General features: G+C 44.6%; 111 protein-coding genes and 1 riboswitch (1 of these 112 running past the window's edge). Of the genes, 76 read left to right on the plus strand and 35 right to left on the minus strand.

The window, feature by feature from the left end; all coding sequences use genetic code 11:
* The 3 genes from CHX35_RS07400 to CHX35_RS07410 all read left to right on the plus strand — a co-directional run.
* Positions 1-477 (plus strand): RNA-guided endonuclease TnpB family protein (locus tag CHX35_RS07400; RefSeq protein ID WP_091836148.1); only part of this gene is annotated, 477 nt, incomplete at its 5' end.
* Between the two features lie 376 nt (positions 478-853).
* A complete protein-coding gene (locus CHX35_RS07405) occupies positions 854-2,170 on the plus strand; it encodes a tetratricopeptide repeat protein (RefSeq protein WP_091836194.1) in 1,317 nt (438 codons plus the stop codon).
* Between the two features lie 967 nt (positions 2,171-3,137).
* Positions 3,138-4,055: a metal ABC transporter solute-binding protein, Zn/Mn family gene (locus CHX35_RS07410; RefSeq protein WP_176391955.1), complete on the plus strand. Its 918-nt coding sequence runs from the start codon at positions 3,138-3,140 to the stop codon at positions 4,053-4,055.
* 34 nt (positions 4,056-4,089) lie between these two features.
* Here CHX35_RS07410 and CHX35_RS07415 read toward each other — a convergent pair whose 3' ends face one another.
* Positions 4,090-5,376: an NCS2 family permease gene (locus tag CHX35_RS07415; RefSeq protein WP_091836198.1), complete on the minus strand. Its 1,287-nt coding sequence runs from the start codon at positions 5,374-5,376 to the stop codon at positions 4,090-4,092.
* 678 nt (positions 5,377-6,054) lie between these two features.
* On the opposite strand from CHX35_RS07415, the gene CHX35_RS07420 reads away from it, so the two are divergent.
* From CHX35_RS07420 to CHX35_RS07430, 3 genes are all read left to right on the plus strand, one after another.
* Complete coding sequence (locus tag CHX35_RS07420) at positions 6,055-6,930, plus strand: lipoate--protein ligase family protein (protein ID WP_091836200.1); 876 nt, start codon at positions 6,055-6,057, stop codon at positions 6,928-6,930.
* Between the two features lie 218 nt (positions 6,931-7,148).
* Positions 7,149-8,480, plus strand: coding sequence for a helix-turn-helix transcriptional regulator (locus tag CHX35_RS07425; RefSeq protein WP_091836202.1), 1,332 nt, complete (start codon positions 7,149-7,151; stop codon positions 8,478-8,480).
* Positions 8,481-8,897: 417 nt separating this feature from the next.
* On the plus strand, positions 8,898-10,139 hold the full coding sequence (locus CHX35_RS07430) for an MDR family MFS transporter (RefSeq protein WP_091836203.1): 1,242 nt from the start codon (positions 8,898-8,900) through the stop codon (positions 10,137-10,139).
* A 114-nt stretch (positions 10,140-10,253) separates the two neighbouring features.
* Here CHX35_RS07430 and CHX35_RS17240 read toward each other — a convergent pair whose 3' ends face one another.
* From CHX35_RS17240 to CHX35_RS07455, 5 genes are all read right to left on the minus strand, one after another.
* Positions 10,254-10,541, minus strand: coding sequence for an RNA-binding S4 domain-containing protein (locus tag CHX35_RS17240; RefSeq protein ID WP_140413570.1), 288 nt, complete (start codon positions 10,539-10,541; stop codon positions 10,254-10,256).
* 694 nt (positions 10,542-11,235) lie between these two features.
* The gene (locus tag CHX35_RS07440) at positions 11,236-11,616 is read right to left on the minus strand and encodes a VOC family protein (RefSeq protein WP_091836207.1); all 381 of its coding nucleotides are present in this window, start codon (positions 11,614-11,616) and stop codon (positions 11,236-11,238) included.
* 69 nt (positions 11,617-11,685) lie between these two features.
* Positions 11,686-12,201 (minus strand): SRPBCC family protein, encoded by a 516-nt coding sequence (locus CHX35_RS07445; protein ID WP_091836209.1) that lies wholly within the window; start codon positions 12,199-12,201, stop codon positions 11,686-11,688.
* A gap of 21 nt (positions 12,202-12,222) precedes the next feature.
* On the minus strand, positions 12,223-12,564 hold the full coding sequence (locus CHX35_RS07450) for an ArsR/SmtB family transcription factor (protein ID WP_091836211.1): 342 nt from the start codon (positions 12,562-12,564) through the stop codon (positions 12,223-12,225).
* Positions 12,565-12,897: 333 nt separating this feature from the next.
* Positions 12,898-13,302 (minus strand): acyl-CoA thioesterase, encoded by a 405-nt coding sequence (locus tag CHX35_RS07455; protein ID WP_091836213.1) that lies wholly within the window; start codon positions 13,300-13,302, stop codon positions 12,898-12,900.
* Positions 13,303-13,589: 287 nt separating this feature from the next.
* On the opposite strand from CHX35_RS07455, the gene CHX35_RS07460 reads away from it, so the two are divergent.
* Positions 13,590-14,243: a GOLPH3/VPS74 family protein gene (locus tag CHX35_RS07460; protein ID WP_176391956.1), complete on the plus strand. Its 654-nt coding sequence runs from the start codon at positions 13,590-13,592 to the stop codon at positions 14,241-14,243.
* Positions 14,244-14,314: 71 nt separating this feature from the next.
* Here CHX35_RS07460 and thiC read toward each other — a convergent pair whose 3' ends face one another.
* Positions 14,315-16,075, minus strand: a complete 1,761-nt coding sequence (thiC, locus tag CHX35_RS07465) for a phosphomethylpyrimidine synthase ThiC (RefSeq protein WP_091836217.1) — start codon at positions 16,073-16,075, stop codon at positions 14,315-14,317.
* A 415-nt stretch (positions 16,076-16,490) separates the two neighbouring features.
* On the opposite strand from thiC, the gene CHX35_RS07470 reads away from it, so the two are divergent.
* Both CHX35_RS07470 and CHX35_RS07475 read left to right on the plus strand, forming a co-directional pair.
* Complete coding sequence (locus CHX35_RS07470) at positions 16,491-17,324, plus strand: ATP-binding cassette domain-containing protein (protein ID WP_091836219.1); 834 nt, start codon at positions 16,491-16,493, stop codon at positions 17,322-17,324.
* Positions 17,325-17,503: 179 nt separating this feature from the next.
* On the plus strand, positions 17,504-18,424 hold the full coding sequence (locus CHX35_RS07475) for a sulfite exporter TauE/SafE family protein (protein WP_091836221.1): 921 nt from the start codon (positions 17,504-17,506) through the stop codon (positions 18,422-18,424).
* Between the two features lie 40 nt (positions 18,425-18,464).
* Here the strand turns inward: CHX35_RS07475 and CHX35_RS07480 are convergent, their stop codons facing one another.
* Positions 18,465-18,833 (minus strand): VOC family protein, encoded by a 369-nt coding sequence (locus tag CHX35_RS07480; protein ID WP_245838693.1) that lies wholly within the window; start codon positions 18,831-18,833, stop codon positions 18,465-18,467.
* On the minus strand, positions 18,834-21,545 hold the full coding sequence (gene acnA / locus CHX35_RS07485) for an aconitate hydratase AcnA (RefSeq protein ID WP_091836223.1): 2,712 nt from the start codon (positions 21,543-21,545) through the stop codon (positions 18,834-18,836).
* Between the two features lie 286 nt (positions 21,546-21,831).
* Between acnA and CHX35_RS07490 the strand changes: the two genes are divergently transcribed.
* Complete coding sequence (locus CHX35_RS07490) at positions 21,832-22,593, plus strand: IclR family transcriptional regulator (RefSeq protein ID WP_091836224.1); 762 nt, start codon at positions 21,832-21,834, stop codon at positions 22,591-22,593.
* A 61-nt stretch (positions 22,594-22,654) separates the two neighbouring features.
* Entirely contained in the window at positions 22,655-23,110 is a 456-nt protein-coding gene (msrB, locus tag CHX35_RS07495; protein ID WP_091836226.1) for a peptide-methionine (R)-S-oxide reductase MsrB, read from the plus strand.
* A 142-nt stretch (positions 23,111-23,252) separates the two neighbouring features.
* Here msrB and CHX35_RS07500 read toward each other — a convergent pair whose 3' ends face one another.
* The 6 genes from CHX35_RS07500 to CHX35_RS07525 all read right to left on the minus strand — a co-directional run bounded on the left by CHX35_RS07500 (position 23,253) and on the right by CHX35_RS07525 (position 29,141).
* Positions 23,253-23,843: a TetR-like C-terminal domain-containing protein gene (locus CHX35_RS07500; RefSeq protein WP_091836228.1), complete on the minus strand. Its 591-nt coding sequence runs from the start codon at positions 23,841-23,843 to the stop codon at positions 23,253-23,255.
* Positions 23,844-23,857: 14 nt separating this feature from the next.
* The gene (locus CHX35_RS07505) at positions 23,858-24,574 is read right to left on the minus strand and encodes an MBL fold metallo-hydrolase (protein ID WP_091836230.1); all 717 of its coding nucleotides are present in this window, start codon (positions 24,572-24,574) and stop codon (positions 23,858-23,860) included.
* 134 nt (positions 24,575-24,708) lie between these two features.
* On the minus strand, positions 24,709-25,722 hold the full coding sequence (locus CHX35_RS07510; RefSeq protein ID WP_091836232.1) for a catalase family protein: 1,014 nt from the start codon (positions 25,720-25,722) through the stop codon (positions 24,709-24,711).
* A gap of 124 nt (positions 25,723-25,846) precedes the next feature.
* Entirely contained in the window at positions 25,847-27,793 is a 1,947-nt protein-coding gene (gene ptsG, locus CHX35_RS07515; protein ID WP_091836234.1) for a glucose-specific PTS transporter subunit IIBC, read from the minus strand.
* Between the two features lie 174 nt (positions 27,794-27,967).
* Positions 27,968-28,264 carry a cytochrome C oxidase subunit IV family protein gene (locus CHX35_RS07520; RefSeq protein WP_091836236.1) on the minus strand — a complete coding sequence of 99 codons (297 nt, stop codon included), beginning with the start codon at positions 28,262-28,264 and terminating at the stop codon, positions 27,968-27,970.
* 127 nt (positions 28,265-28,391) lie between these two features.
* The gene (locus tag CHX35_RS07525) at positions 28,392-29,141 is read right to left on the minus strand and encodes an arylamine N-acetyltransferase family protein (protein ID WP_176391957.1); all 750 of its coding nucleotides are present in this window, start codon (positions 29,139-29,141) and stop codon (positions 28,392-28,394) included.
* Positions 29,142-29,253: 112 nt separating this feature from the next.
* Between CHX35_RS07525 and CHX35_RS07530 the strand changes: the two genes are divergently transcribed.
* From CHX35_RS07530 to CHX35_RS07545, 4 genes are all read left to right on the plus strand, one after another.
* The gene (locus tag CHX35_RS07530; protein WP_091836240.1) at positions 29,254-29,694 is read left to right on the plus strand and encodes a BrxA/BrxB family bacilliredoxin; all 441 of its coding nucleotides are present in this window, start codon (positions 29,254-29,256) and stop codon (positions 29,692-29,694) included.
* Positions 29,695-29,812: 118 nt separating this feature from the next.
* The gene (locus CHX35_RS07535) at positions 29,813-30,475 is read left to right on the plus strand and encodes an AIM24 family protein (protein WP_091836242.1); all 663 of its coding nucleotides are present in this window, start codon (positions 29,813-29,815) and stop codon (positions 30,473-30,475) included.
* Positions 30,476-30,890: 415 nt separating this feature from the next.
* Complete coding sequence (locus CHX35_RS07540) at positions 30,891-32,264, plus strand: helix-turn-helix domain-containing protein (RefSeq protein ID WP_091836244.1); 1,374 nt, start codon at positions 30,891-30,893, stop codon at positions 32,262-32,264.
* Between the two features lie 201 nt (positions 32,265-32,465).
* On the plus strand, positions 32,466-33,176 hold the full coding sequence (locus CHX35_RS07545) for a Gmad2 immunoglobulin-like domain-containing protein (RefSeq protein ID WP_091836246.1): 711 nt from the start codon (positions 32,466-32,468) through the stop codon (positions 33,174-33,176).
* Between the two features lie 46 nt (positions 33,177-33,222).
* Here the strand turns inward: CHX35_RS07545 and CHX35_RS07550 are convergent, their stop codons facing one another.
* On the minus strand, positions 33,223-33,954 hold the full coding sequence (locus CHX35_RS07550) for an alpha/beta hydrolase (RefSeq protein WP_091836248.1): 732 nt from the start codon (positions 33,952-33,954) through the stop codon (positions 33,223-33,225).
* Between the two features lie 238 nt (positions 33,955-34,192).
* Here CHX35_RS07550 and CHX35_RS07555 point away from each other — a divergent pair, with 238 nt between their 5' ends.
* The 10 genes from CHX35_RS07555 (at position 34,193) to CHX35_RS07600 (ending at position 45,119) form a co-directional block, all read left to right on the plus strand.
* Positions 34,193-36,133, plus strand: a complete 1,941-nt coding sequence (locus CHX35_RS07555) for an AMP-binding protein (RefSeq protein ID WP_091836250.1) — start codon at positions 34,193-34,195, stop codon at positions 36,131-36,133.
* A gap of 342 nt (positions 36,134-36,475) precedes the next feature.
* Positions 36,476-37,234, plus strand: a complete 759-nt coding sequence (locus CHX35_RS07560) for a sigma factor (RefSeq protein WP_176391958.1) — start codon at positions 36,476-36,478, stop codon at positions 37,232-37,234.
* Position 37,235: 1 nt separating this feature from the next.
* On the plus strand, positions 37,236-38,390 hold the full coding sequence (locus CHX35_RS07565) for an anti-sigma-I factor RsgI family protein (RefSeq protein ID WP_091836254.1): 1,155 nt from the start codon (positions 37,236-37,238) through the stop codon (positions 38,388-38,390).
* Positions 38,391-38,465: 75 nt separating this feature from the next.
* Positions 38,466-38,714, plus strand: a complete 249-nt coding sequence (locus tag CHX35_RS07570; RefSeq protein ID WP_091836256.1) for an AbrB/MazE/SpoVT family DNA-binding domain-containing protein — start codon at positions 38,466-38,468, stop codon at positions 38,712-38,714.
* 206 nt (positions 38,715-38,920) lie between these two features.
* Positions 38,921-39,694 (plus strand): enoyl-CoA hydratase-related protein, encoded by a 774-nt coding sequence (locus CHX35_RS07575; protein WP_176391959.1) that lies wholly within the window; start codon positions 38,921-38,923, stop codon positions 39,692-39,694.
* A 33-nt stretch (positions 39,695-39,727) separates the two neighbouring features.
* Positions 39,728-40,519 (plus strand): enoyl-CoA hydratase-related protein, encoded by a 792-nt coding sequence (locus CHX35_RS07580; RefSeq protein ID WP_091836694.1) that lies wholly within the window; start codon positions 39,728-39,730, stop codon positions 40,517-40,519.
* A gap of 94 nt (positions 40,520-40,613) precedes the next feature.
* Positions 40,614-41,774 (plus strand): Leu/Phe/Val dehydrogenase, encoded by a 1,161-nt coding sequence (locus CHX35_RS07585; protein ID WP_217895874.1) that lies wholly within the window; start codon positions 40,614-40,616, stop codon positions 41,772-41,774.
* 24 nt (positions 41,775-41,798) lie between these two features.
* Positions 41,799-42,878 (plus strand): pyruvate dehydrogenase (acetyl-transferring) E1 component subunit alpha, encoded by a 1,080-nt coding sequence (pdhA, locus tag CHX35_RS07590; RefSeq protein WP_342743117.1) that lies wholly within the window; start codon positions 41,799-41,801, stop codon positions 42,876-42,878.
* Complete coding sequence (locus CHX35_RS07595) at positions 42,871-43,848, plus strand: alpha-ketoacid dehydrogenase subunit beta (protein ID WP_091836258.1); 978 nt, start codon at positions 42,871-42,873, stop codon at positions 43,846-43,848. The genes pdhA and CHX35_RS07595 overlap by 8 nt, the downstream gene beginning before the upstream one ends.
* Positions 43,849-43,859: 11 nt before the next feature.
* A complete protein-coding gene (locus CHX35_RS07600; protein ID WP_091836260.1) occupies positions 43,860-45,119 on the plus strand; it encodes a dihydrolipoamide acetyltransferase family protein in 1,260 nt (419 codons plus the stop codon).
* 314 nt (positions 45,120-45,433) lie between these two features.
* Here the strand turns inward: CHX35_RS07600 and CHX35_RS07605 are convergent, their stop codons facing one another.
* Positions 45,434-46,027 (minus strand): YdcF family protein, encoded by a 594-nt coding sequence (locus CHX35_RS07605; protein ID WP_091836261.1) that lies wholly within the window; start codon positions 46,025-46,027, stop codon positions 45,434-45,436.
* Between the two features lie 246 nt (positions 46,028-46,273).
* Between CHX35_RS07605 and CHX35_RS07610 the strand changes: the two genes are divergently transcribed.
* Both CHX35_RS07610 and CHX35_RS07615 read left to right on the plus strand, forming a co-directional pair.
* Entirely contained in the window at positions 46,274-47,098 is an 825-nt protein-coding gene (locus CHX35_RS07610; protein ID WP_176391960.1) for an MBL fold metallo-hydrolase, read from the plus strand.
* A 98-nt stretch (positions 47,099-47,196) separates the two neighbouring features.
* Complete coding sequence (locus CHX35_RS07615; RefSeq protein ID WP_091836265.1) at positions 47,197-47,511, plus strand: cytochrome C oxidase subunit IV family protein; 315 nt, start codon at positions 47,197-47,199, stop codon at positions 47,509-47,511.
* 80 nt (positions 47,512-47,591) lie between these two features.
* On the opposite strand, the gene pruA is transcribed toward CHX35_RS07615, so the two are convergent.
* The 3 genes from pruA to CHX35_RS07630 all read right to left on the minus strand — a co-directional run bounded on the left by pruA (position 47,592) and on the right by CHX35_RS07630 (position 50,515).
* Positions 47,592-49,145 (minus strand): L-glutamate gamma-semialdehyde dehydrogenase, encoded by a 1,554-nt coding sequence (pruA, locus tag CHX35_RS07620; protein WP_281252071.1) that lies wholly within the window; start codon positions 49,143-49,145, stop codon positions 47,592-47,594.
* Positions 49,146-49,293: 148 nt separating this feature from the next.
* A complete protein-coding gene (locus tag CHX35_RS07625) occupies positions 49,294-50,076 on the minus strand; it encodes an undecaprenyl-diphosphate phosphatase (RefSeq protein ID WP_091836269.1) in 783 nt (260 codons plus the stop codon).
* A 16-nt stretch (positions 50,077-50,092) separates the two neighbouring features.
* Positions 50,093-50,515 carry a TlpA disulfide reductase family protein gene (locus CHX35_RS07630; RefSeq protein ID WP_176391961.1) on the minus strand — a complete coding sequence of 141 codons (423 nt, stop codon included), beginning with the start codon at positions 50,513-50,515 and terminating at the stop codon, positions 50,093-50,095.
* 302 nt (positions 50,516-50,817) lie between these two features.
* On the opposite strand from CHX35_RS07630, the gene CHX35_RS07635 reads away from it, so the two are divergent.
* The 6 genes from CHX35_RS07635 to CHX35_RS07655 all read left to right on the plus strand — a co-directional run bounded on the left by CHX35_RS07635 (position 50,818) and on the right by CHX35_RS07655 (position 57,484).
* Positions 50,818-51,510 carry a hypothetical protein gene (locus tag CHX35_RS07635; RefSeq protein WP_091836273.1) on the plus strand — a complete coding sequence of 231 codons (693 nt, stop codon included), beginning with the start codon at positions 50,818-50,820 and terminating at the stop codon, positions 51,508-51,510.
* A 72-nt stretch (positions 51,511-51,582) separates the two neighbouring features.
* Positions 51,583-52,566: an NAD(P)H-quinone oxidoreductase gene (locus CHX35_RS07640; RefSeq protein WP_091836275.1), complete on the plus strand. Its 984-nt coding sequence runs from the start codon at positions 51,583-51,585 to the stop codon at positions 52,564-52,566.
* A 275-nt stretch (positions 52,567-52,841) separates the two neighbouring features.
* Positions 52,842-52,970, plus strand: a complete 129-nt coding sequence (locus tag CHX35_RS18005) for a YuzK family famiily protein (RefSeq protein ID WP_281252066.1) — start codon at positions 52,842-52,844, stop codon at positions 52,968-52,970.
* Between the two features lie 155 nt (positions 52,971-53,125).
* Positions 53,126-54,922, plus strand: a complete 1,797-nt coding sequence (locus tag CHX35_RS07645; protein WP_091836700.1) for a M3 family oligoendopeptidase — start codon at positions 53,126-53,128, stop codon at positions 54,920-54,922.
* 126 nt (positions 54,923-55,048) lie between these two features.
* A complete protein-coding gene (locus CHX35_RS07650) occupies positions 55,049-56,848 on the plus strand; it encodes a M3 family oligoendopeptidase (protein WP_091836277.1) in 1,800 nt (599 codons plus the stop codon).
* 66 nt (positions 56,849-56,914) lie between these two features.
* Positions 56,915-57,484 (plus strand): GNAT family N-acetyltransferase, encoded by a 570-nt coding sequence (locus CHX35_RS07655; protein ID WP_091836279.1) that lies wholly within the window; start codon positions 56,915-56,917, stop codon positions 57,482-57,484.
* On the opposite strand, the gene CHX35_RS07660 is transcribed toward CHX35_RS07655, so the two are convergent.
* Complete coding sequence (locus tag CHX35_RS07660; RefSeq protein WP_245838696.1) at positions 57,481-58,020, minus strand: histidine phosphatase family protein; 540 nt, start codon at positions 58,018-58,020, stop codon at positions 57,481-57,483. The genes CHX35_RS07655 and CHX35_RS07660 overlap by 4 nt on opposite strands.
* An 86-nt stretch (positions 58,021-58,106) precedes the next feature.
* Between CHX35_RS07660 and CHX35_RS07665 the strand changes: the two genes are divergently transcribed.
* The 3 genes from CHX35_RS07665 to CHX35_RS07675 all read left to right on the plus strand — a co-directional run bounded on the left by CHX35_RS07665 (position 58,107) and on the right by CHX35_RS07675 (position 60,162).
* Positions 58,107-58,973, plus strand: a complete 867-nt coding sequence (locus tag CHX35_RS07665) for a YitT family protein (RefSeq protein WP_091836702.1) — start codon at positions 58,107-58,109, stop codon at positions 58,971-58,973.
* 154 nt (positions 58,974-59,127) lie between these two features.
* A complete protein-coding gene (locus CHX35_RS07670; RefSeq protein ID WP_091836283.1) occupies positions 59,128-59,454 on the plus strand; it encodes a PadR family transcriptional regulator in 327 nt (108 codons plus the stop codon).
* Positions 59,455-59,478: 24 nt separating this feature from the next.
* The gene (locus CHX35_RS07675; protein ID WP_091836285.1) at positions 59,479-60,162 is read left to right on the plus strand and encodes a DUF1129 domain-containing protein; all 684 of its coding nucleotides are present in this window, start codon (positions 59,479-59,481) and stop codon (positions 60,160-60,162) included.
* Between the two features lie 152 nt (positions 60,163-60,314).
* On the opposite strand, the gene CHX35_RS17480 is transcribed toward CHX35_RS07675, so the two are convergent.
* Positions 60,315-60,485: a hypothetical protein gene (locus CHX35_RS17480; RefSeq protein WP_176391962.1), complete on the minus strand. Its 171-nt coding sequence runs from the start codon at positions 60,483-60,485 to the stop codon at positions 60,315-60,317.
* Between the two features lie 270 nt (positions 60,486-60,755).
* Between CHX35_RS17480 and sufC the strand changes: the two genes are divergently transcribed.
* The 8 genes from sufC (at position 60,756) to CHX35_RS17485 (ending at position 69,636) form a co-directional block, all read left to right on the plus strand.
* Positions 60,756-61,544 carry a Fe-S cluster assembly ATPase SufC gene (sufC, locus tag CHX35_RS07680; RefSeq protein ID WP_091836287.1) on the plus strand — a complete coding sequence of 263 codons (789 nt, stop codon included), beginning with the start codon at positions 60,756-60,758 and terminating at the stop codon, positions 61,542-61,544.
* A gap of 19 nt (positions 61,545-61,563) precedes the next feature.
* The gene (sufD, locus tag CHX35_RS07685; protein ID WP_091836289.1) at positions 61,564-62,868 is read left to right on the plus strand and encodes a Fe-S cluster assembly protein SufD; all 1,305 of its coding nucleotides are present in this window, start codon (positions 61,564-61,566) and stop codon (positions 62,866-62,868) included.
* Complete coding sequence (locus tag CHX35_RS07690; RefSeq protein WP_091836290.1) at positions 62,865-64,085, plus strand: cysteine desulfurase; 1,221 nt, start codon at positions 62,865-62,867, stop codon at positions 64,083-64,085. Before sufD ends, CHX35_RS07690 begins: the two co-directional genes overlap by 4 nt.
* Positions 64,063-64,503, plus strand: a complete 441-nt coding sequence (gene sufU / locus CHX35_RS07695) for a Fe-S cluster assembly sulfur transfer protein SufU (protein WP_091836292.1) — start codon at positions 64,063-64,065, stop codon at positions 64,501-64,503. Before CHX35_RS07690 ends, sufU begins: the two co-directional genes overlap by 23 nt.
* Before the next feature lie 31 nt (positions 64,504-64,534).
* Positions 64,535-65,959 carry a Fe-S cluster assembly protein SufB gene (gene sufB, locus CHX35_RS07700; RefSeq protein WP_091836294.1) on the plus strand — a complete coding sequence of 475 codons (1,425 nt, stop codon included), beginning with the start codon at positions 64,535-64,537 and terminating at the stop codon, positions 65,957-65,959.
* A 420-nt stretch (positions 65,960-66,379) separates the two neighbouring features.
* Complete coding sequence (locus tag CHX35_RS07705) at positions 66,380-67,456, plus strand: hypothetical protein (protein ID WP_091836296.1); 1,077 nt, start codon at positions 66,380-66,382, stop codon at positions 67,454-67,456.
* Positions 67,457-67,533: 77 nt separating this feature from the next.
* A complete protein-coding gene (locus CHX35_RS07710; RefSeq protein WP_140413572.1) occupies positions 67,534-68,277 on the plus strand; it encodes a hypothetical protein in 744 nt (247 codons plus the stop codon).
* Positions 68,278-68,634: 357 nt separating this feature from the next.
* Positions 68,635-69,636 (plus strand): beta-propeller fold lactonase family protein, encoded by a 1,002-nt coding sequence (locus tag CHX35_RS17485; RefSeq protein WP_176391963.1) that lies wholly within the window; start codon positions 68,635-68,637, stop codon positions 69,634-69,636.
* A gap of 292 nt (positions 69,637-69,928) precedes the next feature.
* Here CHX35_RS17485 and CHX35_RS07720 read toward each other — a convergent pair whose 3' ends face one another.
* From CHX35_RS07720 to modA, 5 genes are all read right to left on the minus strand, one after another.
* Complete coding sequence (locus CHX35_RS07720; protein ID WP_091836302.1) at positions 69,929-71,062, minus strand: N-acetyldiaminopimelate deacetylase; 1,134 nt, start codon at positions 71,060-71,062, stop codon at positions 69,929-69,931.
* Positions 71,063-71,126: 64 nt separating this feature from the next.
* Positions 71,127-72,338, minus strand: coding sequence for an aspartate aminotransferase family protein (locus CHX35_RS07725; protein WP_091836303.1), 1,212 nt, complete (start codon positions 72,336-72,338; stop codon positions 71,127-71,129).
* Between the two features lie 107 nt (positions 72,339-72,445).
* Entirely contained in the window at positions 72,446-73,156 is a 711-nt protein-coding gene (gene dapD / locus CHX35_RS07730) for a 2,3,4,5-tetrahydropyridine-2,6-dicarboxylate N-acetyltransferase (protein WP_091836305.1), read from the minus strand.
* A 176-nt stretch (positions 73,157-73,332) separates the two neighbouring features.
* A complete protein-coding gene (gene modB, locus CHX35_RS07735; protein ID WP_091836307.1) occupies positions 73,333-73,989 on the minus strand; it encodes a molybdate ABC transporter permease subunit in 657 nt (218 codons plus the stop codon).
* A complete protein-coding gene (gene modA / locus CHX35_RS07740) occupies positions 73,986-74,795 on the minus strand; it encodes a molybdate ABC transporter substrate-binding protein (RefSeq protein ID WP_176391964.1) in 810 nt (269 codons plus the stop codon). The genes modB and modA overlap by 4 nt, the downstream gene beginning before the upstream one ends.
* Before the next feature lie 255 nt (positions 74,796-75,050).
* Between modA and CHX35_RS07745 the strand changes: the two genes are divergently transcribed.
* Positions 75,051-76,700 carry a peptide ABC transporter substrate-binding protein gene (locus tag CHX35_RS07745; protein ID WP_091836311.1) on the plus strand — a complete coding sequence of 550 codons (1,650 nt, stop codon included), beginning with the start codon at positions 75,051-75,053 and terminating at the stop codon, positions 76,698-76,700.
* Positions 76,701-76,788: 88 nt separating this feature from the next.
* On the opposite strand, the gene CHX35_RS07750 is transcribed toward CHX35_RS07745, so the two are convergent.
* Positions 76,789-77,409: a LysE family translocator gene (locus CHX35_RS07750; protein ID WP_091836313.1), complete on the minus strand. Its 621-nt coding sequence runs from the start codon at positions 77,407-77,409 to the stop codon at positions 76,789-76,791.
* 645 nt (positions 77,410-78,054) lie between these two features.
* Between CHX35_RS07750 and aceB the strand changes: the two genes are divergently transcribed.
* The 5 genes from aceB to CHX35_RS07775 all read left to right on the plus strand — a co-directional run bounded on the left by aceB (position 78,055) and on the right by CHX35_RS07775 (position 85,568).
* Complete coding sequence (gene aceB, locus CHX35_RS07755; protein ID WP_245838697.1) at positions 78,055-79,665, plus strand: malate synthase A; 1,611 nt, start codon at positions 78,055-78,057, stop codon at positions 79,663-79,665.
* A gap of 87 nt (positions 79,666-79,752) precedes the next feature.
* On the plus strand, positions 79,753-81,033 hold the full coding sequence (gene aceA, locus CHX35_RS07760; protein ID WP_091836317.1) for an isocitrate lyase: 1,281 nt from the start codon (positions 79,753-79,755) through the stop codon (positions 81,031-81,033).
* Positions 81,034-81,420: 387 nt separating this feature from the next.
* On the plus strand, positions 81,421-84,558 hold the full coding sequence (locus CHX35_RS07770) for an efflux RND transporter permease subunit (protein WP_091836321.1): 3,138 nt from the start codon (positions 81,421-81,423) through the stop codon (positions 84,556-84,558).
* 177 nt (positions 84,559-84,735) lie between these two features.
* Positions 84,736-84,849, plus strand: coding sequence for a GapA-binding peptide SR1P (locus tag CHX35_RS17255; RefSeq protein WP_140413573.1), 114 nt, complete (start codon positions 84,736-84,738; stop codon positions 84,847-84,849).
* Between the two features lie 173 nt (positions 84,850-85,022).
* Positions 85,023-85,568 (plus strand): GrpB family protein, encoded by a 546-nt coding sequence (locus CHX35_RS07775; RefSeq protein WP_091836322.1) that lies wholly within the window; start codon positions 85,023-85,025, stop codon positions 85,566-85,568.
* A gap of 39 nt (positions 85,569-85,607) precedes the next feature.
* On the opposite strand, the gene CHX35_RS07780 is transcribed toward CHX35_RS07775, so the two are convergent.
* Together CHX35_RS07780 and CHX35_RS07785 are read right to left on the minus strand one after the other, a co-directional pair.
* On the minus strand, positions 85,608-86,420 hold the full coding sequence (locus CHX35_RS07780) for a MerR family transcriptional regulator (protein ID WP_091836324.1): 813 nt from the start codon (positions 86,418-86,420) through the stop codon (positions 85,608-85,610).
* A 109-nt stretch (positions 86,421-86,529) separates the two neighbouring features.
* Positions 86,530-86,952, minus strand: coding sequence for a VOC family protein (locus tag CHX35_RS07785; RefSeq protein ID WP_091836326.1), 423 nt, complete (start codon positions 86,950-86,952; stop codon positions 86,530-86,532).
* A gap of 514 nt (positions 86,953-87,466) precedes the next feature.
* On the opposite strand from CHX35_RS07785, the gene CHX35_RS07790 reads away from it, so the two are divergent.
* The 8 genes from CHX35_RS07790 to CHX35_RS07820 all read left to right on the plus strand — a co-directional run bounded on the left by CHX35_RS07790 (position 87,467) and on the right by CHX35_RS07820 (position 92,840).
* Positions 87,467-87,697: a hypothetical protein gene (locus CHX35_RS07790; RefSeq protein WP_091836328.1), complete on the plus strand. Its 231-nt coding sequence runs from the start codon at positions 87,467-87,469 to the stop codon at positions 87,695-87,697.
* 38 nt (positions 87,698-87,735) lie between these two features.
* Entirely contained in the window at positions 87,736-88,086 is a 351-nt protein-coding gene (locus CHX35_RS07795) for a DUF2628 domain-containing protein (protein ID WP_091836330.1), read from the plus strand.
* 446 nt (positions 88,087-88,532) lie between these two features.
* Positions 88,533-89,669, plus strand: coding sequence for a HEAT repeat domain-containing protein (locus tag CHX35_RS07800; protein WP_091836332.1), 1,137 nt, complete (start codon positions 88,533-88,535; stop codon positions 89,667-89,669).
* Between the two features lie 26 nt (positions 89,670-89,695).
* On the plus strand, positions 89,696-90,271 hold the full coding sequence (locus CHX35_RS07805; RefSeq protein WP_091836333.1) for a hypothetical protein: 576 nt from the start codon (positions 89,696-89,698) through the stop codon (positions 90,269-90,271).
* Between the two features lie 46 nt (positions 90,272-90,317).
* Complete coding sequence (locus tag CHX35_RS07810; protein ID WP_091836335.1) at positions 90,318-90,962, plus strand: hypothetical protein; 645 nt, start codon at positions 90,318-90,320, stop codon at positions 90,960-90,962.
* Between the two features lie 46 nt (positions 90,963-91,008).
* Positions 91,009-91,674, plus strand: coding sequence for a hypothetical protein (locus tag CHX35_RS07815; RefSeq protein WP_091836336.1), 666 nt, complete (start codon positions 91,009-91,011; stop codon positions 91,672-91,674).
* A gap of 89 nt (positions 91,675-91,763) precedes the next feature.
* Entirely contained in the window at positions 91,764-92,045 is a 282-nt protein-coding gene (locus CHX35_RS17490; protein ID WP_176391953.1) for a hypothetical protein, read from the plus strand.
* Between the two features lie 543 nt (positions 92,046-92,588).
* Positions 92,589-92,840 (plus strand): hypothetical protein, encoded by a 252-nt coding sequence (locus tag CHX35_RS07820; RefSeq protein ID WP_091836338.1) that lies wholly within the window; start codon positions 92,589-92,591, stop codon positions 92,838-92,840.
* 63 nt (positions 92,841-92,903) lie between these two features.
* Here the strand turns inward: CHX35_RS07820 and pdxR are convergent, their stop codons facing one another.
* Positions 92,904-94,325 carry a MocR-like pyridoxine biosynthesis transcription factor PdxR gene (pdxR, locus tag CHX35_RS07825; protein WP_091836339.1) on the minus strand — a complete coding sequence of 474 codons (1,422 nt, stop codon included), beginning with the start codon at positions 94,323-94,325 and terminating at the stop codon, positions 92,904-92,906.
* Positions 94,326-94,439: 114 nt separating this feature from the next.
* On the opposite strand from pdxR, the gene CHX35_RS07830 reads away from it, so the two are divergent.
* Positions 94,440-94,874 (plus strand): GNAT family N-acetyltransferase, encoded by a 435-nt coding sequence (locus tag CHX35_RS07830; RefSeq protein WP_245838698.1) that lies wholly within the window; start codon positions 94,440-94,442, stop codon positions 94,872-94,874.
* Positions 94,875-95,024: 150 nt separating this feature from the next.
* Here the strand turns inward: CHX35_RS07830 and CHX35_RS07835 are convergent, their stop codons facing one another.
* The gene (locus CHX35_RS07835) at positions 95,025-96,626 is read right to left on the minus strand and encodes a TROVE domain-containing protein (protein WP_091836341.1); all 1,602 of its coding nucleotides are present in this window, start codon (positions 96,624-96,626) and stop codon (positions 95,025-95,027) included.
* 562 nt (positions 96,627-97,188) lie between these two features.
* Here CHX35_RS07835 and CHX35_RS07840 point away from each other — a divergent pair.
* The 10 genes from CHX35_RS07840 (at position 97,189) to CHX35_RS07885 (ending at position 107,038) form a co-directional block, all read left to right on the plus strand.
* Positions 97,189-98,151, plus strand: a complete 963-nt coding sequence (locus CHX35_RS07840) for an NAD-dependent epimerase/dehydratase family protein (RefSeq protein WP_091836343.1) — start codon at positions 97,189-97,191, stop codon at positions 98,149-98,151.
* A 121-nt stretch (positions 98,152-98,272) separates the two neighbouring features.
* Positions 98,273-99,316 (plus strand): nicotinate-nucleotide--dimethylbenzimidazole phosphoribosyltransferase, encoded by a 1,044-nt coding sequence (gene cobT / locus CHX35_RS07845; protein WP_281252072.1) that lies wholly within the window; start codon positions 98,273-98,275, stop codon positions 99,314-99,316.
* 26 nt (positions 99,317-99,342) lie between these two features.
* Positions 99,343-99,482: riboswitch (cobalamin riboswitch) on the plus strand.
* Positions 99,483-99,592: 110 nt separating this feature from the next.
* Positions 99,593-100,786: a threonine-phosphate decarboxylase CobD gene (cobD, locus tag CHX35_RS07850; protein WP_091836347.1), complete on the plus strand. Its 1,194-nt coding sequence runs from the start codon at positions 99,593-99,595 to the stop codon at positions 100,784-100,786.
* On the plus strand, positions 100,783-101,328 hold the full coding sequence (gene cobU / locus CHX35_RS07855; protein ID WP_091836349.1) for a bifunctional adenosylcobinamide kinase/adenosylcobinamide-phosphate guanylyltransferase: 546 nt from the start codon (positions 100,783-100,785) through the stop codon (positions 101,326-101,328). Before cobD ends, cobU begins: the two co-directional genes overlap by 4 nt.
* Positions 101,329-102,066 carry an adenosylcobinamide-GDP ribazoletransferase gene (gene cobS / locus CHX35_RS07860; RefSeq protein WP_091836351.1) on the plus strand — a complete coding sequence of 246 codons (738 nt, stop codon included), beginning with the start codon at positions 101,329-101,331 and terminating at the stop codon, positions 102,064-102,066. It abuts the gene before it with no gap.
* Entirely contained in the window at positions 102,063-102,695 is a 633-nt protein-coding gene (locus tag CHX35_RS07865) for a histidine phosphatase family protein (protein WP_176391965.1), read from the plus strand. The genes cobS and CHX35_RS07865 overlap by 4 nt, the downstream gene beginning before the upstream one ends.
* A complete protein-coding gene (locus CHX35_RS07870; RefSeq protein WP_091836355.1) occupies positions 102,680-104,170 on the plus strand; it encodes a cobyric acid synthase in 1,491 nt (496 codons plus the stop codon). Before CHX35_RS07865 ends, CHX35_RS07870 begins: the two co-directional genes overlap by 16 nt.
* On the plus strand, positions 104,167-104,889 hold the full coding sequence (locus CHX35_RS07875; RefSeq protein WP_176391966.1) for an adenosylcobinamide amidohydrolase: 723 nt from the start codon (positions 104,167-104,169) through the stop codon (positions 104,887-104,889). The genes CHX35_RS07870 and CHX35_RS07875 overlap by 4 nt, the downstream gene beginning before the upstream one ends.
* The gene (cbiB, locus tag CHX35_RS07880; RefSeq protein WP_425435318.1) at positions 104,889-105,851 is read left to right on the plus strand and encodes an adenosylcobinamide-phosphate synthase CbiB; all 963 of its coding nucleotides are present in this window, start codon (positions 104,889-104,891) and stop codon (positions 105,849-105,851) included. Before CHX35_RS07875 ends, cbiB begins: the two co-directional genes overlap by 1 nt.
* Positions 105,852-105,994: 143 nt before the next feature.
* Positions 105,995-107,038, plus strand: coding sequence for a YncE family protein (locus CHX35_RS07885; protein ID WP_176391967.1), 1,044 nt, complete (start codon positions 105,995-105,997; stop codon positions 107,036-107,038).
* Positions 107,039-107,443: 405 nt separating this feature from the next.
* Here CHX35_RS07885 and CHX35_RS07890 read toward each other — a convergent pair whose 3' ends face one another.
* Complete coding sequence (locus tag CHX35_RS07890) at positions 107,444-107,761, minus strand: DUF3817 domain-containing protein (protein ID WP_091836363.1); 318 nt, start codon at positions 107,759-107,761, stop codon at positions 107,444-107,446.
* A gap of 185 nt (positions 107,762-107,946) precedes the next feature.
* Here CHX35_RS07890 and CHX35_RS07895 point away from each other — a divergent pair, with 185 nt between their 5' ends.
* Positions 107,947-108,783 carry a sulfurtransferase gene (locus CHX35_RS07895; protein WP_342743127.1) on the plus strand — a complete coding sequence of 279 codons (837 nt, stop codon included), beginning with the start codon at positions 107,947-107,949 and terminating at the stop codon, positions 108,781-108,783.
* A gap of 60 nt (positions 108,784-108,843) precedes the next feature.
* On the opposite strand, the gene CHX35_RS07900 is transcribed toward CHX35_RS07895, so the two are convergent.
* Positions 108,844-109,704, minus strand: coding sequence for a DUF72 domain-containing protein (locus CHX35_RS07900; protein WP_091836366.1), 861 nt, complete (start codon positions 109,702-109,704; stop codon positions 108,844-108,846).
* Between the two features lie 165 nt (positions 109,705-109,869).
* Here CHX35_RS07900 and CHX35_RS07905 point away from each other — a divergent pair, with 165 nt between their 5' ends.
* The 4 genes from CHX35_RS07905 (at position 109,870) to CHX35_RS07920 (ending at position 114,252) form a co-directional block, all read left to right on the plus strand.
* Complete coding sequence (locus CHX35_RS07905) at positions 109,870-110,301, plus strand: M67 family metallopeptidase (protein WP_091836368.1); 432 nt, start codon at positions 109,870-109,872, stop codon at positions 110,299-110,301.
* Positions 110,302-110,334: 33 nt separating this feature from the next.
* Positions 110,335-111,840, plus strand: coding sequence for a nicotinate phosphoribosyltransferase (locus CHX35_RS07910; RefSeq protein ID WP_281252067.1), 1,506 nt, complete (start codon positions 110,335-110,337; stop codon positions 111,838-111,840).
* Positions 111,841-111,980: 140 nt separating this feature from the next.
* Positions 111,981-112,799 (plus strand): sulfite exporter TauE/SafE family protein, encoded by an 819-nt coding sequence (locus CHX35_RS07915; protein WP_245838700.1) that lies wholly within the window; start codon positions 111,981-111,983, stop codon positions 112,797-112,799.
* A gap of 13 nt (positions 112,800-112,812) precedes the next feature.
* The gene (locus CHX35_RS07920) at positions 112,813-114,252 is read left to right on the plus strand and encodes a bifunctional metallophosphatase/5'-nucleotidase (protein ID WP_176391968.1); all 1,440 of its coding nucleotides are present in this window, start codon (positions 112,813-112,815) and stop codon (positions 114,250-114,252) included.
* 14 nt (positions 114,253-114,266) lie between these two features.
* Here CHX35_RS07920 and CHX35_RS07925 read toward each other — a convergent pair whose 3' ends face one another.
* On the minus strand, positions 114,267-114,746 hold the full coding sequence (locus tag CHX35_RS07925) for a QueT transporter family protein (protein ID WP_091836374.1): 480 nt from the start codon (positions 114,744-114,746) through the stop codon (positions 114,267-114,269).
* Positions 114,747-114,891: 145 nt separating this feature from the next.
* Between CHX35_RS07925 and CHX35_RS07930 the strand changes: the two genes are divergently transcribed.
* Entirely contained in the window at positions 114,892-115,149 is a 258-nt protein-coding gene (locus CHX35_RS07930) for a DUF6154 family protein (RefSeq protein WP_176391969.1), read from the plus strand.
* 188 nt (positions 115,150-115,337) lie between these two features.
* Positions 115,338-115,343, plus strand: the start of a protein-coding gene (locus CHX35_RS07935; protein WP_091836376.1) for a hypothetical protein. It continues 408 nt past the right edge of the window; only the first 6 of its 414 coding nucleotides appear in the window; its start codon is at positions 115,338-115,340; the stop codon falls past the right edge of the window.

Raw genomic sequence — 115,343 nt, forward strand, 5'->3', positions numbered from 1 at the left:
GCGCAAAGGATCATGAGCCGTCGAACTAAAGGCGGTTCCAATTGGCACAAAGCCCGCATCAAAGTCGCCCGTATCCATGAGAAGATCGTAAACGCGCGTCTCGACTTCCTACATAAACTGTCCTCGAAGCTGATTCGTGAAAACCAAACGATCTGCATCGAAGATCTTTCCGTAAAGAACATGGTGAAGAATCACAAGTTAGCCAAATCGATCACGGATGCATCCTGGTCGGAGTTCGTTGCCATGCTCACCTACAAGGCAGAATGGCACGGACGAAACGTCGTGAAAGTAGGGAAACAGTTCCCTTCCAGCCAGCTATGCTCAGCCTGTGGCTACCGCAATAAGGACGTAAAAAACCTCAACCTACGAGAATGGACATGTCCTACGTGCCACTCCCATCATGATCGAGACATCAATGCATCCAAAAACATTTTGCAAGAAGGACTAAAGATTCTTGCCGTTGGGACGACGGTCTAAGCTTGGAGTGTATCCTGTCAGTCGATGGGAGTTTCCAAGAATCCCCCACCTCTTAGCGTTAGCGTAGGTGGGGGAGGTTCAAATATTGATCATCGCTATCTACAGTGGTAATTATCCAGAAGTTAGAGAGGGTGATGTGGGAGCACAAGACCTGCGATTGGAGCGTACTCTCCACTCCAAATTCGTTATGGACGAGCAGGGGGAGTTTCCTTCAAGAAGCGAATTGAACGGTATCTTTGACACTAGTTGATCAGCCAGTTGTGGAGTCTCATATCGGGCAACTTAATATAATACTACAAATACAAATAAATATTCCCAATCGTTATGTTATCCGTTAGTATAGGGGTATCACGAATCACTGAAGGGTGGGATCCTGATGTTAGATTACTCCAACAATGAAATAGGTGTAATTTTAAGAAACATCAGAAAAAAGAAAGGATTGCGTTTAGAAGATGTGGCGGATGAAAATATATCCTCTGCAACTTTGAGTAATTTAGAACGGGGTATATCACAAGTAAAGATCGAGAAATTGAACTACGTTTTAGAAAAATATGGAATAAAATTAAAGGAGATCCCATCACTGATACGCGAAGAACAAATGTTGCTAGAAGACTTAAAACTGAAAATGCTCTCGATTGAATCATTACAACGAAAGGGTAAATATGATCAAGCGGATGAACTGTTGTCTTCGATTGAGGATGGGGATGATAAGCCTGTCGCAGCGGAGGTGAAATGGCTACGCGGAGTGAATGCCCTCTTCACTAAAAACTATCGAAAAGCGGAAAAGGAATTTACCCATGCCATTCGTATTGCCAGTCAGAATGAAATGGATACCTCCAATATCGAAGCATTTAGCTTCAGTGACTTAGGACTATGTAGCTACTACCAGAATGATCTCCAAGCGGCTCTGGACTATACGAATAGTGGTATTGATGCTTTCAATCCGCATGGGGAAAGAAAGTTTCTTAAGTATCTACTTCTTAGAAATAAAGCGACATTTTTAGAGCGGATGGGGAAGGTGATGGAAGGTTTAAAAGTCGTAGAAGAGGTGTGGGATGAAATCGATCAAATCGATCAATTGGAGACACGATCCTCATTCTACTGGCTGAAATCCGAGTTTCTAAGAAAAAGTGGCGCATTAGGTGATGCCCTTCAATGCGCGCAGGAAGGGATTCGATTCGCCGCGATCAACTCCCATCATGGTTTGTTTGATCTGTGGTCAGTATTAGGGAGCATTTATACCACAAGGGAAGAATGGGAAAAAGCAGAGAATTGTTTTCGAATCGCCATGGAAATTTCCTTGGAGCAAAGCAATCGATTTGTTCGTGCCAGTATTCAAATGGGACATCTCTACATAAAACAAAAGCAATGGACAAAAGCGGAGGCAACGCTTAGCAAGGCAGTTCAACAAGCCGAGAATTTTGAAATCGCTTACAAAGTCGATGGGCTTCTGGCATTAGGGGATCTATTTTTTCAACAACACAACAAATATGAAGCGATTACTTATTATCGCCAAGCAATTGAACTAGCCCATCGCTTTAACTATACAGAAAAAGAGTACAAAGGTTGGTATTGGTTGGCTGAATGCTATAAAGGGGATAATGAGGAGGAATTCCAATGTTGTACAGTAAATATGTTCAATGTACAACAAAAAATATACAGAGGGGCGGGTGAGGTCGTTGCGATCGATTAGCCTTTTTGTTGGGATGGTTATGATCATTTCCTTGACAGTGACTCCCATGATGATGGAGTCGCAGCCGCAATCTATTCAGCAATATATTCAATACGAGAAGTGTATTATCAGTGATCCAGGACATTAACACGCAAGCGGATCACGGATGTACTTCCAACATCACCATCACAAAGACAGCTGGCAGAGTCCCAACTGTCGTTGCACACAACAATGCACCTTTGACTGGTCGACGCCCCCAACTTAAGCGCAAGGTCTCTAACCTTTACGCTTAGATTAGGGGCGTTTGCTAATTGTAACTGGGCTTACAGGGGAATAATTGCTCTCATGCGGAGAGTCCCCAGATTCAAACTCGCCCACCTTGTGTCCCTCATTTGGGTCGATGACTTGAACCTTCCTGGCAGATGGGGTCTGACACAAGAAGGCGAGGGCCATGAGGAGATATTGCCATAACAAAGACAGCCGGGCGGCTACCCGACTGTCATGTACACAACGCTGGCTTCGGCCGGTCGTAGTTGGGAAATGAGACGCCCCCACCTAAGCGCTAGGCCGCTAACCTTTACGCTTAGACCGGGGGCGTTTGCTGTCTTTTCTGGCTTTTCGTTCTTCAACGAATCGCCAGATTTCTAACAAACCACGTAACAGGGTGAGGATCAACACGATCTTCTCCAGTATAGGCCGCACCCCCTTTCATGAAGGGAGTTACGACCGGCCCCCGGCCATCACTTGCGTTGGTAATTCCATTGTACCAGTCGTGAAGGGAATAAACTACCAAAATCGGAGGCTTGTTGATTCTGTAGTCGATTAAAAAACCAGGAAATAATTCGATGAATCGTATAGAATACAAATCGTAAAGATTTCGATTTACATACGAGACACTGACCTCTATAATAGGTAGTAGATGAGAAAAAGGAGCTACGTTGAAATAATTGTGCATGGATAAAACTACTCAGATTTGGAGGTGTACAGTTTGGCTGGTTGGCGTTATGGATTCATCCTCGGTTTACTTGTTCTTCTGGTTACAGCAGGATGTACAACGGGGGTAGATATTCCCGATAAAAAAGGGAAAGTGCTCATCTACACAAGCTTTTATCCTTTAGCTGATTTTGCAAAGAAAATTGGTGGTCATCATGTCATGGTGAAAAACATGGTACCTCCAGGCGTAGAACCCCACGATTATGAACCCAAAATTAGAGAGATCGCCCCGTTAAGTGACGCAGATCTCTTTATCTATAACGGGATCGGTTTAGAGTCATGGATTGAAAAGGCAAAGCCCATGCTTCAAGACGGGAATGCATTGGTGGTGAATGCTTCTCAAGAAGTGGAGACATCCGTTTCAGGTCAGTCGGATCCACATGTATGGCTGGATCCCATCAAGGCTGAGCAACAAGCGCAAGCGATTGAACAAGCGCTTATCAAAAAAGATCCAAAGCATAAGAAGGAGTATGAAAGAAATTATGCGAATCTTGTCAAGAAATTTATGGCCTTGGATCAAAAGTTCAAGAAGATGGTGAAGGATAGTAACCAGCACACCTTTATTACTTCCCATGCTGCCTTTAGCCATTTGGCAGCGCGTTATGGACTGACTCAGATCGCAGTATCCGGGTTATCCCCTTCTGATGAGCCAAGTGCAAAGGAATTACAAACGGTGATACAACAGGCCCGTAAATACGATGTTCATTATATTTACTTTGAAGAGCTTGTCAGTGGGAAAGTGGCTGAAACCGTACGTGAGGAAATAGGAGCAAAAGCTTTAACCCTAAATCCTGTGGAGGGAATTACTCCAAAGCAACAGAATGCAGGTGAGGATTATTTTAGCCTGATGAATAAGAATGCAGATAACCTTGCCAAGGGCCTTAGCGTTAAGGAATCAGGTAACAAAAACTAAAACCCCCTCCTGCCGTAAGCAGGAAGGGGTTTTTTTAATGAGAAGTCAGTGCGGTTGCAATGAGATTGATCAAGAACATACTTGCGATTACATACACAAGTGAAGGCACCTGCTTCCAGCGACCGAGGGCGACTTTGAGTAATGGATAAGCAATAAATCCAAAGGCAAGACCATCAGCAATGCTGGAGGTTAGGGGAATACCTGCGATGATGAGGAATGCAGGAAACCCTTCCGAGAAATCGGAGAAGGAAATGTGTGAGACACTTTGCATCATCAGTGCTCCTACAATAAGCAATACCGGTGCCGCTGCATTGTTTGGGATCATTCCCAATACGGGTAGGCTAAAAGCCGCCCCTACAAAAAGAATCCCAGCTACGAGAGCAGGTATTCCGGTTTTGCCACCTTCAGCGATCCCTGAGGCGCTTTCAGCGGATGCAATCGTCGGACTTGTTCCGAACAATCCAGCCGCGAGGGAGGTTACCGCCGTTACTTTGTAGGAAGAAGAGAAGCGATCCTTGTTTGGTAACATCCCTGTAAGAAGTCCCATGTTTTCAAAAACAACAATCATCGTTAATGAAAATACCGCGATCCAGAAGGAAAGCGAAGCCAATGGGAATTCAGCAGCAAAAAATACCTGACTGTAATCAGCAAAGTTGGTTTCTTTCAATCCACCTGAAGACTGTGTCCCTGTCAGAATGGAAAGAAGGGTAATAAATAAGATCCCCAGAAGAAAGCTACCTTTTACATTACGCACATAGAGGACAAGCGTAAAAAGTAGACCCGCAAGGGTAATTATCGCAACCGGGCTTGTGAAATCCCCTAATGCAACGAAGCTTTTTGTACTGGGTACGATCAAGGCTCCCTTTTGCAAGCCGATAAAAGCTAGAAATAAGCCAATGCCCGCTGTGATCCCATGTTTTAAGGAAGAGGGTACAGCCTCAGACAATTTCGCTCCAATCGGTGTCATGGCAGCGATCAGGAATAGAATACCGGAGATCACGACGGTTCCTAATCCCGCTTGCCAGGAGAGCCCTAGCGAGTGCACGATGGTAAAGGTGAAAAAAGCATTGATCCCCATCGCAGGAATCATGATAATGGGTGCTCGTGCCCAAAAGGCCATCAGCAAGCAGCCAAAGACCGATACAGCTACAGTAGCTACAACCCCGGCTCCAAGCGGAATGCCCGCATCCTGGAGAATGAGGGGGTTCACTACCACGATATAAGCAGCAGTAAAAAATGAGGTAAGTCCAGCAGTGATCTCTTTCTTCCAAGAAGATCCTTCTGCTTGTGGATTTAACCACTGCATAAGTTGTTGCAACATCCTTTATCACTTCAATTGTTAGTATCCCTCGCCCACCCTCTATACGAAAGTATAGCTATACCATTGTAAGGGCAATATGCCATTTTGTAAATAGGTTGTAAGTGGATAATGCCCTGCAAAAAGGAAAAACCGTGATGGGTACGATCCATCACGGTGGTGGTTGTTGATTTTTCCTACACCCGATTGGCAGAGTCTTCTCTCCACCCATCGACTGGTGGAAGGATCGATCAGAGGACGTGGCGGAGGACGTAGGCAATACCCATCCAACATGGGATACTGAGTATCGTTGCGTTAAAAAGTCCAATGGCCGTCTGATTCATGATCCATCCACCTCCGAAATTGTTTTGTTGTGTTTATTATACACAGGAATTCGTTGCTGTAGAGGGGTTTTGCCCATTTGTAAACAACGCTTAATGTAGGAGTAATGTAAGGGCGAATGAAACTTACGATCCTAGTGGCAGAAAACCTTTAAAACCGTAGCTTTGTTAGGGTTTAGCGACGGATTAAATGAAGGAAGGGTAATTGTTATGTTACAGAAAAAAGACAGCACCAACATTCCTTCATTAAAGATATTTTCCTGATTGTGTGAATGATCGGTCTATGGGAGATTCAATGAGTGATTACGTTATAATGGGGGGGATGAAGTTTTGAGAAACGGCTATTTTATGAGGAATAGAGATGAGTAAAATGGAAGAAGCAAAAAACCTAGCAAGAGCGGCGTCCATTTATCGAGAGATGAAAGAATGGCGGATCATTGATGAATCCTTTGAAAATGCGACTCCCCTATCCTATGCGATGGAAGAGGCAATTGGGGAAGCGGTTGCTCATGGCAAGGCACCGGCTACCCTCCGCATTTGGCAAGGACCACAGGGGTTGGTGGTAGCGAAAAAGGATATTCGTACACGCTCAGGCATGGATGCGGCATTAATGATGAAAGGTGTCGACTGGCCGGTATATGTACGCCAGAGTGGCGGTACAGCGGTTCCACACGGTCCTGGGACGCTAAACCTTTCTCTATTTCTTCCGCGTCCCAAAGAATCAGCATGGACGATTGATGATATCTACCGCATGCTAGGCTACCCTTTGATGAAGATGGCTAAAGCCATTCTTGGTTTGGATTCATATTTTGGCGAAGTACCAGGATCCTTTTGCGATGGACGCTATAATGTCGTGATTCAAGGCAAAAAAGTAGTCGGTACGTCACAAGTATGGAAGGGGGGACCCGCGGGTCTTTCATCCAAGCGTCCGGGATACGTTTTAGCACATGCCACTCTTTTGGTGCATACAGATCGTGAGCAAGCGGTTTCTGCCCTCAATGCTTTTTACGAAATGGCAGAGGGGGATCGTCCCGTCTATATTGATACCGTGGCAACCTTAGCCTCCTTCTCATCATTGCAAGGAGAGGAGTTGGAGAGAGCTGTCCGCAAAGGTCTGGTCGAAGCGATTCAAGACCTTACAGGAGGTGCTGACCTATTCGCAACGGCTTCCGCCGATGAGATCGATAAGGCGCCTACCTATTTGGACCATTGCCAACCACAACATTATCAAAAATGAATCGCTACACATACGTGATCGATGCATATAGAAAACTGGGTGCTACAAGGTACCTGGTTTTTTTATGAGACGAATATCACGTGTATTTGGGAAAGAGGTTAAAAAAGTATTTTCTTCTTGATGAATTTTAAACTGGAGATACATTATTCGTGCTCGTTTTAGTCCCGTTGATGTAGAATAAAGTGGAATGAAGTGACAAAGGAGGAAGTTTTGTCGACATGGAACCTGAAAAATTAAAAGATGTAGGTGAAGCGGTACGAAGAGTCCGAAAATCGAAGGGGCTTCGCTTGGAAGACTTATCCGATGAAAATATCTCTTCTGCGACCATTAGTAACATTGAACGCGGGATAACTCATGTGAAATTATCAAAAGTGTATTATCTTGTAGAAAAGCTAGGAATCAGTACGGAAGAAATTCCTTCATTATTAAATGATCAGCGGGATGAACTGGATGAGATAAAGTTCAGATTGTCTTCGATTGAAACATTTATTGAGATGAACGGTGACCCATCAATTGCAATAAAGCAATTAGAAGAGATTCAACTTGAGGATAATGATGTAAATTTTGCGCTTTTACAATTCATTAAGGGTAAAGCTTATCGATATATAAAAAACTGGAAGCAAGCAGAGCGGTGCTATACTTTAGCGATTAGTTTGTGTAATCACCATCATGATTTTGAAAACATTGAAGCAATTTCCTATCTCGATTTGGGCATGTGTTACTACCATCAAAATAAAATAGAAGAAGCGCTTATTTTTACTAATAATGGGTTAGATGCTTTTAAAGAAGTAAAAGAGCGTAAGTATGTGAAGTTTTCTTTGATTCGAAATAAAGCCGTTTTTTTAGAACGATTAGACAGAATTGTGGAAGGATTAAAAGTGATTCAAGATATTTGGGATTCTATGGAGCAAATTGATCAAACGGACAATGTATTGACGCTTTATTCTATAAGATCATATTTGTTACAAAAAGCAGGAATGGTCGATGAAGCTATTCACTATGCAAATGAAGGGTTAACATTGGCTAGAATAAATAAACATTACACATCCATTTTTCGATTTCTTATAGTATTAGGGTTCTCATATACAGCAAAAAGTGAATGGAAAAGAGCAGAAGCTTGCTTTAACAATAGTCTTACTTACCAACAGATACTGATGAGTGAAATCAATTTGAGAACAGATACATATATTGGGCTAGGGAAATTACACTTACAACAGGGGAAAAAAGAGGATGCGAAAGAATGGTTTGAAAAAGCAATTGCTAACTCAGTAGAACATGATGATGACTCTAATCTCATGTATGCATTGCGTGTAATGGGTGACTATTGGAAAAGAAGTGATAACAAGCTGAAGGCGATCTCGTATTATGAACGCGCCTTGGAAATTGCTCGAAAAATTAACGATAGGCAAGCAGAACAGAAATTGAATTTCCGACTTTCACAGTGTTATGAAAAAATAGATCAGATGAAATTTGAAAAGTACTTGTTAAGTATTTATAAGACGCAGATGGAGTTAGGGAAAGAGGAAGATGGTATATTAGATGGAATGTAAATTTGTTTGATGATATATAAAAGCCGTCGGTTGACGGTTTTTTTATATTTGTTGTTTTTATATATAATATTAAGAGTGTCAATTATCCGAAAATTGGATGCCGGAGAGCGTGTGGGAGCACAAGAGACTTGTCATTGGCAAGGATGTAAAAATGCACTGTCCGCAATTAGAGAATGAGCAGGTGCAACTCACTTTGAGAAACGAATTCGAGGATGACTTTTGTCCCTAAACGCCTGACCCCATATAATTCCCCGCTATGCTTGAATGAGTAAGAAAATATGTTCGGATCAGAGAGGATTATTCTTTCGATTAACGAATTAAATCATATAAATTTATTTTCGCTAAAGGGTTCCATTTGAGTAGAGTCGTTGAATGGGAGTCTTTGGTGATGATCAATCATAGAAAGAAGGAAGAATAATGAATCGATTGCGGGCGCTCTATATACAATATCACCCGATGATATGGATTTTGATGGGGGGGACGGTGTTTGCTCGGGCGGCTTCGTTTATGAGTTATCCCTTTTTAGCGATTTATCTTTCCCGGGTGTCCTCGTTGGAGCCGTGGTTAATCGGATTGATTTTAGGGATAGGAGCGTTGGCGGGAACTGTCGGGGGGTTTATTGGCGGGAATTTGTCGGATCGATTTGGTCGCATGATTGTGATGGTCGTTACGCTTTTTGTTTGGGCGGGCGTTTATGTAGGGTTTTCGTTAGCCAAAGGGGTATGGGTGTTCCTGATCCTTAACCTTCTCAATGGGTTATGTCGTTCGTTTTTTGAACCGACGAGTCAAGCGCTGATGGCAGATTTGACACCCAAGGAGAAGCGGATGCGTGTGTTTGGTATTCGTTACATGGCGATTAATATTGGTGCTGCAGTGGGACCGTTACTCGGTGCGTGGTTAGCCATGATATCAGGATCCCTTACTTTTTTTATTACGGGTATGGCTTATTTGATCTATGGTGTTTTGCTTGTCATGGTTACCTCTCGATATAAAGAGGATCTATCTCCTAAAAGTAAAGTGGAGAGAGTTCGCTTTCTTGAGGTAATCGGTGTTATGCGTCGCGATGTGGCGTTGGGATGGTTTATCATAGGCGGCTTGATCAGTAATATTGGATACTCCCAAATGCAAAGTAACTTACCCTTATATGTGGAGCAATTGTTTGGGAGTGAGAGTAAGTTGTATTCCATCCTCCTGGCCATTAATGCGTTAACTGTAATCGTCTTTCAGGCTGTGATTACGCGACGAGCAGAAAAACGCCCCTTACTTTCCAATATGATTATTGGAAGCTTATTATTTTCAGTGGGGTTACTTCTTTTTGCTGGGGGCCAAGTGATGGGCCTGCTTTACATCGGTATTTTCGTTTTTACGGTGGGAGAAATCCTACTCTTCTTATCCAGTAGCCTATTTGTCGATGGGCTTGCAAAAACCGGGATGCGAGGTTCTTACTTTGGTGCAAGTGGATTTCAAGCGCTTGGTTTTTTCATTGGACCTTCCCTTGGTGGTTGGTTTCTGTCTCAATGGGGTGGAGGTTGGGCCTTTGTCATGCTTGCAGTAATTTCGGGGTCCGGAATCTTTTTCTACTGGAAAGGACAACGTGCCTTTATGAAACGGAAGGAGAAGGTAGTACCCCCGATCAAGGAGAAGGTACAAGCCTTTTGATAAAGGTCATGTTAAAGACCAAGGTAAGAGGTACCTTGGTCTTTAAGTAGTGGTTGAATGACATCGATTTTGAGTAGAAAGAACGGATGGTTTAACCAATCCGTTCTTTCTTTGTTAAATATCTTGAACAAGAATCGTTATCGTATCCTTTGTGCGAATGGAATAGTTAGGAGCGACATGCAGGTGATTCACTTGAATAGTCCCTTGTTTGATCTTTTTTTGAATCGTCTCTCGACTCATGTCCTTTATTCGAGTGGATAAGGTCAGATCAAGTCGATGCCTCTTGTCGACGTACTCGATATCAATTTGTATGAAGGTAATGCCCGTTTGCAAAAGCTCTCTATACCACACCTCTGGAATTGACTCTGAAAATAATCCTGCTGGTTGCTGAGGATTTATCATACCGGGGTATGCCTTCATGGTCTGGAGTTTCTTATTCCAAGTATGACCCTTCTCACATTTGTAAATAGCGTATTCGTAAATGTCCTTACCATTTGCATTTTGTCTTCGTCTGAAAGAATCTTCAAAAGGAACGACTCTACCACATTGCCGGCAGTACCTTTCCATTGGCTCTGGTGTTACTTTCGTTAAATCCCATTTTAAATAATGTACTGACAATTCCCTTCACCTCTTGGTAAAGGAACGCTCGGTGTATTCGATATCCGATTTATTGGGCACGAAAAAGCGGAAACCATATCATGATCGGTTTCCGCAAGAGATATAAGAAATTCTACTTTGCGTTCCTGTAATGGTTTAATAGACAGACTACCCCCTTGGTAGGAATAGTCTTTTTATTCAATTAGCCCATTACAGTATGTATTGGCATACGTAGAATTCTCCTTTGAATTTCAGATTATATTGAATGTATCACATATTTCATCTCAGTACTAGCAAATCGGTACAAAAAACCAATTCATACGCTTCCTAGATAATACTTCTCTCCACACGTTTACGATGAAAATTACATCATCTATGTCATCCAGTATGATTTTTAACTAACCCTTATTACTTACATTGTCCAGGTGGGTAATCTGTTTTATAAAGCAAAAAGGCGATGCCTTTATTCAAGCACCGCCCTCGTATATTAATTGTAAATTTACTTTTTTTCCATGACTGCAAAGTAGTTATTTTCACTATCTGCAAAGTTAAATACTCTACCAGAGGGCATATTTACAATTTCTCCGACGATCACATTGTTGTTTGATAAATGATGATACAAATGATCAAATTCGCTTGAGAAGAACATTAAGGAAGGGGTACCGAGATGTAATTCAGGCGACATTTTCGCAATAACATCCTTATTATGAAGAATGATACTTGTTTCTGCTTCTTTCGTTGGAGCAATTTCAATCCATCTGATTCCTTGAGGATGGTCTTCCTCTGCAATGACACTAAACCCTACTTTGGTTGTCCAAAACTCCTTAGCTTCATCTTGGTTATTTACATATAACATGATTTGGCCTAGACGATTAATCATTGATATTTACCCCTTTTTATATTCAATTGTAAATCTTATTTCAACGCTAAAATTAGCGGTGTGGTTATTCTACTTCAGTGATTCCACAAGCTCATTCAAACGGTCCCAAGTCTCGGTGATACCCTGTACCATACCCATGTCCATGACGGTGGTAAGGGCTTCTGACGAAACATATTCAGCACGGCTGATTAGCTTGGTCTTTTCACCTAAATCGATGAATTCCATCGTAATTTCGGAGGATGGCATGGATTGATTCAAATTACCTTCGGCATTGGAAAAATAATCGGTGTAGACAATCTTATCTGGCTCAATAATCTCCTTATAAACCCCTTTGCCCCAAGATTCCATACCAAAAAATTGACCTTGATTCTGATCGATGCACTTCATACAGTAGTGCCAAACACCTCCTGGATGGAAATCGATGGTGCAGACTGGAAGCTCCCAGCCCTTTGGACCCCACCAGCGTTTTAGATGCTCCGGTTCTTTAAACATCTTGAATACAAGTTCGCGTGGCGCATTGAAAATTCGCTCCAGTACCAATACCCGATCATTCTCTACTCTCGATACCAATGAATTGTTGGACATCGTAATTCCTCCTTGATTTTATCACTTGTCTTTGTCTTGTAATTCCTTTAAATAATTATCTAGATTATCGAATCTTTCTTGCATCACATGCTGGAAGGACTGCACCCAAGAATCTAGTTCTTGGAAGGGTTCGAATCGAAGCTTGTAGATGCGGCGGTTTGCTTCGGCTTGCACTTCTACAATCCCATTGTCGCTTAGCACTTTCAGATGCTTCGAAGTTTGAGGTTGCTTCAATCCCAACTGGTCGGCAATTTCCCCAACGGTCAGGGGACCGTCACGCAATAGCTCGACGATATTTAAACGATTGGGTTCAGACAAAGCGCTCAGCGTCATCATGTTCATACCGGGGATCTTCCTTGACATGTGGCTCACCTCGTCAAGTGATGGTCTCCAGTTAAGGTCTCTCTACATCATCACTAGTAATATCGTCCTTTCGAATTGATTATACCCAATAAGGAATATTCCTGTCAAGGAATATTAGTGGCAAATAAGTTCCATAACGACGGTTAAAAAGAAACGTTACCAGCTAAGTGTTGCCATTGATATCAATGGCAACACTTAGCTGGTAAATGCGACTGTACTCCCCTATGTAGCTCGTGCTAACTCGTATGATATTAATTGAATACTGGACCAACAGTCCTAAGAACACCCCCTATTCCATTCGTAAAAATGGAGTAGGGGGTGTTTGGTTTAGCGTTATTGGGGAAGAGAAAGGGATTGTAAGGTTTTAATCATCATTGGCGTGAGGGGTGTGCTCTTTTGATCTTGGTAGTTAAAGTGAACCATTACCGCACGTCCGATGGCGATTAATTCCTCCGTTTGGCGATCAAGAATTTGATGGACTACCGTAAAGCTACTGGTGCCGACTTTTTCGATCTCTGTCGTAATTGTTAGCCATTGACCGAAGGTGGCTTGCGCTTTATATTCACAACTCGTCGAGACAACGATCAACTTCCAGTTGTTGATGTCCATTTCTGGATCAAGAAGTTGAAAGAGTTCAGTACGAGCCGCTTCCATGTAGGTATAGTAGACAGCATTGTTTACATGTCCAAGGCCATCGCATTCATTAAAGCGGACTTGGAGTGTGGTGCTTAGTGACATCGTCGATCCCTCCACAGAAAATATCCTATCACTATCTTAGGTTCTCCTTACCTCTTTTCGTGAAGAAGAGGGTGAAATCCTTTGAAATGTTGTGGTTGGAAACATGAGGAGGATGGTTAGGTAGGAAAGAGGGGTCAGGGGTGGGCTCTTCGCCACGAATGGAGAAGAGAGGTTGGTCTCCAAAGAACTCACTCTTTTTTTCTCCAATTCAACAAGATTGGGGACAAGGTGAATATGATAGAATCGAGATGGTAAAGAACAGAGCGATCAGTTGAGGAGTGAAATCGTTGCTAACAATCGCAGAAGAATTGTTGTTACTCTGTCTGGACGAAGAGACAGGGGAGACACGTTCGGTGTGTGAACGGCCTCTTCCCTATGGATTAGCAGGAGCGGTTCTTCTCGAATTGGTTGTACAAAAGAGGCTGGAGCTTCGGGGGAAGAAAGTCGTGGTTATTGATGATCAACCAATTGGAGATGAAGTGTTAGATCACGTTCTCCAGGAGACGATCACCGATTCGGGTACATTAGAGGCCTCCCATTGGATTAGAAAACTGGGAGATTCAGAAATTAAAAAACGGTTGATGAATCGATTAGCTCAGCGAAAGATCTTGCAGAGAAAGAAAGAGCGTAAGTGGGGGCTATTCTCACGGATTACTTGGTCAATCAAGGAGCACCATCAAGTAAAGAGACTACAGGAAAAAATTCGCCTGCTTCCGAAGGATGCGAAGGTGCCTGATGAACGCACCCTTGTCTTAGCAAGTGTTGCCTTAAAATGCAATTTAGTGCGTGTGTTATTTCCCGAAGAAGAGCAACCGCAAGCTCGTCGTCGCTTACGGGAGTTGAGTCGGGGCGAAATCTATAAAGAAGCCGTATCGGATACGATTGTGGGGATGCAAGCGGCAGCCACAGTGGCTGCTGTGGCCACTGTGACGGATATCTAGGGGTAAGAATAGCAAAAACCGCTTCTCATTAGAGAAGCGGTTTTTGTATGGTAGAAATCAATAGGTCGTTCTTATTCCTTCACTGTGGTGTGATAAATTTGATTTCCCTTTTCGCGGAATTCAGCCGCTTTTTCACGAAGCCCTTCTTCTTTAGCATCCGTGACGGAGAGTTGTTGTTCTTCAGCATAACGGCGAATGTCCTGGGTAATACGCATGCTACAAAACTTGGGTCCACACATGGAGCAAAAATGAGCCGTTTTTGCTGGTTCTGCAGGGAGGGTCTCATCATGATAAGAACGAGCCCGGTCTGGATCAAGAGAGAGATTGAATTGATCCTCCCAGCGGAATTCAAAGCGTGCCTTTGACAGCGCATCATCCCGTTGTTGAGCGCGAGGATGTCCTTTGGCTAGATCGGCGGCGTGTGCTGCAATTTTATAGGCGATAACGCCCTCTTTTACATCTTCACGATTGGGTAAGCCCAGATGCTCTTTGGGAGTGACATAGCAAAGCATGGCTGTCCCATGCCAACCGATTAATGCTGCCCCGATCGCGGAGGTGATATGGTCATATGCGGGAGCGATATCGGTAGTGAGTGGCCCGAGGGTATAGAAGGGCGCTTCGTGACAAATGTCCTGTTGCAAATCGACGTTTTCTTTAATTTGGTGAAGAGGGACATGGCCTGGCCCTTCGATCATCACTTGTACATCGTATTCCCAGGCAATTTGCGTTAATTCACCCAGTGTGCGCAGTTCAGCAAATTGTGCTTCATCATTGGCATCAGCGATGGAACCCGGACGAAGACCATCACCTAGGGAGAAGGCGATGTCATAGTTGCGCATGATTTCGCAGATCTCTCGGAAATGAGTATAGAGAAAACTTTCTTCATGGTGAGCAAGGCACCATGCCGCCATGATCGAGCCTCCGCGAGAAACAATGCCTGTCATTCGGTTCACTGTGAGTGGAATATAACGTAGGAGTACGCCTGCATGGATCGTGAAATAATCGACACCTTGTTCTGCTTGTTCAATGAGGGTATCCCGGTAGAGCTCCCAGGTGAGGTTGGCAGGTTCTCCCCCTGCTTTTTCCAATGCTTGATAAAGAGGCACGGTTCCAACGGGAACAGGAGAGTTGCGAACAATCCACTCGCGTGTGGTGTGAATATCTTTCCCAGTGGAAAGATCCATGATGTTATCAGCCCCCCAGCGAGTGGCCCAAACCATTTTCTCCACTTCTTCCTCAATCGATGAGGTAACGGCGGAGTTACCAATGTTGGCATTGATTTTTACGTGAAAGTTTTTACCGATGATCATCGGTTCGCTCTCGGGATGGTTGATGTTGGAGGGGATGATTGCACGTCCTGTGGCTACTTCTTCCCGCACAAATTCAGGGTCATATCCTTCTCGGATGGCGATAAATTCCATCTCGGGTGTGATGATCCCCTTGCGAGCATAGTGCATCTGTGTCACGTTCATCCCTTTTTTAGCCCGTAGGGGACGACGGGACAACGTTTCCGGAATGGTTGCTCCTGGGGAGGTTTTCCGTCCATTATCGATCGGCTGAATGGGACGCCCTTCATATTCCTCTACATCTCCCCGTTCAAGAATCCAGTTCTTCCGGGTGGAAGCAATGCCTTTGCGAATATCGATGGTTACATCTGGGTCGGTATAGGGGCCACTACAATCGTATACACGGACGGGGTCATTGGGACGCTCACCCTCCTCGTTCGTTGTCGGGGTTAGCTGAATCTCTCTCATTGGTACGCGAATGTCTGCCCTTGAACCGGTTTCATATACCTTCTTACTATTGGGGAATGCCCCTTGGCTAATTTGCATTGGTTGTGCCCTCCTCCATTGATTTTGGCCCACACGAAAGGATTAGGCGGTCAGCGATGCTCTGATGGGATAACAGAAAGGACCGTACACATTATGCGTACGGTCCTTTTGTCCTCTTCATGACGGAAAAAGACAGGGTGATTCCCTGTTCCCTACGCTGGCATTACCCAGATCAGGTATCACGGTCGGCGTAGAATTTCCCCGCCCTCTCAGCCTGGCTCCTCCAAGCTCCCGTTTCTATGCGGTTACCGAGTTCACCATATCATAGCTTTTACAATGTCGCAATTGAAAAAATATACTTTTCAGGGGATATTGTGTCGAAAAATTGTGGAGTGAAGGCTGGATGAGGGTTTAATTACGTAATTCAATATTGAAAGTTTAGGTTTTTCGGTTATGCTTAAAGTAGGTGGATAGGTTGGATGAAAGGATGAGCCTTTTGTATATTGAATGGTCCCATGTGAATAAACGGTTTCAAGATTCCGCTATGGATCCTAGCCACCGACCCTATCGCATGGATTCCCGTCTTGGGCTCCTCGATTTCACTACGACGGTAAGAAATGGCATCACGGCTGTTCTCGGTCCACAGGGTTCGGGTAAAACTACGCTGTTACGGATGACAGCCGGTGCACTGGTGCCCGATGACGGTCGGATTACTTATCATATTGGACAAAAGGAAGTCCGTGTATGGTCTCGGAGCGTTGCAGCGATGGGAACGGAATCCTCTGCAGCTACTTTGCGAAAACGGATTGGCTATGTTCCTAGTAAAAAGCGCTCCCGCCGGGAATGGACATTAGAAGAGTCTCTGTATGATATTGCTGAAGCTTGTGGTCACCCTCGTCCCAAAGTAAAGGTGTCCAAGCTGATGGCTAAATGGGGTTTGGCAGCTCACCGGAATCAATTGGTCAAAGATCTCCCTGAAGGGGTCTCAGCTCGGTATATTGTCTCTCAGAGTTTGATTGCGGATCCACCCATTTGGTTGTTGGATGAACCCACAGTCGGATTGGATGAACTGGGGTTAACGCTCCTCAATGCAGAAATTGCAGAGCGCCGCCATAAAGGGATTATATTAATTGCTACAAGCAACCTGTCCTTTGCTGAAGTCGCTGACTATCTTCTCCTGATGGAGGGAGGAGCCTGTCGTCGGTTAGGACAGCGAAGGTTATTGACAGCAGGTGTTCCTGATGGAAAGGTTTCTTCATGGTACAATTCCATGCAAACCTTTGCTCAGGTACGTACACGGTTAAAATAAGCTTATGAGACGGTATGTAAGCGCCCTATCTATATAGGGTGTTTTTTTGTGCCATTTTTTTTGCACAAAGAGGTACCTGAATCCACTGTGCGGCATACATTGGATCAGCGCTAAAGTCGACGGATATGATCAGCATTCCGTTAAATGGATTGGGTTAGGGGAGAGGGAGGAGAGTTTGCATGCGAAAGTTGCTGGTGCTTGCTTTAATCGGCTTGGCGGCACAACTTGTGGATGGTTCCTTAGGGATGGCTTATGGAGTAACCTCTACTTCATTATTGCTAGCTTATGGAATTGCACCAGCGGTTGCCTCAGCTTCGGTGCATATTGCGGAACTGGTTACCACTGCTGCCTCTGGTTATTCACATTGGCGCTTTGGAAATGTGGACAAAAGCATTGTTCGGGGACTCATTCTACCGGGATCGATTGGTGCCTTTGGCGGAGCCTGTTTCTTAAGTAGCTTATCTTCGAGTGCGGTAAGGCCGTATATTGCTGCCTTTTTATTTTTGTTGGGGTTGTATGTTTTTGTCCGTTTTTTGTTTATAAGGCCCCAGAAGAACACTCAGAAAGCCAAGTCACCAAGACGTCGCTTTCTCATTCCTCTCGGTGTCATTGCAGGGTTTGCTGATGCCACAGGTGGAGGGGGATGGGGGCCCTTGACGACCCCTACGTTATTGGCAAGAAAAGGAGCCCAACCGAGAACGGTAGTCGGCTCTGTCGATACAAGTGAATTTGCCATTGCGCTAGCTGCCTCCTTGGGATTTTTAATTTCCCTCGGGTGGAGCCAAGTGAGTTGGACGTGGGTGATTGCATTGATGGCTGGGGGAGTGATTGCTGCACCGATTGCAGCATGGCTAGTGAAGATTATTCCAGCCTCGTTACTGGGTGTATTAGTTGGGGGATTAATTTTAGTTACAAATGCAAAAACCTTGATGAGTAGCTTTGATTTGACGACGCCCATTGGAGAAGGAATCGTCTATACTGGATTGATTGCCATGTGGGCAGTCGGTATTACCTTTATCTTATGGAAGCTATTACGAGAGCGTAACAGCGGCGCTGGTGGAAATGAGGCAGTGAGTATGCATAAGAAGTCCGATCAATAATAAAAACCCCCTTCGCAACGATGTTGCAAAGGGGGTTTTACTATTGCCGTTCAATCAATTCCAAGCGATTACCAAAGGGGTCACGCAGTTCAAAGCGATTATACCCTGGAATGGGGATGGAATCGAGAATGACTGCGCCTTCCTGTTCAAGGCGTGTTCTCCAGCGGTCGATATTTTCCACTTCGTACGCGAGATGCGCTTTCGTCTGGTGACGAGTTACCCCATCTTCGGTACCGATATGGATCTCACTATCGCCGAGGTGAAGCCAGAAACCGCCGCGCCCAGCAAGAGAATCGGGTTTAGGAAGCTCAGATAGGCCGAGCACTTCACAATAAAAGCGGCGAGCTTCTTCTTCAGCGCCCTTTGGAACGGTAATTTGAGCATGATGAAGGCGTAAAGGCTTCATCATTTACGCATTGACTTCTTCTTTGAGAATTTGACGCAATACTGTTTGCAGGATACCACCATTTTTATAATAGTGAACGTCGACTTGGCTATCCAAGCGGACAATCGCGTCAAATTCGACTTTGGAACCATCGTTTTTGGTAGCGGTGACTTGAACTTTATCGAAGGGTTGAACGTCATTGGAAATCCCTGTGATATCGAAGGTTTCTTCGCCGGTCAAACCGAAGGACTTCCAGCTTTGCCCATCTTCGAATTGCAAAGGAAGTACACCCATACCTACCAAGTTGGAGCGATGAATCCGCTCGAAGGATTCAGCGATAACAGCCTTTACTCCGAGAAGGTTGGTTCCTTTAGCTGCCCAGTCACGAGAAGAACCAGTACCATATTCCTTACCAGCGAGAACAACCAAAGGAATGTTCTCTTCTTTGTATTTCATTGCCGCATCGTAGATGGCCATGGTTTCACCTGACGGGATATGCTTGGTGAAGCCACCTTCTACACCCGAGAGCATCTGGTTACGGATCCGGATGTTCGCAAAGGTTCCACGGGTCATGACACGGTCGTTCCCACGACGAGAGCCATAGGAGTTGAAATCACGAGGCTGGACACCGTTTTCCTTTAGGAATTTGCCTGCAGGGCTACTAGGAGCGATGGAACCAGCTGGGGAGATGTGATCCGTGGTGACCGAATCAGCCAGCAATGCCATTACACGAGCCCCTTTGATTTCTTCGACTGGATCGAGATCAGCAGACAAGTCTACAAAGAAAGGAGGCTCTTGGATGTAGGTGGAATTGTCATCCCATCCATATAGATCCCCTTTCGGGAATTCAATTTGGTTCCAGCGTTCGTTGGCATCAAATACTTGCCCATATTGTTCACGGAATTGATCCGCGTTCATCGAAGCTGCCACCGTTTGCTTAACCTCTTCGTTGCTTGGCCAAATGTCTTTGAAGAAGACCGGGTTACCATCGTGATCATGACCAATTGGATCTTTTTCAAAGTCAATATTGACTGTACCCGCAAGAGCGTATGCCACAACAAGCGGTGGTGAAGCAAGATAGTTTGCTTTTACATCCGGGTGAATGCGGCCTTCAAAGTTCCGGTTACCCGAGAGAACAGAGGCAACGGTTAGCCCTTCATCATTAATTGCCTGGGAAATCTCTTCGGGTAGGGGTCCACTGTTACCGATACAAGTGGCACAACCATAGCCAGCCAGAGTAAAACCAAGTTTAGCAAGGGAGTCCATCATCCCTGATTTGTTCAAGTACTCGGTAACTACTTTGGAACCAGGAGTTAAACTGGTTTTTACATAGGGTTTTACTGTGAGCCCTTTTTGTACCGCTTTATGAGCGACCAATGCAGCTCCTAGCATCACACTCGGGTTAGAGGTATTGGTACAAGAAGTGATCGCCGCGATGACGACGGATCCGTTATCAAGCTCGAAGGATTTGCCGTCCATTTCTACTTGGGCTTTTTTGCTTGGGTTGGTTTCACCGAATCCACCCTCTTCGAGAGGTTTGGACAGGGTATCTACCCAGGTTTTTTTCATGTCAGTCAATTCGATCCGGTCTTGAGGACGACGCGGACCTGCAAGGCTCGGTTTTACATCGGCAAGATCCAGTTCGATGGTATCAGTAAATACAGGATCTTGGAGATCGTCCGTCCGGAACATTCCTTGAGCTACATAGTATTCTTTGACTAGATCAATCAAAGCTTCATCGCGCCCAGTATTCCGCAGGTAGTTGAGGGACTCTTCATCAACTGGGAAGAAGCCCATCGTTGCCCCATATTCAGGAGCCATATTGGCCACGGTGGCCCGATCGGCCAGGCTGATATTGGAAAGACCTGATCCGTAGAACTCGACAAATTTACCAACAACGCCTTTTTTACGGAGCATTTCTGTAACGGTGAGCGCCAAGTCCGTTGCTGTCGCCCCTTCAGAAAGTTGACCGGTCAGCTTAAAGCCGATTACTTCAGGAGTCAGGAAGTAGAGAGGCTGTCCAAGCATTCCGGCTTCCGCTTCAATACCACCAACACCCCAACCCGTAACACCAAGACCGTTAATCATGGTGGTGTGGGAATCGGTTCCAACGAGAGAATCTGGGAAAACTTGGGTTTCGCCGTCAACTTCACGGGTTTGTGCAACTTTTGCTAAGTATTCCAAGTTCACCTGGTGAACGATCCCGGTTGCGGGAGGTACTGCTTGGAAATTGTCGAAAGCTTCCTTAGCCCAACGGAGGAGGCGATAGCGTTCTTCATTCCGTTCAAATTCCAGGTTCATGTTGTATTCAAGGGAATCTTCCGTACCAAATTTATCAACCATGACGGAGTGGTCAATGACCAAGTCAACTGGAATAAGTGGGTTGATCCGTTTGGGGTCGCCACCTACGCGATCCATTGCGGAACGGAGTGCTGCCAAGTCCACTACAGCAGGTACTCCCGTAAAGTCTTGCAATACAATCCGAGCAGGTTTAAATGCAACTTCATTTTTGGTAGGTTTGTCTGCCCAATTTGCTAGTTGTTCAACGTGTTCCTTTGTGACGGCTACCCCGTCATGTTGGCGAACAGCGGCTTCCAATAGGACTTTAATGGAGAACGGAAGGCGGGATACATTGCCGACACCTTGTTCTTGAAGACCTGCCAGACGGAAATAGGTATACTCTTTACCGCCGGTAGTCAGTTTGCTCTTCACGCCGAAGAGATCTTTGTTAGACATACGAAAACCTCCTTCTAGTGTTGAGGATGTGCGTGTTTACGCGTTTTGGTTTCATCTGTTGAAACGTAGTTTTGAAATTCCGGTACTATTATACAATGTTACGCCACCCTTTGTATACCCTGAATTGGTACTTCTGTTGCCCTTTTTTACAAGATCAATTAGGATGAAAAATAAACAGAATTCATAGGCAGATTCTCTCTCTGCCGTCAAAAAGGGGGAGAACTTGCTTGCGTTCCAACTCTCCCCTTTCTATAATGGTAAATGAAAATCATTTTCACTCTATGCAATGGAAGGAGGTACCGCTTTGGAAGGAAAAAAGACGGTTCGTGCTGCTGAGCGAGCCTTGGATATCTTGCTCTGTTTTACACGCCAACCGACACTCTCCTTAACAGAGATTTCTCGCATGACCGAATTAAACAAAAGCACTGTCTACCGGTTATTGGCTACCTGTGAGGAGAAAGGATTTCTCATTCGTGACCCTGATACCGACAAATATCGCCTCGGTTTTCGTGTATGGGAATTGTCTGCCAACCTTTCTCGTACAGATGATATGGCGGTCCTCTTCCTGCAGGAGATGGAGCGCCTCCGTGATGGAATTGATGAAACCGTTAGTTTATATGTTCGAGATGGATTTGAACGCGTACGTGTACAGGCAGTAGAAAGCCTTCAAGCGATTCGTAGAGTGGCTCCGATCGGAAGTCGGATGCCCCTTGCTGTTGGCGCCTCCAGTAAAGTATTGGCCGCATTTGCTCCTCCTTCCGAGCAAGCGTTGATACTGGGTGACCCTACCTGGCCAGAGTCAGTAGATCAGGTATCTTATCTTACCCAATTACAGGAAATAAAAAAACTTGGGTATGCAACAAGTATTGAAGAACGAGAGGCAGGGACGAGTGCAGTTGCCGTTCCGGTAAGAAATGCTGACCAAGAAGTTGTTGCTGCCCTTGCTATTTCCGGTCCAGTGGGTCGCTTAACCATGGAACGAATGATTGAAGTGGTTCCCCCAGCCCTTGAAGCGGCGGATCGCATGGGGAAAATGTTAAAAAAATGATCTTTTAATCATAAAAATTCAGGGAAGAACATGAGAAGAACGTGGAACAGGAGGGAATCCCATGGCCAATCGTAAGCCGAGTGATGAGGAGCTGAAAAAAAAGCTAACTCCCATGCAGTATGATGTTACCCAGAAGGATGCTACAGAGCCTCCCTTCCGTAATGAATTTTGGGATCATAAAGAAGAGGGAATTTATGTGGATATTGTTTCAGGAGAGCCGTTGTTTAGTTCTCAGGATCAATATGATGCGGGTTGTGGATGGCCAAGCTTTACCCAGCCGATTCAGAAGGAAGAAATTCAAGAGCGGGAAGACCGAAAGTTTGGGATGATTCGCACAGAGGTGCGGAGTAAAACCGCGGATTCACACTTGGGTCATGTCTTTGATGATGGTCCGGGTCCAGAAGGCCTGCGCTACTGTATTAACTCGGCGGCGTTGCGTTTTATCCCGAAGAGTGAGCTTAAAAAAGAGGGATACGAGGAGTATCAAAAATTATTTGATACACAGGTAAAGGATTAATGCTTTAATTTACACCACAAAAAGTCGTCTCCCATGGGTGACGACTTTTTGTGGTGTGTCACTCTTCTTCAAAGGGGTAAAGGGGCTACCTGGTGCGAATGAAAGGGTACCTGGGGAAGAGATCCAACACGTATCAAAGGAATTATGGGGAAGGAGGACGGTGATTTTTTGTATGTAGGGATAAGGCACCCGTTAGAAAACTCTCAATGGCAACTTCGATGCTATGATCAACGTCAAGAGGAAGGGTGAATCCTTTGTGTTGTTCGAGGGAAGCAAATCCATGAAGTAAGCTGCGAAGGCCACGCGTAATGTGTACAGCCGTGTTACTTTCGATATTAAGTGGTTGGAGCAGTTGAAGGACATGGATTACCGTTGTGAAACCTAATTCTTGTATTTGGGGATGTTGTGGGTTGGGTGCATGGGTGGTCGCTTCATAAAGGCCAGGGTGGTTACGAACGAAGGAGAGATATGCCTTTCCGAAGGTCATAATTGCTGGGACACCTGATTGTCCATCGGTTGCGTGAATCAGGACTTCGTAAATCTGTTGAAATCCATAGATAGCAAGTTTCATACGTAAATCAGTCAGTCCCTCGATGTGATTATAGAGAGAAGGGGCACGAATGCCCAATTTTTCAGCGAGAGAAGTCAGCGTGACGGCTTCAAGCCCATTTTGGTCTGCAAGATCAGCCGTTACTTGTAGCAAATGGTTGATCTCCAGTCTGGTTCGAGCCATGGGTTCCTCCTTGGTTAATGGGTTGGTGAAATACGAGAGGTCGCAAAGCTTATCGCAAGGTCAATGGCGTCTAAGGGCTTTTTTAACATTTGCCCATGTCCACAGGCGAGAAGTGAGGGTGTACAATCCCGAATGTGACGGGCGCTTTCCACTGCTTTCTCATGATTCCAAGTGGCAAAGGCGGGAAATGGGAAGAAGGGCCGAAGTGTCCCTGCAACAGCGATTCCCCCTCGGGTTTGTATGGCATCTCCCACGATCATGGCATCATTCCTTGTATCAATAAAGGACATGGATCCGGGAGTGTGCCCAGGTGTTTCGATGGCAAGAAGGGAACCAATTCGTATCCCTTCATGGAGAAAATGATCGGGGCGTGTTTTTAGTTTCGACGAAAACCCTCCTCGGATTGGAGTTTGGGGTTCATCGTCGTCCAAGGTGTGATCGCCATTCATCAGTCGAGCTTCTCGATGCGATACATAGATAGGAACCGTCGGTAAAGCTTCTTTCAAAGAATCAAGAGCACCGACATGGTCAGAGTGTGAGTGAGTTAGACAGATGCGGAGGATGGGTTTTCCGATCTGTTTTGCAGCTTGAAGAATGGGTTTTGCACTGAAAGGTAGGGCGGTATCAATGAGTGTAAGGCCATCCTCTTCTTCAACAAGATAACAATTGACAGGAAATAAGTTCGGGAAGAAAGTTAATTGATTAACAAACCATTCTCGTTGTATTCGCACGGTATCCCCTCCATTTTGTTGCGAAAACTAACAGGATTAGTTTTATTAAAACTAATCCTGTTAGTTTTCGCAACAAAAAAAATAATCATAATTAAGTAAACCGTTCCATTGGAACGGTATGTCCATCATCAATATTAAAAAAAATCTTGAGGGGTCGGTTCTGTCTGATCGCGTTGATCTCGTTCATGGCGAAAGCGCGAAATTCGTTGGTAGATTTCAGTCCGTGCGCGATTGAGGCCGCCGATGGGTTGGTGTTCTATCAGCGCATGGCCAGGAGAAAATGAAAATTCTTCAGCTAAGTTGTCCCGCTCAGTGGTACGAAAGGACTGCTGTGGGATCGTTAGCGTTGCCACCTTGATAAAGGGAGACGATTCTTCACACCAATGAATGGCTGCATCCTCTACCGGCATGGTTTGAGGATCATTTGAGAATTGAATCATAAAGTCAAACCGGGCATCGGTTTTTGACAAGTGTCTCTCCATATTTTCTCGCAAATAGGTTTTAGTAAGGGTGTCAGGTAGTTGGCTTTGATAAGAAGAAGTGGGTCGTAGGGAGTATTTGACAACCTGATCCCTACCAAAAAGATAAGGGGTCGTACTCCAAAAACGGATGTCAAAGGGAGAGGAGTGGTTTTGTCGAGCGTGATTCAATTCCTGCACTTTAGTCAAATTTCCTTGAAAGATCATTCGCAACAAAAAAAGAAGAGGTGAATATTTCAACGTGTAATAGATGGCATCGCGAAACAACTTCACAGTACCAAAGGGAATGGTCGGCGTTGAAAGTAAGACAAAATCTTGGGTAGTTGATTCATCGGATTGATATTTTTCACCATCGATCCCCATTAACTTAATAGCAAACCCTCGAATGTCTTTTTTATCGTCCGTTTGGACACGCCCACTTGCGTTGGAGATACGAACCCATACGGGGTAGGTTTGCCCAGGCTGAAAGATGCCTACTTGCAATTCAGGGGGGAGATCTTCTCGTATCGTAAACTGGCCTTGTAATAATCCAAGATGCTTAGGATGAGCATCTCTAAGGGTATGTCCTACTGGGTATTTTGCGATCTGTTTTTTTAATAACGTGTCCATTTCATTGATATACTGCGTTTCCTTTTTATCCACTTTTTCAAATCGAGTGATTCGGGTCATCGTGATGCACCCCCTCATTTTAATCTCCATGGTTACCGTATCCGATTTTTTGTTCGACTATCCATAAATAAAAAAGATCAGACAGCGAAAATAGCCATCTGATCCGAGGGGAAACAATCAGGGTTTAAGATGTGGTAATCGTGAGGATCTCCCCTTCACCTTTCTTCACCACGGCCCCTTCTTGAAGGAGGGTGAGTTTTTCTCCTTCGGACATATTGGTAATGACAACAGGCGTTACAATCGACTTTGCTTTCTTGCGAATGATTGTTAGGTCGACGGCAAGAAGGTTTTGTCCTTTTGTCACGATATCATCCTGATCCACATAAAGCTCGAACCCTTCTCCTTTTAATTGCACGGTATCGATCCCGATATGAAGGAGGATCTCCATCCCATTCTCTGCTCGAATGCCAATCGCGTGTTTGGTGGGAAAAATATTAACGATTTTCCCATCGACGGGAGAAACCACAATGCCATCGCTTGGTTCGATGGCAAATCCATCGCCCATCATCTTACTGGAGAAAACTTCATCGGGTACCTCAGAAAGGGGAAGAATCTTTCCGCTCATTGGCGCAACGACATCGTAGCGACCATCGGTCACATTAACCACGGGTTGCGGGTCTTCTTTCACTAATTCTTCTCTTTTTCGTGGGGCCTTTCCGCGGATGATGTCCTTCATCTGCTCTTTTAAAGAATCGGATTGGGTGCCGAAGATCGCTTGTACATTGGTTCCATAGACAAGTACACCCGTCGCCCCTAACCGTTTTAAGCGATCCTTCTCTACCCGATCAGCCTGGTTTACTTGAATACGCAGACGTGTAATACATGCATCAAGCTTATCAATATTATCAGCACCCCCAAAGGCATCTAACACGTGATATGCTAGATCATCTTCCAAGGGAATGTTTGATTCTTCATCTTTTTCATCGGGATCCTCTCGCCCTGGGGTTTTAAGATCAAAGCGGCGAATAGCAAATCGAAAGCCAAAGTAGTAGATGACGGCAAAGACAAGCCCTACTGGAATAATGAGAAGGGGCTTTGTGTCTTGGGTGAAAAAGAGAAAGTAATCGATGATCCCCCCGGAGAAGGTCAACCCCGCTTTGACACCCAAAAGATCGAGGACCATAAAGGAGATTCCTGCAAAAACTGCGTGAATGGCAAATAGGAGAGGAGCAACAAAGAGAAAGGAGAATTCGATTGGCTCGGTGATTCCTGTGAGAAAGGAGGTTAAGGCAGCAGAGAGCATAATGCCTCCGACTAGTTTCTTTTTCTCGGGCCTTGCTTCATGGTACATAGCCAGGGCTGCAGCAGGAAGCCCAAACATCATGAACGGGAATTTCCCACTCAGGAAGGTACCTGCTGTTGGATCCCCCGCAAAAAATCGTGCTTGGTCGCCCTTGAATATTTCTCCGGCGGCATTTTTATATGTACCAAACTCATACCAAAAGGGAGCATAGAAGATGTGGTGTAAGCCGAAGGGAATTAACGATCGTTCAATTAATCCGAAGATAAAGGCAGCAAGAGCTGTATTTTGTTTTGTGACAATCACCGACAGGGAATCAATCACTTGTTGGATAGGAGGCCATACATAGAAAAATACGATTCCAAGGATAAAGGCAACAATGGCAGTAATAATTGGTACAAATCGGCGGCCACTAAAGAAACCGAGAAATTGCGGCAGTTTTATATCGTGAAAGCGGCGATGGAGTAAGGCGGCGATCCAACCGATAATGATGCCGCCAAAGACACCCATATTCATTGTTTTTATGCCAAGGATCATATCGGTTTTAATATGGGCATTTTGCGCGAGTATTCCCATCGTTTGCGACATAATTAAAAAGCCGACGACAGCAGCTAATCCAGCAGATCCTTCATTGTCCGTCAAGCCAATCGCTACACCAATTGCAAAAATAAGGGCAAGGTTACTAAAGATAATGCCACCAGCTTGTTCCATTAAGGGGATCTTTGCTGCATGACCAATTCCTAGCAAAAGACCAGCAGCAGGAAGAATTGCCACTGGTAACATTAAAGAACGTCCGATTTGTTGCAAATTACCAAATGTACGTTTAAGCATGCTAGAACCTCCTCAACCAATGTAAATGGGGTCATACAAATGCGAGTGAGTCGCTTTTGATCGATTGTATAGTTCGCTGAAGTTGAGGAGTATTTACCCGTTCATCAAGGGAATAGAAACAAAATTGGGATAAAAATTTTTTACCTACGGTTACCCGCTTCACGAATAGAAATATTATCCTCTCAGCCACCACATGCCCACAGCGATAATAATACTAAAGCCAATGCCACTCGACATAAATAGAATGGGTAATTGATGCCTTCGATCCAAATGCATAAAAGTGACTAATTGGAGAATCAGTTGAATAAAAGCAAGGACAACGATAAAGAAAAAGGTAACGGAGGGGGAGAATTTCTCCATCTTGACAAGCGCAAAGGAAATTGCCGTGAAGAGAAGCATCCAACCAAAGGAAATAAGGTGCCTACTTGTTGTTTCCTGTGGTCGGTTGGGTTGTTGATCAGAGTTTGTCACAGGATCACCTTCTTTTTGGGAAATGGTATCTTTTCGAGGATGTGCTCATTTGTATGGATTTATACTCCGAAGAACACGTGCAAAAGAAAAAACCAGGTAAAAACCTGGCTGTGTTTTGACAAGGACATTAATACTCCATTTGAAACCAACGTGCAATCATTTTTTTTCGTTCTGCGGGCTGAATAGGAATTTTTTGAACATGCCCCCGCTCCGAAATGGTGAAATGGTGATCAGAAATCGTCAGCCTTCCTCCGGGTGTTGCCATTGTGCATAAAAACTTTTGGCGAAAGATGGAGGTAGGGGATATTTGTTGATGGATACACATTCCTTCGAATTCCATAAGCCTGCGGTTTTGAGTGGTAAAGAGGTATTCGGGTAACCATCGTTGTCCGTTTCTCTTTTCTAAGGCGTACGTATGAGGACTGGATCGGTGGCGGATCCGATAGAAACCACTTACATCCTTGCGTTTTCCCCCCGATAAGGGAAGGGGAGAACGGAAACTATCGCCAAATCCAACATCGACTAAATAAGGGTCTTCCTCCATATGGACGAGCAAAGCCATGTGATCGTATTCAGGACCAAATCCTCCTGATGCCGTGCGCACTCGTCCAGAAACAAGGGAAACTTGATAACCTAAATGGCCAAGAAGAGTTGCAAATACACTATTCAACTCATAGCAAAAGCCGCCTCGTCGTTGATGAATAATTTTTTCTTCAATGGTTTCTGCATGGAGGTGTATTGGCTTGCCCTCATGAATATCAATGTTTTCAAAGGGGACCGTGTAGAGATGGTGTTGGATTAATCGAGAGAGTGTGGGTAAATCTGGAGTGGATACCCTTGAAACTCCGATTCTAGCTAGGTAGGTTGTTATGTCCACAGGGCGGCCTCCTTTTATACAGTTTGCTTGGTCCGTGGTAGTATTGATCCATATTGACAAGTGGACGTGGGGTTTTCATATAGGATACAATTAATATGAAGGAGGGATATTAATGGCACAGGATTTTTATATTCAACAGATGCAAATGATGGTACAACCGATGCGAGATGAATTGACGCGCATTGGTGTGAAAGAATTAACAACCCCTGAAGAGGTAAAAGAATCGTTAGAAGGTGAAGGGGCTAAAGGCACGACCCTCGTAGTTGTAAACTCCGTATGCGGCTGTGCTGCTGGTTTGGCTCGTCCGGCTGTCGCAGACTCATTAGAAAATGATAAAAAGCCGGATCATCTGTATACCGTTTTTGCTGGACAAGACCGTGAAGCAACTGAACAAGCCAGGGGGTATTTCACTGGCTATCCACCATCGTCGCCATCCTTCGCCCTCTTGAAAGATGGGCAATTGGTACACATGGTACAACGACATGAAATTGAAGGTCGTAGCTTGGAAGAGATCTCAGCCAACCTGACCAGCGCATACGAAAAATATTGTTAATGGCTAGTTTCTAGGAGATTCGTCGTCTAATCCTGCCAGATAGTTTAGCAGATTGAGGCGGCGATTCCTTCTTTTTATTAAAAATTTAATTTTCACTCAAAGGAGGCTGGAGGCTACTATGGCTGAAAGCTTAAAGCACTTATTGGAAAAATCAGAGGAAGTAACTGCTTCAGAATCCTTTGTGTTACAAAACCCAAAGGCACTAAAAATTCATGTTACTGATTCGGTCTTTTGTCGTGCAGGAAGCATGATCGCTTATCAAGGGAACATTTCATTTGCGAGCACATCGGGTGGCATCGGAAAATGGATGAAAAAGAAATTAACTGGTGAAGGATTTCCCCTTATGAAAGCAACAGGCAATGGTGATCTTTTTTTAGCAGATAATGCGGCAGATATCACGATTTTAAAATTAACCGGTGAGTCGCTATTCATCGAGGGACGTCATCTGCTTGCTTTTGAACAGACGGTTGACTGGGATATTTCAGTCATGCGTGGTGCAGGCATCGCCTCTGGTGGCGTTTTTACATGTCGGTTATCCGGACATGGTTTTGTAGCGATTAGTTCCCATGGTGCTCCAATTGCACTGGATACTCCTGTTGTCGTTGATCCCAACGCTGTCATTGGCTGGACGGCGGATCTCTCTCCCAGAATGAAGACGGATTTCAATCTAAAAACACTCTTTGGGAGATCCTCTGGTGAGACCTTCCAACTCTCCTTTGATGGAAAAGGGAAAGTGCTCGTACAACCTGCGGAACTATATTCATTCGGAAAAGAAGAGTAAAATTCCTCGCGCTTTGTCATATAATATATGGTAATTGATCGGGTAAGAGGATGTTGGCTAAGCTGCGACACGACTGGGGTTTCTTGATTAAATAATAATTAATATACTATAGCATATTAATTATTGAAGGTGTCAATATCATATAACGAAAGTTTTATAAGATGAAAACAAAGATTTGAGAAATGATATGGATATCATGGTTGATCTCATTTCTTTGTTTTTGTTATTTTTTTAGAATGCGTTTGATCAAGTTTAGTGGGGAAATAAACTTGATCATCTGTGCATCATGAGATAAATTTGGATCCTATCTCACAAAAATGTAGGAGGATATTTTTCCGTGGGGCTTGGACAATCATACAAAACATCACCTACAATTGATGGAGAAGTCGATTAATAGTAAGGATGAAGAAAAAGGATGGACACAATAAAGCATTTACATCTTTCTACACGCACGAAGATTGGTCAAAACCTTCGAGATCGTCGAAAAGAAAAAGGACTCACACTAAAACAAACACAAAAAATTAGTGGGATTGATCGTACCCAATTGAGTCGATTAGAAAAAGGAACAAAAATTGGGCGAAACAATAGTGAATACCTGCGATACCTCTCCCTTTATGCAAATGCCATCGAAGTGAATCTTGATGAGCTTGGGATGATCAAGGAAGATAAAGAACAGCGGCAAAGAATTGAGGCCGAATTTGAAGCAATTGAACATAAGATCCATATTGAATCCATTCTTAAGGTGGATTCAGGTGTTATTAATGAACTTGATCGATTAGATTTCGATAGGAACAGTGGATATATGATTTATTATCATTATATTCGAGGTCTATATTTTTATCTTCAGGGTAATTGTGATCGGACTGAGAAAGAACTAAGTTTATCCATTGAATATTCAACTAAATTTTCAGAGTATAGGTATTTAAACCTGCGTAGTCTATGTCATCATTTGATTAGTGATATGATCTATCAACAAAAGGAAGATACTGAGTGTGCATTAGAAGAAATCGATGAAGCTCTTCATTATTTTGTTTCGGCGAATCAAGAGGGTGAACCTCCCTATCAACGACGAACGGTTTATTGGGAATGTGTTTTCCGAAGAGCAACGTATTTAGACGAATTACAGAGATATGTTGAAGCGGACCGATTGATTGAATATTTGATTGATAATATTGATCAAATGGTCGATAAAAACAAAACCGGTGTGTATCATTTAAAAGCAAAATCAGAATGTAGGAAAAAACATTTTGAAGAAGCTGTAAAAAGTGCGAGAATCGCATTGGGTTACGCACTGAGTTGCTCTTATATGGATAAGTATTTAGAGATTAGTGTGCTGTTAGGGGATATTTATGTTGGGATGAATGAATTGCAACTAGCTGAAAGAATCTTTCAATATGTCATTCAAATTTCCCCACCGGTAAATAGGCACATATCAAAGACCATTGAGTCCTACCTTTCTTTAGGTGAATTGTTGTTAAAACAGAATAAAATTAATGAAGTTAAAATTTTGTATGAGAAGGCAAAGGAGATATGTCAAAAAGAAGAATATAGAGGGGAGATTTATATTGAATTACTTATTAACATAGGGGACTATATGTATAAAGTGAATCATCACGAAAATGCCCTCCTTTATTTTGAAGAGGTGGCCAGTTTGTTGAAAAACAACTCTTTACTACAAAAGAAATATGCTGAGGTATTTTTCAAACTTGCTATTTGTTATAATGGATTTGATCAAAATATGGAAGTTAAGTATATGCGATTGTATCAACATTTGCGAAACCCTTTTTAACCATGTGTTAAAATGGGTTTTTTATAAATAAAGGTTCCTGGAACCGAGAGATTGGGTAAAGGGATACGGTAATCGGTTGAAAAGAAGGTGTCCTTTTATTTTTGTGGAAAATTGGATGTATTGGGGTCGTTATGAGGGACTGACAGGGAAACTCTTAAAGTGGTAAATCATTCATGCTATGTTAATGGAGGGGGCAAATCCATGTTTCGCGTTCGTGTGGGGATGTTGGTGTTGCTGATGGTAGTTGTTTTGGGGTTTACGTTTGATGCCCATGGAACATGGGCGAAGGAAAACAGTGCCTTTCGTAATGTGAGTAAAGGGAGTCCATCGGTAGAGTATGTAATCACCGGAAAAGCACGTGTATGGGAAGGGACTTATCTGTACCGGGTGAAGGATGGTAAGAAAATAATAAGCAACGGATTTGGCACAGCGTCGGTTGGAGCACCCGAGTGGGGAGATTTTAAACAGGTTATTACATTACCGAAAAGTCCATCGGCGATGAAGAAGACATTAAAAGTTGAGATCTATGAAGAGTCCATGAAAGATGGCACAGCGATCAATAAACTAACGTTGTCACTAAAGAAAGGAAAGTTTAGTGAGGCGAACAGTGCCTTTAAAAAGATAGCAATTAATGATCCAAAGGTAACCTACTCATTTAAAGGGGAAGCACGCGTATTTGAAGGGGTCTACCACTACGCAATCAGTGATGGCCATAATTACTTAGCGAAGGGATATGGAATGGCCTCTGCTGGAGGACCCGAGTGGGGTGCATTTAGCAAAAAAGTGAGGATTCCTCTCAGTAAGATGCCGGTCAATGGAACGTTGATGCTGGAATTGTACGAAGAAAGTGCAAAAGATGGTCAACCCATCAACAATGTGGACATGCTTTTGGATCAATTACCTTGGAACTAAAAAAACCACGCCGCGTCTAAATCGACGAGGCGTGGTTTTTTGTTAGTTATTTTTCGAAGAAAAATGTTAAGGCAATCGGAAGATCTCGTTGCCAAAAACCCCAAGTATGGTCGCCCTCTTGTTCCGAATACTCCACGTGGGCATCCCGTTCTAACAGCACGCGATGAACTTCGCGATTTCTGGCGAGTAGGTCTAAATTTCCCATATGGGTTGGGACGGCTGTTTCTGACTTACCAATGGTTTGATAGATCTCAAGGTATCCAAGCGAGCCCGATTGACCAATTTTATCCAATGTTTGCTCTAAAAATGCGCCAGACTGGGAGAGTACACGTTGAAATTCCTGTGGGTACTGAAGAGCGAGGTGTAAGGAGACGGTACCACCTAAGGAGGAGCCACCGAGTACTCGATCATCTGGATGCGTTGAAACAGGGTATTTTTCCTCAATAGCAGGTAAAAGTTCCTCTGTGAAAAATTGCAAGTAGTGATCAAACCAATCACCGATTGGCGCATATTCTGAGGTGCGTTTGCTTTTATCGACGGGAAGGGCGACAGCAGCAAAGGGATGGATTTCTTCATCAAGGATCATTCGGTTGGCTTGGGTGGCTAGACGACCCAAGTTAAAATAATCATCTCCATCCTGCAGGTAAAGAACCGGATAGGATGCATTTTCATCGTGATTGGGTGGCAAATAGATTTGGAAAGGCCGTGTTTCATTGAGAAGAGTACTTTCCACTTCGCCTTTTAAAATGGTTCGTTTAAGGTATTGTTTGTCCATCATTCCTGCACCGTCCTTTTCTTTCCGTGTCCCTTATTGTACCCCATCACTAGGAAAGAAAATAGCCCGGCCTTTGATCTTACCACTGTCTGGTATAAATACAGAAAGCAGTATAAGTTGTAATGCAGTGAAAGGTACAAACACACCCAAATATGATCCCTCTCTTTAAAGCTTTTTGACCTAGACGAGGTTGCCATTTAAAATAGATGAGGTAGAAACTTCATATAAACGGGGTGGGCCGATGCAAAGGGCAGCGTGGTTTCCCGCGGACGAACAAGTCCGAAAGATGCGAATGTACGGATTAATGATGAAAAATGGTATTGAGGAGTATGATGACTTTTATCAACGATCAGTGAAGGATCCTGCTTGGTTTTGGGATGAAGTTGTAAGGGATCTAAAGCTACAGTGGGATCAACCTTACTCAAAGGTGTTAGATCTATCAAAGGGATTTGCTTGGCCGCAATGGTTTGTGGATGGCAAAATGAATGTTGCTACCAACTGTTTAGATCGCTGGGCAGATGATCCTAAGGTGAAGGATCAATTGGCGATTATCTCAGAGGGGGATGGTGGAGAGGTAAAGCAATGGACCTATCATGAACTGAGAGAAACGGTAGCACGGTTTGCTCAGGGGCTTAGCGAGCTGGGTGTAACCTTTGGTGATCGAGTAGCGATCTATTTGCCTATGATTGCAGAAAATGTGATTGCTATGTTGGCCACAGCGCGAATTGGCGCAATATTTACACCTTGCTTCTCGGGTTATGGCGCGGAAGCAGTGGCAACCCGCCTAAAGGACTGTGAAGCAAAGGTGCTCATTACTGCGGATGGTTTCTGGCGGCGTGGAAAAGTCGTGAAGATGAAAGAAGAGGCGGATCGAGCGGCAGACCTTTCTCCAAGTGTAGAAAAAGTGATCATTGTTCAGCGTACAGGTAGAGAGATTCCCGTTCATGAAAGAGACGTGAAATGGGAAGACGTGATCCATAAAGAGAAAACGCTTTCAAGTGTAATAACCGATGCGGATACGCCCTTTATGATCATTTATACCTCGGGTACCACCGGAAGACCTAAGGGCACGGTCCATGTCCATGCAGGCTTTCCGATTAAAGCAGCTTTTGATGCCGGTTATGGCATGGATTTAAAGCAAGAAGATACGTTATTTTGGATGACAGACATGGGTTGGATGATGGGGCCCTGGATGGTATTTGGAGCACTTCTAAATGGGAGCACCATGGTTCTATTTGAGGGGACACCCGATTATCCACAGCCTGACCGCCTGTGGGAATTGGTTGAGAACCATCGCATTAGTCATATGGGGATTTCTCCGACGGTGATTCGAACCTTGATGAAGTTTGGTGAAACGTGGGTCGATAAGCATGACCAATCCTCCCTAAAAGCATTTGGTTCAACAGGGGAGCCGTGGAATCCAGAGCCCTGGTTTTGGTTATTTGATCATGTAGGAAAAGGGAAAGTCCCGATCTGGAATTATTCTGGAGGAACAGAGGTCTCGGGAGGGATTTTGTCTAGTAATTTGATGAAACCGATTGCACCCTGTTCCTTTAACGGTCCCATGCCGGGAATGGATGCGGAAGTGGTTGATGAACATGGGAAACCCATTCGCGGCGAAGTGGGTGAATTGGTGATGAAACACCCTTGGGTAGGAATGACCCACGGATTTTGGAAGGATCCTGAACGGTATAAAAAAGCGTATTGGAGTCGTTGGGAAGGGACTTGGGTCCATGGTGATTGGGTTCATGCAGAGGAGGAGGGCTATTGGTATATCACCGGTCGATCCGACGATACATTAAAAATTGCCGGTAAGCGGCTAGGGCCAGCAGAAATGGAATCCGTACTTGTGGATCATCCGCGGGTTTTGGAAGCGGCCACGATCGGAGTTCCTGATCCGATTAAGGGAGAAGTTGCTGTTTGTTTTGCTGTTCTAAAACCGGGGGATTCAGGGGATGAAGTTTTAGTTAAGGAATTAATGGATATGATTGGAGATCATTTAGGGAAAGCTTTACGCCCCAGTAAAATTCATGTGGTGTCTGAATTACCCAAAACTAGAAATGGGAAAATCCTGCGTCGGGTAATAAAATCAGCTTATACAGGTCAAGAAGCTGGCGACTTATCAGCGTTGGAAAATCCTAAGGCTGTAGAAGAAGTTCGTAGAGAAAACGAAGCAGAATAATCCCTTCCAACAGATGGAAATATCCTTTACTTTAATTGGAAAAGCCTGTATCCAAAAGGATTGGGCTTTTTTTGCTTAGAAATTCCTTTCTATTGACTAACTTGAACCTTATAATAAGAGAATAACTTACCTGTCCTGGATTTGAGGAAGATATAATTATGGCAAATTTATGCTTATGAAATTGATCCCGACGGATAGTCGGAATGATTACCATAATTGACCTCGTCGTGGTAGATCAACCTATGTAATTTGAACGATGAAGGAATGGAGGAAAAAGATCGTTAAAAACGGACAGAAAATACAACGGTGTTACGAATTATAGAGTAGGGAGAGGTGTCGGCATTGCATCCGGGGGACGGTGATCGAGACCAGCATAAGCAAAAAATTGAAAAACGTGTATTGCTAGCTCAGTCTGATCCATCATCCGGGGAGCGGGAAAGTTTAATCAGTGAGTACAAATTATACATCACTAAAATTGCTTCCCGCATCTGTCATCGACAGATTACGGCTCAGGATGACGAATTTTCAATCGCATTATCAGGCTTTGATGAGGCGATTACACGTTTTGAGAAGGGGCAACCATCGACCTTCCTCACTTTTTCTTATATGGTCATACAACGACGGTTAACAGACTTTTACAGAAGAGAACAAAAACATGCTACCAATCAATCAGCAATCGCACCACGTGGAACAACTGAAAACGACTCGATTAGTCCTGAGATTGTCAAACATTCTGTTGACCAATATCGGGAAGATGAAAGACGAGATATGACCCGTTTTGAGGTTGTTCAGTTTACAAAGTTAATTGAACGCTATGATATTAAGCTAACCGATTTAGTCAAATCTTCTCCCAAACACAAAGATACCCGTCGTGACATGCTGGATATGGCAAAGGCGATTATTGCCGATAAGGAACTTTACGAGGGTTTTATGAACAAAAAGAAGATCGGGAAGGATTTTGCGAAGCGGTTAGGTTGTCATCCACGTACGATTAAGAGACATCGCATGTACCTAACGGCATTAGTTCTTGTATTTGTAGAGGATTTGCCACTTCTTCGACAATATCTTGACTTACCAACTTATAAGAAAGGAGGTGGTTGATGTGCAACGGGGAATTGTCATGGAAGTAGGTTCCAAGAAGTGTGTCGTGATGACACCGGACGGGCAGTTTCTCACTGTGCCACGAAACGGGAGAAATGTAGATCTAGGCGATGAATTCACCTTTCAATTGCAAAACGAAGGAAAGACTTGGATGAATCGGCTCAGTCGCCCGGCGTGGATAACAGGGGGCGTAACCGTAGCAGCATTAATGTTGTTTATGTGGCTACTCCCACAATGGGTAACCGAAGAGGCACATGCTGCTAGTTATGTGTATATTGACTTAAACCCGAGTTTGGAGTTGGGTGTGAATAAGGATCGAGAAGTAGTTAAGCTGCGGGCGCTAAATCCTGCTGCGAAGCGTTTAGTAAAAGGAATGGATTGGAAAGGTGCCGAGGTGAAGGATGTGGTGGTTGAAGTCCTTAACCGTGCAAAGCGAGCACGCTACCTCGATCATAAGGAACGGGTAATGATTTCACAGATTGACAAGGATAAGGAATCATCCTCTGGTCAAACACTTGATTTGATCAAGAATGAAGTGAAGGATACACCGGGATTAAGCGATACAAAGCTCGATATGTATACGCTCCCGCTCCCTAATGTGTTGAAAAAAGAAGCAGAAGAGAATGGGATTTCGCCAGTGAAGTATGCTGTGGGACTCGTAGCTCGACGTCATGGAGAAGATCTCTCCATTCAAGAATTGTCTAATATGTCGATTTCGGAACTAATGAAAAAAGTAGACCTTTCCCCAGTCCTGCGCCATCCACCATCCGACCAAGACTGGACGAACTGGCTGGAAGAAGATCGGAAATTGCATGATGGTGACGCTAGAAAATCTAAAGATGGTGGAAGCCATAGCGGTGATGGGAATGGGGTTCATAACTCCACTGAAGGATCTCCAGGGGATCAACCGAGTGAGGATACAAATGGGGATGGATCTCCGACCACTCCATCTCTCCCGATTGAGGATCCGGTGATTGTGCCAGATCCCCCCGCGACAACTGAACCACCTGCAATCACAGAACCACCTGCTTCATCCTCAGATGAAGATAAAGGAGAAGACCCCCCCACTCAGGCTGATGAACAAGCCAGTAGTGGGGAGGAAACTTCCTCCCCGAAAACTTCACCAAATATTGAGGATAAAGTAAATACTCCATAAAAATAACACCCCCTTCGTGATTGGAATGCCGACTCTCCCGTTGACACCAATTAACGAAAGAGTGGGGGATACGGTATGAAAGGGATTGGTATTGTACGGAAAGTCGATCACTTAGGACGAGTGGTTTTACCGAAGGAATTGAGAGATACAATGAATATTCACCCTCATGATGGTGTGGAGATTTTCGTTCATAATGATGCGATTGTCCTACAAAAGTATAATCCGAGTTGTATTTTTTGCGAGTCTGCGGAGAAGCTTTTTTACTTTAAATCGAAAATTGTATGTGAATCATGTCTTCATGAGACGAGTGCTCACGTTTCCTAAAGACAGCCCGTAAAGGGCTTTTTTTTTGTTTTGACAACAGAAATCTTCCAAAGCTCGCATAGTGTTACTTTAGTTCATAGGGGAAACAGTGAGGCTGACAAACAAGCGCTTGTTTTGATAAAATAGAAACCGTAATCTTAACAGACTGATAATTATGGCATACCTTGAAAGCGCTTACCTTTATCCAAGCGAGAGGAGGAGCATTTTTGGAATATCAATCTATACAAATGAGTCGTGAGGGGGCAATCGGGCGAATACAGTTGTATCGTCCAAAAGTATTAAATGCCCTGAATACGGGTTTGATCTCGGAGTTGGTTCAAGCTCTCGAAGCCTTTGATCGCGATTCAACGATTCGATGCATCCTACTTACCGGTGGCAATCGGGTATTTGCTGCAGGTGCAGATATCGGAGAGATGGCAACGGCTACTTCTGCAGAGCTTATGTTATCGAACCAATTTGCGGATTGGGATCGCCTTCGTCGTATTAAAAAACCAATCGTGGCAGCGGTGGTAGGGTATGCACTCGGTGGCGGATGCGAACTAGCCATGGCTTGTGATATGATCGTAGCCGCAGAAAATGCGCGTTTTGGTCAACCAGAGATCGATCTTGGTATAATCCCTGGAGCCGGTGGGACACAACGGCTTACTCGGGCGGTTGGAAAAGCTCGTGCGATGGAAATCGTGTTGACGGGAAGTCCAATTACTGCCCAAGAAGCTCTACATGTAGGATTGGTCAATCGCGTGGTTCCTGTGGAAAATGTCGAACTTGAAGCGATGAAACTGTGTCAGCAAATCGCATCGAAAGCACCTGCTGCTGTCCAACTAGCAAAGGAATCCGTACTCAAATCCTTTGATACGACGATCGCTGATGGCTTAGATTATGAGCAGAAGTTATTTTATCTTCTCTTCTCGACGGAAGATCAAAAAGAAGGTATGAATGCCTTTGTTGAAAAGCGTAAGCCCCATTTTCAAGGAAAGTAACCTATAGGAGGTATGAATATGGAAAATACACAAGTGGAACAAACGGTACTGTTAACAAAGGAAGATGGTGTAGGCGTTATCACGCTGAATCGTCCCCACTTATTTAATGCCTTTAATACACAACTCAATGTGGACCTATTGAAAGCATTTAAGGATGTTGCTAAGGATCCAGAAGTGCGTGCGGTTGTGCTCACTGGTGCAGGTAAAGCGTTTTGTTCCGGACAGGACTTGAGTGATCCCGCTGCTATACAAGTACAAGGGGATTCTCCTTCCTTGGGAGACAGTGTACGTAAACGGTACAATCCCTTAATTTTGGCAATGACCGAGATGGAAAAACCGATTATTGCAGCAGTAAATGGAGCAGCGGCAGGGGCGGGCTGTAGCTTGGCTTTGGCTTGTGATATGCGTTTTGTTTCGGATCGGGCGAAGTTTGTTGAAGCATTTGTCCGCATTGGTTTAGCTCCGGATAGTGGCTCTAGCTGGTTCCTGCCTCAACTCGTTGGCGTGGGTCGTGCCATGGAATTAGCTATGACGGGTCGTGACGTCGGTGCAGAAGAAGCGGTACAGATTGGATTAGCCAATCAATTGGTACCCCATGATCGCCTTTTGGAAGAGACCCTTGCTTTTGCTAAGCGACTGGCCCAAGGACCTACTCGTGCCATTGGATTAACCAAACGTGCGATTTATAAAGCGATGGATACGGATATCGCAGGGGCGTTGGAATATGAAGCGCAAGTACAAGAAATTGCAGGGAAGTCCAAAGATTTTCTCGAGGGGATTGCTTCTTTCGTAGAAAAACGCCCTCCCCAATATCGTGGTGAATAATTGGGTTCACTGACTTAGTTCGTGATGGTAAGGATCATTATCGCTTTGCTTGGGTAAGTGCTTTGTAACTTCTCAGGACAGGGATGGTGGCGCGATGAAAGTCTTGAACGATGGACATCTTAGAGAGACGGCGATGGGTATGAAACCCAAACGAAAGTCTGGACAAGGTGCGATGATGGAAGATATATTTCATCTGATGGAAGAATCAGGGCATGAACAAGTCATCTTTTGCCAACACAAAACCAGTGGTTTAAAATCGATCATCGCCATCCATGATACAACGATGGGACCGGCACTGGGTGGTTGTCGGATGGTCCCTTACGAAAGTACGCAAGCAGCATTGGATGATGTGCTTCGCCTTTCTAAGGGAATGACCTATAAGTGTGGGTTAGCGGATGTTGATTTTGGTGGAGGGAAGGCAGTCATTATTGGGCATCCGGAGAGGGACAAAAGTCCAGAGATGTTTCGGGTACTTGGTCGTTTCGTGGGTGGATTAAATGGGCGTTTTTTTACAGGGACAGACATGGGGACGATGCCAGAGGATTTTGTCCATGCAGCTAGAGAATCGGAGTCCTTCGTTGGTTTACCCGTTAGTCATGGAGGAAGTGGGGATACCGCTATTCCGACAGCCTTTGGGGTAATGCAAGGCTTTCGCGCCACCGTTTTTCATTTATGGGGGAGCGTTGAGTTACAAGGGAAAAAAATTGCGATCCAGGGAACCGGCAAAGTAGGAGGTCGGTTGGTTGCGCAACTAGTAGCAGAGGGAGCAAAGGTATTTGTTGCGGATATTCATGCTGATCGGGCAAGAGAATTGCAAGCGCAATACCCTGATGAGGTTCAGGCTGTTGATGTGAATGAGATCCATCGGCAAGTCTGTGATATTTATGCTCCATGTGCTGTGGGAGGGGTCGTGAACGATCGTACCCTTTCTGAATTAAATTGTCGCGCAATTGTGGGTTCAGCGAATAATCAGCTTGCTACGGATCGACATGGTGATCGATTACATGATCAGGGGATTCTTTATGCACCTGACTACCTAGTTAATGCAGGTGGACTGATCCAGGTAGCCGATGAATTAAAGGGTTATCGACATGAACGCGTCATGGAGAAAACGCAGGGAATCTACGATATGCTACTCAAAATCTATCGCTTATCAAAGGAAGAAAATTTGCCTACTTGTCGTGCAGCTGACCAACTCGTATTGGAGCGTTTGCATCAAGTGGCAGACTTAAAGCGAATTCTGCTTGGTGGATAATTGGTTTGCTAAGGAGGGTGTTGGGTGGTGCAATCGTTAGAACAAATGGATTCTCCATGCTTGGATCAGGATGGTCGATTAACTGCAAAGGGAAATTCTCTATGGCAATCATTATCGGAGGATCAAAAGCTCTCTTTTTATCATTGGATGGCCATGGTTCGGCATTTTGATCGCCGGTCGGTGATTCTTCAACGCCAGGGACGAATCGGTACATATGCTCCATTAGAGGGGCAAGAGGCGGCCCAGGTAGGAAGTGCGCTTGCTTTATCACAAGAGGATTGGATTTTCCCAAGCTATCGTGAACACGGAGTGGCAATGGTTGCTGGACTCCCACTCACCCATATCTTGCTTTATTGGATGGGGCGTGTTGAAGGGAACCGGACTCCCAAGGGAGTCCGGGTTTTACCACCCTATGTTCCTATTGCTACCCAATTACCCCAGGCTATGGGCGCTTCTTGGGCGGCAAAACTAAAAAAGGAACAGTCGGTTGCGATAGCCTATTTTGGAGATGGAGCGACTTCTGAGGGTGATTTTCATGAAGCGCTTAATTTCGCAGGTGTATTCAAGCTACCTGCGATCTTTTTTTGTCAGAACAACGGGTATGCCATTAGTGTTCCTTTCTCTCGTCAATCGGCAGTTCCCACAGTAGCTGAGAGGGCAGCGGCTTATGGGCTTAAAGGCATAAGAGTGGATGGGAATGATGTGTTAGCAACGTATCAAGCCACACGAGAAGCTGTCAGACGTGCTCGTGCAGGTGAAGGTTCCACGTTGATCGAGGCGGTCACTTACCGCAAAGGATCACATACAACAGCCGATGATGCGACTCGATATCGTGAGAAGGAGGAAGTTGAGGAATGGGTCCAAAAAAAAGACCCCCTATCACGGTATGAACGACTTTTAACAGCTGAAGGCCTATTGGATGAGGCCGAACGAATAGCATGGGAAAAGCATTGTCGTGAACACATTGATCAAGCGGTACAGGAAGCTGAAGAGATGCTTGCTCCGCCCCCCACGCATCTATTTGACCATGTATTTGCGGATATGCCCGTTACTCTCCACCGACAACGTAATGAATGGGAAGGGGGTAACGAGCAAAATGGCTGAGCTTACGATTGTACAAGGAATTAATGATGGATTACGAACGGCATTGGCGACCGACCCGACAGTCGTTGTCTTAGGAGAAGATGTGGGTAGAAATGGGGGAGTTTTTCGCGCGACCGAAGGGTTATGGGAACAATTTGGTGATGAACGTGTGGTGGATACCCCGCTGGCGGAAGCGGGTATTGTAGGGGCTTCAGTAGGGATGACCATCAACGGTCTAAAGCCTGTCGCCGAGATTCAATTTATGGGATTTATCTATCCGGCATTTGAACAGATTGTGACCCATGTTGCTCGGTTGCGTACACGGACTCAAAGTGAGTATCCAGCCTCCCTTGTGATCCGTGTTCCCTATGGTGGGGGTATACGTGCCCCTGAATTACATTCGGATTCCACCGAATCGCTATTTGTCCATACACCAGGGTTAAAGGTTGTCGTGCCATCCACTCCCTATGATGCCAAGGGACTGCTCCTCGCTGCGATCCAGGATCAGGACCCGGTAATTTATCTGGAGCCGATGAAAATTTACCGCTCTTTTCGCCAAGAAGTCCCTCAAGATTGGTTTGAAGTCCCGATTGGTAAAGCCCGCATGGTCCAGGAAGGGACGGATGTGACCGTGATCGCCTGGGGAGCGATGGTACCTGTGGCTGAGAAAGCAGTTACGACGTGGGCAGAGAAAGGGATCACGTGTGATCTCATCGACTTACGCAGCTTATATCCCCTTGATGAGGAGACGATTATCCAATCGGTAAAAAAGACCGGCCGCGCTGTAGTGGTTCATGAGGCGCCTCGTACCCTCGGGCTGGGTGCTGAAATTGTGTCTTTAATCAATGAACAAGCGTTTTTATGGCTGGAGGCGCCGGTTGAGCGGGTGACTGGTTACGATGTTCCTGTCCCGATGTTTGCGTTAGAAGATCATTTTCGCCCAGGGCTTGAGCGGATTGGAAAAGCACTGGATAGCGTCATGACCTTTTAGGGGGTGTGCAGATGAGTGTCAATTTTCATTTGCCAGATGTGGGAGAAGGGGTTGCAGAAGCGGATGTCGTACGGTGGTTGGTGAAAGAAGGAGAGACGGTAGAGGAAGACCAAACAGTGGTTGAAGTTCAGACGGATAAAGCTGTGGTAGAACTTCCCTCTCCTTCAGCGGGTTGCGTAAAGGAAATTTGTTGGCAAGAGGGAGAGACGGTCCCGGTGGGTGAGGTCTTGTTTGTCATTGGAGGGAAAACCGAAGCGTCGCAAGAAATCAGGTCAAAGGAACCTTCAGATTCGTTAACAACGACAACCACTGCTACATTGCCACCGAAGACCAAAAAGGATGTACGAACACGGGTGCTTGCGGCTCCCTCTACTCGTCGTCTGGCAAGGGAACTCCAGGTAGATATTTGTTCGGTGGAAGGGACTGGACCCCAGGGACGAGTAACGAAGGAGGACGTACATCGTTTTTCTGAGCAAAAAACAAAAAAATCTCTTTCGCAAAATGACACGTATTCATCCCAGGGACTAGCGACCCCTCGGACGCTTATTTCTGAAAATACATTCGCCACCAAACACGATGAGATATATCATGATGAGCCCTTGACTCGCACCCGTCGACTTATTGCGGAACGCTTGTTAAAATCTGTCACACAAAAGCCCCATGCGACTCATTTTGATGAACTCCAGGTAGACGGATTAGTTGCTTGGAGACAACGGATAAAAGAAACGGGAAACACTCTCGGTTATTTGCCTATGCTTATAAAGGCAGTGACACAGAGTCTTCGCCATCACCCGCTATTGAATGCGCATTTTTTAGAAGATACACAGGTGTTACGTCGGATTCGTCAGGTAGATTTGGGCATTGCCACGGATACCCCGCGTGGGCTAATTGTTCCTGTATTGCGGCAGGTCGATCAAAAGAGTATTCATGAAATAGCTGAGGAATTGACCAACCTAACAGATCGTGCCCGGGAAGGGAAGGTTACGGCGGATGAATTAAAAGGAAGTACCTTTACGATCAGTAATGCAGGATCATTGGGTGGTAAATGGGCAACACCGATTATAAACCCCCCAGAGGTTGGAATTCTGGCGATCCACCCTATCGAAGAGCGACCCGTGATTAAAGAGGGGGAACTTACCAAGGGTTGGCGGATGAATGTCTCCCTCTCCTTTGATCATTCAGTGATCGATGGGGCGGATGCCATTCGCTTTACACAGACCCTTAATCGATACCTAGCAGACCCGGGTACGCTGTTGCTAGAGTTAAGGTGAGCTATTGTAAAAATTATTAAAAGACAAACCACTCTAAGTTACTTAGAGTGGTTTGTCTTTTAATATGGACAGGAAGTGCATTACCTAAAAAAATAGTTTTTAATATAGGTGGATGGAATAAAGAATTGACAACGGCGTATTCTCGTCAGGGGGACTATAAGAGTCTCATGCCACGATATTTGTTGGTAGTCTATATACGTTGTGGTTACGGAGAAGGATGTGAATCAAATAGAGCCATTCAATTACCGGATGAATAAAGGATTCACGAGAAATAAAAGAGTGAAACGACATCCGTTTCACTCTTTTATTTATAACTAGGGATGGAGCACAGCTTCCTTAGCAAGTGCAATACACTCTCTGGCTTTCCAAAAGGGCGTAAAGAGTACGGTAGAGTGGGCGACAGCAGGGAAAGCATTGATTCCGTTCTGTTTGGCGTACGATAACGCTCTTTTCATATGGTAATCATGGGTGACAATGTAAATGGTATCTATATTATTCTTTTTAAATAAGAATTTGGAGTTGATTAAATTTTCTCTGGTGTTGGTTGATCGATTCTCTAATTGAAGTGCGTCTTCAGGAATCTGATGCTTTAATAAATACCGTTTCATTCCTTCGGCTTCACTGATCGTATCATCGCCTTGGCCACCGGAAAGTATCAAGGTTTGAACGCGTTTTTTCTTGTAAAGATCAATGGCTACTTCCAACCGTTCTTTTAAAGCTGGACTTGGTTGATCTGACCAGAGGGCGGCGCCAAGAACGATCGCAGCATCGCGAGAAGATGTTGGAAGCTCTGTGTCATCATATTGAGAAACCGATGACCAGAAGATACCGATAATACTTAACACAAGTAGCAACATACCCAGTAGAAAAAGCATGATTGTCTTTTTTGTTTTTTTCAATGGTTTCAACCATGAGTCCTCCTTTATTGAGGGTCAATCGTTTATAAATAAATGAAAAACATTTTTATTATACAATGATTTGGTATATAATAATGGTTTATCATTCAAATTTAATATAACGGAAAATTTAAAAAATTAAATAATGAGATGCACCCAATGATAATATAGAGGGATGACAAGCGACTCGTTTGCACGTGCGGTTGTTCATGGGATATGGTAAAATTGTGAATGAACATTCAATCATTGGGTGGGGTTATGAAGAAAAAAAGTGCAATTGCTACTGCTCGACATCAACATGGAGAGGTATTCGCACTCCATAGTCGGCTTACATGTTGGGGACAAAATTTTCATATTTGGGTTTATGAGTTGGATGGGCTACTCATTGAAACGGGGCCGATTCATGCGCGTTCTGCAGTAGAAGCTTTTGTCAAAGAACGCCGTCCAGCATCAGTAACAATTACCCATCATCACGAAGACCATAGTGGTAATGCGGGTTGGTTAACGAGAGAGCAGGGGTTACCGCTTTATATGGGTGCGAAAACCGCTGATATCTTAGCCAATCCCTATCAAATACCGAAATATCGTGATCGAGTATGGGGACAGATGGAGAAAGTGCGCGGCTGGGTAGCAGACTCCATTGAAACCGAGAAATTTGTTTTACGTTCCCTTGCTACTCCGGGTCATGCGGATGACCATATTGCATGGATTGTGGAAGAAAAGGGATGGGCCTTTACAGGTGATCTCTATCTGGCGCCTCATTTGCAATATGGATTGAAAAGTGAATCGATCCATCAGATGATTCAATCGATTCAATCCGTGTTGGCATTACCTGTGGAAACCATTTTTTGTTCCCATGCGGGAATCATTGTTGAGGGTCGGCAAGGACTTGAGCAAAAACTCGCATTTTTAGAATGGTTGCGAGATGAGACCCTACGATTGAGACGAAAAGGCAAGAGCTCATTACAAATTGCTTCTCGGCTATTGGATCGCCGGTGGGGGGCTGTCATATTTTCCGGCGGCGAATTATCCCCGATTCACCTGATTCGAGCCATTATTCGTGATGAAGAAGAAATTGGTTGACGAAATCCCCTTTTGGGGATTTTTTGGTTTTCTATTGACAAATATTAGTACAATCCCGCATAATTATCGTAATATTCAATCCATAGGGGGCGAATACGTTGGCGGAGATCCAACCATCGGTACAAAAGAAAGTACAATCGACAGAGAAAAAGGTGGGAGAGGCAAAGTATGTCTTTCCTTTTGTCTGGATGTTACTCATGACTGCAGCCTCCTTTGTCCTCGTATCGACAGGGTTTGTACCCTTAAAATGGTTGATTCCGATGATCATTCTCCTAGCGATTGGACAGGTGTTAGTACAACTGTTTACCTTTATGCATCTGGAAGATAAGGGAACACGAATGTTTATCATCTTTACTGCAGGGGGCGCTGTTGTTGCGATTACCTGTATCTTAGCCATGCTTTTTCTGGTTTGATGAAATGAATATAGGTAATTAGAAAAAAGCAGAGGCGAAGGATTCGACTCTGCTTTTTGGTGTGTGATTGTAATGGAGACTTAGAGATTTTCCGTCGTGGTCTTTGCGAGCAGGAAGTTTAAGAGGTAATCCGGACCACCTGCTTTTGCATCGGTTCCTGACATGTTAAATCCGCCAAAAGGATGAACGCCAACGATTGAACCTGTGCAACCGCGGTTAAAGTAGAGGTTACCCACATGGAAATCTTGGCGTGCACGATCGATGTGTTCGCGATTCCGGGTAAGTAAAGCACCGGTCAGTGCATAATCGGTATTGTTAGCGATCGCTAACATCTCGTCGAAGTCTTTGGCTTTTGCTACGGCAAGCAACGGTCCAAAAACTTCCTCCAACATGATACGAGCATCCGGTTTTACCCCTGCGATAATCGTAGGTTGAATCATAAAGCCATGAGAATCATCGGTTTCACCGCCAAGGACGAGTTCACCTTCTTCTTTCCCGATCGCAATGTATTCACGGATCCGGCGGAACTGGATGTCATCGATGACAGGTCCCATATCCGTATCATGATCCGCTGGGTTTCCTACTTTTAACTTCTTAGAAAGCTCGATGACACGCGCTAGCACTTCATCATAGATATCTTGATGGAGTACGGCTCTCGAACAGGCAGAGCATTTTTGACCAGAGAAACCAAAACTTGCAGAAACAATGGACCGAGCAGCTAGGTCGAGGTCGGCATCACGGTCGACAAGAATGGTGTCTTTTCCGCCCATTTCTGCAACGACGCTCTTTAACCATTTTTGACCAGGGTGAACCTTTGCAGCACGCTCATAGATGCGTGTACCCGTTGCACGGGAACCCGTGAAGTTAATAAAGCGAATCAAGGGATGGTCGACAATATAGTCCCCGATTACCTTTGGATCTCCTGGAATAAATTGCAGCACATCTTTAGGTAAGCCGGCTTCTTCAAGAACCTCGACAAAGCGAGCGGCGACGACTGGGGTTTTCTCTGAGGGTTTCAATACCGCTGTGTTACCGGTTACTAATGCGGAAACCGTGGTCCCTACCATGATGGCAAAGGGAAAGTTCCATGGTGGTACGATAAAACCAACACCCATGGGCTGATAGAAGTAGCGGTTCTTCTCATCCTGGCGAGAGATGACGGTTTTACCTTGATCCAGTTCTAACATTTGGCGGCCATAAAACTCTAAGAAATCGACAGCTTCAGAGGTGTCTGCATCTGCCTCAAACCAGTTCTTACCCGATTCGTACACCATAGCAGCAGAGAACTCATGGCGCCGCCGGCGAATGATTGCTGCACTCTTGAAAAGAATGTCTGCACGCATATGGGCGGGCCATTTACGCCAATGATCAAAGGCCTTGTAAGCACTCTGGATGGCTTTCTCTGCGAGTTCTTGATCGGCTTTGGATACCTTGCCGATGATTTGATCTTTTTGGTAAGGGTTTACAGATACCAGTTTGTCTTCGGTGACGATTCGTTCTCCACCAATAATTAAAGGAAATTCACGACCAAGTTCACCCTCAATTTTTGCGAGGGCTTCTTTCATGCTTTCATGATTCTCCGAAACAGAGAAATCGGTCCAATCATCATTTTTGTATGGAATCAATAGAGACAGCCTCCTTGATAAGTAAATCGGCTTTTACACCTTATTGTGCCGGGAGAGGGTAGACTCTTGTCAAATGGATTTATTATCGATCTAGTGGGTGTATACACAGTTATTCTCCCCAATATTCGTGATCTCTTCCCTTTGGTTTATCCTTACTTTAGAAAAGACCTGTTCCTTGTGCGAAGAGAACAATAAGACCCAAGATCCACACATAGATTGCAAAGCCCTTTAACGAGCCCTCTTGGAGAAGACGGATCATCCACCGGATGGCGAAGTAGCCAGCTATCGCCGATGTCATTGTCGCAATAAGCAGGGAGGATAAGGGAAGGGACTCTGTTTGGCCACTTATTAAATCCAAGATGGAAAGCAGGGATGCACCAAGAATGGCCGGGATGGATAGGAAAAAGGAAAAATAAGCAGCGGTTCCTTTGTCAATGCCACGAAAAAGAGCAGCAGCGATGGTAAGACCCGAGCGAGAGATGGCAGGAAGGATTGCAGCCCCTTGAAAGGTACCAATCACCAGCGCATCCCCATAGGTAATGGCGGACAGATCTTTGTATCCACGATCTTTTATGGTGTCAGCGAACCATAGAACGCCCCCAGTAACTAAAAATTCCCATCCGATGGTACTCCCTGATACAGCGATCGCTTCAAAGAAATCTTTAAAGGCAAGGCCAATGATGGCGGTTGGAATTGTGCCGATCATGGTTAGACGAGCGAGCGGTCCAAAGGGATGGCGTATCACCGCACGAACTTCTCGACGATATACGGTCAATACGGCAATTAGTGTACCCAAATGTAGCAGGGTATCCAAGAATAGCCCCGCCTCATCGAGGCCGAAAAGGTGACGACCTAAATAAAGGTGTCCAGTACTGCTGACGGGTAGAAACTCCGTTAACCCCTGAACAATCCCTAGAATCAGCGCTTGTAACCAGTCCATCACGACCTCCTTGTTATTAAATCAGATTTCCAATCACTTCAACGATATGAAGAAAAGGAACTTGTTCATCATATCGACCGACAATTCTTCCGTTGGGGTCGATTAACACGGATGTGGGTACGGATTGAATTTGAAAGGCGTCGTATACTGTGCGCCCCTGATCCAGGAGGACTGGAAAGTGAAATCCGTGTTCATGCACAAAGGGTTCCACCTGACTGGGATCCGCCTCTCTTCCTGTAACATTAATGGTGTAGAAAGCAAAATGATCAGCATCGAGGGAGCGGAAAAAGCGCTCTTTTTGTGGTAAATCTACCTGACAAGATGGGCACCATGTTACCCAAAAGGATAGCAAGACCGCTTTCCCTCGTAGATCACGGAGGGAGAGGGTGTCCCCGGTTAAAGTAGGTAAAGTAAATTCAGGTGCAAGTTCTTTTTGCAAAAAGATTCCTCCTTCAATGCGTAGTACGATTCTTCGATTAGTCGGTAAAAATAGGGCTTGGGGCACTTTGTATAGTGTATGTAGCCTTAATTGGTGAACATGTCCTAGAATTGCGGAGAGGTCGATGCAATTTACTGGATAGGTATGGTTTTTCAATGGCTAATTTGAATGATAAAAAATTGTTCCACAACGGGAAGGGGATGCCAGCAATGATCAGGTGACCTCTTCCCGATGATGGCTTCCTGTCCATGATAAAATAAAAAAAAACAAAAGGGGAACCCCTAGATTGATGGAGGATGAACATGCTGGATATTGAGGAACTTCAAGCAGAGGCACGATTAAAAGTTGCCCATTTGTTACCAAATACCATTTTTGAAGAATTTGATCAACCAAACGCTCGAATGCTCATCGCGGTGACCTTAATGAATCGTGGAGAAAAGGAACTGGCGTATGAACTCTTTAAAAGTATTTCATTATTGGGGCCGAGCGATAATGAAAATCGACATTTTGCTTATGTCCGAAGCCTGATAGAAATGGCGGAAATGGATGCGGAGAAGGACCATTTTGTTAAAGCAGAGGATGCCATGGCAAAAGCATTAGAGGCCTTTCCTGAATCCATGGATTATATGATGAGCAAAGTCCATCTGGAAGTGTATCACAGTTATTACCGGTTTAAGATGGGGGAGTTGATGGAGGCGCATGATGAATTAGAACAAATCATTCAGCGTGAAATTAAACGATTTGATGCGCTCCCCCTTGAGGATGGACAAAATCTAATTGGTCCAGGGCTTTGTTATGCGATTCACCAGAAAGCCTTGTTTTACGGTGAAGAAGGGTCATGGGAGCGAGCAGTTAACAGTTTCGATCGCCTTTGCCCTTATGCAACATGGGTAAACGATGAGAAGTGGAAGGAAGGTCAGGCACTCGTTCAAGCAGGGCAGTTAGAAGAAGGGTTTAGTGTGTTGGTTGAAGCAATCGCTTATGAAGCAGGTTAACTATGTACGGTTTTCGGTGTCTGATTTTGGGGAAGCCCATAAAGATATGTTCCTTTAAAGGAGGGAAGTCCAATGAAAGCGGTGTTAATCAATGAGCCAGGAGGACCTGAAACCCTTTTTCTTGGTGAGTATCCGAAACCAAAACCAACCGCTCAAGAATTATTAATTCGTGTTCAAGCAACCGCCCTTAACCGGGCTGATATTATGCAACGAGAAGGGAAGTATCCTCCCCCTCCTGATGCGAGTCCTATCCTTGGATTAGAAGTTGCAGGGGTAGTAGAGGAGGTTGGTGAGAGCAGTGGTTCCTGGAAAAAAGGGGACCGCGTTTTTGGACTGCTGTCGGGGGGAGGTTATGCAGAATATGCCGTTATACCAGGCGATATGGCGATGCGTATTCCGGATGAACTCTCTTTTACTGACGCGGCGGGTGTAGCAGAGGTGTTTTTAACGGCTTGGCAAGCCTTGTTTTGGATTGGCCACCTACAAAATAACCAACGTGTGCTCATTCATGCAGGAGCAAGTGGTGTCGGTACTGCTGCGATTCAACTAGCAAAGAATGTTGGGGCTTTTGTTGCAGTAACTGCCGGATCACAAGAGAAGTTAACAGCTTGTCAAAAGCTAGGGGCGGATGTCGGTGTTAATTATAGAGAAGGCCCCTTTGAACCTAAGTTACGCGAGGTTGTTGGTGAGGGAGGGTTTGATTTGATTCTTGACTTTATCGGTGCCTCCTACTGGGATCAAAACATGAAAGCACTTGCCATGGATGGTCGATTGGTCTTAATCAGTGCATTAAGTGGTTCACATATTAAGGGAATGAATTTGGTTCCACTCTTAGCGAAACGGTTGCAAGTGACGGGTACAACACTGCGCTCCAGAAGCCTTTCTTATAAAACGCAACTAACGCGAGATTTTGCACAAAAGGGACTTCCACTCTTTCAACAAGGAAAGCTGTCGCCTGTGATTGATCACGTGTTTTCTTGGGAGAATGTACAAGCTGCCCATCGCTATATGGAGGAGAATCGCAATATCGGGAAGGTTGTATTAGAAGTCAAATAAAAGAGGATCAGGAGATTTTGATTTATCGGGGTGCTCACGTCTTCCTTTAAGCGAAGTCGTAGATATTGACCGCTTAGGGGGACCATTTAGAGGAAAGCAGGAATAAGGAGAGGCTCTCTCCATCTCATCCGTACTCATCCCATGGAATAGGGAAAGAGCGGTGCTCACGTCATTTGAGGTTCGAGTCGTGCCTTGTTATAATTATGCTAACTCACGTATAAGGGAGAGATACTTTTATCAGTAATCCAAAGACATGTGAGACGATTGAGAGAGCAATGGTAACCGCACACAGTATGCCCTATGCAGAATATCAGCGTAGTCTTGAAAATCGCATGAAAGTGGAGGAAGCGCGTGAAGCTGACTACCGCAAAGCCAAGCGATTAGCTACAGAGTCTGGGGTATAATAAATTAAATAATTAAAAAAAGATGATGGAATTCCATCATCTTTTTTTGTATGGATTAACGATGTTTTCGACTCTTTTCTTGGTGATTTTCTGGTGGGGTGGGGAATAGGAGATGGTATACTCAAGAATGTACTTTTTTGAAAAAGGGTGAGAACATGGCTGAACAAAAACAACGGTACAGCATGAATTGGAACCTCGATGAGTTTTTTCCTGGAGGGAGCGAAACCCCACAATTTAATCAGTATATTAAAACTCTCGAGAAGGATATCGCTGCATTTAATGGTGATCTTCTTCGCTTAACAAAGAAGCCTTCAGAGGATTTTAATGTATGGAAAGCGGTGTTGGATCAATTACAAGGTCTCTCGCAACGTTTAGGTGAGGTAGGGTCTTATGTGAACTGTTTGACTGCAGAGGATATGAAAAATACCCATGCAAAAATGCTTCGGGGACGTCTTGCACAAATGGGGGCTGATTTTAGCTCATCATTAACCAAGTTGGATCAATTATTTCTTGAAATGAGCGAGGCTGGATGGGAGAACTTATTGCAAGATGCCCGCTTTTCTTCAATATCTTTCCCTCTCGCAGAGAGGAGACGGCGTGCAGCGGATCGCTTACCAGCCGATGGAGAGAGTTTAGTAGGGGATTTGGCAGTGGATGGATACCATGCCTGGGGGGACTTGTACTCCACCATCGTTAGCCGAATGACGATTCCTTTTTCTCAGAATGGTAAGGTTCAACAACTGTCAGTTGGACAGGCGGCTAATAAATTGAGCAGTGCCGATCGAAAGGTACGTAAACAAGTCTTTGATCAACTGAATAACGCTTGGGAGAAAGAAGAGGATCTGTTTGCCAGCACCTTAAATCACCTTGGGGGTTTTCGATTAAATGTATACCGCCATCGTGGTTGGGATTCGGTACATAAGGAACCCTTGGAAATTAACCGAATGTCAGGGGAAACGCTTCGTACGATGTGGGAAGTAATTGACCGAAATAAAGGCATGTTACTCCAGTACATGGATCGAAAAGCGAAGATGATTGGTGTGGAGAAACTAGCTTGGTATGATGTCTATGCACCAATTAGTCAAAATGAAAACCAGGTAGGATACCAGGAAGCCGCTGATTTTATTATCGATCAGTTTAACCGCTTTGATCCGCGGATGGCGGCTTTTGCTAACAAGGCGTTTCAAAACCGTTGGATTGAAGCAGAAGACCGTCCAGGGAAACGACCAGGCGGTTTCTGCACCAATTTCCCAAAGAGTGGTCAATCTCGTATTTTCATGACCTTTGCAGGCAGTTCCTCGAATGTGACGACACTGGCTCATGAACTTGGGCATGCTTATCATCAAAGTGTCATGGATGACCTCCCACAGTTGGCACAGCGGTATGCAATGAATGTTGCAGAGACGGCCTCAACCTTTGCCGAATCGATTGTTTCCGATGCTGCGATTCGTGAGGCGAAGAGCGATGAAGTAAAAGTGTCTCTTTTGGAAGATAAAATTCAACGGTCCGTCGCTTTCTTTATGGATATCCAAGCCCGATTCCTTTTTGAGACCCGCTTTTATGAAGAGCGGAAGAAAGGGTTGGTTAGCAGTGCAAGGTTGAAGGAATTGATGGTCGAAGCAGAAAAAGAAGCTTTTATGGATGCATTATCCGATTATCACCCATGGTATTGGGCATCCAAACTGCATTTTCATATCACAGGAGTTCCATTCTACAATTTCCCATATACCTTTGGTTATCTCTTTAGTACGGGTCTATATGGAAGAGCGTTACATACAGGTTCTGATTTTGCAGACAGGTATGTCGATTTATTGCGAGATACGGGGCGAATGACGACGGAGGATTTGGCACAGAAACATTTGGGAGTGGATCTAACCCAACCCACCTTCTGGCAAGAAGCGGTGGATGTCATTCATGCAGACATCAAACAATTTTTACAGTTAACAAATTAAGGGGAGTTACTATGAGGGAAAGGATCTTCATATGAGATCCTTTCTTAATTTTTAAGATTGTAGAGTCAATTATATAGAGAATAGATGGTATAATAGCCAAGTAAATCAAGTGAAAAGGGTGAGAATATGGCGAAGCATCAGCAAGAACTTCGTTTAACATGGGACTTAGAATGCTTTTTTCCTGGCGGTAGTGCATCGCCCCAGTATGAAGAGTATTTAAATACCATAGAAGCTTCTCTTTCTGTGTTGAATGCGCAAATTGATGAGCAGGCCGGCACACCCACTGAGGACCTCTCCAAATGGGATGAGATGTTGCAACAGTCGCAACGGATCGCTAGCCAGCTATGGGAAGCCATCGCATTTGTAGAATGTTTAGCTGCACAGGATACGACAGATAAAGGGGTTCCAATCCTCTATGGACGTAATAAGCAGTTGGGTGCTGCTTTTAATAGCACCTTGACCAAATTGGATCAGTTGATTTTGCAGATGGATGATGATCGCTGGTCTGCCTTATTACAGGATGAAAGATTTGCAGAAGTCTCCTTTAATTTAGCCGAACGCAGACTACGGGCAAAGGAGAAGATGTCTTCTGAAGGAGAAAGCTTAGCAGGAGACCTTGCTGTGGATGGGTATCATGCCTGGGGGAATATCTATAATTCTTTGGAAGGGCGATTGACCGTTCCTTTTGAAGAGAATGGCGAAATAAAGGAATTATCGATTGGGCAAGCGGACAACAAACTATATCACCCAGAACGCGGCGTTCGTCAACGTACGTTTGCTGCGATTGAGAAAGCATGGGAAAAGGAAGAGGACCTTGTAGCTGCAGCATTAAATCATTTAGCAGGCTTTCGAATTAATTTATATCGTCATCGCGGCTGGGATTCGATTCTAAAGGAACCATTGAATATTAATCGCATGTCTGAAAAAACACTCAAGACGATGTGGGAAGTGATTGATCAGAATAAAGCGAAGTTGCTTCAATTTTTTGATCGCAAAGCAAAGCTCCTTGGAGTGGAAAAATTAGCTTGGTACGATCTATATGCGCCAGTGGGCCGAGAAGAAGGGAAGGAGATTTCTTACGATGAAGCGGCTCACTTTATTACAGAGCAATTTCATCGTTTTGATCCACGACTGGCTACGTTTGCTGAAAAAGCGTATCAAGAAGGATGGATTGAAGCGGAGGATCGCGCAGGAAAATTACCCGGAGGGTTTTGTACCACCTTTAGTGATAGTGAGCAGTCACGCATCTTCTTGACTTATTCAGGAACGATGTCCAATGTGGCGACGATTGCTCATGAACTTGGGCATGCCTATCATGATGAAATGATGAACGGTCAGCCTCATATGGTGAAGGAATATGCCATGAATGTAGCGGAGACCGCTTCAACTTTTGCTGAACGGATTGTATCCGATGCGGCGATTCGTGAAGCCCAGAGCACACAAGAAAAAATCACGTTGCTAGAAGATAAAATCCAAGCAGCAGTTGCATTCTTTATGGATATCCAATGCCGCTTTCTCTTTGAAACCCGTTTTTATGAAGAGCGTAAAAAGGGTCTTGTTAGTGTCAATCGCTTAAATGAACTCATGCTTGAGGCGCAAAAAGAAGCCTTTATGGATTCATTAGCCGAGTATCACCCTCGTTTTTGGGCTTCCAAGCGGCATTTTTATGGAACAGAAGCTCCCTTTTACAATTTCCCTTACACCTTTGGCTATTTATTTAGTACCGGGATTTATAGTAAAGCATTGGAAGAGGGTCCTTCTTTTGCTGATCAGTACGTGGAGTTATTGCGGGATACAGGACGGATGACGACGGAGGACTTAGCACAGAAGCACTTGGGAGTTGATTTAACTCGCCCGGAGTTTTGGCAAAATGCAGTGAATCTCATTCATCAAGATATCGATCAATTCCTAACGTTAACTTCATAAACCAAATCAACGACCTCTTCATTGGGAGAGGTCGTTGATCCATGTGTTAATTAAGGAGAGGTACAGATGTACATATCGTTAAAGGGAGATCGTGTTCATTTGCGGGACTTTGCACAAATGGATCTGGATACCATTTGGTATTGGGAGTATGAATCAGCTGATCAAGAACATCACCGATGGAATGGCCCGTATTATAAGGTCCTAAAACCGACCCGTGAAGAATTTATGAGTCAATGGTTGGGCCACCTTGCTCGTCAAGAAACCGACGAGACCCGTTGGCGGTTAGCCATTGAGATTAACGGTGAGTTAAAAGGCATAGTGAGCCGCTATTGGGTTGATGAGGTGACCGATTGGATGGAAACGGGTTTAGTGATTTATGATTCCCGTTATTGGTCAGGTGGGTATGGAACAGAAGCCTTTCGCTTATGGATCAACTATCTTTTTTGCCATCTCGATACGACTCGTCTGGGGATATCCACTTGGTCGGGGAATGAACGAATGATCCGATTAGCGATGCGTATTGGGATGATCGAAGAAGGACGAATTCGAAGAGCGCGTATCGTTGATGGGAACTATTATGATTCGGTCAAAATGGGGATGTTACGCGAAGAGTGGGTGGCGATTCAAAGGGATTAATGGATATCGTCTAACTGCCATTCCTGGATACCACAATGATTTAGCTCATCGATGTCACCTGTAATGGAACGAATGACGGTACCATGGCAGACGACAATCACGTGTTGATAATCGCGATAACGTTCCAAAACCCCTTTGACTCGCTGGATAATACTATCAATCGGCTCCCAAATAGGTGTTTCACCGGGAGGGTGAACACCGTGATGGCGCTGAAATTCTGCGCGAAGTGTTTTCAATTGTTCAAAGGAATCATAAGATAAGGTTTGATCGGGGATCCATTCATGTAAGTCATATTCGACTTGAATGGGTAAATCGAGAATGCGGCTAATGATCGCTGCCGTCTGCAATGCTCGGGTATAGGGTGAGGACAAAATAAGATCCGCCTTCGCGAAGCGGGGATCATATGCGGCTTGCTTAGCTTCTCTTTCCCCCTTAACGGAAAGAGGCACGAGATCTCGTTGTACTCCTACTAAATGTCTTTCATCAGTTAATTCCCAGTAGGGTTCACCATGTCGAATCAAGTAAAACTGTGCCATCATGTTTCCTCCTGCATGATCAAATGATCAGGATAAACTACATAGACAAAAGAGGTGAGAGCTTGGAACAGAACGTGGTGCAAACGATGGGAAGACAACATAAGAAATTAAGTAAGGTAAAGGTACTTAAGAGAGCCATCCTGATTTTTATAGGCGCGGCCTTTGTAGCAATCGGTTTGGAGGTCTTTTTAGTTCCAAACAACGTGATTGATGGAGGGGTTGTGGGGGTATCCATTATTCTCTCCTATCTCACGAGTGTACCATTAGGTGCTTTATTATTCCTTCTCAACTTGCCCTTTTTTTTTCTAGGATACAAGCAGATTGGAAAAACCTTTGCCCTATCCACCCTTTTTGGGGTCGCGGTGATGTCCGTGGGAACGACCTTACTCCATTCCATTGAGCCTGTGACCGATGATCCACTTTTAGCATCTGTATTTGGTGGCATTGTATTAGGAATCGGTGTGGGAATGGTTATTCGTTATGGTGGATCCTTAGATGGAACGGAAATCCTTGCGATCATGTTTAATAAACAACTACCCTTCTCCGTAGGTCAAACGGTTATGTTTTTTAACATCTTTATTCTAGGAAGTGCAGGATTTGTGTTTGGTTGGGATCGAACGATGTACTCCTTAATCGCTTATTTTATTGCTTTTAAAACCATTGATATTACCATGGAAGGCTTTGACGAGACGAAAGCAGCTTGGATCATTAGTGAACAAGCAGAAGAATTAGGAGATGCTATTTTAAACCGGCTTGGACGGGGTGTGACCTATTTAAATGGGGAAGGTGCCTATACCGGTGACAATAAAAAAGTGATCTTTTGTGTGATTACGCGCCTTGAAGAAGCTAAACTGAAGTCGATTGTGGAAGATTTAGACGAAGGAGCTTTTTTGGCAGTTGGTAATTTGCATGAAGTTCAGGGCGGACGCTTTAAAAAACGAGATATCCATTGATGGAGCGAATCCAGAAAAAGCGAATGCTTTTAAGACCTAGGGATAAACACCCTAGGTTTTTTATTGCATAAAGAGAGGTTCATCGATATACTGATTACCAACGCACACTACCTTGCATTGCAAGGTAGTGTGTGATGCGAACGGAGGATGACGGATGTCTACCTATAGTCAAATGTTAAAAGGAATTATGGAGGGTTGTATCCTGGAAATGATCAATCAGAAAGAACGTTATGGATATGAGCTGAGTCAAAAATTGAGTCAGCATGGTTTTCCCCACATTAGTGAAGGAAGTATTTATCCTTTACTCTTACGAATGCAGAAAGAGGGTTTGATTGAAGGAAGTTTGATTCCATCCCAATCAGGGCCACGAAGGAAATATTATCGACTGACACAAAAAGGGGAAAAAACACTTGCTGAATTTACACACCAATGGGATGCATTAAAAAGGGCAGTGGATAACGTACTTGAACCCAATACATAAATGAAAAAGAAAGGAGCGTCGATGATGACAGTACAGGAAATGATTGAATGGAATAATGCTCGTCGGAAGACTTTGTCAGATGAGGGTTTATCTTATTATGAAGAGATGCTTGTGTATATCCGCAGTAGTTGGGTACCAGAAAAACAAGGAGAAGAATTATTACTAGAGATATTAGAACATTTAATCGAAGCAGAGGGGGAGGGACGTTCAGTCGATGAGGTTTTTGGAGATCATCCGGAAGTCTTTTGTAAAGAAACCATTGCGGCGTTACCAAAGCGAAGCTTAGGTAGTTGGGTGATGTTGATCGGTACAACCATATGGACATCCTTAACGTGGATGTTAGGGATTCATGCCGGGTTAGGTATTCTTATCATGATTGTTGGTCAATGGGTTTCGTTATCTCCAAATATAAAAAATGCGATTTCCAATATTAATGCATGGTCATTCATAGAGATAGCATTTTTAGTATTTATATCTATTGTCATTATCTTTATGGTTCTGAAAAAGGAGATTGTATTATTGGAAATGGAGAGTTCTGTAAAGAATAAAATCAAATTTTCTGGAATCCTATTGATGGTTTGGCTTCTGTTTTACAGTGTTCATCAAATGCTCCCTCCTGTTACTATACCCATGTCCCCATGGATCAGTGGTGCTTTATTTATCCTGGGTTGGCTCGGGCAACGGTGGTTGTGGGGACGAGTCGAATAGCAAAAAGTCCACATCATGCAATCATCCTCTCATGTTCTTTTGTGATATAGGAAAGAGTAAAGAGTGATAGCAAATGACGGAAGCAAAATAAAAACACCTGAAAAGGTGTTTTGGCGCTGACGGGTACTTGAAGGTATTTGTGGTGTTCCATCCTACGACGAGTTTTTTTTTGCGTCAGGCTTCTCCTGTTTCATCTCCTTACGAACATACCACCCATCTCCGATGGATTCATATCCCTCACGATTGGAAGTATGAAGTGGGCAAAAGTCACAGCGTCCGCCTGGGCGTTGGCGGTAACATTCAATGCATCGAATGGGTTTCATTGGTTTCCCTCCTTCGAGTGACAGTCAAAATTTCACAGGGGGGAGACATCAATCATTTCTAGGGAGAGAATGGATCCGACGGAAGGAAGCCTTGAATCATATGGGGGCATAAGATAGAATGTAATGAGAATCAGGTGAGAATAAGTCTAAAAACCGGACCAGCTTACCTGGATTGAGCTTATCGTAACATAACCATTTCCACCTGCATACGGGAAATAGCGGAATCGCCTGCTAAAACCGAGGGTGAAGAGAATACGGAGGAATGCACAAATGTCGACGGTTCCCAAACTGACGATAAAGGATCTTCATGTGTCCATTGAGGAGAAAGAAATCCTTAAAGGTGTGAACTTAGAAGTAAAAGGTGGCGAAATCCACGCCATCATGGGTCCAAACGGTACAGGGAAATCCACCTTGGCCCAGGCACTCATGGGTCATCCACGTTATGAAGTGACATCCGGGGATGTTTCCTTAGACGATGAGGATGTATTGGAAATGGAAGTCGATGAGCGTGCGCGTAAAGGATTGTTTCTCGCCATGCAATATCCTTCTGAGATCGCAGGGGTAACCAACTCCGACTTCTTGCGTAGTGCGGTGAATGCAAAGCGTGGAGAAGGCAATGAGATTTCTATTATGAAATTTATCAAGCAGTTGGATAAGAAAATGGGACAATTGAACATGGATGAGTCCTTTGCCAACCGTTATCTCAACGAAGGCTTCTCTGGTGGGGAAAAGAAACGGAATGAAATTCTCCAGTTACTTATGTTGGAACCCCGTATTGCCATTCTCGATGAAATCGACTCCGGTCTTGATATCGATGCATTGAAAGTGGTGGCGGATGGCGTGAATGCGATGCGTAATCCAAACACAGGCTTCCTGATCATTACGCACTATCAGCGTCTTCTTAACTATGTAACTCCGGACTTTGTTCATGTAGCCATGCAAGGTCGCATTGTTAAATCTGGGGGTCCTGAGTTGGCTGAACGTCTAGAAGCTGAAGGATATGACTGGGTAAAAGAAGAGCTAGGCATCGATGACGAAACTGCCGAACAACAAGCTTAAGAGCGGAGGAGGGTACGAGATGAGCGTCAATACTGAACAACTCTTCGACCGTCAAACCGTTACGCAAATTTCCCAGGCGCAAGAAGAGCCAACTTGGATGTTGCAAAAACGCCTTGCCGCTCTGGATGAGGCTGCAAACCTTTCTCTTCCTAAACTGGAAAAGACACGGATTGACCGTTGGAACTTTACTTCCTTTGATCCCTATCGCGGGGAAAAAAGCGTAGCGTCCATTGATGCTTTGCCAGAGGAGGTCCGCCAATTCGTATCGGCGGAGAAAGAAGATCACGTCTTTATTCAAAAGAATTCCAGTCCTGTGTTTCAGCAGCTGTCTGCTGAGTTAAAAGATAAAGGCGTTGTTTTTACCGATCTTGCCTCGGCAGCGCGGGAGCATAGTGACCTTGTGCAAAAGTATTTCATGACCGATGCAATTGATCCAAAAGAACACCGTTTGTCTGCATTACACCAAGCATTATTTAGTGGAGGACTCCTTTTATACATTCCGAAGAATGTTTCGGTGGAGTTACCCTTCCAAGCCATGTTCTGGGCAAGTGGTAAAGGGGTTGGAACCTTCCCCCATGTGCTCGTTGTATTGGAAACCGGTGCCAATGCCAGCATGATTGCCAACTTTGTATCCGACGCGGATTCAGATGCAGTCGTCAATGGTGCCTTTGAAGTGTTCCTTGGAGACAATGCTCGCTTAAGTGTAGCCAGCTTGCATACCCATGGTACGGAAACGACAGAAGTTGCTTACCGTCGTACGGTAGTGGGCCGAGATGCTCACCTTGATTGGACGGTAGGGGATCTTAACGGGGGACGGACGATCTCCGATAATACGACGCATATGCGCGGCTCAGGATCCAATGGAGAGATTAAATCGATTACAGTGGGTGCTGGCGAGGAACGCTCCAACATTACTTCGACTTTCCGTCATTGGGGAACGCATACCGAGACCAACATTGTGGCTCGGGGTGTGATGTTGGATGCGGCGCAAACGATTTTGAATGGGGTCACAAAAATTGAAAAGGGTGCGACCAAAGCGAACGGGGTGCAAGCTGAAAAAGTCTTGATGCTTTCCCCTGAAGCTCGTGGCGACGCAAACCCGATTCTCTTGATTGATGAGAATGACGTTCAAGCAGGTCACGCAGCAAGTGTAGGGAAAATTGATCCGATTCAAATGTTTTATCTCATGTCCCGTGGCCTTTCTCGCAGAGAAGCCGAGCGTCTTGTGATTTTTGGCTTTGTGGGTCCTGTGTTGGATACGATTCCCTTTGATTCGCTTCGTGAGCGGATTGTCAATGTCATTGAAGGGAAGCTCAGCTCATGAACCCATATGCTAAAGATTTTCCGATTCTCGACCAGCAAGTGAACGGAAACCCTTTGGTATATCTTGATAGTGCCGCAACCTCACAAAAACCGTTTCAAGTAATTGAGGCTGTGGAAAACTACTACAAAACGATGAATTCCAATGTGCACCGTGGGGTGCATACACTGGGATCACGAGCAACGGATGCTTATGAAGGGGCTCGGGAAAAAGTTCGTCGTTTTATTCATGCAGGGTCTACCCGGGAAATTATTTTTAACCGTGGAACGACAACGGGGTTAAACCTGATTGCTTCCAGTTATGCACGTGATAATCTGAAAGAAGGCGATGAGATCATCATCTCTCCTTCAGAACATCACAGCAACCTAATTCCCTGGCAACAAGTTGCTAAAAAGACGGGTGCTACTTTAAAATATTTTGAATTAGAACCCGATGGGACACTGGATCATGCGAAAGCGAAGGCGGCGATTACGGATCGCACCAAACTCGTTGCCATTGCACATGTATCCAATGTGCTGGGTACGGTTTTCCCTGTAAAGGAATTGGCAAGTTGGGTGCATGCTAAGGGTGGTGTGATCGTTGTTGATGCTGCTCAGAGTGTGCCGCACATGAAGGTGGACGTACAAGATCTTGATTGCGACTTCCTTGCTTTTTCAGGTCATAAGATGGCAGGACCGACGGGGATTGGTGTTCTTTACGGAAAGGAATCCTTGCTCAATGCGATGGAACCCATTGAATTTGGGGGCGAAATGATCGATACCGTAGAGCTGTATGATTCGGATTGGAAGGAACTCCCTTGGAAATTCGAAGGGGGAACTCCGATTATTGCGGGGGCGGTTGGCTTAGGAGCCGCTATCGATTATTTGGAATCGGTTGGGATGGATACGATTGATGCCCATGATCGTCATCTAGCTCGGTATGCAATGGAGCGGATGGAGGAAATTGAGGGGATTCAGATCTATGGCCCCCGGGAGAATCGGACCGGACTCGTTACTTTCAATCTTGATTCTGTTCACCCTCATGATCTTGCCACGGTGCTGGATGCAGAAGGGATCGCTGTCAGGGCAGGGCATCATTGCTGTCAACCTCTCATGCGCTGGTTAGAAGTAACAGCAACCGCTCGTGCCAGCTTTTATCTCTACAATAACGAATCCGATATCGACCGATTGGTCGCGGGTTTAAGAAAGACAAAGGAGTATTTCGGCCATGTCTTTGGATGATCTTTACCGTCGTGTTATTATGGATCATTACCAACAACCGAGAAATCGGGGGCAGATTGAAGATGGTTCCGTCACGGTGGATTTAAACAATCCTACCTGTGGTGATCGCATCTCCGTACAGATGCGTGTGAAAGATGGTATAATTGATGAAGCAAAATTTGAGGGGGAAGGTTGTTCAATCAGCATGGCCTCCGCCTCAATGATGACCGAAACGGTAAAGGGTCTGAAGTTGGACCGTGCATTGCACTTGGTGGATCTTTTTTCTCGGATGATGCAAGGGGAAGAGATTGATACGGAAGAGTTCCCCTTAGAGGATATCGAAGCGTTGCAAGGCGTGGCCAAGTTCCCTGCACGGATTAAATGCGCGACTCTTGCCTGGAAGGCCCTTGAGAAGGGCGCTAAAGAATCAGCTGAATAACGGCTGTTTCACCCTGAAGGAGGGATGAATTGTGGCCAAACAAATGCCCGATATGTCGGATTATCAATATGGTTTCCACGATAAAGACGTCTCTGTTTTCCGTTCCAAGCGGGGATTGACACGTGAAATTGTGGAAGAGATTTCTCGAATGAAGGATGAACCCCAGTGGATGTTGGATTTCCGTCTGAAATCCCTGGAACAATTTTATAAAATGCCCATGCCAACAAGTGAAAACTCGAAGTGGTTTTCGATTCTGCCTGGTAAACTGGATGAACTCAATTTTGATGACATCACGTACTACGTGAAACCCTCTGAGCGTCAAGGACGTAGTTGGGATGAAGTACCTGATGAGATCAAGCAAACCTTTGAGAAATTAGGGATTCCAGAGGCAGAGCAAAAATTCCTTGCCGGGGTATCCGCTCAGTATGAATCGGAAGTGGTATACCACAACATGCAAAAGGAATTAGAGGATCTCGGTGTGATCTTCTGCGATACCGATACGGCAGTGAAGGAGTATCCGGAGCTGGTAAAAGAGTACTTTGGTACGGTAGTACCTGCTACGGATAACAAATTTGCAGCACTCAACAGTGCGGTATGGAGTGGTGGTAGTTTCATTTACATCCCGAAAGGGGTGAAGTGTGAGGTCCCACTACAAGCCTACTTCCGCATTAATTCGGAGAACATGGGTCAGTTTGAACGGACGCTAATCATCGCAGATGAAGAATCCTTCGTTCACTACGTTGAAGGATGTACCGCTCCGATTTATAGCACGAACTCCCTTCACAGCGCCGTTGTGGAAATCATCGTGAAGGACCATGCACGTTGCCGTTATACCACCATTCAAAACTGGGCACCAAATGTTTACAACTTAGTAACGAAGCGTGCAGTTGCTGAGAAGGGTGCTCACATGGAATGGGTGGATGGTAACATTGGTTCCAAGCTAACGATGAAGTACCCTGCTGTCATCATGAAAGGGGAAGGCGCTAAAGCGGATGTCCTCTCCATTGCTGTTGCAGGTAAAGGTCAGCACCAGGATGCAGGTGCAAAGGTGACGGCACTTGCGCCAAACTGTACGTCAACAATCGTGTCGAAGTCCATCTCCAAACAAGGTGGGAAAGTCACCTATCGCGGACTGCAAAGTTTCGGTAAAAAAGCAACAGGATCCAAAGCGAAAATTGAGTGTGATACCCTCATTCTTGATGACCAGTCCACTTCGGATACGATTCCTTATAACGAAATCAAAACCGACGATATCGTGTTAGAACACGAAGCAACGGTATCAAAGGTCTCTGAGGAGCAACTGTTCTATCTCATGAGCCGCGGTCTATCGGAAGAGGAAGCGACCCAGATGATCGTGATGGGCTTCATTGAACCCTTCACCAAAGAGCTTCCGATGGAGTATGCCGTTGAAATGAACCGGTTGATCAAGTTTGAAATGGAAGGTAGTATTGGATAAACCATGCCTTTCAAGGTAATTGTTTGTTCAGGAATAATGCACCCACAATTCACCCACGAACATTAGGTGGTGACATTGTGGGTGTATTTTTCATTCATACGATTAAAAGATGTAGTAAACATGTAGTTGCCAATAGGAAGACATACCTTAGTACAAGCCCCTCTGCAAGTCTTGCCATGACCGAAAGACGGCGACGGAGGAGGGTGGAGGTGGATGGAATCAGAGGAGGGTGAATCATACAGAACGCATGTAAATAGGTTGGAACAGAGAGACTTCTCTATCGAACCCCTATCTAATCCTATTGAAAAAACTGTACAACATAATTCACTGAAAAATAAATTCTTGACTGTAAGTATAAATTTGGTATAGTAGTATTTATGTGAAAAATACATAATAATATTAGGATGGAGAAGTGGTTAGATGAAATCGTTTGGAAAAATAGCAGTTACTTTAGTATCTATTTTAACTGTATCTTCATTGACAATTTCGCCAGCATACGCAGATGGGGGTGAATGGGTTTCTGCGGGGGCAGATGCCACTTTTTATGAAAATAGTAAAGTAGTTCAGATTACAGGGGGAGACTTTGAAGCTTCCATAACGGTGTCAGGGATTCGTGATGCTAATATTTCTGAACAGGATCGATATGTTAATTTTGAATTGTGGGAGGATGATTCTACTAACGAGGATGATTATGTAGGAAGTTGCGAAGTAGAGTTGAAATCAGATTTGGGTTTTGGTCATAGTGATTGTATCTGGCGCGATATAGATAAATTCGTAGATGGAGAGAATGGCAAAGCTGAATTTTATCTTAAAAGGGACTCCATGTTGAATTACCCTGCAAGTGGTGTATATTACAGTGGTCACGATGCTGAGGCCCCTACTGATAGCCAGGAGATGGTTGTTGGTGATAACTACGGAGAGGTAGTGGGGTACTATATAAAGGACGAAAAGGGATTTGAAAAGGTTCAAAACCCTGAGCAGTCTGGCTCAGTAGAGTTGGGCAATGGTAGTCCCAATCATACAGTAGTAGAAATTGATGATCCTGAACGTGCACCGGCTTGTCCTGGTGGATGGGAATATAATGCTTCAAAGACCAAATATGCTTTTTCAAAAATTACTTATGGTAAAGTTGGTTACAATTATGGTCACAAAACAATGAAATTCGCATCTACAATAACGACAACAAAAACACAAGGCACGGAATTTAGTTCACAAGTGGAAGTCGGTGGTCAGATAAAAGCTGTTGCCTATGAAGTAGGAGCAAAAATTACATCTGGAGGAAAGATTTCCAATTCAGTTACCGTGTCAAAATCTGATACTATGGAAGTTTACATAGATCCTGGTTATAAAGGTTGGGCAGACTATGGATCTATGAGAGAAAGCTGGAAGGGTGAACTCTATTACTTGACAGACCGGTGTAAGAAGACGAAGGAGAAATATCTAAACGTTTATCTTCCTCGAAGAGATGCTTATGTATTCAAAGATAAAAAGTTATGAGATATCCAATTCGATATATATATGTTGTATTTTCACTTGTGATCTTATGTGGGTGTTATAATGATGAATTAAATAAGGTGCAAATAAAGGATTCAAATGAAAAAAAGCAATCAAATGATGTAATAAGCGTTAAAGAGTTTGAAGTAAATGACGCTCCTTTTAAGCAAAGTAAGACACCGGAAGAAGCTGTAATACATCAAGTTAAATATAAATTATCGAATAAAAAAGTGGTTCAAGCCAAGAAGAAAAACGTACTATACAGTGTTACCTATGGTAATCAAGGGGTTACTGCTGTAAAGGTGCCTTCCTGTACTGTTACCGACTATTTTCTCTTTTCCACAGATCCCGACAACGATCGAAAAGAAAAACGTTATTGGGCAATAAATGGTGTTCTGGATGTCACCATTGGAGAAATGGAAAAAGATTCAAAAGGCCTAGCTTTGCCTTTCAAAGAATTTGTTTCAGGAAAATTTTCTATAGACGACAACGATAAAAAGGTTATATGGGCCATTGCTAATGAAAAGCACGTTATAACCATAGGGAAGTTTCCCATTCCCCCTCTCGATCATAAACTGAATGGAAAGCCTCAACTGCAGTTCCCGTTGGAAAATTTTTCTCCCAAGGATCCCAAACGGGACTCTATTCTCAACATGGGTAAACACTATCTATTCCTAGGAACAAAAGGGAATCCCATTCTCTATTACCGCGAGGGAGATTCTCTCATATGGATTAGTGGAAATGTCTCCGAAAAGGAATTAAAAAAACTAGCCGCTTCCTTACCAAAGGTTTCAAGCTCTAGTTTTCCTTTCTCTAAAGAGTAGAAAAGAAAAATCATATAATTGGGTGCATCCCCCTCAGATAGACAAAAGTTATTGTTTATTTGAGGGGGTTCTTCTTATTGAGGGATAAAGTTAATCGATAAACATCTGAGTGTAAAGGACTACACAACTAGAGAGAGGGTGGTAGGGAGGGGGGAACAAACCTCTGGGAGGGACTCGCCCTGAGCTCCGGTGGCTGCAATGCTTTTTTGAGCGAATGTTGGTTTAGAGCTTATTCCTCTTTCCTATCAATCGAAACTAAAAATAGGTACACGCTTACCCTTTTGATTTGAACACTTGTCTGCGGTAGCGAATAGAGTGTTAGAAATCAATTTTGGTAGGAGTGTGGGGTAATTGGGTATGGGTAGTAAATTATATGTGAGTAATGCCGGCAGCAATAAGCTCTCGATTATTAGTCTCCTGACCAATCGGGTGATAAAAACGGTGAGAGTGGGACCGAGCCCGGCCAATATTCGCTTATCTCCAGATGGACAGTATATTTTTGTTTGCAATATGGGGGGGAGAACGGTTTCCGTCCTGCGAGCGATAAATAATCAGATCGTCACCCATATCAGAGTAGGACGAGGCCCCAATAATATTAAGTTTTCAAGAGAGGGATTCGGTTACGTAACCAATTTTAGAGATCGAACCATTTCCATTATCGACCCAGATAATTTTAAAGTCATCAAAACGGTAGTAGTAGGACCCCGGCCGAGAAATGTGGAGTTTTTCGGAGAGAAGAATTTGGCTTATATCACCATCCATGGTAGTAACTATATTTCCGTTCTCAACACGTTAAGTAACCGTGTGGTTGATCGAATTAGGGTGGGTCGAGGACCTTTAGTCACGGAGATTACAGATGATGGACAAATCTTGTATTCAACCAATGAGCGAAGTAACACGGTATCCGTTGTCGATTTAAACACGAATACAACGATTAAAACGTTGCGAGTTGGAAGAAGACCACGCATTATTGCGCTATCACAAGACCGCTCACAAGCCTATGTTACCAATCGAGGGGGCGTCACTGTCTCCATTATTCGAACGGCTGATAATACGGTCAGTAATACCGTTCGAGTCGGGCCAAATCCTACTAATCTAGCAACATCGAGTGATGGAAAGTTGCTTTATGTCACGCTGTTTCGGGGGAGGTCTGTGGCTGTTGTCCAATTGGATACTCTTCGTGTGCGCTATGTTCCGGTCGGGAGAAAGCCCTTTGCTGTGGAGTTACTGGATAACGGACTGCGGGGATATGTAACCAACATGGGCAGCGATACCGTGTCGGTTTTTCGGACGAGGGATCTAAAGGTTTTTAAAACGATTGAGGTAGGGAAATCTCCAAGAAATATCCGTGCATTTTAACGGCGGATATAGTACTTTCTGCCCTTTTAACCAGTGTAAAAGGGTATGCATGAATGGTTCGCTTTTAAAAAAGGAAGAACCCACCTGATAAGTTGGGTGGGTTCTTCTGTTTAGGGAAAGTTGTTTATTTCTTTTGTGCACAGTTTCTTTTCGCGTTTACATCGGTGAATTTGATCCTTCTGCAAACGAATCGTCGGTTATTATTAACTTCTTGAACAAGAAAGCTTGTTTTGTCCGTATTCTTTATGCTAGAAAATTTTCTTGTACACTTGTATGTAGTGGATTGTTTAGGTCATTGAGCCTGCGTTTCAAGGTACTTAATCATTAATCGAATCGCAATCGGAATGGCTTCTTCGTCGGGTTCGAGCTGGGGATGATGAAGACCATAGGGGGTATCTACACCCAGCCAAAACATAAAGCCGGGAATCTCCTTTAGAAAATAACCAAAGTCTTCTCCAGCCATGGCCTCACGACATTCGATGACTTCAACGTTTCCTTTGGAACCCGCCCAGTCCATAAAGGATCGAGTTAGGGCTTCATTGTTGGTAACCTGACAATAGTTGGCTCCCCAATCGATGCTCGCTTTGCATTGAAAGCCGATTTCGATGCCATGGACGAGAGAGGAGACTCTCTCTTTGATTTTGTCCATGACGTCGATGGAGAGGGTACGGATCGTTCCTTCTAGACGGGCAGAGCCGGGAATAATGTTTTGCTTGGTGCCAATGGTTACTTTCCCAAGCGTTAAAATTGCGGAGTCTAACGGATCGATATTGCGCGAGACAATGGTCTGTAACTGCATCGCCAATTGCGAAGCTGTGATCACCATATCATTGGCACGATGGGGCAGGGAGGCATGTCCGGATGTGCCTACAAGGTCAATAAAAAGCTCAGAGGTATTGGCAAAGAGAATGCCCGGTCTTGTCGCAATGGTTCCCACGGGATAGTCCGGCCCGATATGAAGACCGAAGAGTTGATCGGGTTTCCATCTCGTAAATTCGTCAGTTGCCAGCATCGGCTCGGCGCCACCAGGGCCCTCTTCCGCAGGTTGGAAGATAAAAAGAAGATGATCCTTCACAGGATTGTTGGCAAAGTGGGAGAGTATTCCTAGACCGATCGCCATATGCATATCGTGACCACAGGCATGCATCTGACCAGGGTGTCTGGAGGAAAAGTCATAGGAGGTTTCTTCCGTCAAAGGAAGTCCGTCCATATCGGCACGCCAACCTAAGGTTCTCTTTCCTACTGTTCCTTGTACACGAACCAAAATACCCGTACGCCATGTCTTTACCTCCAAGTAATCTTGGGGGAGACGGGCGATAAAATCTAAGAGATAGCGTTGGGTCTTCCATTCTTGAAAACCCAATTCAGGTATCTGATGGAGGTGACGTCGTACTTCGATCATCGAGTGAAGGTTGCTTGTGCTCATAGTTTTCCTCCTTTGCAAAGGAACAGGTCAGGATTTTAAGGATGGATCGGTTGAAGACAACGAATTAATCCGTTGTCGTTTGAGTAAAGAGGGCATCCAGTTCGCTAATAAATGCATCCGTTTCCTTGGTAGAAAGGGTGAGTGGAGGTAGAAGGCGTATCACCGTTTGCTGGGCGATATCAATGAGGTATCCCTTGAGCATCAATTGCTGTTGAAGCGCTGTACACGTTTGGGCGGAAAGTCCCGTGCGAATACCGATCATCATGCCTTTTCCGCTGATCGAAGTGATGACTTGGGGATGCTTCTCTTTTAAATGATGCAAGCCATTCCATAGGTGTTCAGCATGTCGTTGCCCCATTTCAATGCCTCCATCATCCAACAGCACTTCAAGAACAGCATTGCCTAGGGCGGCAGATAGCGGAGAAGGAGCAAAGGTGGTCCCATGGTCACCCGGTTGGAATACTTCAGATAGAGGGTGTCTTGCGATCATGCCTCCCAGAGGGAGTCCGCCTCCGACTCCTTTGGCAAACAAAATGAGATCGGGTTCGATTTCAGCATGTTGATATGCGAATAACTTTCCGGTTCGCCCGATTCCTGTTTGGATTTCATCCATACATAAAAGTATCCCATGCGTACGACAAAGCCTTTCCATTTCGCGAAGAGTCTCAATCGGTAAAGGTTGTACACCACCGGCTCCGAGAATCGGTTCAGCAAGGATTGCCGCCGGGCGTTCATGTTCACACCAATAACGGAGCCCATCGACATCCTCAGGATCGACTTCATAGACAGGGATATCGGGTTGGGGGAAGTCCTGATAAATATGAGCTTGTCGCGTTAGACGGACGGCTCCCAAGGTTCGACCATGAAAACTTCGTTTCATCACGATAAAGCCTCGCCGTCCCTCTCCCTGTGATTGAGACCATTTGTGGACAAGCTTGACGAGGGATTCGGTGGCTTCCGCCCCCGAGTTGGTAAAAAAGACTTTGCCAGGAATACTGTTCTCAACCAATCGCTTGGCAAGCGTGATCGCGGGTGGATTGAGGAATTTATTTGAGATATGAAGAAAGTGTTCGGCTTGTTCGTGAAGCGTCTTTAAAATTTTGGGATGGGAGTGGCCTAAAATATTGACAGCGAGTCCGCTAAATAGATCCAGATAGCTTTTCCCTTCCGTATCCACTAGCGTATTTCCCGTTGCTTTGGCAATAGCGATTGGCAAACGATGATACGTTGGTAAGAGGTATGTCTTATCCAAAGTAGCCCATTTGTCGTTCATCATGCGCCCTCCTTATTAATTCGGTAGTGGATTAATCCAAGGGATCATCGATTGAAAAAGAAGGACCGTATCGCTACGGCCCATTCTCTCTTCACCATCTTATGATTTTATTACAGCTGGCGTAATTCATGTTTAATCTCTGTTTTGGAGCGTGTTTTCTCGTCAATTTGCTTAATCACTTTAGCGGGTGTACCTGCGACAACACTATTTGCTGGCACATCATCCACTACGATGGCACCGGCGGCAACAACGGCTCCTTGATGCACGGTGACGCCTTCGAGAATGACGGCATTCGCACCGATAACCACATCGTCTTCAATGACGACTGGTTTTGCTGAAGGTGGTTCAATCACACCAGCAATGACACTCCCCGCACCGATATGGCAGTTTTTACCGATGGTACCACGTCCGCCAACGACGACGTTCATATCAATCATCGTGCCATCACCGATGACGGCACCAATGTTAATAGAGGCCCCCATCATAATGACTGCGTTTTTGCCAATTTCCACTTGCTCCCGGATCATTGCACCGGGTTCGATACGAGCCGTAATGTTTTTCATATCGAGGAGAGGGATAGCGGAGTTTCGGCGGTCATTTTCCACGACAACATCTTCAATTTGCTCTTTATGGGTATCCAACAGGGGTTGGATTACTTTCCAATCACCAAAAAGGACACCTACGTTTCCTGTAATAAAGGATTGAATTTCGCTTCCGAATTCAATTCCTGAAAGGTCTCCTTTGAGATGGACCTTTACTGGCGTTTTCTTTTCGCTTTTTTGGATGAACTCGATAATTTGATTGGCATCCATTTGTTCCATGAGTAACACCCTTTCCATTCACGATAGATAATCGTTCAGTCATTATACCCTTTCAGATTATAGCATAAAGGCGAAGATCCTCGAAAGTTAACCGTAGTCCTTTCTTGCATGATTGTACCCAGTGTCTTTAACGAATCGAATCCATTTGTTCGAGGGAGGAAGAGAAATAAGTAACCTTAGCGATAGAGAAAACGACTTATACTCAGTAATAAAAAAGAAAACCCAATCGCAAAGAGTGACCAAAGGATCGCCATTTTCGTATCCCCTGTTTCAACGGCTAGATAGATAGCAGTAGGGATGGTTTGTGTTTTGCCAGGGATATTGCCTGCGAACATCATGGTTGCACCAAATTCACCAAGAGCTCGGGCAAAGCCGAGTGACAATGCAGTGACCAAAGCGGGCCATGCTAAGGGAATGGTGACATAAATGAACACTTGGGCTTCTTTGGCTCCCATTGTGCGGGCAGCATCCTCTAGGTCGTTATCAACACGAGCGAAGCCGATTTTTAATGTCTGATAGACAAGGGGGAAGGCAACGACCATTGCCGCAAGGACAGCAGCAGGGAATGAAAAAACCAGGGGTTGATGGAAAAGATACTCAAACCCTTGACCAAATGGACTCCGTCTTCCCCCGACGATTAATAACCCTAAGCCTACCACAGAGGGAGGTAAAACCAAGGGAAGGAGAAACAGGGTTTCTACGATCACTTTGCCATGAAATGGTCGATGGGTAAGCCACCAGGCAAATCCTAGAGCGAGTATAAAAGCGAAGATGCTGGCAAGGGTTGCTACTTCCAATGAAGTAAGGATTGGCGACCAGTATGAAGGAATCATGGGGAGATCGATGCCCCTCGGATTTGAAATCCAGCTTGATGGAATACCCCCAGTGCGGTCTCTCCCTGAAGCCAATTATAAAACGCTTGGGCTTCTTTGGGGTGCTTGGTATGAGAGAGGACGCCAATTGGATAACGGATCGGTTCATGGCTCTCAGCTGGCGCGGTATCCACGATGCGAATGTTCTTTTTCTTGCGCGTGTCTGATCGATAGACAAGACCTGCATCGGCGTTGCCAGTCTGTACACTGGCAAACACTTGTCGTACATCGCCAGCATAGATCAGTTTTCCGTGGATCGAAGTAGTCAGGTGAAGGGTATCGAGGGTTTGCTTTGCATACCGACCTGCTGGCACGGTGGTAGGTTGTCCAATGATAATTTGTTTAACGGTGGGGTGCTTTAAATCAGCAAATTGATCCACCTTCGTGTTTGTCGCTGGCACGATAAGAACCAACTGATTGGAAAGCAAGGGCTTATGTAATTGTTGATGAATTAGATGGGCTTGTACAAGTTGTGACATCTCCTTCTCACCCGCAGAGAGAAAAAGATCGCCAGGTGCGCCTGCTTCGATCTGTTTTTGTAAGGCGCCTGAGGAAGCATAGGTGGGGAGGATCCTGATGTCTGGATGTTTTTTTTCATAGATGGATGCAAGTTTGCTGACCGCTTCGGTCATACTAGCAGCCGCAAGTACCGTGAGTTCAGTGGAGGAATGTGCATTGTTATGATTTCCATTTCCCATGGTGATCAGTGGGATCAATCCACCCAATAGAATAACCCATAGGAGAATGAACCGTGGGTGTGGGAGCATGGCTGCCCTCCTTATCTTCAGGATTTCAGCCATACTATACCATATCCAGTGGGGATACGGTTTTTTATCCTAAAACCTGCTCAGAATGAGAATTTCCATAATATGATGGGAAAAAATCTGATCCACCTACTCTTTTCCACAGAGTGTGCTTGCACTATAATTAAAAGGGTATTTTCTCGCTAATATTCTGTTAGCTTAAATTTTATGACTGACTGAACTTATCAACGGTTCCGTTCATCTTAAGGGGGGACGATCATGTTTAAAAAAGGAGTCGTTCTAACGGTTGTAATGGCAACGGTGACAGCTATGCTGTCAGGGTGTGGTATGGACGCCTTCGGGTGGGGTGAGAAGAAACAAGCGACGCACTCCACAGAAGAAAAGCAAGTTCTTCGCATGACCACCGATGCGGATCCACCAACATTGGATAGCTCCATGGCGATGGATGGTGATTCCTTTACGGTATTAAACAATGTGATGGAGGGCTTGATAAGGCTGGACAAGGATAACAAACCCCAGCCAGCGATGGCAGAAGCAATGCCAAAGGTGAGTCAAGATAAGAAGCTTTATACCTTTAAAATTCGCAAAGAAGCGAAGTGGAGCGATGGAAAGCCCGTGCGGGCGCAGGATTTTGTCTATGCCTGGAAAAGAGCCCTCAATCCTAGATTGAAACTCGAATCGGCAGTAATCCTTTTCCCGATTGAAAATGCTCAAGCCTATTATACAGGTCAACTTCCTGAAACAACCTTGGGCGTGAAAGCATTGGATGATCGTACCTTAGAGGTCAAGCTAACTTATCCAACGCCCTATTTCCTCAGTATGCTGGCATCGGCTGCCTACCTACCGCAACGACAAGACATTGTCGAAAAAAATGGTAGAAAATATGGTAGTGGCAAAAATACGATGGTGTACAACGGTCCATTTGTTCTTTCGAAGTGGCATCATGAACAGGGATATCAATACAAGAAGAACTCAAATTACTGGGATGCCAAGACGGTTCGTCTTGATAAAGTAAACGTCAAGATTGTAAATGACGCCGTTGATGCGATGAATGAGTACACAACAGGAAAAACAGATTTATCCCCACTTTCAGATAATCTTGTGAAAGCGTTTAAAAGTGGAAATGAATACCTTTCTGTCGACCGAGGAGCTACTTTCTTGTTGGTCTATAACAATCGCATGCAATTCTTCCAAAACGAGAAAGTACGAAAAGCGCTCAGCCTTGCCATCGATCGGGAAGAGTTGGTCAAAGGCGTATTAAAAAATGGATCACGTCCCGCCCAAGGGATGGTACCGGATGATATTGATGATGCATATGGGAAGCCATTTCGCCAAGATGCAGGAAATCTGACGAAGTTCGATGTGACAGAAGCTAAGCGAATGATGGATCAAGGGATGAGAGAGCTAGGAATTACATCCCCACCGACCTTGCAATTAAGTGTGAATGATGATGATCGTAAGAAAATTGCTTTGTTCCTACAAGAACAGTGGAAAAATAACTTAGGAATTGAAGTAAGTATCAATCCTAGGGCAGTACGTCAAAAGTTAGAGGCAGAACAACGCGGAATGTTTAACCTTTCCTTGGTGCGTTGGGTCGGTCGTTACAATGATCCGATGAGCTTCCTAGAGATTGGTCATTCCCAAAGCCGCATTAATATTGGTCGTTGGAGTAACTCCAATTTTGATCGTTTGATTGAAAAATCAAAGGTGACCACCGATCTAAAGCAACGGAATGAAGATCTGGTGAAAGCAGAAAAAATTGTGATGGATGAATCGGGTGTAGTTCCTCTATTTTATGAGTCCCAAGCCTATGTACAAAAACCCTATGTAAAACAATTGTATCGTCTGCCGATTGGTCCAGAATATACGTTAAAGTGGGCGTATATCCAAGGAAAACAACAGAAATAAGGAAATAGCTTTCCTAGCGATTTAGTGGTTAAAAACACGGAAGGTCTCCTCTAGAGGAGACCTTCCGTGTTTTTATATGCCTGCTCCATTACTTCGTTCCATTTACAAACAGTAAAGAGATGCCTAGCATCATCAAGATGGATCCTATACAGCGATCGGCTATCTTTTGGTAGGACATGATTTTCATACGAATATTCTCTTGAGAAAAAAACAGTGCAACCAACCCAAACCAAAGGAAATGGATGATGGACATAAACAACCCATAACTAACCTGGATTGCTAAAGGGGTATGTGTATTGACGGCTTGAGTGAAGGTACTGACGACAAAAAGAGTGGTTTTGGGGTTAAGTGCATTGGTTAAGAAGCCTGTTTTTAAGGAAGAGAAGGTGGAAAGGGAATCCTGTCCACCTTGGATGTGGGTGGGTAGATCTTTACGGTTGAAGAAGGCTTTTAAACCAATATAGATGAGATACAGCGCCCCCACCATTTTGATCACAGAAAACAAAATGATGGACTGGGAAATGATCAGACCAATTCCAAAGATGGTATAGAACACATGAACTTGTACTCCTAAGCTAATTCCCAAGGCTGCAACCAATCCAGACGATCTACCATACAGGTAGCTATTGCGCGTAATCATAGCAAAATCTGGGCCAGGACTAATCGTTGCCAAAATCGTGATGATCACAATGGAAAATAGTTCAGTCATGGTAGACTCCTTTGTGATAGATAACGTACTCATATCAGGCGTGTTGATTATCTATAAGTTGGATGGTGGATGTGGGAGCACAAGAGGCTTGCCATAGGCGAGGATGGTAAAAAACAATGTCCCTCTAAATTATTTGAGGACAGATTTGAAAAATTATTCAATTTCACATTATGGAAGCTTAAATAGGATACAGAATCGATAATGATAATTTGAAGCTGAGGAGTTTTAAAAATAATTAAACTTAGTATACCATTGTTTACTTTAATGAGAAGTTAATTTTAGTTCAAGAAATGGGACTGAGTGAATGACACATTGGGTGGGTAGTTTCATTCAAAACGGTTAGTGAAACACGATCATAGTAGAATAGCATCCTTTTACTTTTAGAGAAGCTGTATTAACACAGAGAGATTTTTTATGCTCACAAACGATGAAAAGGGTGGGATAAAGCAGATAAACGAGGCTTTCCTAAGCAGTAAAACAGCAGATATCACCTTATGCCTAGCGGGATATCTGACGATATCCTCTGAATTGAAAAAAAGTCTTGTCAATTCGAATTACACTGTTATATAATACATAACAACGAAGGCGTTCTGTACTTAAACAGAACGACACCAAATGACCTATTTCGAGGGAGTGAAAGCACCCGTGAGCACGCAAACACCCTCTTATCCCGCTCATGTGAATGTTAAAGGGGAAGTAACCAAGGAATTTGCTGACATCCTCACCCCTGAGGCGATGACTTTTGTTGCCGAATTGGTTCGCCGCTTTGGTGGACGCAGGGAGGAGTTACTTGAAAAGCGTAAGCAGCGACAGTTAGAGATTGATGCAGGCAAGGGACCCGATTTTCTCCCGGAAACAGCAGAAATCCGCAACAGTTCCTGGCACATTGCTGATCTCCCTTATGATCTGCAGGATCGTCGTGTGGAGATTACTGGACCCACGTCCGATCGCAAAATGGTCATTAACGCTCTAAATTCCGGAGCGAAGATTTTTATGGCCGACTTTGAAGATGCCAACTCGCCAACCTGGGCGAATAGCATCCAAGGACAAATTAATATGCGAGATGCTGTGAATCGGCAAATCGATTTTACTGCTCCCAACGGGAAGCGATATGAATTAAAAAAGACTCCGGCGGTTCTCTTGATTCGTCCGCGGGGATGGCATTTAGATGAAAAGCATGTTGAAGTGGATGGAAAGCCGGTACCAGCTGGATTGTTTGATTTTGGCCTTTATTTCTTCCATAACGCGAAGACCTTGCTCCATAAAGGTTCGGGCCCTTATTTTTACCTTCCGAAGCTGGAAAGTCACTTAGAAGCGCGTCTTTGGAACGACGTTTTCAACTTCGCCCAAGACGAATTGAAGATTGCTCGGGGGACGATCAAAGCGACGGTACTAATTGAAACGATTATGGCCTCCTTTGAAATGAACGAAATTCTCTTTGAATTGAAAGAACACTCTGCAGGACTCAACTGTGGACGTTGGGATTACATCTTTAGTTACATTAAGCGTCTTCGCAATCGTCCGGAAGTGATTATGCCAGACCGTTCCCAAGTGACGATGACAGTGCCCTTCATGAGAGCGTATACCCTTTTGGCCGTGAAAACGTGTCATAAACGGAACGCACCGTGTATTGGCGGAATGGCAGCTCAGATTCCTGTGAAGGGCGATGAGAAAGCCAATGAAGAAGCACTGAATAAGGTACGGGCGGATAAGGAGCGGGAAGCTCTGGATGGTCATGATGGAACCTGGGTAGCTCACCCGGCGCTTGTACCTGTTGCGAAAGAGATCTTTGATAAACATATGATTCACCCTAACCAAATTGACAAAAAGCGGGGCGATGTGGAAGTTACCGCTGAAGATTTGTGCCGAGTACCTGAAGGTACCATTACTGAACAGGGGCTACGTGACAACATCAGTGTTGGGATTCAATACATCGAAGCCTGGCTACGTGGATATGGTGCTGTCGGGATTAATCACCTGATGGAGGATGCAGCGACGGCGGAAATATCTCGCGCGCAGGTTTGGCAATGGATTCGCCATCCCAAAGGAATATTGGATGATGGCCGCGATGTAACCAAGGATCTATTCCTTTCCACAGTGGAGGAAGAATTAACTTCTACCAAGGATCGTCTCGGGGAAGAAACCTTTGCCAAGGGACGGTTTACGGAGGCAAAGGAGCTATTCGTAGAACTGACCTTGGCCGATGAGTTTGTTGAGTTCTTAACGCTACCAGGCTATGAGCGTCTGAGAGCCTAGTTGAAAGCGTCACTAAGAGAGCGAATCATCCAATTTTAATAAATTATTGCGCAATGAATGCGCAACATTGATAAGGAGAGAGATCAAATGACAATTCAACAAGAAGCTACACAACTACAGAAAGAGTGGGAAACGAACCCACGTTGGAAAGGGATTGAACGTGGCTACACAGCAGAAGAAGTCATCAAATTACGTGGTTCTTTCCCCATCGAATACACACTGGCAGATCGGGGAGCAAAACGCCTGTGGGATTCCCTCCATGAAGAGCATCATGTGCATGCGTTGGGTGCCTTGACGGGGAACCAAGCGGTACAACAAGTAAAAGCAGGATTAAAAGCGATCTACCTTTCTGGCTGGCAAGTTGCTGCGGATGCAAACCTCTCCGGTCAAATGTATCCTGACCAAAGTCTCTACCCTGCGAATAGCGTACCTCACGTTGTCAAACGGATTAACCAAGCACTCCAACGTGCAGACCAAATCGAACATGCTGAGGGTGGTGCCAAGCGTGATTGGTTCGCCCCGATTGTTGCCGATGCAGAAGCAGGTTTCGGTGGACCCCTCAACGTGTTTGAGCTGATGAAAGGCATGATCGAAGCAGGGGCTGCAGGTGTGCATTTTGAAGATCAGCTGGCTTCTGAGAAGAAATGTGGTCATCTTGGTGGGAAAGTATTGATCCCAACGGCTCAAGCCGTTCGTAACCTCATCTCTGCTCGCCTTGCCGCTGACGTGATGGGAACACCGACACTCTTGATCGCTCGTACGGATGCGAATGCTGCTGAACTAATCACCAGCGATATCGATGAGCGTGATCACGAATTCTTGACTGGCGAGCGGACAGCAGAAGGATTCTACCGTCAAAAATCAGGTCTTGATACCGCGATTGCACGTGGTTTGGCATATGCACCTTATGCGGATCTCATCTGGTGTGAAACTTCGACCCCGGATTTGGAAGAAGCACGCCGCTTTGCTGAAGCGATCCATGCGAAGTTCCCAGGTAAAATGCTCGCTTACAACTGCTCTCCTTCCTTCAACTGGAAGAAGAAGTTGGATGATGAGACCATTGCGAAGTTCCAACATGAGCTCGGTGAAATGGGTTACAAGTTCCAATTCGTTACGTTGGCTGGTTTCCACGCACTCAACAACAGCATGTTTGAACTGGCTCTTGGCTACAAAGATCGTGGAATGGCTGCTTACTCTGAACTTCAAGAAAAAGAATTCTCCAATGAAGTTCATGGGTACTCTGCAACTCGCCACCAACGCGAAGTAGGTACAGGTTACTTTGACTCGGTCTCCATGGCGATCACAGGCGGTACTTCTTCGACAACCGCTCTTAAAGGGTCTACCGAAGAAGAGCAATTTAGCGCATAAGAAAAGAAGATGTAAAATAAACTCCCCGATTCGGGGAGTTTATTTTGGTTAAAGGCATCGACAAAAGCCCTCTTGCTCAAGGGCGATCAAACAGGAAACTTGATGAGTCCCTCTACATATTACCCAAGACAGATAAATCTACAGGGTGCTAATGGCAATGACCATAAAGGAATCATCTTTTATTTTTTTGTGACATGTCCCTTTGGCAAGGGTTTTTTCGATATGATGGAGTTGAAAAGCTTGTCATCGATAAATTATGGCAGGGAACCCTATCAGATGGGTGAGATTCCGGCTTTCGTAGGATGATCGAATCCGCCTGAAGGCGGAGTGCTTTATGAGGCGCTTCCATTAAAGTAGAGATAGGAACAGTGCGAAAGGAGACAAGAGATGAACTTTTTGACACGATTTAGTTTGAAAAACCCAATCGCGATTGGCATATTAGCTACGTTACTCATCGTAGCAGGTGTTTTTTCCTTTCAAGAATTAAAGGTCGATATGCTTCCCGATGTGGAGTTTCCCCAGATCAGTGTGCAAGCAACGGACCCAGGTACTCCTCCTCAGGATATGGATGATCAGATTACGACTCCGTTAGAGAAGGAACTGGAGAAGTTAGAAGGAGTTCGTAAAATCAACAGTACCTCCTTTGATAGTACGGCTGTGATTAATCTGGAGTTTCCCTTCGATACGGATATGGATGATGTGGAACGACAGATCAATACCTTGATCCAAAAAGCAGACTTACCAAAAGATGCAACGACCGAGGTGAATCGATTCTCCTTTGGATCGATCCCCATCTATAACATTGCTCTTTATGGGAAAAACGGCAATGATGCAGAAAAGATCTTTAAGGATGAGATCCAACCGAAGTTAGAGAAAATCCCAGGTGTAAATGGGGTCTCTGCAGGTGGTTCGACAGAGGAAAAGGTTCAAGTTACCTTAGATCAAGAGAAGGCCATGAAAAAAGGAGTCTCTCTTAATCAAGTAAAGGATGCGATCGAAGCAAAGGGATTCTCCATGCCTGCTGGAGAAGTTACCGCGAATCAATTAAACATTCCTGTCCGTGTGGAAGAGAAAATTGAGACCCTGTCCGACTTGAAAAACCTAAAAATCGATTTATCATCGGGTGGGCAAAGTCCCAGTGGTGCACCCAGTGCAAAAAGTGGAGCCCCAGGTGGCGGTCAACTTGGGATGCCTAGCGTTGGGGCGATTACCCCTTCACCGACCTCCGTTAAATTAGATGATATTGCTGACGTGAAAGTGATAAAAGATCGGGAGGAGTATACCCGCTTTAATCAAAAGGATGCGCTTTCGGTTGCTATCACCAAAAAGCAAGATGCCAATACGGTATCGACTGCTGAACAAGTGATGAAGGTGCTCGGTGAGTACAAGGATCGTGTAACGTATGAGATTGGCTTTGAACAAGCTGAAGGGATTACCGATTCGGTCAATACGCTCATTCGGGAAGGGTTATTTGGTGCCCTATTCGCTTCCTTGGCCGTCTTACTTTTCTTACGGAATATCCGGGCGACCATCATCGCGATCATATCCATTCCCTTGTCCCTGCTCATGTCTGCCATCTTCCTTAACCAACAGGGTATTACCCTAAACATCATGACATTAGGAGGAATGGCAGTTGCTGTAGGGCGTGTGGTAGATGACTCCATTGTGGTCATCGAAAATATATTCCGGCGCATCAGACAAAGAGATGGGGAAGCCGATCGCACGGAAATTGTGGCACAGTCGACTCGCGAGGTATTAAAGGCGATCGTCTCGTCCACTCTGACAACAGCCGTTGTTTTCCTTCCATTAGGTTTCGTGGGGGGAATTACCGGTGAGTTCTTCCAACCCTTTGCCTTGACAGTGGTCGCTGCATTACTCGCTTCATTGTTAGTGGCAGTCACCATCGTGCCGATCTTAGGTCGTTTCTCCTTCACCAAGGTGAAAGAGGAGAAAAAAGAGACCTGGCTGCAGAAGAATTATGCAAAGGTCATACGTACTTCCTTGGATCATAAGGGCTGGGTAATCGCTCTTTCTATCCTGATCTTAGTAGGAACGATGGCCTTGATTCCAAGCCTCGGCTTTACTTTCTTACCGGACGAGACACAGAAAACGGTGATCGGAAAGGTAGAATTACCAGCAGCAACTGACCTTGAAAAAACCAATAACGTCTCCTTGGATATTGAAAAGGCGTTAGCAAAACAGAATAGCATTGAGGCGGTCTCAACGGGTGTCGGTAGCCAAGATTTCCAAACGGGACTGGATAGGAAAAACCAAGCTAATTACTTTATCACCCTCAAAGAGGATGCGGATGTCAATCACGAGATCAAGGTATTGGAAAAAGAAATGAACCGCATTGTTCATAGCGAATCACCAAAGGGGATTGTCTCGCTGCAGGAATTGCAATCAGGTGGTCCTCCAACCAATACGAATGTGGATATTGATCTTTACTCCAATGATACGGACAAATTGCAAACAGCTGCTGCGGATGTAGAAAAATTGATGAATGACCGCGATGATATGAAAAATGTGACCAACAACTTGCAAGATAAGCAGCGGCAATGGGTAGTTCAGATCGATTCGAAAAAAGCCTCCGATGCCGGAGTTTCTGGCGCGACAGTGATGGGACTCATTTCTGACCGAACACACCCCATTACTATCGAGGATATGAAGCTTTCCGGGAAAGAGCGTGACGTAAAATTAACCTATGATAAAACCCCAAACACGCGCTCTGATTTGGCTAACATTGAAGTTCCAAGTAAAAGTGGGATGATCAAGCTATCCAAAATTGCTAACGTAGAAGCCGTTGATCGCGTGACTGCAATTCAAAAATTGGATGGCAATGTATATGCCCGTGTAACAGGGCAAGTGGAAGGGAAGAACGTCCAACAAGCATCCCAAAATGTAATCAGTGATATAAAAAGGAAGGTAGACCTACCCAAGGGAGTCTCACTCGATGCAGGAAGTGGAAGTGAGGAGACGACCGATACGTTTAAAGACTTGGGGCTAGCCATGTTGGTGGCGATCGGTCTTGTCTACTTAACGATGCTGGTTACCTTTGGGAAAGCACGGATTCCCTTTATCATTCTATCCTCCCTCATTTTTGTGCCAGTAGGAGGCATTCTTGGCCTTTATTTGACGGGGGAACCGCTCTCCATTAGTGCCATGATTGGTGTCTTGATGCTGATCGGTATTGTGACGACAAATGCCATCGTGATGGTGGATCGTGTGGGACAAAACCAAGCCCGAGGGATGACCATTCATGAATCCTTGATGGAAGCTGGGAAAACCCGTCTCCGCCCGATTCTGATGACGGCGTTTGCTACGATTGCTGCATTGATCCCACTCGCCTTGAGTACATCGACAGGCACTTTAATCTCCAAGGGCCTTGCCGTAGTGGTGATCGGTGGGCTAACCACCTCTACGCTCTTAACGCTGATTATTATCCCTGTTATGTACGAGCTCTTCTTTGCGAAACAGGTGAAGAAGGAGAAGGGAATAGGAAGTAAGAAAGAACGTACGGTGTAATGAAGAAGTGATGTTATAAAAAGGGAATCCCTTAAGGGATTCCCTTTTTATATGGGTCATTGGCGAAGGGAATGGGTATCCATATTTGCCCATTAGTCAGCCCATTGACATTAATCGTATAACACATTAAAATAAATAACACATACTAATGGAAACGCTTACAGGGAGGGTGGACCGATGGAGGTTCTGGTTTGCAAGACCTGTGATGAAGTGATTGACTATCTTGATTCGGATAAAGCAGGAACCCTATACGGATGTTGTCAGTGTGATTGCGAGAAGAAAGAAAAGTAAAGAAAAGCGGGATGACGTAATGCTCCCGTTTATGGATAAGAAGCATCTAAAAGCACCTACCGTGATCTAAGTCGGTTGGTGTTTTTTCGTACTTTCGAATTACAATAACGATGAAAGATTAAGTTACAATGAAAAAGAGATGAATGATAAAGGTACATAAGGGAGCGAGTGCGATGCGTAATGTGCAAGTGGTGGAGGACGATTTTAAATGGGAGGGACGCTTTCAAAAGGAGCGTGATCGACTTCAAGACGCCTTTGGTTCCGAATGGATAGCGGGTCACCATATTGGGAGCACAGCGGTTCCTAGGTTAGCCGCTAAACCCATACTGGATATCTTGATTGTAGTGCGAGACATTGAACGGGTGGACGCTCTTGTCGAAAAGATAGAGGCACTTGGTTATCAATCCTGGGGGGAATACGGAATTCCAGGACGGAGGTATTTTAATAAAGGAGGAGATAGACGGACGCATCATCTGCATGTGTTTGCCCAGGGGCATCCAGATATCAAGCGCCATCTCGCTTTCCGCGATTTTTTAATCCATCATCCTACAGAAGCTGAACAGTATGGAGAGTTGAAGAAGGAGCTAGCAAAGCGTTTTCCCACAGACATCGGTGCCTATATGGATGGTAAGGATGGATTAATCAAAGAATTGGAGAAGAAAGCACTTGAGTGGTGGGGATTGATGGATAACAAATCACACTATTTTAGCAATCGTTAAATGTGTGTTCGTATCAATAACCACAATACTTGTTGGATTTTATTTTTTCTTAACTGGAATTTGTATCTCTGTAACGAAATGATGTGGATTTTTTTCATTTTCATGATGTTTAATACCGTAACCTCTTGTATAACCAATGAGTTCAAAATTATTTTGTTCTATCCATTCCGCAATCGCAGTCATTGCAGGCATAATGTTTTCGTAAGCGCCAGTGTATTTAATAGTTGCTGCGCATGGTATTTCCGGTAATTCTTTATAAGCAAACCTGTTCTGGTCTTCACGCATTTCTTCTACAGGAACAGCAACTTCAATTTCAACATCACTCTCTTTATGTTCATCATCATAATATATTGAATAGATGCCGTTATCTTTTGTTTTGACATTATGTTCGGAGCAAAAAGAATTTAGTTGTTTCCACAGTTCGTCCTCTTTGCTGTAACTGGTGATAATATCCTTTAATGATAATACATTAATTGATGGTAACTTCTTTAATTCGACTAAATATTTCATGTTATCCTCTTTCAGTTCATTAAGAGCCTTAGTTAGTCGATCATGTTTGAGGTGTTCAACATCAATGTTATCTCTAACTTGCTTTAATTTCGAATTAAGGACAGATTGTAAAAATACATTATTATCATATTTATCAATGATTTCAATCATCTCATTAACAGAAAAGCCCATATCACGAAGCTTGACAATACGATTTAACAAAGGGATTTGAAATGCACTATAGAGACGATATCCTGAATATCGGTCAATTTCCGCAGGGCAAAAAAGCCCCAATTTATCATAGTGTCTTAGCATTCGTGTAGATACCCTTGTCAACTTTGAAAATTCACCTATTCTAAACACAATGATTACCACCTTTCTAAAATCTCTATTATTTGAGATGGGAATATCAATCAGGTGGAGATTCTACTCCACCTGATTGCCTGAAGGTTAAGCCTTGGTTGAAACGAGTTTAACGTTCATTTATCCAGTCATCATTAGCATATTTTTTGTCTGATGGCTCTACGAACTCTACGATCTGAATCGTAACACCATTTGGGTCTGTTACCTGAAAAAGACGTTCTCCCCAAGGGTCTTCTTGTAATTCCGCAGTAATAACTACACCTTCCTTTTTCAAACGCTTTTCTTCCGCCTCGATATCTTTAACAACAAAGGCGATTATAAGACCCGATACAAATTGTCTGCGAATACCTTCCGGTAGAATTTCATTACCCTGTTCTAAAAAAACTATGGGGATCGTATTTCCTTCATGAGTTAGATAGGCAAATCCTTCTGCACTCCACTTCTCAGTAAAACAAAAATATTTCTTCAAGAACATGCTGGACGCTTTCACATCTTTAACCGTTACGGATACTGCTGATGAAATGATTTTCATATTACCCACTCCTTTTATAATAAATCAATCGCGATCATTTTTTAGTCTAGACCTTATCATGATGATAAGGTCAATATGCTCTAGTGAGTTTTTTGATTAATCACACTAAAGCCCAGCGAAACATATGTTTTGCTGGGCTTTAGTGTTTAAGTAAGTAGTTGGTACGTGGCTTCAAGTTAACGCGTATATAAATGATCGATATGCTTGATTACGTTCGTTTTATCAAGTTTTTAGGCACTTGAGTGGTGGGAATTGATGGATAACAAATAAGATTTTTTAGGGAGTGGTTAGTAAGAAACTGTGTGGAGGATGAGTACGCTTACCGTATAAAACATGAGGAATGGTGAACAACCCTTCTGGCTTTTGAAGGGATCAGCCAGAAGTCAGGGGATCTATTTTGATATTTCAGAATGTATTTATTTTATTTTCCGCTCTGAAAGTGACACTAAAATTGGAATCGCCATCGAATTAAGTATTAGAGGCATAAAAGTAAGGCATCGAAGGATGATTGACGATGTGGGAAGTCAAATTAATGGGTCTTGTGCTACTCGTGATCGGTTTAATCGGTATGTATGCTATTTGGATTGTGAGATGGAAGCCAAAGTTCCTTGAAGAGAAGCATCATGCCTCAATCGCATTGATCGAGTTTCTTTTATCGCTTTGTTGCATGAATGATCGCTTTTCCATTGGACTGATTTTCTTTGTGATGGCTTTATTCGGGGGAGCACTCCTTGTATGGGGTTAATAAAAGATTGACCTAGATGATTCATTGGAGGAAACGACATGAGAAACGATTATGGTAATGATCATGATAGGAAAGTACCAAATGAAGCTAAAAATTGGAATTGGGGTGCGTTCTTCTTAACGTTTGTATGGGGACTTTATCACAGAGTATATCTCTCGTTGCTGGTGTTTGTTCCAATTGTGGGGATTGTAATCCCATTCATTTTAGGGGCGAAGGGCAGTGAATGGGCTTGGAAGCGTAAGGAGTGGGAAAGTGTAGAGGAATTTACAACCTCACAACGATGGTGGAGGAACTTGGGGTTGGCTGTAACCTTGGGTGTAGTAATTGCTTTCCCCATCATTATTGGATTACTCAATATTCTGTATGTTATGGGGGATCAGGGACGCTGACCAACAAACCAACAAGAAGCAGTGTAAAAGAATATGCATTTCTTGGTGGTTTAATTGAGCATCGCACTTACAGTGTTGATACAGCCCTATGGGGGATCAGCCGAAAATACTTGATATACCCCTTACTTTTTTATTTCAATGAGGACTTTCATAACATCTGTTATCTCTAATTCTGGAGGTTAGCGATGTATTTAATCATTTTCATTGTCGGTATTTTTTTGCTGTTAGTTGTTTTATCGCTATTCAACAAACCATCACGATGGATAGAGCGATATGGAGTATCTGTTGTTGAAGGGATTTGTATTTGTTTGTTGATCCTATCCATTTTACTATCGATTGTTTTTTATCTATTGAAGTAGGGATCATGAAAATCTCCATCCATCATCATGGTAGGGAGAGTAGGAGATTCGTATGCTAGTTTTTAATGAGAATGTAAGGAGTCATATATGATAGTAGTTCCTCGAGAAGGGATATATACAAGAAGTTACCCGGAAGTTCAGGCTCAATTTAGAATTCCTTTTCAGTTATTTGCCAAATGGATAAGAAAAAAACGTTCTTTTCCAATTAGAGTAGTCGTTTACTTGTACAAAGAGGACTGGATTATAAATCGTTCGGGTGAAGAAGTAGCGGGATTATTTTTCGCCCCCTACGATAAAAATGAAGAACCCTATATTAAGGTTGCTACAGGAGACTTTAATAGTATCGATAGTGATTGTGAAGAAGGAATGGGAATTTACGCGTATTTACAAGTTTTCGCACACGAAGTGGTTCATTACGAACAATGGTTACATGATCATCCTTTTGATGAAGAAGAAGCTGATTCGAAGTCTGAAAAAATGGTTGATGAATTTATTGATGACATGTGCAATGACATCGAAGATATGACGGAGCATGTAACTCAAAGGAATCTAAATAAATTAGTGACACTCTTTGATTCGAAGATATTGGACCTTCAATTAGCTGTCATCGATGCTCTTTCATACTTTAATTGCTATCATCGAGCAAAAAAATTGTTACTACAGTGTACGCAGAGTCGCAATCTGAAAGTAAGATCCTATTCGTTTTGTGCGCTAATTAATTTTGCAGGGAATGACGTAGTAGAAGCCAGTATCAAGGGGCTTAAAGACGCAGAAGAAATGGTTAGAATTTTTGCTGCACAGTGTTTGGGGTTTACAGCACAGGGTAACTACAGTGCCATTCAACATTTGATTGCTGCATTAAGTGACACTTGTGCCAATGTGCGAGGATACGCAGGTGCGTCTTTAGGAAAATTGGGTGCGCATTCAAGTACCCATGAGCTTAGAAAGAGTGCAGCCTGTGAGCCTTCGGATCATGCCCGGTTAAGGATGCATTATGGATTATTTTGTTTAGGCGATAAGCACATGCTTTCAAGTATTTTCTTCTTCTTAAGTCATCATGATTCCGCTGTGCGAATGACGGCTGTTGATTATTTAGGCGATATAGCGATGGTTGCGGATAATAGAGAGATCGTTCATCAACTAAAGTTGAGATTGATCAACGAAAGAGATGAGGACATTATCAATGAGATACAAAATGTGATCCGTGCTAACGATTTTACATAAATAGAGATGGCGAAGGAGTGATCAGTATGAGTAACAGCCAAATTCAATCCGTGTTAGCGAATTCAATGAAAGCAGATGAAATCATTTCTGTGTACACCGATCGAAATGACCCAAGTAGTTTTTCAGCAGGGGTCATTACAGCATTATCGAATCAACATATTGTGATGAGGCATGTCACACCCGATGGGTTAAGTGATGGTTATCTTGTTAGAAGAGTGGATGATATCTTTCGAATCGATGTGAAAGGTAAATATGAAGAAAGGTTAAAACAACTCTATACACTTCAAGGCCAGTCCCATGATCACTTACTATTGCCGGATGTACATGAGAAAAATGAAGTCAATCTAATTCTTCAATGCCTTACACATGCGAAGGAGCACAGGGATATTGTATCGCTATCCATTGACGATACGGGTGAGTTAGATGACCTGGTTGGTTTTGTAAAGGAAATTGGAGATGATGTTGTAGAGATTTCCTGCGTAAACGATCAGGGATTCAGCGATGGTGGGTCGTTCATATTTCTCCAAGATATTTTGAAACTGAACATGAGGACGACTGATGAAAAAATACTAGCATTGCTTTTTGACAACCAATGTAATTGACCTCTTTTTACTAGCCTTTTTACTATGAAAACTAGGGGATATCACGATGGACAGCATTAGCATTCTTCTATATATATTTATTGCGGTTTTCATTATCTCATCTGTACTTTTTTTAAATTGGTTAAATTACACCAGTAAAAATGTTTTTCTGAAAACCATCATTTTAGTTCCTTTTTATACGTATATGATCGGTGATTTCATAATCGAAATCGTATTCAATTTTGTGAATGAGCAGTTTTTGATGGGCATTTTTAATTTGTTCCTCTTGATTGTGGTGATCATCCCGTCGTATATCTTATTTTTATTGGATTTTAGTATTGTTGTTAATTTCTTAAATAAAGTCTTACCACCTAAAGTGATGTCTATTGTACGTGAAATTATTAAAATTGTTAATGAGGATGATAAACCTATGGAAAAAGAGCAAAAAAATAATTTTAAAAAATATATCCTATTATCAGGATTCGATAGTATGGGGATATTAAAAAAATCAATCTTAAAATTTGCGGGTATGCTATTTGTGGTTATTACAAGTTCCTATTTATTCAAATTATTTGACATTGACTGGTTCACAGCGCTTATTGCATGCTTAATCATTACGATTGCAGATGGAATAAGGGATGTGCTTTATCAGAAAAATAAAAAAGAAAAAAATGCTGAAAAGAAGTTGTTTAGCGATAAATCCGATGCGTAGTAGTTCTGGTAGATAACGATATTGGATGGTAAAGGAGGGAGAAGAATTGAAAGCGCTAAGAACAAGTGAACTGCTCAAGATAATTCAACCCTATACCTTCTTTGATTGGGACAATGAACAAGATAGTCAACAAAAAAGCGTGGTCAATCTGGCGATACCAGAGTCTAAACACCCGCTTGCTCATCAAATATATGATCCTTCCTGGTGGGGGTTTGATGCAATTGATAATCCCCATGCACCATTGTTTCTTAATGAGCAGAATTGGATTTCATTGGAGGTGTCTTTTTTTTCATGGTTACAACCCGCGATTGAATGTTGGTTGAAAGAAGACGAGATCATCGCCACACCCTATCTCAATCATGATTGGTGGTGTTACTTCGATGATAAGGAGCCTAATGGGGTAATGCATCGAAAATGGGTGCAAAATGATGATAAGCATTATAAGAAACTTCTCATCCTAACATCAACCATTACAAATCAGCCAGTGTTAAGAGATAATTATCGGGCGGCTACACTTCATTCCTATGATGAGTTTATCGCATTAGAAAAAATGGCTGTGAAGGGCATTCCATTATTGTTTCTAACTCAGGGAAAGATGGTCATCTCAGTAACGGATTATTTAACAGTAAAGATAGAGTTTTGTGATCACGAAACGAAAGAAATAGTCATGAGGATGTTGGATGAATTAATAGGGATTCACCTTTTAGAGTAACCGGCGAGATATAACATCTAACTTTTGAGGGTGGGGGATGCATAGGAATATCCATTAAACCATTAAGGACGTTGGGGAGGATGAGTGGCATGGATGTGAAGATCGAGGAGTTAATTGTACGGTCTTTTGTTACAAAGCGTTTCCAAGATCGTTTCCTATTTGAATTGTCTTCAAAGAGGAAACGTGTAAATGCATTGAATCGCCTGTGCCACAATTATACGCAATTATTTCGCGACAGAGAGATGGTGGAGATACCTAAAAAGGACGATCTTCAGCAATATATCCACCATTCATTAACCGTATATGGAGCGGGTTCGTCATGTTATGTTATTTCCTTCAATAGTGAGTTGGATGGTAGAAATGTCCCTTAGAGGATGCTTTAACCGAATCCATCGGTTATGGGTTACCTTCCCTCATCGCATGCATTCCAGATCGATTAGTCTACTTTGAATCTGAACAAGAAGCAGGTGCCCCGAAACGATATATATTGAAAAAGTAGACCTTTTGGCGCGATTTTCGATTTACTTTAAATGAAATTTATTATTGAGATGTAAATTGCATCCTGGGCTAAATTTGTTACTATGCTGACCTACAAGGTAGAATGACAGGGAAGAAATAGAATCATCTAGTAATGGCAAGATCAAGATAGCATTGTTATGAACATCTTCAATGACGATGCCTGCAGTGGTAACACCGGTACGGTTAAAGGGAATGCCTGGCGCTTGGGTAAAGGTTCCATTTCCATTTCTGATAAAAATTGATACACTATCGGTATTCTCATGGGTAATCGCTCAATCGAGGTTGCCGTATGCAGTTGGCTTTGCAAGTGTCCTTTAAAGCGACTGAGTGTAGATCCATCTTTCTCTGATGAGAGACAATTCTATTCCAACTACACTATATAAAGAGGGATACTTATGAATCGACGTGAAAAGCTACAATTGATTTTATATGGTCTCTTTTTTTTATCATTGCCAATTGGCCATCGTATCTATCATATATTGTTAAAGAAAATGAACTTATATATTGACCCTATTGAAAGTGTAGGGTATTACTATTTGATAGATATTTCAGAATTGTTGGTTTTATCTATAGTGGCATCCATCTACTTCCTTATTAAAAAGGCTTGGGCGAAAAAGAGAGAAGCGAAAAAACGCAACGAAAATTGAAGGAGCTCCCATGGATAACTATATGTGATCGTTCTATCCATGGAAGCTCCTTCACTGGATGGATCAAGTGGAAAGTGAAAGTGACCATGCTGTTTGCAACCGACGAATTCCCTCACGGATTTCATCTTCCGATAATCCGCCATAACCGAGTAGCAGGACAGGGTCAGGATAGGGGGAAGGGAGGCTGCAATAATCGCTCAAGGGGTTGATGCGTACCCCTGCTTGATGAGCCATTGCGACCAAGTCTTCTTCGGAATGCGCCGAATGAACTTGTATGAGTAGGTGCAGACCAGCATCCTGTCCGATAATCGTTACGCTTTTATTCCAGGTGTTTTTAATTGTTTCAATCAGGGTACGATGTTTTTTTCGATAGAGGGTACGCATACGGTTTAAGTGTCGTTGCCAGTGCCCTTGTTCCATGAAGGCATGGAGAGTGAGCTGATTAATTCGGGAAGCGTCTAATTTTTCAAGATCTTGGTGTTGGTGAGCCCTATCTAATAAAGGAAAGGGCAGTACTGCATAACTGAGGCGTAATTCGTTGAGGATGCTTTTTGAAAAGGCACCGAGATAGATTACCCGCTGATTTCGATCCATTCCTTGCAGAGAGGGAATGGGTTGCCCCTTATAGCGAAATTCAGAATCATAGTCATCCTCAAAGATCCATCGTTCTCCTTGAGTACTCCATGCGAGTAGAGCTTGACGGCGCGCAAATGGCATGACAATGCCTGTGGGAAATTGATGAGATGGGGTTACATAAACGACATCCGCTTGATTCTGTTCAACGCTTCGTAGGTGAATGCCGTCCTCATCCAAGGGAACGGGTCGATAAGTTACCCCCATATTAGTAAAGGCGGTCTTTGCCCGATGGTATCCGGGATCTTCTATGGCATAGGTTTTATCTACACCGATAAGTTGGCTAATCCAACGGATTAGCGATTGGGTGCCAGGGCCGACCACCACTTGTTCGGCAGAGGCGGATACGCCACGGGAAGTATATAAGTAGTGAGCAATCTCTTGTCGTAGAGAGAAATCTCCAAAGGGATCGATCTCTTGGGGGAAATTCTCTTTTCTTAGCACCTGTCGGGTCAATCGACTCCATATTTCATAGGGGAAGTGTGAGAAATCAACACTCCCGTAATGAAAATGGATGTCATTAGACCGTGTAGTTCTGGGGTGAGAAGCGATCCGCGATGGGGCGGTAGGGGGTACTAAATGGAGTGATTTGTCAATCGGCGCAACAAAAAGCCCCTTCCGTGGGCGACTCATCACGTATCCTTCTGCGTGTAGCTGATGATACGCGTTTTCCATCGTAGTCAGGCTTATTTTTAGATAGTGGCTCCATTTTCGTTTGGAGGGAAGGCGATAGTTTGCAGGGAGACGACCGGTTTCAATTTCATGTTTGAGATAGGTATATAGTTGTTGGTATAAAGGAGTTGGTGCCCCGCGATCTAGATGAGGGGTTAATTGATGCAGAGATTTATTCATGGGCCCCTTCCTTTTCGTGCATTCATCTGACCCTTGAAATTATATCAAAACTGGATATGTTAAAGGGATCAGAAATGAAGTAGGATCAGACTATATTGAGAAGGGGTGAGGGAGTTGGACAAGACAATTGTAGTGAAAGAATGTATCACTGAAACCGATTTTCGCCAAGCATTCCCTGTAATAAACGAATTGCGTCCGCATCTTACTGAAGCCATGTACTTTGAGTGGCTGCAGCCTATGCAAAAAGAAGGCTATCGCTTATTTGTCATTGAGGAAGAGGGCGAAGTAGTGGCCTGTGCAGGAATCGAAATCATGACCAATTTTTATAATGGTCGTCATTTATATCTTCATGATCTGGTCACGCGGAGTGATCGGCGTTCCTGTGGTCATGGGGAGCGTCTATTGAGCGAATTAGAAGAGTGGGGGAGAGCACAAGGGTGTGAACGCGTAGCCTTAACCTCTCGCTTTATTCGCAAGGATGCCCATCGTTTTTATGAAGAGCGGATGGGTTATGACAAGGAGAGTTATGCTTTCTTAAAAGATATCTAAGCGATGACGATGATGACGTTTTGGTGATGAACCTGTCAAAACAATTGGATGGGGGATAATGACTACTCACCACTGGAGTGGATCACTCTTGAACCCTCATCAATGTGAAAAGCCCACTTGGATGACTTGTCTCCAAGTGGGCTTTTCATTTTACAAGTCATTGTTAGCAATCATTTGTACTATGCGTGGCATGGAAGGATCAAAGCCTCCGAAGTCAAAGGAGAGGGGATCATTGGGATCCACCAAGGACAGGTGATTTGGAGTTAATGTGACATAGATGGCTTTCACCATGGGATTAATCTTGTTCCGATACTCCCGTTGCGCCTGAAAAGTATGGCGAGAGCCTGCCCATGACTCAGAATCGGTCCAAAATACAACCACATCGACGAAGGTTTTGGTTGTTAGCAACCAATCCCATGTGACAGCAGCGTCGGTTGCTCCGAAGTTATATTCTACAGTTTTTCGAAGCGCATCCTTGAAGCTATCTTGACGTGAAACTTGTAGGTCAATAAAATCAGTGGAAAATCCACGAATATCATAGAAACGTTCGGCCTTTGCTGTGGTGAGTGCCATGGCTGTCGCAATCTCAGCACAGGTAAGCGCGGCCGTGGGAACGGGTTTCCAATTCATCGACCCAGAAACATCCACCGCATGAAGGAAACGCTTGTTTGTCGGTTCCTGTACTTCAAAAGAAAGTTCAACCGCTTGATCGAGCACATCGACGATGAAGGGAATCGGTTCCCATGTTTTCTTTGAATGCCCTCGTCTTCCGCCAGAAGAATAAATCTTCAGGGCTTTTAGGACATCGATGGGATGAATGCGAGCCTTTTTGAGCCGTTCTTTATCAAGGAGTGTCGCTTCAATGTGAGTAAGATTGGCGATATGTTCTTTTGTAAGTACCCCGAGTTGTGTCAGGGATCCAAGATTGCGAAGAAGAGCCCCCATGGGCATTTGTAAGAAAAGTTCTTGCCATACCGAGTGATCCATTCCCCCCAATGGAGCTACCATTTCATGGGTGAGTCGCCCTTGTTGTACACCCGCTAAGGATAGGCTGGGGTCCGCTTTTACCCTTTCAAACCAATGAATTTGTTGTAATGTTTCAGGAATCGCTTTCTCTTCTCCGGCGAAATTCCATGCACCTGCGGTAAGATATTGGTAGAGGGTGTGATGAGATGTTGTCTTCGGTTTTGGATGAAAAAGACGAAGGACATCCCGTGAAGAATAGCCGTAGCGTTGTTGATACTTCAGAAATTGATAGGCTAGCGTACGGACATCTTTGTTTTCAAGCCAGCGATTACCTGCCCGGCGAATAACCCGACCAAATCCGCGCATTCCTTTTGTATAAGCCAGCCATTCATAGAGATGCGAGGCGGTTCGAACAACGTGAGGGAAGATCTCTAGAAAAGAATCTTTAGCAGCTTTGGACTCTCCCATGGAAAGGAGAACAAGGGCAAGCAAAGGGGCACTATTGCTCATTGCCCGACCATCTGAAGCATAGCGGATTTCTTCGGCTACTTTACGAGGATCTATCTGAATCGCTTCTTGAATGGTCTGTACAAATTCCTGGGTGCTTTCAAACTTTCCTGCATAAAAAGTACCCGTCGTTGTTCCAGAGATAAGACAGCGGCGAATCATCTGCAAGGGATTGGTCTTAAAGGCATATCCACTGGAATGACCTTGAATCATATCTTTACCAGGGATGGGTTCGGTTTGGGGTGTCTGTGTGGGTTGCATAAAGAATTGATAATTCATGGGGTGCACCTCGCTTGTAATGAAAGCCATGAGATAAGAAAAACCGGGTAAGGACCCGGCTAAAGGATACAAGGATATGGGATGTTCTAAGTACTTTCAGAAAGTGAATCGAAATCAATCATGTGGCCGGGGAGGCCGGATTCGAACCGGCGGCCGATACTTGAACGGTAACCCTATTCATTCGGCCCTGATATCTCCTTCTGTACGCGAGTAAGGGAAGTCCCCTTACAACCAAATGAGCGTATCCCTTTGGTGCGATCACATACAGAAGAAGATATCTAGACAAGTGTTAGAAAAGGGAAAGCCTATTGAACATAGGCGAGTATTGCTCTACCAACTGAGCTACTCCCCGACAATATAGAAGATAATATCTTTCGTGTCTATTAATTACAAATACTATTATAGTTGATCGAAGATTGTTATGCAATAGTGAAATTAGAAAAAATGAAAATATTTGTGATATGGTTGTTCTCTCACCGAAATGGAAACATATCTATCCTTTCTAAAGAATTAATGCACATGGGTTGTTAGTAGATTCTAAGAGAAAAAGAGGGGTTACTTAGTGAAAACATGTTTAATCTTTGGGGGAAGTGTATTCGTAGGAAGATCCATAGCGGAACGATTAGTACAAGCGGGGTACCGTGTTTATGTATTGAATCGAGGGAATTATCCTACGCCAACAGGATGTATTCAGATAACAGCGGATCGAAATGATATGAACCAAATCACACAAGTGTTTGAGGAGCTTTCATTTGACGTTGTCTTTGATGGGTCTGCCTATCATCCTAAGCAGACGGCGATAGCGACTCAGTGTTTATTAGGGAAAACCAAGCATTTTATCCATATCAGTAGTGCCTCCGTTTATCTACGGACAGAATCGTTTCCAGTTATATTTACTGAGGAAAGTCCAGTGGGCCATAACCCGAACTGGGGAACGTATGGCTATGAAAAGTATCAATGTGAACAACTACTACGAAAAGCTTTTTTAGAAAGTGGTTTCCCCATAACAATCTTCCGCCCTTTCTATATCTATGGAAAAGGGAATAACCTGAATCGAGAAAAGTATATTTTTCACCGGTTGCTCAAAAAAGAATCCATTCTCGTTCCACGAAATGGATCGACCCAAATTCAATTTGGACACATTGATGATCTTGTCCATGGATTGGTGGCATGTATGTTGAAAGAAGAAAGCTATGGTGAAATTTATAATATTGCAGGACATGAAGTCGTATCGTTCACAGAGTGGATTCAAATTTGTGCGGAAGTAGTAGGGGTAGATCCAGAGATTAAATTAGTCAAGGACAAACATGGTGATCATCATCCGAGACAGTGGTTTCCCTTTCGCGATACTCACCTAGTTGGTAACTGTGCTAAATTAAGAGCCCACCTTGGTATCACACCGAGAGTGCGCTTGCTGGAAGGGTTGCAGGATACATATGAATCAGTGAAGGAAGAATTGATTGAAAAACCTGTGGTACATACGGAAGCCGAACGTAGAATTCTTACGCTAATGAAGAGGTTTTGAAGACCAAGGAGGGGAGGGCTAAACTTTATTTCCAATATAAATTTGCTCAAGAGAGAGGGGTCAACACTCCCTCTCTCTTTTGTATAATAAGAGAAACGGGTGAATTAAGGAGGCTATCATCATAGAGACAAGCAAACGTAGGTTACTTCCTTTCATTCCAGTAATCCACGAAGACATCGAGTTGGCCGCACGGAATCATATGAATGAGTTAACAAAGCCCCTCGGGGCATTAGGGAACTTGGAGGAAATCGTGATTCGATTAGCTGGGATGACAGGGAATGTCATGCCGGATATTGGACGAAAGACGATGGTGGTTTTTTGTGGCGATCATGGAGTGACGGAGGAAGGCGTGAGTGCATATCCTTCGGATGTGACGGGTCTGATGATTCATAATTTTTGTAAGGGAGGCGCTGCGGTTAATGTCCTTTCTCGTAGGGCCGGCGCGGATGTGAAAGTCGTGGATGTGGGGAGCCGGTTGAAGAAGCTGCCAGCATGTGTGGTGGATCGGAAGGTGCGTCTAGGGACGGCCAATATGGCAGTCGGTCCTGCAATGGAGCGTGAAGAGGCGGAGGAGGCAATCGCAATTGGGATTACGATTGCACAGGAATTAAAGACAGAGGGGGTACAGTTAGCTGGTGTCGGCGAGATGGGGATTGGGAATACGACGGCTACTTCTGCTGTCGCTTCTGCATTGACGGGTATGTCAGTGGACAAGCTGGTCGGTCGAGGAACTGGGATCGATGATGTGATGTTGCGGCAGAAAGTGAAGGTGATTCGTAAAAGTTTGGCAGTTAATCAGCCGAATAAAGCAGATGCCATCGATGTGTTGGCGAAGGTGGGGGGGTTGGAGCTTGCCGCGATGACGGGATTTGTGCTCGGGGCGGCTTCTGTACGTTTACCTGTGGTAATTGATGGGGTAATATCAACAGTCGCGGCATTTGTGGCCATGGCTCTATCCTCTGACGTGAAAAAATATCTATTTGCTTCCCATCTCTCGGTGGAACCTGCCCACCGGATATTGTTGGATCAGTTGGGGCTTGAACCGTTGATTGATGCCAAAATGCGATTAGGTGAAGGAAGTGGGGCTGTTCTTAGCTTTCCTTTGTTTGATAGCGCAGTGGCTGTTGCCCGTGAGATGGCTACCTTTGCGGATTTAGGTCTGTAAAGGAAGGGCTTATGAGGGTATCGGATTCAATTTTATAGGAGAAAGGAGGGAGCATTAGCATTTTGCTCCCGTTCGGGAAGCTGGTGAAAATCCAGCACGGTCCCGCCACTGTAAAGGGAGAAGTTTCTTCCCTGAGTCAGATACCGGCCTTTCTTAACGACACCGCTTGATCACGCGGATGGTGAGGTGTCCCTAAGAAGGTGGAAATGCTTTCTTTGGGCACTGTCTGCGTAAACAAGCGTAGGCTTTTTTTGTGGGAAGAAAGGATGGTTTACTGTGAAAGGCAAACAAGAGGCAATAGACATCGTTGAACGGTACGGACATGGAGGGGATCCATGGACGGCGGGGGAATTATTTCAACGGGAAGCCAGGGACTTTATCGATTTTAGTGCCAACATTAATCCTTTAGGTCCTCCTACTGAGGTGCTTCGGGTATTGCAAGAAGCCGTTACGGAGGTTGGAGTGCCTGGGTTAGCGCGCTATCCTGATCCTGCTAACCGGGCACTGAAAAAAGCGCTTGCTGAGAGCGTTAACGTCTCAGAATCATTTCTCTTGATCGGAAATGGTGCGGCAGAGTTGATCGATGGTGTGACAAGGTATGTGCAACCTCGAAAAGTAGGAGTGACCGCTCCGGCCTTTCTCGAGTATGAAAGGTGTGCTTGCAAGGAAAAAGCCGAAGTGATTTACTTACCGGCTGGTGAAAAGGAAGGTTTTCTACCCGAAGAGGCGGCACTGATCGAATGGATACATGCTGTGGATCTGGCATGGTTGGGTCATCCCAATAATCCGACGGGTCTTTTAATGCCGCTGTCATTTTTGGAGATCGCAGCAAAGGAAGCAGCGAAGTCAGGAACGATCCTGGTGGTGGATGAAGCATTTCTTGATTTTATCCCCGACGGGGAAAGGAGAAGTTTACTTCCCCGCATTAAGGAGTTTCCGACTACGATTCTACTCCGTTCGATGACCAAGTTCTACGCTTTGCCAGGGTTGCGATTGGGATTTGGCGTGGCTGAGCCCGGTTTAGTAGAGGGGATTTCTGCGATGCAAGTGCCCTGGAGTGTGAACGGATTGGCACAACGGGCAGGCGAAGCGGCTTTGGTTACTTCAGATTTTGCAAATGCCACGTGGAAATGGCTGCAGGAGGAGCGTTCTTTCTTACTCGAGGGGTTAAAGGGGCTTTTGTTGATAGAGTGGGTAATCGGAGCGGTCAATTATTTATTGATCAAGTTAAAGGATTCTCCTGGCATTCAATCTCCCCCTTCTCGCTGGTTGCAACAGAGGTTAGGAGAACGAGGGATCTTAATCCGAGATGCTTCAGGGTATCCAGGTTTAGATGGTTCCTACATTCGAATTGCCGTGCGAAGTCGGGAAGAAAATGCTTACTTATTGACACAGTTACAGGCGATTGAGGAGGAATTACAGAAAGGGCTGGAAGGGGTGGATCGGTGTAAGGAAGGGGGCGGAACATGATTCGGCTAATTACAGGGGGGGTTCGCTCCGGAAAAAGCCAGTTCGCAGAGAGCGCCGCGAGCCAATTAGGGGAAGGAATCCTCTATGTAGCGACGGGTGTAGCGTTGGATGGGGAGATGGAAGAGCGGATTAATTTTCATCGACAGCGTCGTCCATCTACCTGGGGCTTGTTAGAGGAACCACGGAATCTACCTGACGTATTACAACAGGAGGTGGGTAAATGGGATGCTTGGTTAATTGATGATCTGGCTACCTGGGTAGCCAATCATGTGATGGGGCTTCCTGAGGAGTCATTAAAGAATCATCGGTGTTCGATAGAGAAAAAAATGCTTACACAGGTGGAGGAATTGCTTGGGTGTTGTCAGGACAGTGACGTGGTCCTCGTTACCAATGAGGTGGGGCTTGGAGGGGTTTCAATGAATCGGCTGGGACGCCTGTTTCAAGATCTATTGGGTCAAGTCAATCAGCGGATCGCTCAAGAAGCCGATCAGGTGTGGATGGTGGTTTCAGGTATCCCAGTACTCATCAAAGGAGGTAGGTGAATGAACAGCTTTTTAACAGCACTCTCTTTTTTGACACGGATTCCAGTAGGAGTAAAGATGGAACGCAAAACCTGGCAGACAAGTCCCATATGGTATCCTGCTGTGGGCATGGTGATTGGTAGTGTGCTCGTAGTGTTGTATCAGATGTTCGCGTCGATCTTCCCTCCAGCCGTCACAGGGATGCTTGTTGTGACAGGATGGGTGTTTCTCACAGGGGGATTGCACTTGGATGGCCTCATGGATACGGCGGATGGATTGGGCTCGCATCGCGATCGCGAAGAGATGTTAGCCATCATGAAGGATAGCCGCACTGGGGCAATGGGGGTATTAGCAGCCATTGTCGTGTTGGGATTAAAAGTGGTTTGTCTCGCATCCTTTGCAACAGGAGAGTGGGTCCCACTCATCGTTGCGCCAATCATTGGTCGCATGGCATTACTAGCTGGAATCAAATGTTTTCCCTATTTGCGCGAAAAGGGATTAGGTAGCCAATTAGGGGCTGGGATTCCACAGTGGGCATGGATGATTTCGTTGGTCTTTGGAGCGGTCGTGGTAAGTGCCATTGCAGGTGGGCGTGGAATGATCTTGCTCCTTGGAGCAGGTTGTTTCTTTTTCTTTCTTGCCTACGGGATGGTAAAGCGATTAGGTGGGTTAACCGGTGATAGCTATGGTGCTTTGGCAGAGGGGATCGAAACCATGGTACTCCTCCTCGGGGTAGCGACAACGGGGTGGGGGAGTTGAAGCGAAAAGGGGTTTGCTTGCTCTGGATTCGCCATGGACAGACCGAGGCGAACCGACTCGGAAAGTATTGTGGACTCCTGGATGAACCATTAAATGAGGAAGGGCATCGTCAAGTGCGTGACCTTACTCGGGTCATGAAAAATCACGCCGTTGATCATGTGTACAGTAGTGATCGGTTACGTTGTCGCCAGACAGTTGCTGGGCTCAAGGGGTGTTGGAGCAAGGCGGAGGTGTCTATCCTGCCGGATTTACGAGAACTTTCCTTTGGCGAATGGGAGGGGCTTACCTATAACGAGATCCATCAGAAAAGCCCCGCACCCTTACAACTGTGGCTGGATAATCCCGTGACGGTTTCACCCCCAGGGGGTGAGACGTTGGCAGCGTTGGATCAACGGCTCACTGTATGGTTGACATCGCTGGTTGCCAATCACACTGGACAGACGGTGGCAGTGGTTAGCCACGGGGGACCGATTCGTTGGTTTCTCTCCTATTGTTTAGCCAAGAATCCGGATTGTTTTTGGGAACGGGGTCTCACCCATGGGGGTTGGTTTAAGGTTACCGGAGACGGCATGGAATGGCAGGAGGATGAACAGAAGTTGAAGGGGGAACGTGGATGCGAGGCATTATGATTCAAGGAACAGCTTCGGATGTAGGTAAAAGTGTGGTAGCAACCGCCTTTTGCCGCTTGTTTGCCGAAGAGGGATATCGTGTGGCTCCATTTAAAGCGCAAAACATGGCACTCAATTCCTTTGTGACTGTGAAAGGGGGGGAGATTGGTCGTTCCCAGGCTGTCCAGGCAGAGGCAGCGGGAATTGAGGCAACTGTCGATATGAATCCGATTCTCTTAAAACCGAAGGGAGAGCGGATTGCCGAGGTAATTGTCCATGGTCAGCACTATGCTGATTTGGAAGCGGGGGAGTACCAAAATCGAACGATTTCGGAGATGCTGGGGCCAGTGAGTCAATCCCTTCATCGATTAGCAGAACAGGTAGATGTTTTGATTATTGAAGGGGCAGGCAGTCCAGCAGAGATTAATCTAAAAGAACGAGATATTGTCAATATGCGGACAGCGGCGCTAGCAGATGTGCCTGTGATTCTCGTTGCGGATATTGATCGTGGGGGCGTGTTTGCCTCTGTTGTAGGCACCCTTGAAATCCTTGATCCTAGTGAACGTGAGCGAATAAAAGGGATTGTGATCAATAAGTTTCGAGGGGATGTTTCGTTACTGCAACCCGGGCTTGATTGGTTAGAAGAGAAGACGGGGATTCCCGTTCTTGGGGTGCTACCGTGGAAGAAGGTCGAGATCGATCCTGAAGATTCCCTTAGCTTGGATAAGATAGTTACGCATCCGTCAGAGAAAGCAATCGACATTGCGTTAATTCGTTTTCCTCATATCTCAAACTTTACCGACTTTATGCCCCTGATGCGTATTCCTGGAGTGGGGGTGCGCTGGATTGAAAACGATACGGACTGGGGAAACCCGGATGTAGTGATTTTACCGGGTACAAAAAATACGATGGCGGATCTGAAGTGGTTATACCAGAAAGGATTAGCAGACCGCATTCAACAGGTTGCGTCCACCCATGGTTTTGTGGTGGGTATTTGCGGTGGGTTTCAGATGCTGGGCCATTGTCTAGTGGATCCGGAAGGCGTCGAATCCGATATCCCCCATGCGGATGGCTTAGGTCTGTTACCTGTCAATATCCACTTTGAAAGAAGAAAGCGGACCGTGCAGACCAAGGGAGTTGTTAACTCCACGCTTTGGGGAGAAGAAATTCAGGTGGTAGGCTATGAAATTCACCGGGGACGAAGTCAATACAATGGAGAGGCGGTTCCCTTTTTATATCAAAATGACGGAGAAGTCGATGGTGCTGTCGTCGCAGAGGGGCGGATCTGGGGCACCCATCTGCATGGTGTTTTTGATCAGCCGGCATTTCTTCGGCGCTGGATCGAGGAGTTACGAGGGAAAAAAAATTTACCGTCCCTTGGCGAAAATGACTTTCCCATAAGCTCAAAAGAGTCTTCTTATAGCGAATTAGCCCAATGGGTACGAGATCACTTGGACATGAAAAAAGTACAGGCAATGTTGGAGGGAAAGGGATGAAACAGACGGAGGGAAGGCACACCCTGCTTCATGGCGCAGTCATTTTGGAAGGGGAAAAAGAATGGGTTCATATGGAAGCGGATCAGCCGCTTTTAATTCTCTCGAGCGCCTTTAGTGGCGGAGGGTGGAGAAAAGGTAAGCACATTGTCAATCGTCATGTGAAAAAGGGATATGATGAAGCGGATCCGATTAATGAAACGGCAATATGGTTACGGAAAAGAGGCTGGGATCCCGAAGAGACTGTCGCTTTATTAACGGCGGCTTGGGTAGAGCAAGGGAGAATTGTTGAAGAAGAGGATTCCACAGGCTGTGTAGCAGCGATTGTGACGGCAGGTCTGAGTAACGCAGCACGTGCAGGTGTCGATGGCCCAGTTTACCGGCGCTGCAAAGGGGCTGGAACGATCAATACAATTCTGCTGATTGATGGAGAATTAACCCCTGCGGCGATGGTCAATGCAGTGATCATGGCTACTGAGGCAAAAACAGCAGCACTCCAAGATATTAAAGCACAGGATGCTATGGGGAGGGGTGCGACTGGGACGACAACAGACACCATCGTGGTTGCATCAACGCAACGAAGAAAAGATAAATTCCTCCATGAGTACGCCGGTGCGGCAAGTCCTCTTGGAAGATTGATTGGGTTGTCAGTCTACCGAGCCACTCGGGAAGCATTGCTGCAAACTGGACGATTGATTGGTGAGGAGTGGCCAACAACATGATGGCTTGGATTCTAGTACTGGCAGTGCTATTGGATCTTCTTATCGGGGATCCTCGCTGGCTTCCTCATCCAGTGATCGCGATGGGAAAAGGGATATCGATGGTGGAAAGGGGGCTCCGCCGTCTAGCTATCTATTTTCATCTTACCTCCTCCCTTGGGCTACAAATGCTGGGTTGTTTGCTTCCGATTATCGTCGTAGGGAGCACCTACGTGCTAGGTTTTGCTCTTGTCATGGGAGCCTACCAATTATCGCCTTGGCTAGGGGGTGGCGTGGAGGTGTTTTTGATCGCGACGACGATTGCCCCACGTGGGTTAGCAGAGGCAGGGGTAGGAATATATCAAGCTTTAGTCAGAAAGGATTTAGTAGAAGCACGCCAAAAGCTAGGGATGGTTGTGGGAAGAGATACTAAGCATCTTGATGAGCCTGAAATTGTTCGCGGTGCTGTAGAAACTGTCGCTGAAAATATCGTGGATGCCGTTACCTCTCCTCTTTTTTATGCAGCTGTGGGTGGAGCTCCCCTTGCATTAGCTTACCGTGCGGTAAATACTCTGGACTCGATGGTTGGTTACAAAAATGAACGATATCGCTACTTCGGTTGGGCCTCGGCCCGGCTTGATGATATCGCCAACTGGTTACCCGCACGCCTTACATTACCAGTCATGCTATGTGTTCTCGTCTTTACTAGACATTCACCCTTACGCGCATGGCAAATGGTTCAGCGAGATGCGGCACATCATCCGAGCCCAAACAGCGGCATCGCTGAAGCAGCAGTGGCAGGGGGTCTTGGAATCCAACTAGGCGGAACCAATCGATATGGTGGAGAAATCTCTGAACGTGCTCGATTAGGGGATGACCTACGTATGAAACAAAAGGAAGATATTCTGGCGACGGTCCACCTGTTGTGGTGGGTGACAGTGCTTTATACAGGGGGATTATTTGGAGTTAGATACCTTGTTTCTTAATAATGGCTATCCAGTGAATCCTAAGGATCTTGGATTTTTTAGATTAGCCAGTGAAAACAGCGTACCACCTAGATCGTTGCCCATTTCATCATACTGAACCTTTGCATATGGATAGCATGAACCAATGCATAGGGGGCATGTATATGGGAATGGGTAATTATAATGTCGTGGTATCCAATGGTGGTTCGGGAACCATTACCTTTATTGATGGAAGAAGAAATCGCGTAATTAAAACCCTTCGTGTGGGAGAAAACCCTTTTCGCTTAAAAGCAACCTTTAATCAAGAATTGCTTTATGTAGGAAATCAAGGTTCGAATACGGTGTCCGTTGTTCGGTTATCTGATAAAAAATTAATTAAAACGATTCCTGTTGGAGTTCGGCCCTTTGATATCGAGGTTACCTTAAAAGGAGTGACATATGTATCCAATTCAGGGTCGAATACAGTAACAGCCATCCGACAATCGGATAATAAGGTGCTGAAGACCATTCCGGTGGGGAAGAAACCGAAAGATATCATCGGCGAAGTGACGGTTACGGCTACAGGTCCTGAAATTGTAGCGAACTTTGGATCGAATACGCTCTCTGTGATTGGATTCCCAGATCTAAATGTAATAAAGGTGATCAGACGTGGGGTCGGTAAAGGGCCTTTTCTTATTAAAGGGGATGGTCCTACAGAACCCGTGCGAAGTTTATATGTTTTGAATAACCTCTCCAATGATGTTTCGGTGCTTAATGTACAAACGTTGAAAATTACTAAGGTCATTAAGGTAGGAAGAGGTCCACGCGATATAGAATTTCATCCGGATGGAGTACAGGCATATGTTTCGAATGCCCGTTCAGGGACTCTATCTGTTATTGATAGGAGGAAAGGGCGGGTAATCGATAGGATCCAAGTGGGTAAGCGACCCATTGATATGGAGTTTTCACCCGATGGTAAACTTCTCTATGTTCCAAATGCAGGATCCAATACAGTCTCGATCGTTGATACGATCAAACGCAAAGTGATCAAAGAAATTTCAGTTGGGAGGAAACCAACGAATCTCACTATTTCGCCCGATGGAAGGTGGATTTATATCACAAATACAGGGTCCAAAACGGTCTCTGTTATCAGTGCACGCTCTCAACGTGTTGCCAAAACGGTAAGAGTGGGAAGGAATCCAAGAGAAGTGGCGATTGTCGCTAGATAAATTTGGGATAAGGATAGTCAGGTGGGTTATCGATTATCGGAAGAGAGAAGGAGATGTGTGAGGGACAGATAACGCTTTACTAGTGATCGAATGAGGGCTTCAGTGAGGAGGGTGTAGGGTTTTTCAAAGACCAATGCCCCTTGCCCTCGTCTAATGTAGAGGATCGTGGGTATGGGCGAATAAAGTGAGGGAGCGCCTTTCACCATCCCTCTCCCGACAGTTCATCGATTTTGGGCATAAAAAAAGAAAAAACCCGCTGGATGTGTTTCCCAACGGACCCTTCCTTAGTGGCGGATAAATAAGTGCTCTCACAATGGAGTATTGCGATCATATCAAGATATGATTTTAAAATCAAGGACCAATCTTTGGATATATTCAGATTTCTGCAAAATTCCAAGACTCCACTTAATTAGGAAGATCGAGCGACGAGCCATCTTCTTTACTTTGACGAAGCTTTGCTGCAAGGACAAAGGTGCCAAAGGGGAGAATGGATGCAATCGCTGCGCCACATACGCGACCGATCGGCCAACGGTGTACATACCAGACGTGGGCTAAGGTGATAAAGTAACCAATAAATAGGATGCCATGAATCCAACCGACAATCGTAACGGGAAGGGCAATGCCGAGGAGGTACTTAATCGGCATCGCAATTAATAAAAGAACTAAAAAGGAAATGCCTTCTGCCCAACCAACGACACGAAAGCGATTTAAGGGAGTGTTCATAAGGGGTTCACCTCCTAAGAAGTTATAAGAAGAGAGGGTGTCACGTTAACCACAGTCATTCAATCGATTTGTTAAAATAAAAGGGAAGTTCAACTGTTAGTATAGCAAGGGATGGGAATGGATTCCGACAATTTCAAATAAGTTCATGGATATGCCTTATCAATGGAGGGGTTGAATTGGATAACGTGCTAGTATCATCCACCTGGTTAAAGGAATATTTGCAAGATGAGTCCCTTGTGCTAGCGGATTGCCGCTTTAATTTGGCTAAACCCTCAGAAGGGAAAAATGCTTACGATGATCGCCATATTCCTGGGGCGGTTTACTTTCACCTTGACGATGAATTATCCGGTCCGGTTACAACCCATGGTGGTCGTCACCCACTTCCTGATCGGACATCATTCGCGAATCTTCTGGGGGAAAAAGGGATTGATCAAAAGAAAACCGTCGTGATCTATGATGATCAAGGAGGCGCTATGGCAGCTCGCCTATGGTGGATGCTAAAGTACCTGGGTCATGAAAATGTAGCCGTGCTCAATGGTGGCTTTACTGCATGGGAAAAGGCAGGGTATCCGGTGACCAGTGAGCCTACCAGGGTGATTCCGACCTACTTTGAACCTGATATCAAGGAACCTGATCAGCTTGTTCAAATGGATGAGGTTCGAAGGGGAGACATGTTATTGATCGATTCGCGAGAGCCAAAGCGATACCAAGGTATTGAAGAGCCCATTGATAAAAAGGCAGGGCATATTCCGGGTGCGGTGAATCGTTTTTGGAAAGAGAATTTGATGGACGATCAACATTGGAAATCTTCTCAAACGTTAAAAGAAGAGTGGTCCTTCATTTCTTCGCAAACCGCGCCGATTATCTATTGTGGTTCAGGTGTGACGGCGTGCGCCAATTTGTTGGCACTCCAACATGCGGGATACCCTCATGGACGACTTTACCTGGGTAGCTGGAGTGATTGGGTCAGTTATGATGACAATCCAGTAAAGAAAGGGATCAGCCCTCTTAAAGACGAATAACCAAGTAAAAATGCGAAAACGCCGACAGAAAATATAATGTCGGCGTTTTTTGTTGGATGTTTAAAATATGTCCAACTGTCTTGAGGCGAGTCCTTCGGGATCAATGCCGAGGATCTTTGTCATCCGTTTGGCATCAGTAGCTGCATCGCCCTCAGAATTGTTGTTGAAAAGTAAGGTCAGTTGGTTGGTTTCTTTTTGTAGATGCCGGATGCGAACCTTCCATTCTTCTAATTCTTCATCCGAGTAGCGGTAAGCATAGCGGACGGCCCGCCAGTCCTCATTAGACCGCCCTGATTGATTCCATCCATGATGATTGCGCCCATGGAAACGAAGAAGTGTTTGTTCTGGATGAGTGACTGCTGGAACGATGGGAACGCTACTGATACCGGCTTGAGGTTCATCACAAATCACATGAATTAACTCTTCCCGTTTAAGAAATTCAAGCGTTCGATCATAGTATTCGGGTAGAAACCATGTTCGATTACGAAATTCGATGGCAAGGGGTAGGTCCTTCAATTCCTGTCGACAACGACGAATATAGTGAACATGTTCTTTTTTACAATCAAACCAAGGTGGAAATTGAAACAGTACGGCAGTTAGTTTCCCTTTATCTACTAGCGGGGATAGACTCTCACGAAAGTCCGCGAACCATGCCACGCCACTTTTTTCGGGCGCATTTTTCCCCCGTCCATGTCCAGTCAATTCGCGATACGCTTTTACCACAAAGCGAAAGGAGGGTGGAGTATCTGCCGCCCACTGTTCCATTCGTTCAGGACTGGGGATTGCATAGTACGAGCTATCCACTTCAACGACGGGGAAGTGACCTGCGTAGCTTGATAATTTCTCTTTGGAAGTGGTTCTAGGTGGGTAGATATCGTGATCTCCCCATCCACAAAGACCAATTTGAATTGGGTTGTTCATTATGGATCCCCCTCTAATACGTGCCGCCATTGTACCATAGGACCCTACTACTCGTTCAGATGGATACACATTTTGCTGACATGATTCGATGAAGTACAATGGGGAAATGAAGACATTCTCTTATCAAACAGGGGAGACCCATGTTGATCGTAAGGGGAAGAAGTGATGAACAGGAATTGGAAACGTCGAGAAGAGGGTACATATTGGATACATTCAGAGGTGGTTCATGTGCTTCAGGAGCATTGTGTTAACCAACTCCCCCAGGAAGGCTGCGGAATACTTGCAGGAAGCGGTCGAGAAATTACTTCCTTTTTCCCAGTAAAGAATCAAGAGGAAAGGACAAATGCCTATTCCTTTGAAGCCCGCTCCTACCTCACTGCATTAAAAGAAATCAGAAATCAAGCGATACAATGGATTGGGATTATTCATTCCCACCCGAATACCGAGCCTTATCCCTCCTTTGAGGACATTGCCCGTTGGCCGGATCCGATGTTGACTTGTTGGATTTTGTCACTAAAGGAGCAACCTAATCTAGCGGCTTTTTCCATTCGGGAGGGAACCTGTCTTCCGATACCGTACCGAGTGAAGGTCATTTAAGGAGAATTGACTGAGCTGACTGGAGTGAAGGCATTGAATAACAATGGATCCGAATTTTCGGCTTTACATACGGATAAATACCAATTAACGATGATATATGCGCATTGGAAGAATGGAAGTCACCTTGATCGAAAGGTTTATGATCTGTATTTTCGCAACCTTCCTTTTGGGAATGGGTATGCGGTGTTTGCGGGATTAGAGCGTGCGCTTCAATATCTAGAGCAGCTCCACTTTTGTGAAGAAGAGATTGACTATTTATCCCGTCAACCAGAGAATTTTGATCCCAGATTTTTAGAGTTGCTACGTCGCTTTCGTTTTAGTGGGAATCTCTATGGTATGCAAGAAGGCACCATGGTGTTTCCTAACGAGCCTCTCCTTCGGGTGGAGGGAAGTGTCATGGAGGCTCAGTTAATCGAAACGGCGCTCCTGAACTTTATCGGTTATCAGACCTTGATTGCGACAAAAGCGGCTCGCATTCGTACCATCGCAGAAAAAGAGATGTTGATGGAATTTGGAACCCGGCGCGCACAAGAATCCGATGCGGCACTCTGGGGTGCCCGTGCAGCCTATATCGCAGGATTTGATTCTACCAGTAATGTGAGAGCGGGACAGCGGTTTGGTATTCCGATCAGTGGGACCCATTCCCATGCGTGGGTGCAAGACTTTGAAAGTGAACTGGAAGCGTTTCGTACCTTTGCTTACGCTTTTCCAGATGATTGTGTGTTGTTGGTTGATACATATGACACGTTAAAAAGTGGAGTTCCCCATGCCATTCAAGTGGGGAAGGAACTTCGGGCAAAGGGACACGAATTAAAAGGCATTCGATTAGATAGCGGTGACTTAGCTTATCTATCGAAGGAAGCTCGCCAAATGTTGAATGAGGCAGGTCTTGAGCAAACGAAAATTGTCGCATCGAGTGATCTCGATGAATATACGATTCAAAGCTTACGTAATCAAGGGGCAACCATCGACGCATGGGGGGTTGGTACGAAATTAATTACGTCCTATGACCAACCTGCTTTGGGGGCTGTTTATAAGTTGGTTGCTCGAGAGAAGAATGAAGAGTGGCAGCCGACCATTAAAATTTCCTCCAATCCTGAAAAAATCACTACACCGGGTGTGAAACAAGTTTTCCGTTTAATTGATCGTCAGCTCAACAAGGCGCGAGGGGATCTTATTTTAGAAGAAGGGCATCGATTGGATGAAGAGCAGCCCCTTACACTCTTTCATCCGATTCATACCTATCGTAAGAAAGAGGTTCATCAATTTCGAGCCGTGGAGTTACTGCAGCCAATGATTCTACAAGGCGAACAGGTATATGAGCTACCTTCTATTGATTCGATTCGTCAGTATTATAATGAACAGCGAGGCCTATTTTGGGAAGAGCATACCCGTTTATTAAATCCAGAAGAGTATCATGTCGATCTATCCAAGGATTTATGGGACAAAAAACAAACCTTATTACAATCAATTTATCAGCGTATTAAAAATGATAATCTACCTGGATCCGAGGATCACCCGCAAAATCCCATGATATAATGAGAATAAGAAATTATCCGCCTCTGTGCTGTGGGCGGATTTTTTGTATGATAGTAAGTAGGAGAGAGTACGGGAATCAATTAACAGACAGTACCTAAAAATAAATCTACACCGATTTAATTGGGAAGGGAACGATCGATATGGAATGGTTGATCCTGTTAGCTATTGGCCTATTTTCAGGGACCATCGGTAGTTTAGTGGGTCTTGGTGGGGGAATTATCACGGTACCCGCACTCTTATTTTTAGCATCGATTTATCCCGATTATCACGAGATTACCCCACAGGTAGCTGTTGGAACGTCCTTAATGCTGATTATTATCACAGCGTTATCCTCTGTGTTTTCCTATGCCAGACAAAATCGTGTCGATTTTCAAAGTGGTTGGGTGTTTTTCCTAGGCAGTGGGCCAGGTGCGATATTTGGAGCTTACCTGACAAGCTATTTTAATCCAAGGGAATTTCATATTGGTTTCGGTGTCCTGATGATCGTGGTTGCTGGGGTGTTAACTTTCCAAAATCGCTTGAATTTCGGGGAGATTCGCTGGAGTGTTCAGCGGGAATTCCAAGATTCAGAAGGGAATATATACCGATATGGTTATCATTATTTGACGGCCCTCGTTGTTTCGTTTTTCGTTGGAACGATATCCAGTCTGTTTGGAATTGGTGGCGGCGCACTCATCATGCCAGTGATGTTGCTTTTATTCCGTTTTCCAGCCCATGTGGCTACGGCAACGTCCATGTTTATCATCTTTTTATCTTCCATTGTGGGATCGACGGTTCATTTTTTTCAGGGGAATATTGATTGGTGGGCAGTGATTTGGATTGCGCCAGGAGCTTACCTGGGTGGAAAATTAGGAGCCTGGCTTTCTAACCGTATGAGTAGTCAGGGTATCCTGATCGCGTTACGTTTGATGATCATCGCAGTCGCATTGAAAATGATCGTGGATGGATTTACCCATTAAGGGAGGAGATTTTTTGCACCAACGGATCCGTGTACATCTCTTACATACCAATGATATCCATAGTCACTTTGATAAGATGCCTCATATGTATACAGCCATATCCACCTTGCGCAAGGAGCTTCATCGTTCTAATGAACCGTGCTTTACAGTCGATGTAGGGGATCATATGGATCGTGTTCGCATTGAAACCGAAGGTTCTCATGGGCTAGCCAACCGAGATATTATGTGTGCTACGGGCTATCAATTGGTGACATTGGGAAATAATGAATTGCTTACTTTCTCAAAGGACGAGCTGCGGGAGTTGTATCAAGACGCTCCATTTACCGTTTTAGCTACCAATGTGAAGGAGAAGGAAGGGGGGACTCCTTCATGGGCTCGTGATATCGTCATTCAAGAAATAGATGGCTGTCGAATTGCTTTTTTGGGGGTGACGATCTCTTTTCCAACGGTGTATGAGTTACTAGGTTGGAATGTGGAGGATCCCTTTGACGTCCTCGCAACTGAGGTTGCGAAGGTTCGAGGAAAAGTAGATGGAATTGTTCTGCTCTCTCATTTAGGGTTGGGAAACGACAGACGATTAGCAGAACGGATCCCTGGGATTGATGTGATACTCGGAGGACATACCCACCATCTGTTGAGAACCCCGGAGTGGGTAGGCTCTACCATGATTGCTGCAGCAGGGCAATTTGGAGAATATCTTGGTCATGTGACGATGGAGTTGGATAAAGGTACCCGGCGGATTAGTAAGATGACAGCTAAATGTGTGCCGGTTGAAGAATTTTTACCAGATCAGGGAATGGAAAAAGATATCCTGTATTTTCGTCAAAAGGCGCAAGCGGCGTTAGCAGAGCCCCTCCTCACATTAACGGATCCATTGCCAATTCATTGGAATGATGAGTCCCCTTTGGGTAATCTTTTAGCCGATGGACTATTAGCGTGGATGGACGATGCAGACTGTGCCATGGTGAATGCAGGACAACTACTGGATGGTTTAGAGCGAGGTGGGGTCTCCCGTGCTCGTTTACATGAAATTTGCCCTCATCCGATTAACCCTTGCCGGATGATCCTAACGGGTGAACGTATACGACTCACATTAGAACAAGCAGTGGTTAAGGAGTTTCAGAATCGACGAATTAAGGGGTTTGGCTTCCGAGGGAAGCAACTCGGTACGATCAATATGGCGGGGATCGAGGCGATTTATGATGGGTCGAGGCCGCCGATGGAGCGTTTGCGCTCGGTGATGATTAATGGCTTCCCGTTAGAAGATGATCGGCAGTATCAAGTAGCGACCATCGATATGTTTACCTTTGGTGTCGGCTATTTAGAAATGCAGAAGGGTGAGCCCATTCAGTATTGTCTTCCTGAATTCCTGCGGGATGTGCTAGCCCATCAGTTACAACAACCCGGGGCGATTCAAAATGCATGGAAACGACGTTGGCATCCAATTGTATAACATGAAAGGATCAATTAACGGGATCTCGCCCCTGGAATTTGATCACGAAAGCGTTCAATCAAGCGGAGAAAAGGCAGTCCAAATCCATAGCATACGATTAATTGCCCGATGCCTACATAGAGCATCGCAGCTGGAATCGTCACGGGTAGACCACTTACTGTTCCAAGTAGAATGCCGATGATGATCGCATTGATAAGGACGGGAGGGAGCGGGGCAAGCCAACGGGTTGGCATTTTTGCTGTTAACCAAGCGGCTATAAGGGAAGCGAGGCTGCCAAAGAGCACGTCATAAAGTCCCACTGGGCTAAATAAATTGGCAATGATTGCACCAATGAACAAGCCTGGAATGGCAAGGGGAGTAATCCATGGCAGTACCGTTAAACTTTCTGAGATGCGAAACTGGATGAAGCCATAGGAGAATGGGGAGAGCGCTAAAGTTAGGGCCGCATAGATGGCAGCGATGAGGGCAATGGTGGTCAGGTGTCGTGTAGGCATGAGAGTACCTCCTTATTTTGAATGTAGTATGCCCATCATTCTAGCATGCTTTTCCCTTTCTCAGGGTAGTTTAACGAACGCACAAGGTTCTTCTCGCATGGGGATCAGAGTTACGTTACAATATCGGAAGAAAGGGAGGTTGTCTATGCGGTTTGTAGAAGATATTTACTCTTTATATAGAGATCAATTGGGTGAAGATGAAGATAACGCGGTATCCGTGGTACTTAGTATTTTGGAAGACCATTCCCGTAATGATATGATGAATCTGATTAAAGAGATGGACGATGATGAAGTATTACAGATGGTGGGCGTCTATTTAGTAGAAATGTTAAAGATGAAAATGGCGCAAGAGGGAAAATTGACCGAATGGGATGATTCCTCCAATTCTGCCCGATATCATTAATAGAAAACCGATGTGGAAGGCTACCTGAAGAGGTGCCTTTTTTATTGTTAAAAATGAAACGAAGATGAGCGTGTCTTCGTTAAGAACGTAAAGAAGGTTTGATGAGCTAGGATTTCAATTCACAGGGTTGCCATACCCTCATTTCAATAAGGAAGTTACCTCAGTTACAATGGAGGGGGGAGGACAATATGTTA

This window comes from Marininema halotolerans (assembly GCF_900116235.1).
Lineage (GTDB): Bacteria > Bacillota > Bacilli > Thermoactinomycetales > DSM-45169 > Marininema > Marininema halotolerans.

Bases quoted from the DNA above. Each gene is read 5' to 3' on its own strand.
- CHX35_RS07645 (WP_091836700.1), top strand. From the start codon at position 53,126: ATGGCTGAACAAAAACAACGGTACAGCATGAATTGGAACCTCGATGAG.
- CHX35_RS07775 (WP_091836322.1), top strand. From the start codon at position 85,023: ATGCGTAATGTGCAAGTGGTGGAGGACGATTTTAAATGGGAGGGACGC.
- CHX35_RS07635 (WP_091836273.1), top strand. From the start codon at position 50,818: ATGCTGGATATTGAGGAACTTCAAGCAGAGGCACGATTAAAAGTTGCC.
- CHX35_RS17480 (WP_176391962.1), bottom strand. From the start codon at position 60,485: ATGAAACCCATTCGATGCATTGAATGTTACCGCCAACGCCCAGGCGGA.
- cobU (WP_091836349.1), top strand. From the start codon at position 100,783: ATGATTCGGCTAATTACAGGGGGGGTTCGCTCCGGAAAAAGCCAGTTC.
- CHX35_RS07510 (WP_091836232.1), bottom strand. From the start codon at position 25,722: ATGACCCGAATCACTCGATTTGAAAAAGTGGATAAAAAGGAAACGCAG.
- CHX35_RS17485 (WP_176391963.1), top strand. From the start codon at position 68,635: ATGGGTAGTAAATTATATGTGAGTAATGCCGGCAGCAATAAGCTCTCG.
- CHX35_RS07925 (WP_091836374.1), bottom strand. From the start codon at position 114,746: ATGCCTACACGACACCTGACCACCATTGCCCTCATCGCTGCCATCTAT.
- CHX35_RS07555 (WP_091836250.1), top strand. From the start codon at position 34,193: ATGCAAAGGGCAGCGTGGTTTCCCGCGGACGAACAAGTCCGAAAGATG.
- CHX35_RS07665 (WP_091836702.1), top strand. From the start codon at position 58,107: ATGGGAAGACAACATAAGAAATTAAGTAAGGTAAAGGTACTTAAGAGA.
- cbiB (WP_425435318.1), top strand. From the start codon at position 104,889: ATGGCTTGGATTCTAGTACTGGCAGTGCTATTGGATCTTCTTATCGGG.
- modA (WP_176391964.1), bottom strand. From the start codon at position 74,795: ATGCTCCCACACCCACGGTTCATTCTCCTATGGGTTATTCTATTGGGT.
- CHX35_RS17255 (WP_140413573.1), top strand. From the start codon at position 84,736: ATGGAGGTTCTGGTTTGCAAGACCTGTGATGAAGTGATTGACTATCTT.
- CHX35_RS07420 (WP_091836200.1), top strand. From the start codon at position 6,055: ATGAGTAAAATGGAAGAAGCAAAAAACCTAGCAAGAGCGGCGTCCATT.
- CHX35_RS07915 (WP_245838700.1), top strand. From the start codon at position 111,981: ATGGAATGGTTGATCCTGTTAGCTATTGGCCTATTTTCAGGGACCATC.
- CHX35_RS07705 (WP_091836296.1), top strand. From the start codon at position 66,380: ATGAAATCGTTTGGAAAAATAGCAGTTACTTTAGTATCTATTTTAACT.
- CHX35_RS07530 (WP_091836240.1), top strand. From the start codon at position 29,254: ATGGCACAGGATTTTTATATTCAACAGATGCAAATGATGGTACAACCG.
- thiC (WP_091836217.1), bottom strand. From the start codon at position 16,075: ATGCAAATTAGCCAAGGGGCATTCCCCAATAGTAAGAAGGTATATGAA.
- CHX35_RS07670 (WP_091836283.1), top strand. From the start codon at position 59,128: ATGTCTACCTATAGTCAAATGTTAAAAGGAATTATGGAGGGTTGTATC.
- acnA (WP_091836223.1), bottom strand. From the start codon at position 21,545: ATGTCTAACAAAGATCTCTTCGGCGTGAAGAGCAAACTGACTACCGGC.
- CHX35_RS07770 (WP_091836321.1), top strand. From the start codon at position 81,421: ATGAACTTTTTGACACGATTTAGTTTGAAAAACCCAATCGCGATTGGC.
- CHX35_RS17240 (WP_140413570.1), bottom strand. From the start codon at position 10,541: ATGATAAATCCTCAGCAACCAGCAGGATTATTTTCAGAGTCAATTCCA.
- CHX35_RS07675 (WP_091836285.1), top strand. From the start codon at position 59,479: ATGACAGTACAGGAAATGATTGAATGGAATAATGCTCGTCGGAAGACT.
- CHX35_RS07725 (WP_091836303.1), bottom strand. From the start codon at position 72,338: ATGATGAACGACAAATGGGCTACTTTGGATAAGACATACCTCTTACCA.
- CHX35_RS07445 (WP_091836209.1), bottom strand. From the start codon at position 12,201: ATGTCCAACAATTCATTGGTATCGAGAGTAGAGAATGATCGGGTATTG.
- CHX35_RS17490 (WP_176391953.1), top strand. From the start codon at position 91,764: ATGGATGTGAAGATCGAGGAGTTAATTGTACGGTCTTTTGTTACAAAG.
- CHX35_RS07475 (WP_091836221.1), top strand. From the start codon at position 17,504: ATGCGAAAGTTGCTGGTGCTTGCTTTAATCGGCTTGGCGGCACAACTT.
- CHX35_RS07430 (WP_091836203.1), top strand. From the start codon at position 8,898: ATGAATCGATTGCGGGCGCTCTATATACAATATCACCCGATGATATGG.
- CHX35_RS07425 (WP_091836202.1), top strand. From the start codon at position 7,149: ATGGAACCTGAAAAATTAAAAGATGTAGGTGAAGCGGTACGAAGAGTC.
- CHX35_RS07785 (WP_091836326.1), bottom strand. From the start codon at position 86,952: ATGAAAATCATTTCATCAGCAGTATCCGTAACGGTTAAAGATGTGAAA.
- msrB (WP_091836226.1), top strand. From the start codon at position 22,655: ATGGCCAATCGTAAGCCGAGTGATGAGGAGCTGAAAAAAAAGCTAACT.
- CHX35_RS07595 (WP_091836258.1), top strand. From the start codon at position 42,871: ATGGCTGAGCTTACGATTGTACAAGGAATTAATGATGGATTACGAACG.
- CHX35_RS07890 (WP_091836363.1), bottom strand. From the start codon at position 107,761: ATGAACACTCCCTTAAATCGCTTTCGTGTCGTTGGTTGGGCAGAAGGC.
- CHX35_RS07835 (WP_091836341.1), bottom strand. From the start codon at position 96,626: ATGAATTATCAATTCTTTATGCAACCCACACAGACACCCCAAACCGAA.
- CHX35_RS07585 (WP_217895874.1), top strand. From the start codon at position 40,614: ATGAAAGTCTTGAACGATGGACATCTTAGAGAGACGGCGATGGGTATG.
- sufC (WP_091836287.1), top strand. From the start codon at position 60,756: ATGTCGACGGTTCCCAAACTGACGATAAAGGATCTTCATGTGTCCATT.
- ptsG (WP_091836234.1), bottom strand. From the start codon at position 27,793: ATGCTTAAACGTACATTTGGTAATTTGCAACAAATCGGACGTTCTTTA.
- CHX35_RS07690 (WP_091836290.1), top strand. From the start codon at position 62,865: ATGAACCCATATGCTAAAGATTTTCCGATTCTCGACCAGCAAGTGAAC.
- CHX35_RS07810 (WP_091836335.1), top strand. From the start codon at position 90,318: ATGGACAGCATTAGCATTCTTCTATATATATTTATTGCGGTTTTCATT.
- CHX35_RS07720 (WP_091836302.1), bottom strand. From the start codon at position 71,062: ATGAGCACAAGCAACCTTCACTCGATGATCGAAGTACGACGTCACCTC.
- CHX35_RS07805 (WP_091836333.1), top strand. From the start codon at position 89,696: ATGAGTAACAGCCAAATTCAATCCGTGTTAGCGAATTCAATGAAAGCA.
- CHX35_RS07885 (WP_176391967.1), top strand. From the start codon at position 105,995: ATGGGAATGGGTAATTATAATGTCGTGGTATCCAATGGTGGTTCGGGA.
- CHX35_RS07535 (WP_091836242.1), top strand. From the start codon at position 29,813: ATGGCTGAAAGCTTAAAGCACTTATTGGAAAAATCAGAGGAAGTAACT.
- CHX35_RS07870 (WP_091836355.1), top strand. From the start codon at position 102,680: ATGCGAGGCATTATGATTCAAGGAACAGCTTCGGATGTAGGTAAAAGT.
- CHX35_RS07930 (WP_176391969.1), top strand. From the start codon at position 114,892: ATGCGGTTTGTAGAAGATATTTACTCTTTATATAGAGATCAATTGGGT.
- CHX35_RS07640 (WP_091836275.1), top strand. From the start codon at position 51,583: ATGAAAGCGGTGTTAATCAATGAGCCAGGAGGACCTGAAACCCTTTTT.
- CHX35_RS07550 (WP_091836248.1), bottom strand. From the start codon at position 33,954: ATGATGGACAAACAATACCTTAAACGAACCATTTTAAAAGGCGAAGTG.
- CHX35_RS07800 (WP_091836332.1), top strand. From the start codon at position 88,533: ATGATAGTAGTTCCTCGAGAAGGGATATATACAAGAAGTTACCCGGAA.
- CHX35_RS07795 (WP_091836330.1), top strand. From the start codon at position 87,736: ATGAGAAACGATTATGGTAATGATCATGATAGGAAAGTACCAAATGAA.
- CHX35_RS07490 (WP_091836224.1), top strand. From the start codon at position 21,832: ATGGAAGGAGGTACCGCTTTGGAAGGAAAAAAGACGGTTCGTGCTGCT.
- CHX35_RS07440 (WP_091836207.1), bottom strand. From the start codon at position 11,616: ATGATTAATCGTCTAGGCCAAATCATGTTATATGTAAATAACCAAGAT.
- CHX35_RS07570 (WP_091836256.1), top strand. From the start codon at position 38,466: ATGAAAGGGATTGGTATTGTACGGAAAGTCGATCACTTAGGACGAGTG.
- CHX35_RS07480 (WP_245838693.1), bottom strand. From the start codon at position 18,833: ATGATGAAGCCTTTACGCCTTCATCATGCTCAAATTACCGTTCCAAAG.
- CHX35_RS18005 (WP_281252066.1), top strand. From the start codon at position 52,842: ATGGTAACCGCACACAGTATGCCCTATGCAGAATATCAGCGTAGTCTT.
- CHX35_RS07650 (WP_091836277.1), top strand. From the start codon at position 55,049: ATGGCGAAGCATCAGCAAGAACTTCGTTTAACATGGGACTTAGAATGC.
- CHX35_RS07455 (WP_091836213.1), bottom strand. From the start codon at position 13,302: ATGTCACTAAGCACCACACTCCAAGTCCGCTTTAATGAATGCGATGGC.
- CHX35_RS07600 (WP_091836260.1), top strand. From the start codon at position 43,860: ATGAGTGTCAATTTTCATTTGCCAGATGTGGGAGAAGGGGTTGCAGAA.
- dapD (WP_091836305.1), bottom strand. From the start codon at position 73,156: ATGGAACAAATGGATGCCAATCAAATTATCGAGTTCATCCAAAAAAGC.
- CHX35_RS07660 (WP_245838696.1), bottom strand. From the start codon at position 58,020: ATGGCACAGTTTTACTTGATTCGACATGGTGAACCCTACTGGGAATTA.
- CHX35_RS07500 (WP_091836228.1), bottom strand. From the start codon at position 23,843: ATGGCTCGAACCAGACTGGAGATCAACCATTTGCTACAAGTAACGGCT.
- CHX35_RS07790 (WP_091836328.1), top strand. From the start codon at position 87,467: ATGTGGGAAGTCAAATTAATGGGTCTTGTGCTACTCGTGATCGGTTTA.
- CHX35_RS07820 (WP_091836338.1), top strand. From the start codon at position 92,589: ATGAATCGACGTGAAAAGCTACAATTGATTTTATATGGTCTCTTTTTT.
- CHX35_RS07405 (WP_091836194.1), top strand. From the start codon at position 854: ATGTTAGATTACTCCAACAATGAAATAGGTGTAATTTTAAGAAACATC.
- pdxR (WP_091836339.1), bottom strand. From the start codon at position 94,325: ATGAATAAATCTCTGCATCAATTAACCCCTCATCTAGATCGCGGGGCA.
- CHX35_RS07540 (WP_091836244.1), top strand. From the start codon at position 30,891: ATGGACACAATAAAGCATTTACATCTTTCTACACGCACGAAGATTGGT.
- CHX35_RS07875 (WP_176391966.1), top strand. From the start codon at position 104,167: ATGAAACAGACGGAGGGAAGGCACACCCTGCTTCATGGCGCAGTCATT.
- CHX35_RS07625 (WP_091836269.1), bottom strand. From the start codon at position 50,076: ATGGACTGGTTACAAGCGCTGATTCTAGGGATTGTTCAGGGGTTAACG.
- cobS (WP_091836351.1), top strand. From the start codon at position 101,329: ATGAACAGCTTTTTAACAGCACTCTCTTTTTTGACACGGATTCCAGTA.
- aceA (WP_091836317.1), top strand. From the start codon at position 79,753: ATGACAATTCAACAAGAAGCTACACAACTACAGAAAGAGTGGGAAACG.
- CHX35_RS07655 (WP_091836279.1), top strand. From the start codon at position 56,915: ATGTACATATCGTTAAAGGGAGATCGTGTTCATTTGCGGGACTTTGCA.
- CHX35_RS07415 (WP_091836198.1), bottom strand. From the start codon at position 5,376: ATGTTGCAACAACTTATGCAGTGGTTAAATCCACAAGCAGAAGGATCT.
- CHX35_RS07750 (WP_091836313.1), bottom strand. From the start codon at position 77,409: ATGACTGAACTATTTTCCATTGTGATCATCACGATTTTGGCAACGATT.
- CHX35_RS07610 (WP_176391960.1), top strand. From the start codon at position 46,274: ATGAAGAAAAAAAGTGCAATTGCTACTGCTCGACATCAACATGGAGAG.
- modB (WP_091836307.1), bottom strand. From the start codon at position 73,989: ATGATTCCTTCATACTGGTCGCCAATCCTTACTTCATTGGAAGTAGCA.
- sufD (WP_091836289.1), top strand. From the start codon at position 61,564: ATGAGCGTCAATACTGAACAACTCTTCGACCGTCAAACCGTTACGCAA.
- CHX35_RS07745 (WP_091836311.1), top strand. From the start codon at position 75,051: ATGTTTAAAAAAGGAGTCGTTCTAACGGTTGTAATGGCAACGGTGACA.
- CHX35_RS07450 (WP_091836211.1), bottom strand. From the start codon at position 12,564: ATGTCAAGGAAGATCCCCGGTATGAACATGATGACGCTGAGCGCTTTG.
- CHX35_RS07905 (WP_091836368.1), top strand. From the start codon at position 109,870: ATGAACAGGAATTGGAAACGTCGAGAAGAGGGTACATATTGGATACAT.
- CHX35_RS07900 (WP_091836366.1), bottom strand. From the start codon at position 109,704: ATGAACAACCCAATTCAAATTGGTCTTTGTGGATGGGGAGATCACGAT.
- CHX35_RS07545 (WP_091836246.1), top strand. From the start codon at position 32,466: ATGTTTCGCGTTCGTGTGGGGATGTTGGTGTTGCTGATGGTAGTTGTT.